Source organism: Bifidobacterium sp. B4142, from assembly GCF_026537325.1.
Lineage (GTDB): Bacteria > Actinomycetota > Actinomycetes > Actinomycetales > Bifidobacteriaceae > Bombiscardovia.
In genome coordinates, this window is the sequence record NZ_JAFNMJ010000001.1 from 115,343 (window position 1) to 230,685 (window position 115,343).

Sequence of the window (115,343 nt, forward strand, 5' to 3'; positions counted from 1 at the left end):
CGAACGGCTGGTTCAGGACTATGCCGACAGGACCAAGCACGAGGTCAAGGATGCCGATATCTGGCGGCTCTTCAAGGATGAGTACCTGCCCGTCGAGGCCGGGGGAAGCGTGGTCGGCGGCGAGTCCATGGCCGATCAGCGTGATGAGACCCTGCATCAGTGGGGACGTTTCAAGTTGCTGAATGTGGCAGTCACCTCCGGCGAGGACGGCTCCGACACAGTTCTCGATGCCGCCCTGCTGGACCGGGGGCTTGCCCCAGGCGATCCTGAGGTGCGTCGTCATGTTCAAGGGCATGGGAATGGTCCGATCGCGGCCTTCCTGGACGCACTCAAATCCCTGGATCAAACTGTCTCGGTCCTGGATTACGCCGAGCACGCTATGACCGCAGGCACGGATGCTCTGGCTGCCTCCTATGTGGAATGCCAGGTGGGCGAACCGGCTAGGTCCAGGGTGATCTGGGGTGTGGGCATCGATTCGTCCATCTCCACCAGCTCCCTCAAGGCCATCATCTCGGCCCTCAATCGCTTTCAGCGCGGCTAGAGGTCATAGGGGTAGGCCCCCTGTCAATCTTGCGGTCCGATCGGGACGCAGTCGATCTGTTCAGATCAGACCGGGTTGTCCGGACAGACCTACTGCTGGGATGACTCTGACTCGGAATTGCCATCGGTGGTTCCGCTGTTGCCGCCCTCGGCCCCGCCTCCATTGCCTGAGCCCGAACCGCTTCCGGCTCCTGATTCCTCCTGCGGGGTTGTTCGCTGCTGGTTGCGTCGCTGAGGCACGTATTCATAATTGTAGTTACGCTTGGGCATATAGGAGTAGCTCTGCTTATACCCGGTGCCCCAGCTGCCGTCCGGTCCGCCGATCTTGCCATGGTCCTCGGCCGCAGGGAAGCGCTCCACCGGGCTGTTGCCCAGGGCCGACTTCATGTACTGGGTGAACAGCTGGACCGGATAGAACTCGTTCTGGTATACATCAGGTACCTTGAGGGCGCTGCCGTCCTCCCCTTGGTTCCAGACAGCGAAAGTGGTCAGAAGCGAGGGAGTGAATCCGATGAAGGAGATGGCAGTCTGGTCGTTGGCTGTGCCTGTCTTGCCAGCGATGGGCCGACCCAGGGAACGTGCATAGGACGCAGTGCCGTACTGAACCGTAGTGGTCATGGCTTTCTGCAGCAGGGCCACTTGGTCGGCGTTGAAGACTTGGTCCGACTGGATAGCCGCCGTGTAGAGCTCCTGATCTTTGGTGTCCTTGACTTGGGCTACCAGATGCAGCAAGGGTCGCTTGCCCTCGTTGGCCAGAGTGGCGTATCCCTGTGTCACGTCATAGACCGAAAGGGCATCCAGACCCAGGGTGTCGAAGGTGGTCGTGTCGTCGATCTTGCCGGTAATGCCAGCCGTGTGGGCCAGCTGAGCCGTTTTCTGCGAGGTCACGTGCTCGCCCAGGTCCATGAAGACCGTGTTAACCGAATTGGCGAAGGCCGAGTAGAGGTTGATGTACCCATAGCTGACCTGCCCGGCGTTGGCAACGGATTTGCCCACGCTGGAGAAAGTTCGAGGAGAGTTCCCATTGAAGACCGTGTTGAGACTGACTCCATCCTGGATGGCTCCTAACAGGGTGTAGGCCTTCATCGTCGAACCTACTTGGAAGTTAGCCTGGTCCACGTTATTGAGTTGGTGGGTGAGGTAGTCGTCCCCGGCGTACAACGAGATGATGGCACCAGTTTTGGGGTCGACCGAGAGCCCCCCGGTCTGCAGGGTGGGAGGCTGATTCTTATTGCCGGTGGTCGGGCTGGCCACCTGGAACATGAGATCCTGCTTATCCTTTTGGATGGTAGTAATGATCCGGTAGCCGCCTGTATCCAGATCGTCCGCGGTAAAGGGAGCCTTTTTACCGGAGGACAGCTCGTTGCGGACCATGCGTAGCAGGTAGCCGTTGGGTCCCTGGTAGACGTTCTCCGGCGAGTATTTGATGGTCTGCGGCATCTGGGCACCGACCCGATCTTTGTGGCTGATGTAGTGGTCCTCCTCCATGATGCCCAGCACCCGGTGGAAGCGTGATTCGGCCTGTTTGGGGTTGACCGCTGGATCCCAGGAGGCCGGTGCAGGAATGATGCCAGCCAACATGGCCGACTCGGGCATGGTCAGGTCCTTGGCATCCTTGCCGAAGTAATTCTGGGCGGCGGCCTGGATCCCGTAGGCGCCACGGCCGAAGTAGATGGTGTTCATGTAGTTGCACAGGACCGTGTCCTTGCTCTCGGTCCTGGAGATCTTCAAAGAGAGGATGGCCTCGCGCAGCTTGCCCTTGTAGGAGGTGGTCTCACCCAGATAGTAGCGCTCAGCGTACTGCTGGGTGATGGTGGATCCGCCCTGCCGGGTGCCCTTGGTCACGTTGTTGAGCAGGGCCCGACCGATGCCCTTGAGGTCGATGCCGTTGTCTTTATAGAAGGAGCGGTTCTCCGAAGCGACGACTGCATTGCCCACATACTTGGGCAGGACAGCGCAGTCGATGATTTCCCGGTTCTGGTCGGCATAGGTTCCAATGGGGGTGGTGCCGTCCGCATAGTAGACCGTGGTCTTTTGCGCTAGCGCTTGCTTTTCCGGTGGGATGATTTCAGTGGTCAGATACAGGTACGCGAAGGCCGCCGCTCCGGCGACCAGCACCAGTCCCAGCAAAGCCAGGGTCCACTTAAGCACACGATGCGACTTGCGGGGTCGTCCGCGACGGGGGCCGCCGCCACGAGGATTCCGGTCGGCATGCCGCGAGGTGAGCCTGTCGGTGCGATTCCTGCCGCCGCGCGTCCCGGATCGGGTCCTGCGTGAGGGCGAGGTCGAACTGACTGAACGAGTCTGATTGGCCATGCCAACCACGCTATCCGGCAGGGCTGAAAACTGTTCGACCTAGGGCTGAACGTTCATCATTTTCGTACGTTTGTGCCCAGCTCGAAGCGAGTTCTGCTACTGAGTGCGAAGATACGGTTTAATTCCATTCATGCTTTCCATCGGGAGAAGGTATGCTTAAGTTGGAATAACTCAGTAAATCAGAGGAGTTTGTATGAGCATCCGTGTAGCTATAGCGGGCGTGGGCAACTGCGCTTCCTCGCTGGTACAGGGAGTCGAGTATTACAAGGACGCCAAGGATGATGACAAGATCCCCGGCATCATGCACGCCAATTTCGGCGGCTACCGAATTCGTGACGTGGAGTTCGTGACCGCCTTCGATGTGGATTCACTCAAGGTTGGCAAGGACTTGAGCGAGGCCATCTTCGCCTCGCAGAACAACACTTACAAGTTCTGCGACGTTCCCAACAAAGGCGTGGAGGTGCTGCGCGGGCCGACCGGCGACGGGTTGGGTGAGTACTACAGCAAGATGATCACCGAATCGGACGCCGAGCCTGTTGATGTGGCCCAGGTTTTGCGCGACAAGAAGGTCGATGTACTGGTCTCCTACCTGCCCGTCGGCTCTGAGCAGGCTGACAAGGCCTATGCCACCGCTGCCATCGAGGCAGGGTGCGCCTTCGTCAACTGCCTGCCCGTCTTCATCGCCTCCGACCCCGAGTGGGCCCAGAAGTTCCGCGATGCCGGCCTGCCCATCGTAGGCGACGACATCAAGAGCCAGGTGGGCGCCACTATCACACACAGGGTCATGGCCCGCCTCTTCGAGGATCGCGGCGTGCGTCTGGACCGCACCTACCAGCTGAACGTGGGGGGCAACATGGACTTTATGAACATGCTGCAGCGCTCTCGTCTGGAATCCAAGAAGGTTTCCAAGACCCGTGCCGTTACCTCTATCGTTCCTCATGATATGGATCCTCATAACGTCCACATCGGTCCCTCTGACTACGTGGCTTGGCTGGATGACCGCAAGCTGGCCTTTGTGCGTCTGGAAGGCACCACCTTCGGCGATGTTCCTCTGAATCTGGAGTACAGGCTGGAAGTCTGGGATTCACCTAACTCGGCCGGCATCGTCATCGATGCCCTGCGTGCCGCCAAGATAGCCCTGGACCGCCACCTGGCCGGCCCGGTGCTGGCCCCCAGCTCCTACTTCATGAAGTCCCCCGCTGTCCAGCATGAGGACAACGAGGCCCGTCAGCTGGTCGAGGATTACATCGTCGGCAAGGTGGAGAGCGACGAGAGCGCTTTGGATGCCGATGTCAAGGCCGCCAAGGAGAACGGCAAGGACGTCTGGCACGCCTGAGTAGAACTCAGTCGGGCACTGTCAGGCGCTTGATATAAGCCTGTGGGCGACCTCTTTCGGGGGTCGCCCACAGGCTTATATGGTTGGATCGTAGATTCGAATCGGCGGATTGCAGGCATAGCCCAATCCGCCGATTGCTGCTGCTAACTCTCAGGCATGGCCAAGTCAAGCACATTCACTGAGGCTGGATCCAGACGGACTGTAATTTCACGTCCTTCGGGAATGTCCGAGACGTCGACCTGGCGAGCCCTTACTTGGTCTGGGTCGGATCGGGTATTGCAGGCATGCGGATCCTCCGCTGAAAGGCTTTGCATGCCCGCCGGACGCACAGGCTCGGGCAGGGTCAATGTCGCTTCGCCGGCAGAGGCCATGTCGGCGTTAACCAGGTCCACCATGATGTGTCCGTCCTTGACCGAGGCAAAGACGTGCAGGGACGGGTTGCCGGCCTCTGGCAGGCTTTGGATCGCACGGGCCCCTTGATGGCACCGGTACATCATGAAGACATCATAGTTGGGGGTCAGGATGGTGTCTTCGTTTTCGGTCAGGATCAACGAGTTGAGAACGTTCAGGGTCTGAGCATTGCAGGCCATGGACACCTTGTTGCACCTGGACTGGAGGATATCCAGCGTCAAGGCCGAGGTGACCGCGTCACGCATGGTCACCTGCTGCCGGAGCGCCGGACGAGCCGTGAAGGCATCGCCATGCCAGTTGCCCCATTCGCCCATGACCAGATCGACCTTTGTCAGCCTGGAATCCATGGTGCTCTCAGGGTGGGGCATGGTGGCCAGGCAGGCCTGCATTAGATTCCACTGCTGGTCGATGACCTCACCGAGCTCAAGGGCGCCTCGAATCACCCGATCCCAGCCAACCTGATCAAATTGGGTAGAAGTGTCGTCGGCGTGGTCGATGTTCCAGTTGTAGAAGTGCAGGTCGTAGGCGGCGATGGGCGGCTGGCGGTACTGGGCCAAAGCCTGGAAGAAGTCCCTGGTCCAGCGCACCCGTTCCATAGGCTTATTTCCGTCTGGGCCGCAGGCGATGGGCCGGATCATCGGGGACTGGTCCCCCTTCTCGGCGAAGGTGGGCATGGCCGAGGCGAACATCCGATAGCGGTCCGCATACATGGACGGGGTCATCGTCCCCCCGCCGGCCCAGGGCTCGTTCCCCAGCCCCCAGAACTTCACCCCATAGGGGGAGGGGTGGCCGTTGGTGGCTCGCATGGCTGACATGGCTGTGCCCGATGGACGGTTGCAGTACTCCATCCAGTCGCGCATTTCGGTCACGGATCCGCTCAGCATGTTCACGTTGATCCAGGGTTCAGCGCCAACGGCCTGGCAAAGTCTGAGGAATTCGTCGGTACCGAAACCATGCCCGTCAGGCTGGTAGGTGCCGAAGTTCTCATTATATCCCACCGGACGCTGGTTGCGGGGCCCAACCCCCTGACGCCAGTGGTAGGTGTCGGCATAGCAGCCGCCGGGCCAGCGTAGCAGGGGAGGCTTCAGCGCTTTCAGGGCTTTGATGGCGTCCGTGCGGATGCCGTCGATATTCGGGATGGAGGAATCCGTGCCAACCCATAGTCCTTGATCGATGCATTCGCCGAGGAATTCGATAAACTGGCCGTGCAGGTAGGGGCTGATGGTGCCGGTAGTCAGGCGCGGGTCGATGTGGATGCTCACTGTTTGAACTCCTTACTTGATGGTGTGGATGCGGCTGATGAAGATGCAGGCCAGCAGCACCAGGACGATGGCGGTGGGGAAGACCAGCTGGTAGGACTTGGTTACCGAGACGATCAGCGATGTCACCATGGGCCCCACCATCTGGCCTAGGGTGGTGGCGATGTTGAGGATGCCCAGATCCTTGCCGGCCTCCTCGGCGTTGGGCAGAACGTCAACGTTAAGCGCCTGGTCGACCGATCCGTACATGCCGTAGCCGAAGCCGCCGATGGCGGTGAACAGGATCATGCCCAGGGGGCTATGGGTGATCCAGGGCATGGCATAGCCCAGAGCCAGAAGCAGGCTGGCGATGACCACGGGCATCTTCCTGCGGCCCATCTTGTCGGAGATCGGGCCTGCACCCAGGGCGGCGATCATGGAGACCACAATCAGAACCAGGGACATGGTCGACATGGTGGCCGCCGAGTCTTTGACGGACTGGCCCATATAGTCCTGGAGGATGAAGAGCTGGTAGTTGAGGATCATGTAGTAGCTGAATAGGAGCAGGGAACGTCCCACGAAGGCCATCCAGAAGTCGGGCGCGTGACGAGGCGGGCGGAAGGATTCCATGATGGAGCGCAGGCTGCTGCTCAAAGCGGGCATGTCCTTTGAGGAGGGTTCCTTGGGCCAGATGACTACCGTGACCAGTCCAGCCACGCCCATGACTATGCCGGACATGATCCAGCCTGGGATCTGCATGGTGATGAACCGGGCGCCGACCAGCGTGCCCAGTGAGTTGCCCACCAGATTGCCTGCCGAGATGAATGCTGACATGGTGGCTCGCTGTGATTCGGGAACACGGTCGGACAGGGAGGCGACCACTGGGGAGATCATCATGTTCAGGCCGACCATAGCAAGGCAGTAGAAGATGCCGATGGTCCAGACGTTGGCAATGACGCCCATAAGGAAGAGCGAGACGCCGGCTATAAGGCCGCCGGAAACGACCCAGGGGGTTCTGCGGCCGAAGATGGAACGGGTCCTGTCGGACAGGTTGCCCACGATTAGGTTGGACACCAGGGATGTCAGGGCCGTGGTAGCGTTGAAGACCCCGGATATGGCCACCTTGGACCCTGGAGCGATGTCGGTCAAGCGTTGGGGCAGCAAGACCGAGGCGACGATGGACAGGGCCATCATCCAGAACAGATTGAAGATGAAGAAAGCAATGCAGTATCGGCTTTTAGCTGCGGTGCCGAGTTCCTGCCCGCCTGCTGAATCGGTTTGTGTCACTATCCAGTTCCCTTTCTTTTGGTGCGTCTGTGCACAGTGGGGAAGCGCCGTGCTTCCCATATTGTTTTATATATTATAAATATGAAATAAGCAAGAAGGCGGGTGCTTGCGGGCGGTTTCCGCCTTGCGGACGGTCTGGAGAAAGGGGGCTATGCAGGTCCTATGACGGTTTGACAGTCAACGGTATGATGATCTTGATGAGTGCGAACAGGAAGATCGAGAACAATGTAGGCGGAGAGCAGGTCGACCGCCTTCCTGGGCGTCCCATCGGCGCCCGCCGGCGGATGGCCCCGGATGAGCGTCGCAGACAGATAGCCCAGGCCGCTGCCCAGATGATCGCCTACTACGGCACTTATGGCGTTTCCATGCAGGCCATAGCGAACGCTGTCGGCCTGACTCTGCCGGGATTGCGTCATTATGTCCGCACGCGCGAGGAGCTGCTCTCCCTGGTCATCCAGGTCTACTACGACCAGGATTCCTTCACCTTTGGGTCCAAGCCCGGCGAACGTGATGAGCTGGTCATCGGTCTAGACCAGAAAGGTCGTCCTCTCTATTCGCTGCCGGGCTACCTGCGGAGTCTGGTCCAGGGAAACGCCGAGCGCATGGTCCTGGTCATGCTTTTCATGCATCTGGCCGTAGAGGCTCATGATCCGGCTCATCCTGCACACGAGTACTACCGAAATCGACATGCCCGGATGATCGACTTTATGGACGGGATTCGTTGGAAGCTGCCTGAGCCCTATCAGGATCGGCCGGCCTTCCACCGGCTGGTCAGAACCGTCTATTGCACCATGGACGGTGTGCAGATCCAAGCGTTGACCAACCCCGACGACGACCTGATCGCCCTTTGGGCAAAAGCGGAACCCATTCTCTTCCCGTCGCCCCAGTGGGACGATTACCTCTAGAAGGTCGGCAGGAATTCGGTTCCGATTTCAGTCCTTGGCGTGGCCTACCAGGGGAGCGATCCGCCTGTCCCAGGCATCCAGGGCTGAATTGATGACCTGGTGCATGTCGTAGTAAGCGTAGGTGCCCAGGCGCCCGCCGAAGACCACCTTCGGCTGTTGGGTGGCCAGCTGCTTGTACTGGGTGTAGAGCGCCCGATCGCCATCCGTGTTGATGGGGTAGTAGGGCTCGTCGCCCTTGCCGGCGAAGCGGCTGTATTCCTCCCAGACCACGGTGCGCTCATGGTTCTGCCGGTCGTAGCGTTCGGGGTTGAAGTTCTTGAACTCGATGGCGCGGGTGTATGGCACGTCAGGATCGGAGAAGTTCATGACCGGGCAGCCGAAGTGGTCGTCCTCGTCGTAGCGGCGCTCCTTGAAGTCCACGGTCCGCCACTTGAGCTCGCCCAGGCGGTAGTCGAAGTAGCGGTCGACCGGGCCGGTGTAGACAACGGGGACCTGCCCCACCAGAGCATCCCGGTTCCAGGGCTGGGAGTTGTCGAAGAAGTCGGTTTTCAGGCTCACCTGGATGCGCGGATCGTCGATCATCCTCTCGAACCAGGCTGTGTAGCCGTCCTTGGGCAGGCCCTCCCAGGTGTCCCTGAAGTAGTGGTTGTCGTAGTTGAACCGCACCGGAAGCCGCTTGATGATCGAGGCCGGCAGCTGGGAGGGGTCGGTCTGCCACTGCTTGGCCGTGTAGTTCTTGATGAAGGCCTCATACAGGGGGCGGCCGATCAGGGAGATGCCCTGGTCGTTCAGGTTGCCCGGGTCGGTTCCGGCCAGCTCGCCGGCCTGCTCCCGGATCAGTTCTCGGGCCTGCTGGGGGGTGTAGCGGGCGTGGAAGAACTGGTTGATGGTCCCCAAGTTGATGGGCAGGGGGTAGACCTCGCCCTTGTGGGTGGTGTAGACCCTGTGGGTGTAGTTGGTGAATTCGGTGAAGCGATTGACATAATCCCAGACCTTGCGGTTGGAGGTGTGGAAGAGGTGGGCCCCATACTTGTGGATTTCGGCCCCGGTTTCCTCGTCCATATAGGAGTATGCGTTGCCGCCTATGTGGTCGCGTACGTCGATGATTCGTACCCGGGCGCCGCTGTGCTCGACCGCCTGCTGGGCCACGGTCAGGCCAAAGAGCCCGGCCCCTACAACCACCAAATCCACGTCCATGTCAGCCATTCGTTTTCAGCCGTCCGTCCTTTGTTGTTGTGAAGTCGGGACTGTCTATCGCCAGGGCCCGGCCTGAGTTATGATCAGCCGCTTTGAGTGCGGCGATCCTATTGCTTACATGTTAGCGGACAGGCCCGGTCGGGAAAGCGGTAGGCAGCGATGTCGACTGAATGCGCACTTGGTTTGGATGGTTGAGGCTTGCAATGGACAAGTGGAGCCGATCTGCTATAATAGTGACTTGCTCTCACGTGGCGTTATGTCACCCAATCCCCCCAGGGCAGGAATGCAGCAAGGGTAAGTGGCCTCTGGCGGGTGCGTGGGAGTTTTCCATATTCGTCTTTTTGGCCATGGATTGGTCTGATGCCTTTCGGCATCAGCGGCATCCACTGTCATGCGGGAGGCAAGGGCGCAAACTATGACTTACCAGGAAATCCCGACTTCGGTATCGTTGTTCATCGAGCGGATTACCGATCTATGCGGGGTCAGGCATCCGGCTTGGGCCAAGGTTTTTCGGAAGGCTTTCGCTAAGACGCTTTCGACCACAGTCAGGAGGGAGAAGGACGGTACCACATTTCTGCTCACTGGAGACATCCCAGCCATGTGGTTACGGGACTCTACGGCTCAGGTGCGTCCCTACCTGGTCATAGCCCGCGACGATGACGACATGGCCGCCATGATATCGGGCTTGGTCAGGCGGCAATTCGCCTACATCTGTATAGATCCATATGCTAACGCCTTCAATGAGACTCCTTCTGGTGCTGCCTGGGATCCGAATGATCGGACGGACTTCACTAGCCCGTGGCTCTGGGAGCGCAAATATGAGGTGGATTCCCTCTGCTATCCGGTTCAGCTGGCCTGGCTGCTCTACCGCAATACGGGACGGACGGACCAGTTCAACGCCGACTTCATCAATGGGGTCCACCGAATTTTGGATGTCTTCGAGCTGGAGCAGGACCACGCTCGCTCACCATACTTCTTCATCAGGAAGACTGATCTTTCTCAGGACACGCTGGTCGAAGATGGCCGCGGTCATCCGACGGCTCCGACAGGGATGACCTGGTCGGGCTTCCGCCCCAGCGATGATGCCTGCGCTTACAACTATCTTGTTCCCTCCAACATGTTTGCCGCTGTGGCTGTGGATCTTCTGAAACGAATCTTCACTGGCCCTTTGGATGATTCAGGTCTGGCGGACCGTGCGGACAAGCTCGGCTGCTCCATACATCTTGGCATTGAACAGTATGGAGTCACTAGGAATGCGTCCGGGAAAGCCGTCTATGCCTATGAGGTGGATGGGCTGGGCGGGGTGAGCATCATGGATGATGCCAATGTTCCCAATCTGATTGCGGCCCCTTATTTGGGATTCTGCCCCTATGACGAACCGATTTATCTTGAGACGCGGCGTATTCTGCTCAGCCCGGAGAACCCCTACTATTACGAAGGTTCCCAGGCCAGGGGAATCGGGTCCTCTCACACCCCGGTCGGCTATGTATGGCCTATGGCGCTGGCCATGGAAGGCTTGACGTGCAGGGACCATGATGAACAAGGCAGAATGTTGGATGTCATGGTTCAAACCGATGCCGGCACTCATCTGATGCATGAGGGATTCGATGTCGACAATCCGAGCAGGTACACCCGTCCCTGGTTCAGCTGGGCCAATATGATGTTCTGCGAACTTGTCATGGAGTATTTCGGCATCCGGGTCGAACGGTAGCTGTGTCGGCTCATGCCGTTGCTAGAGCGACTCGGCTGGGATCAGCCTACCGATTCCGCGTTCCGCCAGGTATGCAGTGTCATTCGCACGATCCCGGTTGGTAAAGAGGAGGGATTCGCCCGAGGCTGCGTCTTTCATCCAAGCTTCGAAAATTCGCCCGCCAGGTGCGCAAGCACCGCGAATTTGCGACATTCCCTTAGGGTCCGAGGGCAGAACGATGGCGACGCGATTACCGCTGGGCCGGTTCTGCCGACCATTCGAGAGGCTGTGGACCTCTTCGGCCAGACAGGAGAAGAGGCGTCCGAGCTCCTTGACCCGTCCGTCCTGATCAATCAACCCCAGGTCATACTCAAGTTCCGGGAAGTCAGCCAAGCCACGGTTCACGTCGTGGGAGCACCACCAAGTGATGCCGAACAGGTCGTCGGCCTGCGCCATCCTTCTGACGGATTCCTGCATGAAGGTCGGTGCCTGGGCGACGGTCATGACGTTGAGCGGGGCGCCGATCTCCTGGGCCCAAACCGGGCGGTGGGCTCGGTTCTCATATGCCTTGGCCAATTCGATCAGATAACGTCCATGGCTCAGACACTCTTGGCTGCCGGGTCCGTATTTGCTGATGACACCGTTGAATACCCAAGCATGGATCGTAGACAGGCTACCGATATGACCTTGTTGGATTGGGGTGAAGGCATGGCCGGGCAGGTACCAGACCGCATCATCCTCGCTATGGACCAGAATGCGATGGTCCTGCTCGGCGCGAGCAGCCAAAGGGCTGATCAAAGCATCAAGCCAAGCGTCGATCTGCTCGCTGGTCGCTGTCATACCCAGGGGATGGGCTGTTCCAAGGAACTGGTTACACTCGTTACCCACTGTTATTCCTCGGAATCCGTCCAGGTCTTCCAGGCTCTGATAGACTTGAAAGATAAGGTCGGCTAGGGCATGAATGGTCTGTTCATCGGTGAATATGTTCCTGGCATGCCATGTGGTCACCCATGAAGGCAGGAAGTCGAAGCTCGACAGGTGTCCCTGAACCACGTCCACAAAAGAGTCAAGCCCGCGTTGCCCGGCTAGGTCGACCATATGGTGCAGGTCTTCTAGCCCTTGGTTGTTGATCAAGGTTCGGTTGGGCTGGAGGATCGGCCAGAGGGGGAAGACCCTGATGTGGTCTGCCCCCAAGGAGGCAATCTGATCCAGATCTCTGCCGATGGCCTGCCAGTCAGGGTCCAGCCAGGTATGGAACCATCCATGCGAGGGTGTGTAGTTGACGCCGAATCTCATCCCTGCTTACTCCTTGACTCCGCCGGTCTCCACGCCGTCGAAGAAGTACCGTTGGAAGGCCACAAAGAAGATGATGATAGGGACCAGAGCAATGACTGCGCCGGCTGCGATCAGTCGCGGATCAGTGACGAAGGCGCCCTTGAGCTTGTTCAGCCCTACAGTCAGGGTGTACTTGGACTCGTCCCCGATGACCACCAGAGGCCACATGAAGTCGTTCCATGCACCCACGAAAGAGAAGATGGCGACTACCATGGCCGTACCTCTGACCTGGGGCAGGCAGATGTGAATGAACCTCTGCCAAACATTAGCGCCGTCCACCTCGGCCGCCTCCTCCAGCTCGTGAGGGATCGAAGCGAATGCTGTCATCATGAGTAGAATGTTCATGGCTCCACACAGTCCGGGCAGGACGACTCCCAGCAGGGAGTTGTTCAGATGCAGTCCTCGAATGGTCAGGAACTGCGAGACCAGGACGGTTTCGCCGGGAATTAGCATGCAGCCGAAAATGAATCCGGCCACCAGCTTCTTGCCAGGGAACCTGAGCCTGCCCAAGGCGTACCCTGCCAGCGTGGCCGTTACCAGATTGCCTACGACGTTGATCACAGTGACGATCAGCGAGTTGAGGGCATAGTGCAGAATCGGGATCTGGTGAAAGACCCGGGTGAAGTTGTCCCAAGTGAAATCCTTGGGGATGAAATAGGGCGGGACGGCGTAGATGTTGTCTCCACGCCCTTTGAATGCTAAGGAAACCTGCCAGATGATGGGACCTACCAAGAGGATGAACAAGACGGTGCATGCCAGGTACCGAATGACGGTCCCCGGAGTAATTCTGTTCGCGCGCATCAGTGGTCCGCCTTCCTCTGCACATAGAACTCAATTGACGTGATGATGCCCAGGATGAAGAACATGATGATGCTCAAGGCGCTGGCATAGCCGGTTCTGGCAGTCAGACCCGTACCCTCGCGCATGATCAGCATGGACATGGTGATGTCCTTTCCGCCCAGTCCTCCGGTGCCTCCGGTAAGCATGTAGACCTCGTTGAAGACTCGGAAAGCCGCGATGGATGAAAGGAGCAGGATGAGCACCATGGTCATCCTGCAGCCGGGCATGGTCACCGAAATGAATTGACGGACAGGGCCGGCTCCGTCGATGGATGCAGCCTCATAAAGGCTGTCGTCGATGTTGGCCAGAGCTGCCAGATAGATGACCATGTAATATCCCAGACCTCCCCAGACCGTGACCAACATGGCGCTGAAGAGCAGCAGCCAACGATCCTGGAGGAAGGGAATGGGTTCTTTGATCCACTTCAGGCCTAGGAAGAGCGCATTAACCAAGCCCTTGGCGCTCATCATATTGGTCCAGATCAGTCCCGAAATGACCGATCCAGCCACGGCGGGCACATAGAAGGCCGTCCTGAAGAAGCTCATGATCCTGGTCTTCTTATTGACCAGTACAGCCAGGATAAGAGGCAGTATGACCATGCACGGAGCCATGCACAAGGCGTAGATCGTCGAGTTCAGCAGGGCTGTGTGAACTTTGGGATCGGCCAGAACGGCTGAATACTGGCTCAGGCCTACGAATTGCCCCGTACGCAGGAGCGTCGAATTCGTGAAAGAGAGACGGATGGTGTTCAGGAACGGATAAATCGTGAAAACCAGAGTAAAGATGATGGGAATGATCAGAAAGAGCCAGGGGGACCAGGGCTTCATGGTCGAAATGGTCCTTGAGCCCTTGGCCTTTCCCGGCTGATGCTGACCAGCATCATGGGCTGGGGTCACGCAGGCCCCAGCTTGGTGGCTGGCGGGCAATCTCATTGGGCCAGCCTGTCGTTGGCATCCTTGACTGCGGTGTCCAAGGCCTGCTTGGCTGTGATCTGCCCGGTGACGGCCTGCTGGAGCTGCTCGCCCAGTTCGTCCAGATCGGACTGGATGAACTGCGGAGGATCCATGACCTCGCCGTTCTTGACCTTGGAAGCTAGCATGACGACGGTCTTGGACTCGATGCTCCCGTCATCTTTCCGGAAGTAGGGGTCATCTACGCCCTTGGCCGTGGAAGGGAAGGTCTGGGAGCTCTTGGCGAAGTCCACCTGGTTAGTGTTGTTGGTCACGAAGGCGGCGAACTTGTGGGCGGCGTCCTTGTGCTTGGACTGTGAACTCACAGCCAGAATCTCTTCATTCAGGCTTTGGTGCCCCCGGGTGATGGCTGGTGCCACGGCAAGATTCTGATAGATTTCGGGTGCATTCTGCTTGAAGTCCTTCAGGTCGTACATAAAGCCGCTACGGGTGGCCACTGATCCCTGTTTGAACAGGTCGGTGCTTTGCGATCCTGACGCGGCGACGGCCTCCTTGCTTATCATGCCGTCCTTATACATATCGACATAGTGCTGGACCAGCTCCACGCCCTTGGGCGAGTTGAAGGTGAACTTAGTCTGGTCCTTGTTCATGATTTCAGCGCCGTACTCGCCGAAGCTGCCGATAGTAGGGAGCATCGCGGACCACTGGTATTTGTCCTTGCAGGTTCCGGCCATCTGATGGGAGGCCTCGAAGTAGGACTCCCAGGAGTCCGGCAGCTTGGCTGTATTCATGCCGCATTCGGTCAGGATCCTCTTATTGTAGAAAGTTGGACCGAGTGTCAGGTACCAGGGGTATGCATAGGTTCCGTCGGCGCCGAAGCCCTTGAAGGTCACGCTCTTCCAAGTTCCCTTGGTGTACTCGTTTTCGATGCCTGGATTGGCTTTGGAGATATTGTCGATGGCTCCGGACTTAGCCAGGATGTAGGCATCCTTGGGCATCATGTCCATCACATCGGGCAACTGGTTGGCAGCGGCATCGGTCGAGAGCTTATTGGCGTATCCGTCGCCGGGCTGGTCGATCCACTTGACCTTGATGCCGGGATTTTGCTTTTCGAACTTGGCGATTAATTTGTGGAAGTAGCTCTTGTAGACGCTCTCAAGGTTCTTGGTCTGGAAGCTGATTGTACCGTCTGCCTTGTCGGCGCTAGTATCTGAGGATCCGCAGGATGCCAGTCCCGTCATCATGGCGATAGCCCCACAGGCTGCTGCAAGTTTCGTGATCCTGGTTGTGTTCATGATTGCGTTCCTTTCCATCTGTTGATACATGAGGGTGAGATATTTGGTCAGCGGGTCACTCGCAGGGTGGCCAACTGGAAGGGGGAGAAGACGAGTTCAGCTGAGCTGATTGCCGAACCGTTGGGGCTGGTGAGGGCTCTAGGCTCGTCAGCAGGCAGATTATCGCCTTCAAGGGTGTCTGTTTCACGTATGACGGCTTCGGCGAAAGCCGAAGATGGTTGCAAACGGACTTTGGCGGTGGACCCGGCTGCCTCGTAGAGGCGCTGATCAGGTCTCCGGTCCCGTCGTCGGCCAGTTTGATCCAGATGACCACGGCTCTTTGGAGGGAGTCCAGGACCACCGGCGGCTCGATTTCGGGTACGTCGCTCAGGATTGGCGTCTTGACTCTACTGGCCTCGTCCAGGGTGTCGACTAAGCTGCAGCTGGCTGAGGCGGTCCGGCGAAAGTCGTGAATGCCTGTATCCGTGTCCGAGTCGGGGAAAATCAGCGACTCCAGACAGAGGATGAAGGAGACATCGGCAGCAATGGCCGAATCGACTCTGGCTGAGCCTATCAGGGGCACCCAGGCGTTTAGCGTGTGGACGGCCTTGATGACCGTGCCATCGGGTCGGAATACCATTCCTTCAATGCGCCCTCCTGCGAAATCGGAATGCCAGCCCAAATCGATGTCCAATTCAATGGACAGGTCGAGTGCAGGGTTCTGCATGCCGACGGGTATCTTTCCTTTCAGCTCGAACCAGGTCGTTCCAATTCTGAATGGCCGGAATTCCGGTCTTTCGCTGCGTGTGTCCACCAGGAAGAGCGTCAGCGGTACAGGTTCTCCGAGTTTCTCGTGACTGCGGATCCGGCAAGTCGACAGGGCTGTGTCCACATATGGGCTGACAGGTTGTCGGATTACGCGTTCACACCGGGTCGGTTCCCGATCCACCTTGAGATACATGGCGCTTCTTTCCGTCTGTTGGAATATGCCGCCATCGCGCTAACCGCCTCTGGCTCCGATGCTGGCAAGTATGGGACATACTATAGCATCTTTTGTTAACTTCGTACACAAATTGAGGGGGAGGTCATATAGTTTTGCAGCGGAACCCGCAATGGCTTTTGGCTGGTAGTGCTGATTGCTTGTATATCGCCGTTTTACACGCTGGATTATCGCGAAGGTCGTGAAAGGAACGCGCTCGTCGGCCGGTAGCGTCGGGTGTCGGCCAAGGCGTTGGATAGAGTCTTGAGGTATGAGCAGCAAGCATAAGCAGGGCGAAGCACAGGAGACCTGGTACCGGGACCCGAATGAACAGACCGAAGGGGACGGCAGTCATGTTGACCGTGATCCCTTGACGTCCCGACCTCGGATTTCAGCCCTGGTTCTGTGCATGGTCGCGGGTCTGGCCTGTCTGGGTCTGGCTGCTTTTGTCTGGTGGGCGGCTGTTTGGACTGTTCCCGGGCAGACTTATGACGACATGGCCCTGACCAACTTCCGCGGTTTCCTTGACCAGGCGCCCCTGGTCAAGGCCTACCTGGGACTGTTCACTATTCCTTATTTGACTGTGGTGATCTGCGTGGTGCTGGGTCTTGCAGCTTTTGCGGTTGTTCTGGCGCGACACCGGTGGTGGCTGCTCGGCCAGGTTGCCGTATATGCTCTGATGGTCTACGGGGTGGCCCGCATTCTCAAACGCTTTCTGCCGCGTCCTGTGCTTATCCATGCCCAGGCCTCCGCAGCCAACTCAACTCCATCCGGGCATACCGTCCTGGCTCTGGCGGTGGTCCTGGCCCTGCTTTGTGTGGTGCCGCGCGTTTGGAGGGCCCCGGTCGCCTTGGTGGGGTTCGCCTTTGACCTGTCCGTGGGCTGTTCGTTGGTGCAGGGTGGCTGGCATCGCCCCTCAGACGTGATTATGGGCATTCTTATTCCGGTCGGTCTCTGTCTTATTGCTCTGGCCGCTACGCGGGGAACCGGGATGGATGTTCCTGGGACCAGAATGTCATCGGCTTCGATTCAGATTGTCTCCACCCTGATGCTGGTTGCGGGTTTCCTGGGGATTCTCTACGCCTGCTATGTCATCTGGCAGGTCAGCCCTGGGCTGGAGATCGGAGCCCGGTGGACGGCCTACGGAGTCCATTGCTCGGCCGTCATACTGACGGCTTCTGTGCTGTCGCTGACCCTGGGGCTGGTCCTGGCGATGAGGCAGATCACGGCTTCGCCTCTGACCAGGATGGGCCTTGTCGGTCGGCCTCCGGCTCCGCCCCAGAACAACTGAGGTCAGTCTCTGCGAGTACTGATCGACTCTGATTCATCCACCATCGGACTTAGGGATCCACGCCCGTGCACATAACCCCTTGATTTGCATGGTGACGGAACCTCGTGAGTAAGATGGCGTGCGAAAGACCACAATATAAGGAGAGGCCATGGCATCCGGCAATAAGCTCGTCATTGTTGAGTCGCCAACCAAGGCAAAGAAGATCGGCGGGTACCTGGGCAAGGGCTACACGGTCATGGCCTCGGTGGGCCATATCCGCGACCTGGCCCAGCCATCGCAGGTCCCGGCCTCCCAGAAGAAGGCCTACGGCAAGTTCGGCGTAGACGTGAACGATGGCTTTAAGCCCTACTACATCGTGGACGATAAGAAGAAGCACACGGTGTCCGAGCTCAAGAAGGCGCTGAAAAACGCCGATGAGCTCTACCTGGCCACTGATGAGGATCGGGAGGGGGAGGCCATCGCCTGGCATCTGGTGCAGACCCTCAAACCCAAGGTGCCGGTAAAGCGCATGGTCTTTCATGAGATCACTCCCGAGGCCATCAAGGATTCGCTCAAGCACACCAGGGACGTGGATGCCCACATGGTCGATGCCCAGGAGACCCGCAGGGTGCTGGATCGGCTCTATGGCTACGAGCTTTCACCGGTGCTCTGGCGCAAGGTGGGTCCGGGGCTGAGCGCCGGGCGTGTCCAGTCTGTGGCAACCCGGCTGATTGTGGAGCGCGAGCGAGAGCGCATGGCCTTCGTCAAGGCCTCCTACTGGGATCTGTTGGCGCGGCTGGTGCAGAAGGATGCCGGGGAATCGGCATCGTCGAGTGGCTTTCAGGCACGAATGATCGGCCTGGGGAAGCAGCGGCTGGCGGTCTCCAAGGACTTCACATCCAAGGGGCAGCTGACGGAAGCGGCCACCAAGGAGCAGGTCCTGCAGCTGGATGAGCAGCATGCCCGGAACCTTGCAGAGACGCTGAAGGATCAGGACTTCACGGTGACGGGTATGGAGACCAAGCCCTACCGGCGGCGTCCCCAGCCCCCCTTCACCACCTCTACCCTGCAGCAGACGGCTGGCAACCGGCTGGGCATGAGTTCACGGGCCACCATGCGCGCTGCCCAGGGGCTCTATGAGAACGGGTTCATCACCTACATGCGTACGGATTCGGTCACCCTCTCCCAGGAGGCCATTGCCGCTGCCCGCAAGGGGGTCGAGCGTGAGTACGGTGCCGAATATCTTTCGGCTGAGTCCAAGCAGTATGTGACCAAGACTGCCGGCGCCCAGGAGGCTCACGAGTGCATCCGGCCCGCCGGTTCCATCTTCCACAGGCCTCAGGATCTGGCCGATCGTCTGGCCCCTGACCAGCTCAAGGTCTACACCCTGATCTGGCGGCGCACCCTGGCTTCGCAGATGGCCGACGCCACCGGGTCTACAGCCACTATCCGCCTGTCGGCGCAGGCGGGCAGGGAGGGTACGGCCCTCTTCCAGGCTTCAGGCACCGTCATCACGTTCCCTGGCTTCCTCAAGGCCATGGGTGCAGGCTCTGAGCAGACCGATGAGGGCTCTTCCCTGCCTCCGGTCCAGCAGGGGGACGTGTTTCGTGCCGCCTCGGCAGAACCTGACGGGCATGAAACCCAGCCGCCTGCACGCTACACCGAGGCCTCCCTGGTCAAGACCCTGGAGGCCAAGGAGATCGGCAGGCCTTCCACCTATGCCAGCATCATTTCGACCATCATCGACCGTGGATACGTCTACGAGCGCGGCCGTGCCCTGATACCTTCCTGGCTGGCCTTTTCGGTAGTCAGATTGCTGGAGACCAATTTCCCCAAGTACGTGGATTACCAGTTCACGGCGCAGATGGAGAACGGCCTGGATATGATCGCCCATGGCAAGGAGCGAGGCAAGGACTGGCTGACCCGGTTCTACTTCGGCTCGGGGCCGGGCGCCGCTCAGAACGCTGACCAGGCCCACCAGGGCCTGCAGGAGCAGGTGGCCCAGCTTGGAGACATCGACGCCCGCAAGATCAACACCATCGAGATAGGCGATGGCCTGCAGGTGAGGGTCGGCCGCTACGGTCCCTATCTTGAGGATACGGCCGACCTGGATGCCGATGGCAACCCCAAGCGGGCCTCGTTGCCGCCCACCATGGCTCCGGACGAGCTGACCGTGGCTGCGGGCCATGAACTGATTGCAGCCAACGCTGGCGGTCCCCGTCAGCTGGGCAAGGATCCGCAGACCGGCGGTCGGGTCGAGGTGCGCAAGGGCAGATTCGGGCCCTACGTGGCCTTGATCAGCCCCGAGGAGGAAGCGGCCGAGCAGAAAAAGCCGACCGGCAAGACCGCACGGACAACCAAACAGACAGGTCCTAAGCCCAAGATGGCATCGCTCTTCAAGACCATGGATCCAGGCACGGTCACCCTGGAGGAAGCTCTGAAGCTGCTCAGTCTGCCTAGGACGGTGGGCAGCATCGAACTGACCAATGCAAAAACGGGAGAAGTCGACCATGCCACCGTCACGGCCAGCAACGGCCGTTATGGCCCCTACCTGACGGCTACCAAGGCCGATGGCGGCACCGAGACGCGTTCGCTGACTGACGAGGGGCAGATTTTCACCATCGACCAGGCCGGGGCCAAGGCTCTCTTCGACCAGCCCAAGTACGGACGGCGTTCCCGGAGCGCGGCCAAGCCTCCCCTTCGTGAGCTGGGTACGGACCCTGACAGCGGCAAGCCCGTCACCATCAAGGACGGGTTCTACGGTGTCTACATCACTGACGGGCAGACCAATAGGACCCTGCCCAAGCAGTACACGGCCCAGTCCATCGAGCCGGAGGTGGCCTTCCGCCTGCTGGCAGAGAAGCGCGCGGCCGGGCCTGTCAAGCGACGCGGCCGGACCGCCCGCAAGTCGACTGCGCGAAAGTCCGCCGCCCGCAAGTCGGCGTCCAGCAAATCTACAGCTGGCAAGTCGGTCACTCGCGCCCGTAAAACCACAAAGAAGGCCAAAACCGCCAAGACTTCCAAGAGTACGGAGCATAAGGCATGAGCGATGGTTTGTTCATTTCCTTCGAGGGCGTGGATGGTGCAGGCAAAACCACCCAGGTTCAACGAGCACATAACTATCTGCAGGAGTGCGGCCTGCGATCCCTGGTTACCCGCGAGCCAGGCGGCACCCCTGCCGGATTGACCATTCGGGAACTCGTCCTTCACGGCTTGGCCGCTTTCCCCTCGGTCGCCGTGACCGGAGGTACCGACGTGGTTGATGCATCCGATGATCTGGCTCCCAGGACCGAGGCCCTGCTCTATGCGGCGGATCGGGCCGAGCATGTGGCCCAGGTGGTGCGTCCGGCTCTGGATCGTGGAGACATTGTGCTCTGCGATCGTTACTTGGATTCCTCAGTGGCCTATCAGGCCGGAGGCCGTGATCTGTCGGTGGATGTGATTCGTCGGCTGAGCCTGTGGGCCAGTCAGGGCCTTCTGCCCAAGCGCACCTACCTGCTGGACGCGGATCCGGCTCAGTCCAAGTCGCGTCTGGATCATGAGCCCGATCGGCTGGAGTCTGCTGGCGACGACTTTCAGCAGCATGTGCGTCAGGCATTCCTGCAGCTGGCTCGGAGGGAGCCCGACCGGTTCCTGGTTATCGACGCCACCCAATCCATCGACCAGGTCTGGCAGATCATCCAGGACGATTTGGACAAGTTGGTCGAAGGGCGCGAGTCGGATCTGCCGCAGGTCGATGATGAGAATGACGACACTGATGCTCAGGACGATGCCGACGAGGATGAATCGACGGCAGGATATGAGGACGATGAGCAGAGTGCCGAGTCGGTCTGGACCGAGGCTGCGGATACGTCCGATCAGGCGCCGGAGGCTGATGCTGACCAGGATGACCAGCCCATCGAAGGCGAACCAGTCGGCGGCGATGCTGACGATGATTCGGCTCCTGCAGGTTCTCGCGCTCGCTGGCTGCTCCGGTCCCGGCTCCTGCGGAAGATCCGATGAGCGTCTGGGACGCCATTGTGGGCCAGCAGCCCACGGTCGAGCTACTCAAGCGGACGGTGGCCGCTCAGGCGCAAGGTCATGACGAGGTAGCGCAGTCCTGGTTGATCTGCGGCCCTCCTGGATCAGGGCGGTCCAATCTGGCCCGGGCATTCGCGGCTGCCCTGATCAGTCCTGACCAGGGATTGAGCGACCAGCCCACCCGCGTCACCCAGCAGGTCCTGGCCGGGACCCATCCAGACGTGACCATACTGGCCACCAACAAGGTCACCATCGGCATCGACGAAGTAAGAGAGCTGATCATGACCTCGGAGCAGATGCCTGCGACTTCGCGCTGGCGGGTCATCATCATCGAAGACGTGGACCGGATGCTCGAGCGGACCACCAATGTGCTGCTCAAGGAGATCGAAGAGCCGGCTGAGCGTACCATCTGGCTTCTTTGTGCACCCAGCGCCCAGGATGTGCTGCCCACCATCCGCTCACGGACCAGGGTGCTCAACCTGGCGGTGCCGTCCAACACTGCAGTGGATGATTTTCTGACTGACCAGGTGGGGGTGGATCGGCCTCTGGCCGCCAAGGCTGCCCGTCTGGCCCAGGGGCACATCGGCATAGCCCGTCTCTACGCTACAAGGGATCAGGTCCTGGCCGATCGTGATGAGCTGGTGGTGGGCCTGCTGGGCCTGCGGCGTGCTTCGGATGCCGTGATTCTGGCTGGCCGGGTGGTTGATGCGGCCCGTGATCAGGCCACCGCTACCGTGGATGATGAGGTGGCTGGGGACGAGCGGGAGTTTCGGCAGATCAACGGTCTGAGTGACAAGGAACGCATCCCACGCCAGCTGCGCGGGGCCTACCATGCCTTGGGCGGCAAGGACCAGGTTCGTCGACGGGTGACAAGACTGACCAGGGATGTGTTGGACCGCAACCTGAGCACCCTGGCCAGCGTCTATCGGGATGTGGGCGTCCTGCAGAACGGCGCTGAGGAGAAAGCCGGCTTGGTCAATCTGGAGAATCGGGCGGCAATCGCTGAACTGTCCGTCAGGCTTTCCAGGCAGGGGGCCATCGACCGCATTCAGCTGATTGCCCGTGCCCGCGAAAGACTCGCGGCCAACGGCGCCCCATTGCTGGTCTTTGAGGCCCTCCTATGCGCCCTGCTGGTGTAAACCGAATTCAATATGTGAAGGTGCCGGGCGAGGTCATGTCGCTGCTGCCGATCCTTGGTGACCAGGTCGATTCCCTGCATTGCAACTGGGGCGGCAAGGCCACATGTGAGGGAAGGATGGATGGCCCTTTGGCATCAACCAGCCGCAGAGCCTCACGGACGATGTCCTCCAATGGCGGCCTGACTGCGGTCAGGGTCGGACTGCTTATCAGGCAGGCCGGGCTGTCGACGAATGTCGCAACCTTGAGCTGATCGGGAACCTGGATCCCCAGCTCCCGGCAAGCCATCAGGGCTCCCAGCGCCAGCGAGTCATCCCCGCAGATGATGGCATCTGGATGGCTGCTGCCATCGGCAAGCATGGCCATGACATTATCGTGGCCACGACGCATGCTGCAGGGGCCGAATTGGACCCAGTCCGGTTCTGGCGTAATGCCCAGAGTGTTGGTCAGGGTTGAGAAGGTGCTGAAAAGCTCTGTGGCGGCGCTGGTGTTCAGCTCGCGGCTCAGATAGGCTACGGCGTGCGCGTTCTGCTCGGCCAGGTGGGCGATGATCAGCCTCATGGAGGCCGCCTGGTCCATGCCGACCCAGCTGGTGTGATAGGAGAGAGGTTTGCCTCCTACTTGGACGACCGGCAATTCGGCGGGCAAATCGACTGGCATCCCGGACGGATCTTCATCCAGGGAGGGGACGACGATGACCCCCTCGGTCCGGCGGGCCGCCATTGACCTCATTGCAGCTTCAAGGGCCTGATTGCCGTCGACGGAGGCGACCATCAGATAACGGTGTTGTCCGGTCAGCCGCCGGCTCAGCAGATCCAGGATGGATCCTGCCACGCTTCCAGTGGCACCGCACAAAACCAGGCCCAAGGTCCTGCTGCGGTCCGAACGCAGGGCACTGGCAGCAAAATTGGCCGAATAATTGAGTTTCTCGGCCGCTGCGTGAACCCGTCGACTGATGTCGTCGTTTTTGCGTCTATGGCCGGAAAGAACGCGGGATACGGTTGCCGTCGAGACGCCCGCCAAGGCTGCGACGTTGGCAATGGAGGGCTGACTGTCCGCCGATCGTCCCATTGGCTGCTTAAAGGTCCTTTCCGCTAGCGCCTGATGCGGGCTGTGGGTTATTCGGCCTGGGTCAGCTTGGCCACCAAGGCATCTGCTACGGATCCAGCATCGTCCCCATCGACGGTCACGGTGACCTGGTCGCCCTTGGCGATGCCCAGGCTCATGACCATCAGGATGCTGCCCGCTTCCACAGGAGCTCCATCGCCCTTGGCTATGGTGACCTTGCAACCGCTTGATGCGGCGGCCTGCGAGAATTCCGAAGCGGGCCTGGCGTGGATGCCGACTGGATCGGTGATGATGGTGGATCGCTGTGCTGTTGCCATGATGATCAGCTCTCTCCGTGGTGGGGCCGGCCTCGATGGACCGGCATGCCGGGTTATGGATACGCTGGATATCATACCACGATAGCCCACAGATGCCAGAAATCGATTACCGTTGAAAATAAAATGAATGTGTGTATACTGAACACCGTTGCTCAAAGAACGTTTCCACTTCTGCCTCCGAGTTGGCCCCTAGTTCAGCGCGGACGAAGTGGCAGGCACTAAGGAGTGCGACATGGAGATCCAAGGCGTAGGCATTGGCCGCGGCGTTGCCATTGGCCCGGTCATTCATATGGCGGCCGGACTGGATGTGCCCGGCGATGAGGCGAGGCCTGAGAATCTGATGGCGGATGCTGAATTCGGCAGGGTCGAATCCGCTCTGACCTCGGTCAACAAGGACCTGCTTGCGCGTGCCAAGGCCGCCCAGGATGGGCAGGGGGCCAAGGATGCTGCACCGATTCTGACCGCCTTGGCCCAAATGGCCCAGGACCCGGCCCTGAAGACCTCGATCCGATCCCTGCTGGAGGGTGGCAAAACCGCCGAACGGTCCGTTTATGAGGCCTTTGCCGACTTCGAAGAAAAGCTCCGGGCCATCGGCGGCTACATGGGGGAGCGTGCCAACGATCTGCATGATGTAGGCCAGCGTGTTATCGCCCATCTGCTCGGCGTCCCGGCGCCGGGCGTGCCAGAAAGCGACAAGCCATTCGTCCTGGTCGCCCCTGATCTGTCTCCGGCCGACACTTCCAGCTTGGACATGGCCAAGGTTCTGGCCATTGTCACCATTGAGGGCGGTCCGACCAGCCATACCGCCATTCTGGCCCGGTCCCGAGGGATTGTCGCCGTCGTAGGCGCTCAGGACGCAGCTGGGCTGTGCGACGGGCAGACAGTCATTGTCGATGCCGCCGCCGGCAAGGTGACAGCCGATCCTACCAAGGAACAGATTGAGAAAGCTGAGCAGGCCCGCCGCGATGCGGATCAGGCCAAGGCTTTGCGGGGCCGCCCGGGCCAGCTCAAGGACGGAACCAGAATCCCCCTCCTGGCCAATGTCGGCAAGCCTGCGGATGCCGATCCGGCCCTGGAGTATGGAGCTGAGGGGGTTGGGCTCTTCCGTTCGGAGTTCCTCTTCCTCGGCAACGAGCAGGCGCCCGGTGTCGAGGAGCAGGCTAAGGCTTACCGTGCTCTTCTTGAACGCTTCCCTGGCCGCAAGGTGGTCATCCGTCTGCTGGATGCCGGCGCTGACAAGCCTTTGCCCTTCCTGACCCAGGCCGACGAGCCAAATCCGGCCCTGGGACTGCGTGGCCTGCGCACGCTCAAGGTCCACAGCCAGGTCCTGGAGGATCAGCTGGAGGCCCTGGCCCGGGCTGATGCCGAGACTGATGCAGATCTGTGGGTCATGGCGCCCATGGTTGCTGATGAGCACGAGGCCGATTATTTCGTCCGTCTGGGCAAGAGCAAGGGGCTCAAGCGCGTGGGCGTCATGGCTGAGGTTCCTTCAATCGCCCTGATGGCCGACAAGGTAGCCAAGGTGGCTGACTTCGTCAGCATCGGCACCAACGATCTGACCCAGTACACGCTGGCCGCCGACCGCACGCTGGGCTCGGTCGCCTCCTATCAGACCGCCTGGCACCCAGCCGTCCTCAGGGCCATCAAGCTCATCGCTGATGCCGGTCAAGCCAATGACATGCCTGTCGGAGTTTGCGGCGAGGCTGCTGCGGATCCGGACCTGGCCGTGGTTTTGGCCGGAATCGGCGTGACCAGCCTGTCCATGACTCCGGTCGCCCTGGATGATGTCCGCGCCGAACTGGCCAAGCACACCATGGATGAGGCCAAGGCGCTCGCCGCCAAGGCTCTGGACGGAGGGTTCTATCATCCCCAGGGGTGGTGAGCAGCCGGCCGGATTTGTGCAAATCCATCGGATCCGGTGCAGTCGATCAAGTCAAACAGCACGAGCAAGGAGCAGACATGACAGATTTCCAAGCCTTCCTTCCCGACACATCCTTCGCCTTGGATGTGCCGGCGACTGATTGGCGGGATGCCATTCGCAAGGCGGGCGACAGACTGGTGGCCTCCGGGTTCGCCACCGATGCCTACACGGACCAGATGATCGAGACTGTTGAGAAGATGGGTCCCTACATCGTCATCGCCCCCGGTTTGGCTCTGGCTCATTCCCGGCCCAGCGAGGCGGTCCTGGGAACCGGCCTGAGCTGGGTAAGGCTGTCCACGCCTGTCGAGTTCGGCAACAAGGCCAACGATCCGGTCTCCCTGGTGATTGGTCTGGCCGGACGGGATGAGCATGAGCACCTGCAAGTGATGTCCGCCATCGCCGGTGCTCTGACCGACGCGAAGAAGACCGAGCAGCTGGCCAAGGCCGGCACCCCTGACGAGGTCCGCGCCATTCTTGGATCGTGAAGCAGGACCCGCTTTTGCGGATCCCAGCATGGCAAATACAAGAAGCAGTAAGAAGCAAACAAGGAACAAAGGAGCAACTCATGGATATTCTCTGCGTATGCGGCAACGGAATTGGCACTTCGGTTCTGCTCAAGGTCAACGTGGAGCAGGTGGCATCGGAGCTGGGCATGGATGTGACTGTGACCACCTCCGACGCGGGCAGCGCCAAGGGCACGGCCAACATGAACGACCTGGTGCTGACGTCGCCTCAGCTGGCGCCCGAGCTGGAGGGGACCACGACCCCAGTCGAGACCGTCCAGAATTTCATGGACAAGGACGAAATCAAGGGCATCCTGGAGCAGTACGCCGACTGATGAGTCCGGCGGACATTCATCATCGCCAGGCCGATGGAATACCCGCTCTTTAACTTGACAACAAGAGAGAAATAGTAAGGACAAACAATGAATGTCTTCCTTGCGGTGCTGAACTTCATCAGCCAGGAGATTCTGAATGTGCCCGCCTATCTGATTGGCATCGTGGCGGCCATCGGCCTGATCGCCCTGAAACGGAGTGCGGGCCAGGTCATTTCGGGTGCCCTCAAGGCGGCCATGGGCTATCTGATTCTGGGCGCCGGCGCCACTGTCGTGACCAACGCCCTGGGTCCCTTCGGCAAGCTGGTCTTCAAAGCTACCGGGGCCCACGGGGTCGTACCCACCAACGAGGTGATCGTGGCCCAGGCCTCCAGCCAGTTCGGCGCAGCCTCCGCCTACATCATCGTGCTCAGCTTCATCGTCATGATCCTGCTGGCCCGGTTCACCCCCCTCAAGTACGTCTTCTTGACCGGCCACCATATGGTCTTCATGTCCACCCTGCTGGCTCTGGTCCTTTCGATCGGGTTCGGCAAGGGCAACAACCTGCTTATCGTGCTGATCGGCGCCCTGCTCATGGGCGTGATCATGGTGGCCATGCCCGCTTTCGCCCAGCCTTACATGAACCGGGTGACCGGCAGCGACAAGCTGTCCATCGGTCACTTCAACACCTTGGGCTACGTGGTCTCGGGTGCGGTTGGCGGCGCTGTGGGCAAGAAGTCGCGTTCCACCGAGGACATCGACTTCCCCAAGGGGCTGAGCTTCCTGCGTGATTCCATGGTCTCCACCACCCTGCTCATGGTCATCCTCTATTTGGTCTTCGCCATCTGGACCGCCTTGGTGGTGCCTGCCAAAGCGGCTTTCGCCGTCTTCCCCTCTCATCCGGCCAACTGGGGAGCCTTCTTCATGGCCGCCTTCGCCCAGGCCCTGCAGTTCGGCATCGGCGTGAGCATCATCCTGTACGGTGTCCGTATCATCCTGGGTGAGCTGGTGCCCGCCTTCCAAGGCATCGCCAACAAGGTGGTTCCTGGCGCCCGTCCTGCCCTGGATATCCCCATCGTCTTCCCCTATGGTGCCAATGCATCCCTGATTGGCTTCCTGGCCTCCTTCGCCGGCGGTCTGGTGGCTCTGGTCATCATAGCCGTCTGGCTCGGGCCCGTCTGGGGTCTGGCTCTGATCCTGCCGGGCATGGTGCCCCACTTCTTCGATGGCGGCGGCGCCGGCGTCTTCGGCAACGCAACCGGCGGCCGCATCGGGGCTGTGGTCGGCGGCTTCATCAACGGTCTGCTGATCACCTTCCTGCCGGCCATCCTGATGACGGTTCTGGGCAGCTTCGGCCTGTCCAACGCCACCTTCGGGGATGCTGATTTTGCCTGGTATGGCACTGTGGTCGGCAAGCTGTCCCAGCTGGGCATTCCCGTTGGGGCCGTGGTCCTGGTGATTCTGGCGGTGGTGATCTTCGCCCTGGCCTGTGTCTGGCAGGTCAAGGTGGTCAACACTGGATGGATGCCTGCTGCCAAGCATGCTGAGTTCATCGCCAGTGTCGAGGCTGAAGAGAAGGAGGCCAAGGCTCAGGCTCGCGCAGCCGCCAAGGCCGCTCGTGCACAGGCCAAGGCCGCAAAGGCCGAATAGGCATGCACAAGTTCGCCACATAAGCGCCAGGAGAAAGGTCTTGCTGATTCCTTTCTCCAGTCCAATTTAGAGCCGCCCGGATCATTTCCATGCGGAAGGATCCAGGCGGCCCTTGCACTTTTAGCGTAGGGTGGCGGGATTTATTATGCTGGACGCTGTTCGCGGCTGTTTTCAAGGATGAACTTGACCTCGTCGGCTGGGCGGGCGAGAATCGAATCATGAGGATTATCACTGATTTCGGCACCATTCCCGATCGGTATGCCAAGCGCGCCCCTCAGTCCCTTACCCGCAAGGGACGTCCTGTAGTCTCCTTCCCCTTCCGCCTTGAGGACGTGCCTCAGGAGGCCCGCTGCCTGCACTGGATGCTGGTGGATCCTGACTCCGTGCCCGTGTGCGGCTTCCCTTGGATTCACTGGTCCCTGGCCAACCTGCCCATCGAGGCCTTGCTCGCCTTGCAGCCCGAGGGGACCGGAAGCTCTGTTCTGGCGATTCCCGAAGACTTCTCCAGAAATCTGTCTAATCTGATTCCCGGTGTGCCTCAAGGGCGCACCTCGGCGGCCTCGCCCCTGGTCATGGAGAAGGAGATCGCTGACGACCCCGCCGTGCTTATGCGTTACAACGGTCCTACGCCTCCGGACCGGGTTCATGACTATGTGCTGTCGGTCTGGGCCACACGAGAAACTCTGCCGGGCCTAGAGGAGGGGTTCTGGCTGAATGCCCTGGCCCATGCCATCCATTCCGCCCAGCCGGTGGCCGCAGCAGCTCGGGCCTGGCTGCCAGCTGATGCCTGACCTGGTTGGGGCGGTCTAGCACTAGAGTGAGGCCATGCCCCAAGTGCGCAGACGGCCGTCATCCCTGCCTGCCACGCAGTCGGTTCGAAAGGCATCCACCGACATTCTGACTGGTGATGACGCTGACCGCGATCAGACAAAGGAAGACGCTCATATGCCCTGCACCACGCTTCTGATAGGCAAGAATGCCAGTTATGACGGGTCCACCATCATCGCTCGGAATGAGGACTCGTCCAACGGAGAGTTTCGTCCCAAGCGCTTCGTGTTAGTCACTCCTGACCAGCAGCCACGGCACTACCACAGTGTGATCAGCCACCTGGAGATAGACCTGCCCGAGGATCCCATGCGATATACCTCGGTGCCCGACGCTTTGCACGATCAGGGGCTCTGGGCTGCTGCAGGCGTCAACAGCGCCAACGTGGCCATGTCAGCCACCGAGACCATTACCACCAACGAACGTGTTCTGGGTGCAGATCCTCTGGTTGAGCCCACCACTGCCCAGGGCCGTCCTGGGGATAAGGACTACCTGGCCGCAGCGCCCGGAGGCATCGGCGAGGAGGACTTGGTCACCATCGTCCTGCCCTATATCCACTCGGCTCGGGAGGGCGTTCAGCGGCTGGGCTCCCTGCTGGAGCGCTACGGCACCTACGAGATGAATGGCATCGCCTTCAGCGATGTGGACGAGATCTGGTGGATGGAGACTGTGGGCGGCCATCACTGGATCGCCAAGCGTGTGCCTGATGACTCCTATGTGACCATGCCCAACCAGCTGGGCATCGACGAGTTCGATCTGGACGACGCCTTCGGAGACCAGACCGACCACCTCTGCTCGGCCGACCTGCGGGAGTTCATCGCCGACAACCACCTGGACTTGTCCGTGGAGTCGGCTTCGCCCTTCAACCCGCGTGACGCCTTTGGATCCCACAGCGATTCAGACCACGTATATAACACGCCTCGGGCCTGGTACATGCAGCGCTTCCTCAATCCCTATGACGAGATCTGGGACGGGCCGGATGCCGATCACACTCCCGCCAGCGACAACATTCCCTGGTGCCGTCAGCCTGAGCGGCTAATTACCGTGGAGGATGTCAAGTACCTGCTCAGCTCCCACTATCAGGGCACACCCTACGATCCCTATGGGCGGACCGGCGACGAGCATACCAAGGGACTTTACCGCCCCATCGGCATCAATCGCAACGACCAGCTGTCCCTAATCCAGCTGCGCCCCTACCAGCCTGAATCATGCAGGGCCATCCAGTGGATTTCATATGGGTCCAACGCCTTCAACGCCTTGGTTCCCTTCTATACCAATGTGGATCGCACACCCGACTATCTGGCCAACACCACGGGGCGGGTCTCCACCGACAGCCTCTACTGGTCCGACCGGCTGGTCGCCGCCCTGTGCGACTCGGCCTTTGCGGGCACTTCGGCGGCCGTCGAACGCTATCAGCAGAGCGTAGGCGCTGAGGGTCATCGCATGATCACCGCTGCAGACGAGCAGGTGGCCCGTTTGGAAGGCGCCGACAAGGGCACTGATAACCCAGAGGTTCGCCAAGTGCTGGAGGCTGCCAACGAGGACATGGCCGAACGTCTGCGCAAGGAGACCGACGATCTGCTGAGCCAGGTGCTTTATACGGCCAGCATGGGCATGCGCAACGGCTACCATCTGTCCGACAACTGAGCCATCCGATTGACAAGGATCATAAGGGAGGAGAGCCGCATGACGGGCTTCGGCGATTACGTCAGGCCATACGGCCTGTTTGACAAGATCGATGCCTTCGGCTACCTGAAGGATCTGCGGGATCATCCGGATATGCCGCGCAAGCATGGACGGGTGCTGTTGGTCACCGCCGACACTCCGCTGAAGGCATCGCGGGGAGAGGGCAAGACCACCACCACCATCGCCCTGATCGACGCCTTGCGCGCCCGGGGCGTGGACGCCGCTGCCGTCCTGCGTCAGCCCAGCATGGGCATTACCGCCGCAGGATCCAAGGGTGGCGCCTCCGGTGGCGGCAAATCCTCCCTGACGCATCCTGAGCTGGTGGACTGGGGTCTGTGTGGGGAGATGGCTGCCATCGAATCCGCTCAGAACCTGCTGGTCTCCTTTGCGGAGAAGGCAGTGGACGAGGGGCGGTTGGACACTGTCCTAGTGCCCCGGGTCAGCGAGGTGCCCTCGCGGTCCCTGCGGCAGATCGCCGTGGACCGAGGCAAGGGCGACCTGCCTGAGCGGACCGTGCTGACGCCTACTTGCGAGCTCATGCAGATTGTAGTGCTCTCCCGGAGCATGAAGGAGATTGAACAGCGCGTGGCCGCCATGGTCGCGGGGACCCTGGATGGCCGTCCAGTTACCTTCGGAGAGTTTGTGGACCTCTGGCGTATCACCGGCATCCTGACTGATGCGGTCAAGCCCGCTTTCACCCAGACCTTGGAGGGTTCTCCAGTCTACGTGCATGGCGGGCCATTCGCCAACGTCTCCATCGGCATTCCCAGCCTGGTGTCCGTGGAGATGGCCTGCGCCCGGCACGACGTGGTCGTTGTCGAGGCGGGCTATGGAGCCGATGCCGGCGCCCAGAAGTGGCTGGACATCGCCGCCCGTGAATATGGGGCCCAATGGCCGGCCGCCGCCGTGGTCGTCACACGTGCCACCACCTGGCGGGACGATCCTAAGCTGAGCTGGCGCTATCCCTTCCATGTGCATCGTCTGGAAGGACTGGGCATCCCCACCTTCCCGCTGATCAACCTCTGGGAGGGTGAGGACGAGCAGGTGGAATCCTTGCGGGAGACCGCCGATGGTCTGGGCTTCCGCAGGCCCATCGCTGGCAACCTCTTCCGTGACGGGGGCAAGGCCCTTGAGCCCCAGCTGGACGATCTGATCAAGGCCCTGCAGGAGCCCGCGAAAGCCCAGGCGAGCACGGCCAGCCTGCATGGTATGTCTGTGTCGGATCGGATTCGCTGGATCGCCAAGAGCGCCTATGGCGTGCCGGCTGATCGGGTTCTTGAGCGTGAGGGCTTCCAGGACAGTCTTCAGGCGGCCTCCGACCTCTGCAACAAGGTGGGCATCTCCCTTGAGGATCTGGTGGTGGTGGCGGTCAAGTCGCCAGCTACCATGACCGACGATGACCGGGCCGACCAGGACAGGCGTACGGTCACTCTGAAGAAGGTCGAGGCCCATACGGGTGCCGGTCTCCTGCAGGTGAACCTGACCACTTCCCTGACCACGCCCATGCCCAAGATCGTCTGAGCAGGCAATGTATGGATTCGACGGACCTGTGACGCGCCGTGTTGCGGGTCTGCCGAAACAGTGTATAGTATTTACTTGGCTCTTGAAAGTGCCTTGCCCCTATAGCTCAGTTGGCTAGAGCAGCTGACTCTTAATCAGCGTGTCCGGGGTTCGAGCCCCCGTGGGGGCACAGAGTCAAAGCCCTACAGCCGCAAAGGCTGTGGGGCTTTTTTATGCCCGGGGTATCCGTACAAGAACCGATTTTGTGTGACATCTATGTGACAAAAATCCTGGCAAAAGAAAAACTTTGACGAAGCTAGGGTGTAAAGCCTGTCTATTTATCAACCAGCAGGCTTCTCAAGTCTCCTGCCTACTGCTTTCCCCGCCAGCGATCTCAGCCTTAGCGCGACTTTCCGTGCGCACGCTTGGCATAGAAGCCTGCAAAAACAGCGGTCGGATCATTCCTAACCAGAAGGAGAGTTCGTTAGTCTTGTGTTTACGAATCAAGTGAATAGATGAGTCAGAGGGCGGGAGCTGTTTCGGTGATTTGCCGAGAGTGCGCGATCCGTCTGGGATATGGGTAGCTGCGCGTGGTTCTCAATGCGCTATGATTAGCAGTGGCTGGCATAAGATGTTTACGCCGGTTTGAGTGCAGTCGTGTTGATGGTGACACGTGGTTGGAGCTGGTGCGATATCGGATTTCAACGAATTATTTGAATCAATGCAGATCACGAGCGCTTCTCGGCCTAGTGCCATCACCTTTTATTGAATGATGTCCATGCCTTGGCCCATATGTGACCGGTTGGAGTGAAGGTCCCAAGGCGGCATTGAGAGAGGAGTGAAGGGTCGAATGGAATATTCGCTCATGACCAAGTTGGCCGCTGAATGTGTCGGCACCGCCATATTGATGATCTTCGGGAACGGCGCGGTCGCCGACGTGGATCTGGATGGTACCAAGGGCCACCGTTCCGGCTGGCTCACAATTGCCATGGGATATGGCTTCGGAGTCATGTTTCCCGTGCTCATGTTCGGAGGGATATCCGGAGCCCACATCAACCCGGCCATGACTCTGGGACAAGCCGTCATCGGTATCTTCCCATGGAGCCAAGTACTGCCTTATATTCTGGCGCAGCTGGTCGGGGCGGCCCTGGGTCAGCTGGTCGTCTATGTCTGCTACTTCCCGCACTACCGAATGACCAAGGAACCTATGCCGATTTTGGGCACCTTCTGCACCACTGATGCCGCGGGATCGCTGGTCAATTATTTTATTAATGAGTTCTTTGGCACGCTTGTGCTGGTCTTGGGAGCCCTCTGCTGTCTACAGGGTCCATGGGGGTCTAAGGGGTTGGCTGCCGCCTCCATCGTTGTCGGCTTGATCGTCTGGGGGCTGGTCACCTCTCTGGGCGGTCCCACCGGCCCTGGTCTGAACCCCGCACGCGATCTGGTGCCGCGCTTCCTGCACTGGATACTGCCTGTGCCCAATAAGGGGGACTCACGCTGGGGTGAGGCTTGGATTCCGGTAGTGGCGCCCATCATTGGTGCCATCGTCGGAGCCGCGATTTTCAAGGTTCTTTTCGCTGCCTGATCAATAGTATGCTTCAAAACCCGGGTTCCTTCTCACCGGCCCGGGATTCGACATTTAAACACGCATTTTTAGACATCATATTGTCATGTTGTTATAATGTTTCCGGAGTTCGAGGTTGAAGTTTCGTGGAGGCATTCTTCCACGATCATTCGCTACGGAGCGGATGGGCTTCATCGTATGCGAGGAGGCAAATTGCTGGACGAGTATTTCTCAGAAGGCACCGTGATGTACAGGGACGGCGTAGCCGATTGGGAAGAAGCAGTAGACGTGGTTTCCGGTCCGCTGCTTGATCTTAGAAAGATCAAGCCTTCTTATGTCGATGCCATCAAGGCTTCGATACGCAAACCGGGCGGTACCTATATTGATCTGGGTCAAGGCATCGCCATGGCCCATGCCAGACCTGAGGCGGGTGTTGTAGCCACTTCCCTGTCGGTGCTGAAAGTGGGCAGGCCTTTCTTACTGGATGATTCCCAGGACCACCCGATCAGCACGCTCTTCTGCCTGGCTGCGCAGGACTCCAAAAGTCATTTAAGCCTGATGCAATCACTGGCGACCTTCTTGAGTGACGGGCGGAATCAGGAACGGCTGGGCAAGGCCACGAACGTTGAAGAATTAAGGGCGATTCTCAAGGAAGAAAGGTAATCAATATGAAGATTCTGACGGTTTGCAGCACTGGACTGGGGTCGAGCTTCATAACTCAGCTCAACATCGACAAGGCCTTGAAAGAACTTGGCGTGACCGGTGTCGAGACCGACCATAGCGATCTGGGCTCTGTCAACAAAGGCGATGCTGATGTTATTTTTGTCGGGCGTGACATTGCTGATGCGGCCAAGGATCTGGGTGACGTGGTCGTTCTGAACAGCCTGATTGACATGAAGGAGATCAAAGAGAAGCTGGCCGAGGCTCTCAAGCGCCACGGTCTGGATATCCATGAAGAGGAGCAGACGGCATGAACGGTGCGCTGAAAGTCCTTTTAGACATCTTCCGACAGCCTGCCGTCATTGTCGCCCTGATCTCCCTGATCGGCCTGACGCTTCAGCGCAAGTCTGCCACAGACATCATGAAGGGAACTGTTAGGACGTTCGTGGGTTTTCTGGTTCTGACTGCAGGCGCGGGTGTGGTGACCAACGCATTGACTCCTTTTGGGGATATGTTCCAGCATGCTTTCCACGTCCAGGGCGTTGTCCCCAACAATGAGGCCATTGTCGGTAGGGTCCTGGTCAAATACGGTTCTATTGCAGCACTGATCTTTTTCTTTGGGATGATTGTCAACATCTTGCTTTCGGCAACGTCATACTTCAAATATGTTTACTTGTCAGGACACGTGGCCTTCTATATGGCCACGATGATAACTGTCATTTTCGTCACAGCAGGATTCCCTACCTGGCAGACCTTGCTATGGGGATCCATCGCCCAGGGGCTGGTCATGACTCTTTCCCCTGCGATTGTGCAGCCTTTCATGAAAAAAGTCACTGGCACCGATGATGTGGCCCTTGGGCACACTGGTGGCTCGGGCATCGCTCTGGGTGGTCTGGTGGCTACGCTCACTCGCAGCAAGAAGCATCCATCCAAATCGACTGAGGAGATCAATTTTCCCAAGAATCTGAGCTTCCTGCGCGATACCACGGTCATCGTGGCTCTGTCTATGGCCGTGATCTATGTCATTGTGGCGCTCTTCGCGGGTTCTGCTTATATCGAGAGCAAGCTCAGCGGCGGACAGAACTTCATCGTCTATGTGATCATTCAGGCAGCTACTTTCTCAGCCGGCGTCTATATTATCCTGGCGGGTGTCCGTGTGGTCCTAGGTGAGATTGTTCCAGCCTTCAAGGGCATCAGTGAACATCTGGTCAAGAACGCCAAGCCTGCCCTGGATGTCCCCGTCACCTTCACCTTTGCTCCCAACGCAGTCCTGGTCGGATTCCTGTCAAGCTTTGTCGGCGGCATTGTGGGCATGGCCATCTTGGCTTTGGCTGGCACCACCGTCATCATCCCCGGAGTCGTGTCTCACTTCATGACAGGTGGAGCCACAGGCGTGATCGGCAACGGCGCGGGCGGGCGACGTGGTGCCGTTCTCGGTTCCTTTGTCAATGGACTAGCCATTACCTTCCTGCCCTACCTGCTCCTTCCAGTGCTGGGTTCCTTTGGCAAGGGAGCCGCCACGTATTCCGGCCCCGATTTCGGCGTTGCCGGTCTTTTCCTGGGCTATCTCGACAAGGCAGGTGGGCAAATTGCCATGATTGTGGGAATAATAGTCGTGCTGATCTTGGTCTATGTGGTCTCCTATTTCATGAACAAGCGCAAGAAGGCCATTTCGACTGCTGCTGATGCAGCCGACAAAGACAAGGCCACTGCCTGAGGCTGAAACCTGATCCTGTCTGAAGACAACAGCGATGGCGATGAAGGGCAATGGTGTTCGACGGGCTTTGCGAAATCGATACCATGGCCCCTCCGCAGTCGCTGGATGTTCCGCAGTAGTTTGCTGTAGCGCGTAAACGCGGAGCTTGTGCGATATCGTTGAGGATGACAATCCCCAGTTGGCACGGTAGGCAGGATTGCAATTCATGAATGCGATGAAGTCGGGTGGGGGGTCGGTTCTGCAATGGTAGATGGAATTCCCAAGTATGTATCCGTGCGGGACCATTTGCGCGGAAGCATCAAACGGATGAAGGATGGGGCGCAGCTGCCTACTGAGTCCGAACTTTGCGCACGGTACAAGGTCAGTCGGATCACGGTTCGCCATGCCATAGAAGATCTGATTCGTGAGGGATTGATCGTTCGCAGTCAGGGCAAGGGAACCTTCAAGCTGAAGTCGCCCGCTTCCTCCCGTGAGGTGATCAACGGCCGCATCAGAGGATTCTGGCGCCAGCAGCATGATCTGGGCAGAACGGTCAAGACTCGGGTGCTGGGCAACAGGATTGTCACGAATGCTGATATTGCAACGAAGCTGGGTCTGGAGGCTGATGCGGACCTGATAGAGCTGGAGCGACTGCGCTATGTCAATGGCAACCTGCAGCAATACGTCTGCACCTACCTGCCGGATGCTCAGTTTCCGGAGATACTTGAGCACGATTTCTCCCATGGATCCCTCTATGACTTTATCGAAGGTCGTTACGATGTCAGACTCGCCAGGAACGAAGTCGTGGTTCGCATTGAAAATGTCGATTCGCGGATCGCCGGGTACTTTCATGTGGACAGGGCCCGGCCTGTGCTGGCTATGGACTCCACCGTCTTTGACGGATTCGGTTCGGTGGTGGCATTCGGCGTGGCTCTTCAACCGCCTGCATATTCCGAAATAGAGTTTGTTATCAACAGCGTGCCGGACTCCAGGTGATGTTTTCTGCTCGGAGAGGCCGACAGCGGTCTTTGGCGATGACTTCGGATGTCTGCTGCGTTTCGGAAATTCTGGTCCGAATCATGCTATCAGGCTGCGTCTGAATGGTATCTTCGCCTGCGCGTCAGGCTTGTCAAGCTTGAATGGTTCGTCCTGCCATGGATATTATTGGCCATATATGCCCGATTCCTCGCAATGAGTGCATCGGAGATGGGAAGGCAGGTACGACCATGGGGCGTCTTCAAGGCAGGAAAGAGCGCGAGCCGTTTGTGCTCGAGCATGCCAGTATCGCGACCGGTGATGAAAAAGGCACGGTCCAGAAGGATATGTCTGTTCTGGTGTCCGCGGACGGCCGGATAGAGCAAGTCTGTCCGACCCCGCTGGCCTACGTGCCTTCCGGATACCATCGCATCAACGCTACGGGCAAGTTTGTGGCACCCGGCCTCATTAATGCCCATACCCACCTCTTCGCCGACGGCAAGCCCCTGTCTGGCGGCACGGAGCTGTCGCCGCGTGTGGTCGATGCTGGTTTGAAAGTGGTGCACAGCCCTGCCGGGAAAGTCCTTATGGATGTCAGGATCAAGGGCAACGTTTCCACGCTGTTGAACTCGGGAGTGACGACCATTCGTACCCTGGGTGATGTGGGTTATGAGGCGGTTCGTCTGCGCGACAGGATTGACGCCGACGAGCTGACTGGTCCACGCATGCTGGCTGCTGGCCCCCTCCTGGCGATTCCCGGAGGGCATGGCGATCCTTTCATCGCCCTGTCCTGCTCCTCTCCCGAAGAGGCCAGACGCCGGACCAGGGAGAACCTGGATCATGGGGTCAATGCCATCAAGGTGGCTGCGACCGGTGGCGTCACCGATGCTACCAAGCTTGGTGAGGCCGGCAGCCCGCAGATGACCGAGGAGGAAATGGCTGCCGTCTGCGATGAGGCCCATGAGTTTGGTGTGCTCGTCGCAGCGCACGCTCAGAGCCCGGAGGGGGTCAAGGCCGCTCTCAAGGCTGGCGTGGACACCATCGAGCATGGCAGCGCTCTTGACGACGAGATGATTGGGCTCTTCCTCGACAATCCGCGCTCGCTTCGCGGCTTCTCGGCCTTGGACCCCACCTTGTCCGCTGGCCTGCCTCTGGTCAAGGTCAGCCAGCAGGAGCTGGGGATCAGCGACATAGTTCGAGGCAATTCCGAGCTGGTAGTCGACGGCATGGTCAAGAGCGCTAAGCAGGCCCACGAGAACGGCATTGCCGTCGGCGTTGGCACCGACACCGGCATGACCTTCGTGCCCCAGTACGGCACTTGGCGTGAGCTGGATTATCTGGTGCGGTACGCTGACTTCACTCCAGCGCAGGCCTTCCACGCCGCAACTCAGGTCAATGCCCGAAACCTGGGCTTCGACAATATCACTGGCTCGGTCGACACGGGCAAGGATGCGGATCTGATCGTCCTTGACGAGGATCCTGCCAAGAATGTGCGGACCTTGGCTGACCCCAAGCTGGTAATCGTCCGTGGCAAGCCGGTCTGGCGGCCTGAAGTCGAGCACTTCAAGGAGATCGATCGCCTGCTTGACAGCTTCTGATCATTAGTATCGGAACCATTCGGAGGCGTGCACTAGTTTGGCTCACTGATAGCTCCCCTGATGACCAGGTGGTATGCAAGCATGTCGGTATGCACAAGGGAGAACCGAGAATGGACCAGGTCGGCCAGACCAAGGTCGTAGGAAGGTTGGCCCCTTCGCCGACTGGGCGGATGCATATAGGCAATATCTATGCCTGTCTGGCGGCCTGGCTGGGTGTCAGGTCGCAAGGGCCTGGTGGGGTTCTGCGGCTCCGCATCGAAGATATAGATACGCCGCGGGTGGTCGAGGATGCTGATCGTTGGATCATGGATGACCTGGCCTGGCTGGGGTTGGGTTGGGACGGCGAGGCGGTCTACCAGTCCCAGCGCGCCGATATCTATAGTCAGGCATTGAAGCTACTGGAATCCCAGCAATTGATCGGCGGGCAGCCTCTGGTTTATCCATGCTTCTGTTCGCGGGCCGATATTCGTGCAGCATCAGCGCCGAATGAAGGTGACGGGTTCATCGTCTACCTGGGCACTTGCCGAGGACTTTCCCATCAGACAATCAGTGAAAGGCTGGCTCGGGGGCAGAGGCACAGCCTCCGAATCGCGGTCCCTGATCAGTCCGACGAGCCGGATGCCACCTGTCGCTTCGACGATCTGATCTATGGCCCGCAGTCCTTCAATCTGCCCAGGCAGGTCGGCGATGTGGTCGTCAGACGTTCGGACGGCTTGGTTTCCTACCAGTTGGCAGTGACGGTGGATGACCTGGCCACGGGTGTCAATCAGATTGTGCGGGGAAGGGACCTGCTAAGGTCAACAGCCATCCAGATGTGGATCCGGCACCATCTCCAACCGCAGGCTCCTGGTGTTCAGTATGCCCATTTGCCGCTGATCGATGGCGTAGACGGCAGGAGGATGTCCAAGCGCTTTGGATCGCCGGACCTGGGGTCACTCAGAAGAGACGGCTGGTCGGCCAGGCAGGTGTTGGGAGTCTGCGGCTGGCTCCTGGGTCTCTTGCAACGGCCCAGACCTGCAAGCGCACAGGAATTGCTGGATGGTTTCACGTGGAACACACTGGCTGCTGACCGCGAAGACCGGCAGCTGGACCTGAGCGACCCAAACGAGCTGACCGTTTCTGATGTGAAGCCGAGTTTGTAGGTTCTTCTAACTCGAGTTTTGTCGCTTGTTCACGGCCTCCGCTTTCTCCCGGGGCTGTGTATTTGCCGGTATGAGCCACTGGCTACCATGGCCTCAGTCAAGGTTTCCGGATTTTAAGGAGGTAGCGGGTCATGGTCGCCTATATGGACCACAAGGATCTGGGCAATCGCCGGATCAGCCGGGAACGTGCCGCGCAGATCGCAGATGGGGTCAAGCGTGTGTCTGACAGGATCGCCAAAGCGGAGGGCTCAGCCGGCCGAAAAGAAGGCTCGGTGACTCTGTTGGCGGCCACCAAGACCCGCGATGTGGGCGAGATCATGGCAGCCATCGATGCCGGGGTGCAGCGGATCGGCGAGAACCGTCCCCAGGAGGTCACCGCCAAGGCCCAGGGATTGCTGGAGCTCTGTCGGGACAGGGGATTGGTCCTTGGCACCGACGCTGCGGGCAGAGATTCATCCAGCGTGGGTTTCCGTCTGATCGGGCAGCTCCAATCCAACAAGATCAATAAGATCCTGCCATATGTCGACACGGTCGAGTCGGTCGACGGGCCTTCCTTGGCTCGGAAGCTGGCCACGCGGGCACTGGCTGCGGGCAGGACCGTGGGCATACTCCTGGAGGTCAACGAGTCCGGCGAGCAGGCCAAGTCGGGATGCGCCCCCGACCAGGCCTTGGATCTGGCCTATGAGCTGGCTGCTATGGAGGGGATTCAGCTTAAGGGTCTGATGACCGTCGGTGCACATGTGGACGACGAGGCCGTCATCAGGAGCGGATTCGCCCATTTGCGTGGTTTGCGCGACCGCATCAGGGATTCGGGGGAGTCTGGCACCGGCACCTGCACCATGCTGTCCATGGGGATGACCGGAGACATGGAGTATGCGGTGGCTGAGGGGTCGACCGAGGTTCGTGTAGGTACAGCCATTTTCGGCCCGCGGGCTTTTATCTGACCAGCCGCTGTCTGTTTGGGAGCCTGATTCTCTTAAGAGGCCCGGCCTGGGGCTAGACTGTGCCCTATGAGAATCGCGCGTTTTTCCTACAAGGACACCCCACGATACGCTTTCGTCCAAACCGACAAGTATGACGGCAAGGATTACCTGGTCGAGCTAAGAGGCTACCCCTTGACTGGCCAGCAGGTCGAACCCACCGGCAAGCGTTACCCCCTGGACGACGAGGATGTGCGGCTGCTGGCCCCGGTCATCCCCTCCAAGATCTACGGAGCGGCCAAGAACTACCGCGCCCACGCCGCCTACATGGCTGAGCATGGCCAGTCCTCGAACCCGGAGCCTCCGGAAAAGCTCATGCTCTTTATGAAGCCCTCCACCTCGGTCATTGGCCCTGACGACCCCATTGTCAAGCCCTCCTGCAGCAAGGACATGAACTATGAGCCAGAGGTAGCCGTCGTCATAGGCAGGATGGCCCGGAAGGTGAGCGTCAACGAGGCTATGGACCATGTGCTGGGTTACACCTGCGTCAACGATGTGACCCTGCGTGACCTGCAGAAGAACGACCCCATGTGGACCCGTTGCAAGGGCTTTGACACCGCCTGCCCTCTTGGGCCCTGGATCGAAACCGACCTGGACTACCGGGATGCGAAGGTCTCTTTCAAGCTCAACGGGGAAGAGGTGCCTGAGGCCAGGGGCACCACCGCTGACCTGATCCACTCCATCCCTGAGCAGATCGCCTTCATCTCCAGCTTCGCGACCCTACTGCCCGGCGATGTCATCATGACCGGTACCCCAAACGCCACAGGTTCGTTGAAAAACCGCGACGAAGCTACTGTCCAGGTGGAGGGAATCGGCTACCTGCGCAATGTGGTCATCGACGAGTAGCAAATAACAGGAGAACAAGCGACATAAAAACTTGAGTCATTTAGGCTCAAGTTTGGGAATAGGTGTCCTCCTTTCGCTGTTGTAGAAGACAGATGAACCCGTGACGGGGTCTGGTCGAGTGATTCGGCTGGTCCCGCCGAAGAATGTTGGAGGATGCTCTATGAACGAAAACTTCACCACCATGGCTCAGCAGGCCATCGGCGATGCTATCCAGTCGGCCTCGGCGGCCGGCAACCCCCAGGTGGATGTGCTCCATCTGTTGGACTCTCTGCTGCGTCAGCAGTCCGGCGTGGTGCCTGGGCTGATCCAAGCGGCCGGTGGTGACAGCCAACGGGTCGGAGCCGAGGTCCGTCAGGCCTTGGTGGCTCTGCCATCGGCCAGCGGATCTACGGCCTCGCAACCCGATGCCAGCCGTCAGCTCAGCATGGCTTTGGCCCAGGCTGAGAAGGAAATGCAGGCCATGGGGGATGAATACGTCTCCACCGAGCACCTGCTTATCGCCATCGCCCAGGGTCCCTCGCAGGCCGCCGATATTCTGAATCGGAACGGGTTGCAGGCTGATACCCTGCGCAAGGCCGTGCCCCAGGTGCGCGGCGGCGCCAAGGTGACCAGCCCGGATGCTGAGGGCACCTACAAGGCCCTGGAGAAGTACTCCACCGATCTGACCGCACAGGCCAAGGAGGGCAAGCTGGATCCAGTCATCGGCAGGGACCAGGAGATTCGTCGTGTCATGCAGATCCTTTCCCGGCGTACCAAGAACAACCCTGTCCTCATCGGAGAGCCCGGCGTGGGCAAGACCGCTGTGGTCGAGGGCCTGGCTGAGCGTATCGTGGCGGGCGACGTACCCACCACCCTGCAAGGTAAGAAGCTGATCTCCCTGGATCTGAGCTCCATGGTGGCTGGCAGCAAGTACCGTGGCGAATTCGAGGAACGACTCAAGGCCGTCCTCAATGAGATCAAGAGCGCCAACGGCCAGGTCATCACCTTCATTGACGAGATCCACACCATCGTCGGTGCTGGTGCCGCCGAGGGATCCATGGATGCGGGCAACATGCTCAAGCCCATGCTGGCCAGGGGCGAACTGCGCTTGATCGGCGCCACCACCTTGGACGAATACCGTGAAAACATCGAGAAGGATCCGGCTCTGGAGCGCCGCTTCCAGCAGGTCTTCGTGGGCGAGCCCTCCGTGGAGGACACCGTGGCCATCCTGCGTGGTCTCAAGCAGCGTTATGAGGCCCACCACAAGGTGACCATCGGGGATGATGCCCTGGTGGCTGCGGCCACCCTTTCCAACCGGTATATCTCGGGTCGTCAGCTGCCAGACAAGGCCATCGACCTGGTTGACGAGGCCGCTGCACATCTGCGGATGGAGCTGGACTCCCAGCCTGAGGAAATCGACGAGCTTCAACGTCGCGTCACCCGTCTGGAGATGGAGGAGATGCAGCTGAAGAAGGCTGATGACCCGGCCTCCAAGGACCGTCTGAGCAAGTTGCAGGCCGAGCTGGCGGACTCCCGCGAAAAGCTGGGCGGCCTCAAGGCCCGCTGGGAGAACGAGAAGGCTGGCCATAACAAGGTCGGTGACCTGCGTGCTCAGCTGGACGCCAAGCGGGTCGAGGCCGACAAGGCCACCCGCGAAGGTGATCTGGAGAAGGCCTCCCGCATTCTCTACGGGGAGATTCCAGGCATTCGCAAGCAGTTGGCCCAGGCGGAGAACGCCGCCGAGCAGGCTAAGAACGCCTCCAATGATGCTGGTCCCGATGGGGCTGACATCGCTGGGGGGGCAGCCCAGGAGCCCATGGTTCCTGACCATGTTGATGCGGATTCCGTAGCGGAGATCGTCTCTGATTGGACCGGCATCCCTGTGGGGCGGCTCATGGAGGGCGAGAATGAGAAGCTCTTGCATATGGAGGACTACCTGGGCAAACGGGTGGTCGGCCAGAAAGAGGCCATCCATGCAGTTTCCGACGCGGTCCGGCGCTCGCGTGCCGGCATCGCCGACCCTGACAGGCCCACCGGATCCTTCATGTTCCTGGGCCCCACCGGCGTGGGCAAGACGGAGCTGGCCAAGGCCTTGGCCGACTTCCTCTTCGACGACGAGAAGGCCATGGTCCGCATCGACATGTCAGAGTACATGGAGAAGGCCTCGGTCTCCCGGCTGATCGGCGCTGCTCCCGGCTACGTGGGCTATGAGGAGGGCGGCCAGCTGACCGAAGCCGTGCGTCGGCGGCCCTACTCGGTGGTACTCTTCGACGAGGTGGAGAAGGCCAACCCTGAAGTCTTCGATCTGCTCCTGCAGGTTCTGGACGACGGCAGGCTGACTGACGGCCAGGGCAGGACGGTGGACTTCAAGAACACCATCCTGATCATGACCTCCAACCTTGGCTCGCAGTTCCTGGTCCGGGACGACCTGGATGAGGAGGCCAAGCGCAAGGCCGTCATGGATGCTGTCCACGCCAACTTCAAGCCCGAGTTCATCAACCGGTTGGATGATCTGGTCATCTTCCATCCGCTGACCCGCGACGAGCTGGGTTCCATTGTGGATATCCAGGTCCGGCAAGTGGCCCAGCGGCTGACCGATCGGCGTATCACCCTGGATGTCACCGACTCCGCTAGGGAGTGGCTGGCCAACGTGGGCTACGATCCGGCCTTCGGCGCCCGTCCTTTGCGTCGGCTGGTGCAGACCGAGGTGGGCGACCAACTGGCTAGGATGCTGCTTGCCGGGAAGGTCCACGACGGTGACACGGTCCTAGTGGACCAAACCGGCGGCGACCATCTGGAACTGACTGCCTGGCCCACCGAGAATCTGGTCGATGATTCGGTCAAGGTCGATGGTGTGACGGCTGACGGTGATGCTGATGCCGACGATGCCGGACGCGATGGTGGCCGTGGCCGTCATGCTGCGCGTGGCGATGACCAAGGTCAGGGCCAGACTCACTGAGATCAATCAGGGTCGGTACCGGGATAATCTCCAGGTGCCGGCCCTTTTACGTTAGCTGCCGTGCTCTGTGGATTCAGTCCATAGCAGCAGCTGGGTCCCTGCCCTTTTGCATGGGCTTCCACTGGCTGTCAACGATGATCTGGGGGCGTCGTGCCGCGACTGTCGGAAGCTGGTCCGTGTCGATCAGGGCGAGGTGCAGCCAGCGACGGCGCAGGCGCCGCAACCGGTGCAGACGACGAACGTTGAGCATGGCTAGGATGGAGGACAGAGCCCCTGTTACCGCTGCGATCATGGGGTTGAGCATCCAGCCTAGGAAGGGTTGGCAGATTCCGGTAGCAATGACCAGGGCGATGACGTTGTAGACAGTGGACCAGGTCAGGTTCTCCCTGATGACCTGGGTGGTGGCTCGGCTCAGTTCTATGGCCCTACTGGTTCCGTCCAAGTCGCCCTGCTGCAGGATAAGGTCCGGCTGTGGCAGGTCGATGTCGTCTGCGGCTTCGTCCGTGTCAGCCTGAAGTTTTGGACCCAAAGCGATGTCCACCTGAGCCCTGGCCGTCAGTTCGGGATCCGCTGTGGTCCCAGCTGCCAGGGCCACCAGGCTGGTTCGGCCCTGCTTTGGGGCGGATGCTGGGTCTTGACCTGTCTGATCAAGTGGGATGCCCCTGTTGGTCCGGGTCAGGTCGTGATTGAGCCGATCCATGCATTCGCGCTTGCGCTCGGGGGTCAGCCGGGTGATCAGCATATCCGCGCCCGCCTGGCGGGCTGCCCGCTCAATCCTGTCGTCCGGCTGGCGGCTCCCGTCCAGGATCAGGCTGCTTACTCGCAGGGCGCGTAGATGGGTGGCGGTCCGGGTCAGGGATTCCGTGTGGACACCCTGGCCCTCCGCGTCGTCGGGATCCAGTAGAGAGGAGTCATCCAGAATCAGGGTGTGCACCCGGCCCAGGTGGTTCATGGCCCGTGGCGAGGTGAAGAGCAGACCGTGTGCCAGACCCGTCTCCAGGCTGGTTCGGAAGGCCATGGGGATGGTCATGGCTGCGACGGCGGGGCAGGCGATGGTCAGTACACAGACGGCATTGCCTACAGCATGGGCCAAGTGGGGCTGCGGGCCCAGCATGAGCCAGAGCATGAAGGTCCAGACGGCCAGAATCATGATCAGGGCGATGGCTGTGTGGACGATACGATCCATCCTGCGCATAGCGGGGGATCGCTCGGCCAGGGCCTGGGGGATGATCTTCACGAGCCTGGCTGCATAGGTGTTGTCGCCGGCGGCATCCACTCGGATGGACAGTCGACCCTCGAGGATCTTGCTGGAGGCCAGGATTCGATCGCCGGGTCCGCACGGCCGGGGTCTGTCATCACCTGTCAGCTCGCTGTCGTCCACCAAGGCCGATCCTGACTCCACAAGCCCATCGGCCGCTGGGCGCTCGCCTGTGCGTACCAGAAGCAGGTTGCCTGGGCGGATCTGGTCACGTGCAAGTATCTGGGCGGGGACTGTCTGAGGATGCTGAGAATCGGCCACCAGACCTGAGGCTGGGCGGATCTCCGTCAGGTGGTTCAAGGAAGCCACCAGGGAGGCTTCCATTCTGGTGCCGATGACCCGGGCCAGTAGCAGGAGGGTGATGACCACGCCGACCAGATCGAAGTAAGGGGATCGGGAGCCTTCCGGCAGCAGGGATCCAGCCAGGCAGGTAGCCAGGCTGTATAGGTAGGCCAGGCTTGTGGCCAGCGCGGCCAGGAGATCGGGGCTGCAGCGGTGCTCGGTCATGGCCTTCCACCCGCCTGTGAGTGTTTCACGGCCGCCGTAGAAGATGACCGGGGCTATCAGAATAGCCTGGACCGTGGGGCTGGTCAGCCAAGAAGGAATCAGATCGGGGCCGAAGCGATCGAACAGATCCAGAACTAAAACAGGCGCAGTCAGCAGGGCACTTACGATGGTTGGCCTGAGCAGGCGGTGGCTGCGAGAATCCAGATCAGCCCCCCATTCGCCCCAGTCCTCCGGATCATGCCAGGGGCGGTTGGCTGGGGAGTCTGCGGCTGCATCCTGGTCGCTGGCATGAGCCGACGGCATGAGGAAGTACCAGATGATCAGCCAGGTGACCGCACAGGCCACGACCAGATCTGCTATCGCCAGGAAGATATCGACACCCACGGATCTCCTTCGGTCTTGCTCCAACCCCTTAATATCTCCTATTGTGCCCTTCATCGCGGCCCGGCACAGGTCTTAAGGCTGATTCCTTGCGGAAAAAACGAATTCTCGAATTATCGCCGGCAACCTGGTTTTCGGGTCCAGTGCTTGAGATTAACTAGAACATATGTTCGATTCTACGTCATCAGTGGTCATGGTGGTGCTTCTCCTGCTGATCGGTATAGTCCTGGGGGGATTGGCAGGGTATGTGCTGGGTCGCACCCAGGGCCGGAGGGCCGTCGGCATGGGATCCGACGGCCAGGTGGATGAACTGCGCGCTCAGCTGGATCAGGCCCAGGAACAGCTCCATGGATCCGATGCGGCCCTGGTCGAGGCACGAACCAAGGTGGACGGTCTGAACCGCGAGCTCTCCTTTGTCAAGTCCCAGCTGGCCCAGGCCCAGCAGGCGGAGCAGATCAGAATCGAGCGGGAGCGCCGCCGCGCCCAGGCTCAGGAGGAGGAGAAGCGGCGCAGGCAGGCAGAGAGCATGGAGGAGGAGAGCAAGGTGCTCTCGGCTCTGGCCCCCGTGCAAAAGAATTTGGATGCCCTCCAGCATAAGGTGGCCCAGATCGAGGAGGGCCGCAAGCAGGAGATGGGCTCCTTGGGACAGCAGCTGAAGAGTCTGGGCGAGCAGCAGGGGAGACTGGACAAGGAGACCAGCTCCCTGGCTTCGGCCCTACGCAACAACAAGGTGCGCGGCGCATGGGGTGAGGCTCAGCTCAGGAATATCGTCGAGTCGGCGGGGCTCTTGGAGCATGTGGACTTCGACACCCAGGTGGTGGTCACCGCCTCGGATGGTCGCGTCCTGCGTCCCGACATGGTGGTTCACCTGCCCGGTGGCAAGACCATTCCTATCGATGCCAAGGCCCCCTATTCCGACTACCAGCGGGCCTGTGAGATCCCCGACACTGCTTCGGATGATGAGCTGCGCCGCCGGGACGAACTGCTCAAGGCGCATGCCCGGGCCCTGCGCGAGCACGTCAAGGCCCTGGCGGACAAGGAGTACTGGAACGCCTTCGAAACGGCCCCGGACTTCGTGGTGGCCTTCATCCCCAACGACTCCCTTCTGCAGGCCGCCCTGGAGGTGGACCCTACCCTGATGGATGACGCCTTTGCCCAAAAGGTGGCCCTGACCTCGCCGGTGACCCTCTGGGCTGTGCTCAAGTCGGTAGCCTATGCCTGGCAGCAGCAGAACCTGTCCGAGGACGCTCGCACCCTCTTCACGTTGACCCACGAGCTCTATGACCGCTTTGTGGTTCTGGGCGATCGGGCCAACAGACTGGGCCGTTCCATCACTGCCACGGTGACCGCCTACAACAAGTTCGCTTCCTCTTTGGAGTCGCGCGTTCTGGTCACAGCCCGCAAGCTGCAGCAGATGGATCCCTCCAAGGTCATCGACTCGGTCGACATGATCGATTCAGACAAGGGCAATATCAGGGAGCTGACCGCGCCGGAAGCTTTGCCTGACCAAGGGCGGTAAGTGCCGCTTAGGGGCCTCGGGCGCTAGTCTGATAAGCATGAACGAGGCAACGAAAAGACAAGAGGGTTCATCCTTTAGGCCCACTGGGTCGCCTGATTTGGTCGGGCGCGAATCCGACGCGGACCTGCCTGAGCCGGTCGATCAGCTGCGTGAACTCCTGGCCCAGGAGATTGGCGGGCGTCCCTTCACTGAGCTGAGCGGGGTCACTTTTCATCATCGTGGGGCTGAACTTGCCGGTCATGTTCTTCTGGACACCTTGGAGGATGCGGGTTATTCAGTCGACGACTTCGACGCGGTTGGGGCTCTGACAGCAGCTGCCGTGCCGCTGGCTGATGCCATGCTTCATGCCGCGGCCTCGCGCGGGCAGGATCTGGACGCCTTCGTTATGGATTTCGTCTACCCCTCCATCAAGGGCCCATCCATCGAAGGCAGGCGGGTTATCCTGCTGGATGCCTGGCTGGGCCGGAAATCCTACGTGCAGACCTCGTCACTGGTTACCTTGGGCAAGAACAACGAACTCAATCTTGACTGCGGGATCATCCAGCGTCAGGGTGCCAAGACGCTGGCTATCGCCTCGCTGGTGGGCGGCCGGACCGATGGCGGCATTCAGGTGGTCGATCCGGTGAACGGCTCCCGGCAGCGGCTGCCTTTCATCTGTGCCTATCAGGAGGATCAACTCGTCGGTGCGGCCGACGACTCTCCGGAGCGATCATGAGAGAACCGAATCCAGTGACCCGAGCGGCCATGGCCTCAGATGAGCCGGTTTTCCGGCAGGTGGGGGTCGGTCCCTGGCAGGAAGAGCATCCTGAGCAGCCCATGCCGATGGACCCGCGCTATGACCTCGAACTGCTGGAGCAGGGGGATCGTCGTAACGTCCTGGACCGGTACCGCTATTGGAAGGTCGAGGCCATTCGGGACGACCTGGATCGCCGAGGCCGTCATGATTTCGAGGTGGCTGTGGAAAATTGGACCCACGACTTCAATATCGGCTCCATGGTCCGAACCGCCAACGCCTTCGCTGCTCGCCGCGTCCATATAGTCGGTCCTCACAAATGGAATCGCAAGGGCTCATTGATGACCGAGCTCTACCAGCATGTGGTCCACGACCCCGACATAGCAACCATGACGGCCACCCTGCAAGAAGAGGCGGCCGGGCGGGGGGAGTCCGTGCCCCGTATGATCGCCATCGACAACGTTCCCGGGGCTGTCCCCATGGAGACCTATCACTTTCCCCGTCGCTGCCTGCTCATGTTCGGCGCTGAGGGTCCGGGGCTGTCCGAGAAGGCCTTGGAGCTGGCAGACGATGTGGTCTACATCTCCCAGTTCGGATCGGTGCGCTCCATCAACGCCGGGGCTGCAGCTGCCGTGGCCATGCACTCCTGGATCCGTCAGCATGCCAGGGTGGCAGATCAGTCAGACCAGGGGCCTCTGCCATGATTGTCGTCGACTCGCTGACCAAGCGCTTTGGCTCCCGCAAGGCACTGAACCGCGTCTCCTTCACGGCTAGGGACGGTCGGGTGACCGGATTTGTGGGGCCTAAAGGCGCTGGCAAGTCGACCACACTGCGCATTGCTCTGGGACTGGTTCGCCCTGACGCAGGCAAGGCCCTGTTCGATGGTCGGCCCTTCGTCCGGCTCTCATCGCCCATGCGGACAGCGGGAGCGGTACTGAATCCACGCAATGCCCACCCCGCTTGCAAGGCCAGGGACCACCTGCTGGCCCTGGCCGCGATCAGTGGTATTGATCACCGTCGGGTGGACCAGGTGCTTGAGATGGTCGGCCTGCAATCGGTCGCCGACAGGCCGACGGGGTCCCTTTCTCTGGGAATGAGTCAGCGGCTGGCTTTGGCCGCCGCCCTTCTGGGCGACCCGCACAACCTGGTTCTGGATGAGCTCCTTGACGGCCTGGCTTCGGAGGGAACCGAGCGGGTGAGGGAAATGTGGCGTGGCCTCGCCTCACAGGGCAGGGCAGTCCTCCTAAGCTCCCGTAAGATCAACGAAGTGGCTCAAATCGCCGACGATCTGGTCATCATCGCTAAGGGAAGGATCCTGGAGAGAACGACCGTGGCCCGGTTCATCGGTGAGCACTCCCGAGACTCCATATATGCGGTGACGCCTCAGCCCGACCAATTAAAGGCCGCCCTGGCCACGGCCGCCGGAATCAGCATCACCCGTCTGCCGCCGGATGAGAGCTGTCCGCCAGATGCCGCACGCTTCCGCATCCAGGGTGCGCCCCTGGCTTCGACAGCTTCGATTCTGGCCCAGGAGAGAGTAGTTCTCTACGATTTCCAGCCGGAGGAGGTTTCCTTGGAACAGGCCTACAAGGACATCATCCACGGCAGAAGGGATGCACGACCATGAGCGCCGGCAGCGGCCGTCGATTCCGCCGGAGTTTGCGAGAGGTACCCTCAGGGCCTGATAACGCAACTCCACGGCATGGCTCCGCTTTCACTCGGCTGCGTCGAACCTCGGGGCTGTCCTTCCTGGATTCACGTCGTCCATGCGGTCAGCTGACCTTTTTCGGGGCGGTTCGAGGGGAGCTGCGCAAGATGCTCTCCCTGCGATCGACCTGGGTCTTGCTTCTGATTGTCATGCTGTTGCAGCCGTTGAGCACCGGTCTGATGGCCTGCGGGACCCGGGCCATGGCTGGCCTGGGCTGGCAGACCGATCGCCTTCCGGCTCACCTGTTGCCTGCGTCCAGTGACGTCTTCTGGTCGGCCGTCGCTTTCGGCCTGTTTCCGGGCATGATCGTGGCGGGCATTCTGGGGATTCTGGTCCTTACGCGCGAGTTTTCCGACGCCACCATTGAGAGCACGCTGACGGCCAATCCTCGTCGGGGCATGGTCCTGACGGCCAAAGGTCTTGCCTTGGCCTTGTTGACATGGTTGGCGGCACAGGTGGGCCTGCTGCTCAGCTGGATCCTGGCGACCCTGCTTCTGCCAGGCAGATCGGGGGTCTTGCCCGCTTACAAGCCCGGGCTTGCTCTGATTGATTTGCTGGGCGGTCCGCTCATGCTGATCCTCTTTGCTTTGATGGGCCTGGGTCTGGGGGCCTTGAGCCGATCCAAGGTCGGCGGGATTGGCACGTTCCTAGGGCTGACTTTGGCCCTGCCACTGATTCTGGGCCTCATGCAGGGTTTGAACTCTCATGCCGGCTGGCTGCAGATCCCTTTCAGACTGACCCCAACCAGCCTGCTGAGTACTTTCCTTTGTGGTCTGGGACAGGCGGTGGAGGCTGGTCGCGGATGGTGGCCCACCTGGTGGCAGGCGGGCCTGATCATGATGGTCTGGACGGCCCTATGCTGTGCTCTGGGAACCCTGGTCTTTAGGCGCGCAGACATCGGTTGACCCTGCCTTCTGCGTGTCATAGAGCACCCATATGATAAGTGGTATGCCAACTTTTACACGTGAAGAGATCAAGCACTTGGGCGATTTGGCCCGGATTGCCTTGACCGATCAGGAGGCCGACCGCCTCAGGGGCGAACTCAACGTGATCGCCGATTCCATTACCAAGGTTCAGGAGGTGGCCGGCGACGACGTGCCCCCCACTGCCAATCCCATTCCTCTGGAGGCCTACCTGCGTCCCGATGAGGCTGAGGAACCGCTGACCCAGGAGGCTGCCCTTTCGGGGGCACCGGTCACCGAGTCGGGCATGTTCGTGGCCCCGCGCATTCTGGGTGAGGAGTGAGAAGATGAGCGCACAGGAAGAATTGGTCAAGCAATCCGCCTCCGACATGGCCGCGCAGCTGCGGTCGGGGCAGGTCTCCAGCCGTGAGCTGGTTCAGGCTCATCTGGACGTGATTGAAGCTGCCGAGCCCAGCATTGATGCGTTTCTGCAGGTCAATGCCGACCAGGCCCTGGAACAGGCTGATGCCTTCGATCAGCGCCTGGCCCATGAAGGCGACGAAGGGCTGCCGGAACTGGCTGGCGTTCCCATTGCCATCAAGGACATGATCGTCACCAAGGGCATTCCCACAACGGCCGCTTCCAAGATTCTCGAGGGATGGGTGCCGCCCTACGACGCTACCGTTATCAAGAAGCTCAAGGCCGCAGGGATGCCCATTCTGGGTAAGACCAACCTGGACGAGTTCGCCCAGGGATCCTCCACTGAGCACTCGGCCTTCAAGCCCACACATAATCCTTGGGATACCGAGCGGGTTCCGGGCGGCTCGGGCGGCGGCTCGGCCTCGGCTGTCGGCGCCTTCGAGGCTCCACTGGCCCTGGGCACCGACACCGGCGGGTCCATTCGCCAGCCCGGATCCCTGACCGGCACTGTGGGCGTCAAACCTACCTATGGCGGCGTCTCGCGGTTCGGGGCCATCGCTATGGCCTCATCCCTGGATCAGATCGGTCCAGTCTCCCGGTCAGTGCTGGATGCGGCCCTGCTGCAGGAGGTCATCGGTGGCTATGACCGCCGAGATTCCACCTCCATTCCCAAGCCGGTTCCCCCTCTGGCCCAGGCTGCTCGACAGGGCCAGAAGCGCGATCTGAAGGGCCTCAAGGTGGGTCTGGTCAAGGAGCTGGGCGGCGAGGGTTACCAGCTCGGCGTCGAGGCCCGCTTCAACGAGGCCGTCTCGCTGCTGGAGTCCATGGGCGCCGAGGTGGTCCAGGTCTCTTGCCCGCACTTCCCCTACGCGCTGGCCGCCTACTACATCATCATGCCCTCCGAGGTCTCCTCCAACCTGGCCCGTTACGATGGCATGCGCTACGGCCTGCGGGTCATGCCCTCTGAAGGCGTCCCCCAGACGGCTGCCAACATGATGGCTGCCACCCGGGAAGCCGGGTTCGGCGACGAGGTCAAGCGCAGGATCATCCTGGGCATCTACGCCCTGTCTGCCGGCTACTACGACGCCTGGTACGGCTCGGCACAGAAGGTCCGCACCCTGGTCATCCGCGACTTCGAGAAGGCTTTCGAACAGGCCGACGTGCTGGTATCGCCCACTTCGCCGACCACGGCCTTCCGTTTCGGTGAGAAGATGGACGACCCGCTGGCTATGTATCTGAACGATGTGGCCACCATTCCGGCCAACCTGGCCGGCACTCCGGCCATGTCGATTCCCGCCGGGCTCAGCGACGACGGGCTGCCTGTCGGCTTCCAGTTCTTTGCCCCCCAGATGCGCGACGAGGTCATGTACCGGCCTGCCGCCGCTCTTGAGGCGGCCCTGGAGGAGCAGTGGGGCGGGCCCATCTCCAAGAAGCTGTCCACTCCCTGGCTGGATGGCCTGGCTCAGGATTCGACCAAGTAGGCATCGGAAGGAAACGGAATCACAATGGCTGAAAAACTGATGAAGTACGCCGATGCCGTGGCCAAGTACGACCCGGTGTTCGGCCTGGAGGTCCATGTCGAGCTCTGCACCAACACCAAGCTCTTCTGCCCGGCCCATATCGAGTTCGGCGGCGAGCCCAACACCCAGCTGACCCCGGTCTCCCTGGGCCTGCCTGGCAGCCTGCCCGTGGTCAACAAGACCGCCATCGACTATGCGGTCAAGCTGGGCCTGGCCCTGCACTGCAAGGTCAACGAGTGGAGCCAGTTCGCCAGGAAGAACTACTTCTACCCGGACATGCCCCGCGACTATCAGATCTCCCAGTATGACAAGCCCCTGAACGGCGAGGGTTATCTGGACGTGGAGCTGGACGACGGCAGCATCTTCCGTGTGCCCATCGAGCGGGCCCATGTGGAGGACGATGCCGGCAAGAACACCCACGTGGGCGGGGCCGACGGCCGCATCGAGGGTGCCGACCACTCCCTGGTGGACTACAACCGTGCCGGCGTTCCCCTGGTCGAGATTGTGACCAAGCCTATCGAAGGTGCCGGGGCGCGTACTCCCGAGGTGGCCGGGGCCTATGTCCGGGCCATCAGAGACATCGTCCGGGCCTTGGGCATCTCCCACGCTCGTATGGAGCAGGGCAACATGCGCGCCGATGTCAACGTCTCCCTGCATGCCGGGCCGGATGCCTCTCTGGGAACCCGGTCGGAGACCAAGAATGTCAACACCTTCAAGGGCATCGAGAAGACGCTGACCTACGAGATTCGCCGTCAGGCCGCCCTGCTGGAGTCCGGTGGGGAGGTGCTGCAGGAGACCCGCCACTGGGATGAGTCCACGCAGACCACTGCCGGCGGCCGGGTCAAGACCGATGCCAACGATTACCGCTACTTCCCCGACCCTGATCTGGTCATGGTCCATGTGACCAAGGACCATATCGAGGAGCTCAAGGCCCAGATGCCTGAGATGCCGCGCGAACGTCGCGCCCGCCTCAAGAAGGATTGGGACTTCACCGACCGTCAGATGCAGGACGCAGTCAACGCCGATGCCGTGGATCTGATCGAGGACACGGTCAAGGCCGGCGCCACGGCTGCCGGAGCCCGCAAGTGGTGGCTGGGCGAGATTTCCCGCGAGGCCAACGCCCGCGGGGTCAGCCTGCAGGAGCTGCCCATCTCGGCTCAGGATGTCGCTGATGTGGAGCAGCTGATTGCTGACGGCAAGCTCAACGACAAGCTGGCCAAGCAGACCGTCTCCGGCGTGTTGGCTGGCGAGGGCAAGCCCGCCGAGGTCGTCAAGAAGCATGGTTATCAGGTGGTTTCGGACGACGGGGCCCTGGACGCAGCCGTCGATCAGGCCCTCAAGGACAACCCGGACATCGTGGCCAAGCTCAAGGGCGGCAATATGAAGCCCATGGGCGCTATTATCGGAGCGGTCATGCGGGCCACCAAAGGTCAGGCCGATGCCAAGGCAGTCAGCAAGATCGTCATGGAGCGCATCGCTAAGTCCTGATCAGGCCCGGTCCGCCGACCTGATTCCATCGGGTTCAGACCGGCGGACCTGCCCGGCTTCTCATGGTTTTCTCAGGGGCGAGGGATTACAATTGATTGCCATCGCAAGGTGGCGATCATGGAGGTGACGTGATGTCTATGAGCGGCAGGGGCAATGACCGACCGCAAACGCAAACCGAGGGACCTGATGATATAGGGAGCAGACAGCTACCCGACCGGATCGAGATCCCCTACATTCGGGGCGAGATGTTGCACCTGCGGCCGGCTGTCATCGCCGATTTGACGGCAATGGACCAACTGGAGGCCTTCTACAATTCCACCGGCATTACCGGTAAGGGGCCAAGTGCCGAGCGAGCCGTGGTCAACGCCTGGGTACGTAGGTCAGTAGCCTGGTCCAAGGGTCTGGCTGCCCGTGATTCGGGTGTGGGAGATCCTGAGTCCCGCCGCACCCTGGCCTGGGCCATGGTCACTGATGCGGACACCGACCAGGATGGCTCGCCAGATGCCGATGCCACCAAGGGAGTCATCGGCATGATCTTCCTGATCGACGTGGATGGCTGGTCACGCTCAGCCAGGATCCAGGTGGTCCTGGGCAGGCACTTTCGCGGGCGCGGTTACTCCCGGGATGCCATGCCCAGAATCATGACCTACGGGTACGCGGCTGCTCCTATGGGTCTGGGCCTGCATCGGATCTGGGTGGCTGTGCCAGAGAAAAACACGCGCTCCATCTCCGTCTACCAGTCCCTGGGATTCATGATCTCGGGCACCTCCCGTGATGCCCTCTGGGACGCCGAGAACGGCAAGTATCAGGATCAGATCGTCATGGATGCCCTGGTCGACGAATATGATCCCATCCGTTCTTTGAATGCTTTCGGCATGCATGTCATCCGTGAAAATCCTGGCGTGGCCGAAGCCCTTGTTGCACATGGATACGCTGCGGATGAGGATGGCGGCATAAGCGGGTCCGAGGAGTCTACTCCGGCAGCTCAGGATTCGCAGGTATCAGGTGACCGGACCCACCTGACCCCGAAGAGTGGCCCGCATTCAGAACAATCTGCCCAAGGCCATGCAGAACCCGATAGCAGGAATGATGACAAGGAGGTTCCCGGTCGGAAGGGCGCTGAGGATGCGGGGAAGGAGTCCGATTCCGACGAATCCGTTGCCGATCAGTCCGACGAGGAGCACACGGCCTCGGACTGGGCCTATGGGTCGGCTGAGACCAAGCGATCCAAACGCGCCTGGTGGCGTACGCTTGGCCATGGCCGTGATCGCGCGAATGGAGGCAGTCGATGAGTGCTGAGGATCTCGACAACTACGAGACCAACGCCGAACTCGCCTTGTATCGCGAGTATCGGGACGTGATCAAGCTGTTCACCTACGTGGTCGAGACCGAGCGGCGGTTCTACCTGGCCAACAAGGTGGACTTCAACGTCCGATCTGCTGGGCAGGACGTCTACTTTGACGTCCGGCTGACCGATGCCTGGGTCTGGGATGTTTACCGGTCCAGCCGATTCGTCAAGAACGTCCGCATCGTCACCTTCAAGGATGTCAATGTGGAGGAAGTGCAGAAGACAGACATCGATATTCCCGATTCGCTGGGCTAAACGACGCGCTAGGGCGAGCATCATCACGTTTGTTCCACGCAATGGCGGGAATTCGTGTGGGAAGTCCTTCGGAAGTCTCTGACTGGGGACGAGCCAGGTACAGTTGTGATGATTTCATACCGTTTTCAGGAGGTTGGCATGGAGCGCAAACAGTCCGTGATCGTCATCGGCGGAGGGCCCGCCGGCTTGACAGCGGCATGGGAACTGGTCAAGGACGGCGGCGACGAGCGCTATGACGTCACTGTGCTGGAGGCCACCAACGCCTTTGGCGGCATCTCCCGCACGGTTCGACACAACGGCAACCGCATGGACATCGGCGGCCATCGGTTCTTCTCCAAGGATGACCGGATTATGGACTGGTGGAAGGATGTCCTGCCTCTGCAGGGCGCACCCTCCTATGACGATAAAAAACTTGGCCGCCACCACGACCTGGAGCCCGGCGGCCCCGACCCGGAGAAGACCGACCGGGTCATGCTCAAGCGTCACCGAGTCTCCAGGATTTATTGGAACCACCACTTCTTCGACTATCCCATCTCCTTGTCCGCAAACACCCTCAAGGCCATGGGTTTCAAGCTGACCATGCAGGCCGGATTCAGCTACCTGAAGTCCGTCGTCCACAAGCTGCCAGAGGACAACCTGGAGAACTTCTATATCAACCGGTTCGGTCGCAAGCTTTACTCCATGTTCTTCGAGGGCTACACCGAAAAGCTTTGGGGCCGCCACCCCCGCGAGATCAGCGCCGACTGGGGTGCCCAGCGGGTCAAAGGGCTCAGCATCATGGGCGTGCTCAAGAACGCCTTCCAAAAGCTGCTGCCCAAGAAGCGCGATGCCCACCAGGTCGAGACCAGCCTGATCGAGGAGTTCTGGTACCCCAAGCTGGGTCCAGGGCAACTCTGGGAAACCGTGGAGCGTCGCAATGTGGAGCATGGAGTCCACGTGATCACCGATGCACGTGTGATAGGACTGACTCAGCAAGACGGCCACATGACTGGTGTGATCTATCGCAATGCTGATGGCAAGGAGGTGACCCTGCAGGCTGACCAGATCATCTCCTCCATGCCCATCAAGGACCTGGTGGAGGCCATTGCCCACGAGGAGCCGTCCACCGACAAGGAGATGGTCAGAGTGGCTCAGGGCCTGCCCTACCGCGACTTCGTGACCGTTGGCCTGCTGGTCCGTCACCTGCGCATCCGCAACACCACCTCCATCAAGACCCTGGGCGACCCGCCCATCGTTCCCGACTGCTGGATCTACGTGCAGGATCCCGGCTACAAGATGGGCCGCATCCAGATCTTCAACAACTGGAGTCCCTACATGGTCAAGAATGTGGACGGCACTGTCTGGATCGGCCTGGAGTACTTCTGCAAGGAGGGTGATGACTTCTGGAGCATGAGCGATCAGGAGACCACTGACTTCGCCGTCAAGGAGCTGACGCGAATGGGCATCATCAACGGATCCGCCGACGTGCTGGACTCGCACCGGGAGAGGGTTTTCAAGGCCTACCCGGCCTACTTCGACACCTACGCCCAGATGCCGGAGCTGGTCAAGTGGCTGGATTCCTTTGGCAACCTTTACTGCGTGGGCCGCAACGGGCAGCACCACTACAACAACCAGGACCACTCCATGGCCACATCCATGGAGGCCGTGGCCAACATCAGATCGGGGCGTGCCGACAAGACCAACGTCTGGAACGTCAACACCGAGAAGTCCTACCACGAGGAGAAGTAGGCAGACTTCGGCCTTCGTTTCCTTTAAGCCTCCGACCGTATGGTTGGGGGCTTTGTCATTTACGACAGGGCAATGGCGGGTGCCTTCAGGGGCAGGCCCAGCAGCTGCGAGAAGAAGGCCACGCTCTCGCGGACACGTTGGCGGACCACCTCTCTGATGTGCGGGTGACCTGCCGCCCTTCTGCCATTGCTGACGATGGACGATAGCCCGTCGGCCATCAGCCAGGCCACACTGCGGGTGCCGGCTGTTTGGATCAGCTGGGTCTGCGGCAGGCCCCCCTGATCCAGCCAGCGGTCCAGGGCCTTGGTCAAGGGGTCGATGATTTGCCTGACGAAGCCCTCCATCACATTGCTGTTGGTACTCAGGTAGTTGTACCAGTTGGCTTTGTCCGCGAAGATGACATCCATCTTCCAGATGGCCCTTATCAGATGCGGGCAAATGTCGTCCAGCGCCTCTTGAACGCTCAAGTCTGGGTCCTGCAGAATGTCGACTACATGGTCCACGTAGGAGGCCAGGTAGGTGCGTGCGCAGGCATCTACCAGGTCGTCCTTGGATTTGAAGTAGTAATAAAAAACGCTCATGCCCACGCCCTTGCCGTGGTTCATGGCGCGGATTACGTCGCGCAGGGAGGTGTTTGCAGCGCCTTTCCGGTCGAAGACCCGCATGGCGGTGGTTACGAATTCGCTCCGCCGTTGCTCACGCAGAGATGATCGGTTATTCATATGCTCAGTCTAGAGGCTTACCCATGAATTTCTGGACACGCGGGCCGATTCTTGCGCCGGTCGGCCGCACGTTGTAGGCTTATGGAAGTTCGATAAGCCGAGTCGGCATCGAATTTTCATGAGCGGTACCCCCGCACTATTCTCAAGCTATTTGCCTAGCCTAATTAGGCATAGCGAAGGAAAGGCATTACAACAGTGGCAACAAGCCAAGATATTCATTCCATGAAGCTGCCCGAACTCAAGGAATTGGCCAGGCAGCTGGGGTTGCGCGGTATTTCCGGCATGCGCAAGCCGGTCCTGATCGAGACGATCGAGGCGGCACGCTCGGGCGGCAAGGCCCCTGAGGGAGTAACCGTTGGTAAGCCCAAGGCTGCGGCCGCCGTGGCTAAGGGGGGCCAGGCAGCTGATCAGCAGCAGCCGACAGGGCAGGAGGCAAAGCCCGCCGCAGAAGGCGGACAGGAGATCACCGATACCAGGGAATCCGAGGAATCCAAGGACGGTCGTCCTGTCGGAGACCTCTTCGATGTTTTGGGCATTGACGATCATAAGAGCGGCCATAATAGCGAGCACCGGAACCGATTCCCCCATACCGTGGCCGATGAGGAGAACGTGGTCATATCCCGTCGCCGTCACCGCAACACGGATTCATCTCGAGGCTCTCACACCAACCGCAGCCGGAGCGAGCGTGAGCATGGCGAGGAGCGCGAAGGCTCCGGCTCAGTGCGCAATTTGGACGACATTCTGGCAGCTCTGCCCTCACGGAATGACCGCCCTCGTCGGCGCAGCTACGAGGATCGCGGCGAGGAAGGGCATGACTACCGTCACAACGGCTATGATCGCCGGAACCGGGGCGATCGCAACGACCGCAACGACCGTCGCAACCGCAACAACCATCGCAGCAGCGGCCGGGATCGTGACTATGAGCCCAGGGAGAACTTCAAGCCCGAGGACCTGGTCCCCGTGGCGGGCATTGTGGATGTGCTGGACTCCTACGCCTTCGTGCGCACATCCGGCTACCTGCCCGGCCCAAACGACGTCTACATCTCCATGGGCCAGGTCAAGAAGTACGGCCTGCGCAAGGGCGATGCCGTGCATGGCTCCATCCGTCCCCCCCGCGAGGGTGAGCATCGCAACCAACGGCAGAAGTTCGTTCCTCTGCAGGCCATCGACTCCATCAACGGCATGAGCGTGGAGGACGCTGCAGGGCGCCCTCACTTCAACAAGCTGACCCCCCTCTACCCGCAGGAGCGCATGCGGATGGAGACCCAGCCCAAGAACATCACCGGTCGTCTGATCGACATCGTCGCCCCTATCGGCAAGGGCCAGCGCGGCCTGATAGTTTCGCCTCCCAAGGCTGGCAAGACCCTGACCCTGCAGTCCATCGCCAACTCCATCACCGCCAACAACCCAGAGGTGCACCTGATGGTGGTCCTGGTGGACGAGCGGCCCGAGGAGGTCACTGACATGGAACGCACGGTTCAGGGCGAGGTCATCTCCTCCACCTTCGACCGCCCCGCCAGCGATCACACCACCGTGGCCGAGCTGGCCATCGAACGGGCCAAACGGCTGGTGGAGCTGGGGCAGGATGTGGTGGTCCTTCTGGATTCCATGACCCGCCTGGCCCGCGCCTACAACATCTCGGCCCCCGCCTCCGGCCGCATCCTCTCCGGCGGCGTGGACGCGCAGGCCCTCTATCCGCCCAAGCGCTTCTTCGGCGCCGCCCGCAACATCGAGAACGGCGGCTCCTTGACCATCATCTCTTCGGCCCTGGTGGAGACCGGATCCAAGATGGACGAGGTCATCTTCGAGGAGTTCAAGGGCACAGGCAACATGGAGCTTAGGCTGACCCGGGATCTGGCTGACAAGCGCATGTTCCCCGCCATCGACATCAATGCCTCCGGCACCCGGCGCGAAGAGCTGATCACCGCGCCCGAGGAACTGGCTGTGGTCTACCGGCTGCGTCGTCTCCTGGGTGGCATGGAGACCGAGCAGGCCTACCAGACTCTGGTGCCCAGACTGAAGAAGACCGCCACCAACCGAGACTTCCTGGCAGCCATCAACCAGTCCATGCTGGCTCAGAAGTGACTCGGGCCTGATGACTGATTCGCCCGCTGGGCCCCATCCGCGACTCATTTCGCGGATGGGGCCCAGCGTATATGCAGTGATGCAAGGCAATGGTACCTTTCAACGGTTTGGCCCATTCGGATTCTGTCTGCTGTGATTTTCGGCTTTTTGTCTGACGGCCTTAGCTGGAGTGGGCTCATGGATTGCGGTTGCAGTTCGACCGGTTGATCCTGCAGGCGATCAGGCTGCGACAAAGACTGACAAGCGCCGTGAGGCGGCGGGTGCGGCCATCTTCATATGTTAAGGAATTCCTCTGCCGCGCATTCGGCACCTGCATCGGTGGGCGTGCGCGGATGAGCATCCCCCTGGAGCCTGTGTGATCCGCATGCCGAGTCAAGGCCGGTCTCCGAAAGGAGGAGCGGCTGGGTCGTCTGAAGCGTTTGATTAGACTGGTGACCTATGAGCGAAGCGAATGTGGAAACGGTGATCGATGATCAGGCGCAGAAGGGGGGAGCCAAGGCCGAAGCCGCCCGCCAGGTGGCAGAGCTGCGTGCTGATGTGGACACTATCGATGCTGCCATTATTGCCATGCTGGCTGAACGGTCCAGAGTGACGCGTCGCATTGGGCTTCTTAAAGCCCGAGCGGGGTTCGCTTCGGCGGATCTGCATCGTGAGGCCGCCCAGGTGGCGGTCTTGCGAGGCAAGGCTGATGATTACGGACTGGACCCGGATCTGGCCGAGGCCTATCTTCATCTGGTGGCCGATGCCGCCAAGCGGTGTCACGAACGGCTGGCCGGCCAAGTTGGTCCACGCTGAAAGAGCCCATCATGCGATGATGGCTGTGGACATGGGCGAGCTCCTGTGCCCTCGGCCACAGTACCGAGAGCAAGACAGGTTCGTCTTACCAGCAAGTGCCAGGAGACCCCCCCCCCTCAGGGACCTGCTCTTGTCAAATGCCAGCCGTGGTCGGACCCGCGGCTTCCTGATGCTGCTGCCTTGCCGCCAGGACTGTTGCCGTCACGAATAGTCCGACAAACAGTATGACGAGCAGACCCCGGCTGCCGGTCAGCGGCAAAATATCCCTATAAGTGAAGGTCAGCCTCTCGGTCTCCGGACTGCCCTGGCCTATGTTCCAGGTGATGTTGACCGTTGTCGTGCCTGCCTTGAATGCCGGTGCGTAGAAGGTCCAGACATTTCTGGACTCCCATGTGTCCGCTCCGCCGTTCCGCTTCAGCTCGAGAACCTTTGTGGTATGCGGATCCGTTCCTACCGTGACTGCACTGACTGTGAACTGGGGCGGGCAAACCAGCGTGGCCGCTTTGATGCTGGCTGCGTCGGAACCGATGCCCAGCTGTTCGCCGTTGTTGTCTCCCCAGGCGTAGGCCTTGCCGTCTGAGTTGATGACCAGGGCCTGTCGTTCGCCTGCGCTGATCCGAGTGGTGTTGCTGTCTGCGTTCGCCACTTGAGCAGGGATTCTGCTGATCGGCCCCGCGATGGAGACATTGCCCAGGGCGTTCTGACCGTTGTTTCCCCAGCTGTAGATCCGTCCTCCGCCGTCGATCCCCAGGCAGAACCATCCTCCTGCGCTGACCTGGATGGGGCTGAAACCATCGCTGCTTCCGTCGGGGTCGGCCACCAAGGTCGGCACGGCGGCATCGTTGGTGTCTCCTGTGCCGAGGCGGCCGTCTGTATTTGCGCCCCAGGCGTAGGCCTTGCCGTCTCTGCCAATGGCCAGCGAGTGGGAGCCTCCTGCGCTGACTTGGGTGGCGAAGAAGCCTGCTGACCCGTCCCCGTATTCCAGGGGTGAGGACACGGTTGTGGGAGCAGCCTTTGACGCCTGCGCACTGTTGCCCAGCCTGCCGCTATTGCCGTATCCCCAGGCGTAGACTTGTCCGCTCATGTCGATGGCCAGGGAGTGCTGGTATCCTGCACTGATCTGTCTGGCGTGAAAGCCGCTGGCGCCATCGCCTACATTCACCGATACGGGGGATGGGGCATTCCCTGTCGTCTTGCCGTCGCCCACCTGACCGCCGTTGCTCCTGTCACCCCAGGCGTAGACCTGATGATTCTTTCCAATGGCCAAGGAATGGTATCCCCCCGCGCTTACCTGGGTGTAGGTGAAATCCTCGTCGGCATTGGCTGGTTTCCTCACTAGGACGGGCACCTTGCTGCTGTCTGTGGTGCCGTTGCCGAGCTGTCCATTGCTGTTGCTCCCCCAGGCGTAGGCGTTCCCGTCGCTGCCGACGGCCAGAGAATGGTTCTTGCCCGTGCTGACCTGGGCGAAGCGGATGCCGCGCTGCGGAGGTGGAGTGATGCTGACCTGGTATCCGCCAGTGGACGGGTTGCCGGCCGGGTCGACAGTCATCCGGGCTGAATGTGTCCAGTGTGCGACCAGGGTCAGCGGGCTGGTGACCGGCTTGCTGAAGTCGTAGGCCACCCTGGAGCTGCCATCGGCGTCTTTGACGAACCAGCCGTCGAACTGGAAGCCTGCCTTGGCCAGGGTTTGCCGAGGCACCAATTCTCCTTCCTTGATGTTCTTGCTTGTCCATGCCGCTCCGGTGCCTCCGGCTGGCTCGAGCGCAATGAGCTTATCGACCGGATCGAAGGTGTAGCTGAATCGTTGTGTCTGCTTTGAGCCCCCGGAATCCCCGGCGATGTTCCAGGTGATGGTGAAGCTGGTGGGGCCGTACGGGTAGGCGGGCGTGGTAAAAGTCCAGTCCTGATTGTCATTCCAAGTGTCTCTGCCTCTCTGGGCCAGCTCCTTGGCCGGCCGGGCACCGCTTGCCATGTTGCCGAAGACGACCTTGGTGAGGGTGATTTGCGGCGGTTGCGTGGTGCCGGGCCGTGTGGAGGATGAGTCTCGTCCGAGCTGGTTGTAGTAGCTGTATCCCCAGGTGTAGAGCAATCCGTCGGACCCAATGGCTGTCTGGTGATGGCTGGAGGTGGATACGGAGCTGGCTTTCACAGACTGAGCCAAGACAATGGCAGTCGGGCTGATCTGCCATGCTGCTTCTTGGCTTGAGCCGTTGCCCAGCTGACCGTAGGCCTTTTTGCCCCAGGTATAGATCCTTCCGCTGTCATCTATAGCCTCGGATCCATCGTCGCCGGCGCTGATGGCGGTGATGTTGACAGCGTCGCTGCCGAAGCTGACTTCGACAGATCCCTTCACGCTTTCATTGGTATCTGCAGAGTGGCCGATTGCGGTGCCGGAACCCCAGCCGTAGACATCATGGTCGGTATCCAGTGCCAGCACATGCTGGTAGCCAGCGCTGATGGCTATATAGAACCGGTCGTCATGCTGTCCTGTGGCCAGGTCTCGGACACGTGCCGGCGTTGGGCTGTCATTGATGGTGCCGTCGCCGAGCTGTCCCCTGCTGTTTTCGCCCCAGGACCAGGCATGGCCCTGACTGTCCAGCGCTGTGCTGGTGGTGAAGCCTGCGCTGATGGCGGTGATGCCGGACAGCGACGTTACCTTGGCGGGCGAGGGGTGACTGTCGTTGTCCGAACTGCCGTTGCCGAGCTGTCCCCGTTGGTTGTCACCCCATGTGTAGACCGTTCCGTCCTTGGACAGGGCCATGGCGTAGGTTCGTCCTGCGCTGATGGCGGTGATTTCGGCATCGCCCGTCTTTGCCCTTGTCGGTTCGGTGGAATAATCCTCGGCGGAGCCGTTGCCGAGCTGCCCCTTGCCGTTGCTGCCCCAAGTGTAGACCGTGCCGTCTGAGGCCAGGGCCATGGAGTAGGCATCACCTGCACTGACGGCTGTGAAGGTCTTTCCTTTTACGGCATCATTATCGGTGATCCGCACTGGTGTTGCCGCCGTGCCAGTGTCCTTGCCGTTGCCCAGGGTTCCGCTGGCCTGGCTTCCCCAGGCATACACGTGCCCGTCAGAGCCCACGGCCAGGGTGTGGTAGCGGCCTGTGCTGACCTGCGCGAACCGTACCCCCTTGGGTTTTGGGGGAGTCAGGGTGATTGTAGAGCCCCCGGTGTCATCGCCGTGGAGGGCGTCCGCTGTTTTCCATTCGGCATTCGACGATGACCAATGGGCTTTCAGGTTCAGTGGTCTGGTGACCGGCTTGCTGAAGTCGTAGGCCACCCTGGAGCTGCCATCGGCGTCTTCGACGAACCAGCCGTCGAAGACGCAGCCTGACTTGGTCACGGTGGGGGGCGAAGCAAGCTGGCCTGCAGTTACGGATTGATTGGAGGTCTGTGAGCCTCCGTCCGAATCAAAGACGATCTTCTGCGCAGTGGGTGTGAAAGTATAGTCGGCGATGACTTGCCCCTGCTGTTTTGCGCCTCCGATGGTCCATTGTCCATCATTGATTTTGATCTTGGTGGTTCCGTAAGTGTGGTGAGGGGTGGTGACCGTCCATTGGCCATTCGCGCTCCATGTGTCGTCCGAGGCTCGGCTGATCGGGGTGCTGCTGTCGGTCTTGGCTACATCGGTTTTGCCGAAGCTCAGCTTGGACAGGTCTATCTGAGGGGGGCTGACCAGTGTAGGTTTGGTCTGCGGGCCGGACGCAGGCCCATTGTCGCCTTCTCCAAGTTTGCCGTTCCTTGCCTCCCCCCAGCTGTAGGGGAGTCCGTTGGAGCCGATGGCCAGGCTGTGTCGGCAGACATCGAATGCAGCGACTGTGGCGCCCGTCAGGCTCACCTTGGTCATGGTTGATTTGGGGCTTGTCGTTCCGTCGCCCAGCTGACCGCTTGAATTGCTGCCGAGCATATACAGGCTGCCCGCAGAGTCGACCACCGCAGAGGAGAAATCGCCGGCGCTGACTGCGGTAGGTGCCGCTGTCCCCGCAGGCAGACTGATCTGGCTGGGGTGAAAGGCGTGAACGCTGTCGACATCGGTGTCGCTTCCCTTGGTCAGCGGATAGCCCCAGAAATACACCCCGCCCGCCTTGCTCAGCGCCAGGACATGCAGATACCCTGCATCGATGTCGGTATAGACAGTGTCATCCTCGGTTCCGCCCTGGTCTTTAAGAATGCGTGTGGGCGTGTAGACGCCGCTGGCTGCGTTGCCAGCTGTTCCGTTGGCCAGCTGGCCTCCCTGGTTGCGGCCCCAGGCATAGGCATGGCCCTGGCTGTCCAATGCCGTTTGGAAATCGTATCCGGCGCTGATGACTGCGAAGGTGATGCCGGATGGTGAATGGACCGCGGCGGGCGTGGGGTTGGCGTTGACGCCGGACATCCCATTGCCGAGCTGGCCGTATTCGTTGTCCCCCCAGGTGTAGATCGTGCCATCCGAGGCCAGAGCCATGGCATGCCAGTACCCGGCGCTGACGGCGGTGATTGTGGCCCTGAGGTTTGCCTTCACCGGTTCGGCGGAGTCCGTGGTGGAGCCATTGCCGAGTTCGCCGCGGCTGTTGTTGCCCCAGGTGTAGACCGTCCCGTCAGAGGCCAGGGCCATGGAGAATGTGGTTCCTGCGCTGACGGCTATGAAGGTCTTGCCTTGTATGGCTGCATTGTCAGTTATCCGCACCGGTGTGTCTGCATTGGTGAGGGTGCCGTTGCCGAGTTCGCCCTTGCTGTTGTCGCCCCAGGCGTAGATGTGGCCGTCTGAACCCACGGCAAGGGTGTGGTCGTGTCCGGCGCTGACCTGTGCGAATCTGACCCCTCGGGGCTTGGGCGGAGTCAGGGTGATTGCGGAGCCCCCTGTGTCTTCGCCGCTGGCGTCGGCTGTTGTCCACCGGCCATCTTTGATCGATGACCAGTGGGCTGTAAGCGACTGCGGGCCGGTGACCGGCTTGCCGAAGTCGTAGGCCACCTTGGAATCTTTCAGGAACCAGCCGTCGAAGAGGCAGCCCGACTTGGTGACGGAGGGAGGGGATGCCAGATGACCTGCGGTTACCGACTGGTTCAAGGCTGGTGAGCCGGGAGCCTGCGAGCCTCCGTCCGGATCGAAGGTGATGGCATACGATGATGAATCCATAGTTCGGGATGGCTTGTCTCCGCGCGGCCTGTCTTTGAACGATTCGTCCGTCCCTTTTCCGCTCAATGGTTGGAGGGCCTTGAGCGGGGAAGGATTGCCGCTGGCCAGCGGAGACGGCCAGGCTGTTGGGGTCAGGGCCCTTGCCTCCGCCGCCCTGCCTGGGCCCATGTTGCTGTATTGTCCGGGGGAGGGCGCTCCGTCCTCAGCCGTGCCGCTGCTCCCCGCGGTAGGCGCCGGCGCCATCTCGTCGGTGGATGCGTACGCCCCCGTTGACGCTCCGACCAGCGCCAGCCCAACCATAGCCGTCAATACCATCAGTCTGCGGATGCCATGATCTTTCCCCACTTGAATCTTCCTTCTCCCAGTGTGCCGACTCCCCAGGCCAAGGCCCAAAACTGCGTCGATGCACACCGATTAAAGCCCCTATACACGTTCAACCTTAGCATTGCAATCAATGGCAGGATCGGGGTGTCGTATTCAGGCTCTTGCACCGCTGCAGGGCAGCCTGCAGCTGACCCGACCCTTGACCATGGAACAGGGATGAACGCTGATCAATCCTGTTGTTCCTGTATGCTGCAAGTCGCGGTTTAAGGAAGGGCCGAGGATGTAAGGATTGTGTTCCGTCTCTTGTGCGAGCGGCAATCATACGCTCGACATCGCGGATTGTTATGATTGTCGCCCTGGAGACGACGATGTCTTCAGGGCGGCGGTGGGTGGCCAGGGCCGAATCGCTTCGGTTGCCTTGCGAATCCTGGAGCCTACTTGCGAGGCTTCTTGGCCGTAGGCTCGCCCAGCTGGCTGGCAGTCACACGAATGCCGGTCTCGTCATCGGCGGATCCCATCGCTTCGGGCCGGTCGGCTTCCTCAGTCAGTTTCAGGTTTCCAGTGACCCTGCCTGCTTCGGCTATATCTTCCAAAGCGTTCTTCACAGCTTCCAGGCCCTCCGGTGCCACGCTGAGAGATGCGGAGAGGATAGGGGTCCTCATGGAGACCTTGGCCTCTGACTTGATTCGCCGCAGGGATGCCAGGGCGTTTCCTGCCCAGGCCAGAAGGGCTGGGTCCTGGCCCTGGGCGGCAGCCAGGTATGTTTCCGGGTGAGGCCAGGAGGCCCGGTGAACTGAACCGTCCCCCTGGTGCATCCACTGCCATGCCTCCTCGGTGGCGAAGGGCAGGAAGGGGGCCAGAAGACGGTCAAGCGCATCCAGGACCAGCCCCAGGGTCGTGCGGGCGCTCAGCACCTGGGCATCATCGGGGATCCTGCCTGTGGCGTCAGCGGTTCCGTAGGCCCGGTTCTTGGCCAGCTCGATGTAGTTGTCGCAGAAGTCCCAGAAGAAAGATTCGGTCACCTCCAGGGCCTTGGAGTGCTCGTAGGATTCCAGGGCCTTGGTGGCCTGGTCGATCACCCTTGCAAGGCCGGCCAGGACCGCGCGATCCAGCGGGACCGTGACGTCGGCAGGATTCCAGGTGGTCTCCGCTGCCCGGGTGACCTTATGGTTCTCGTCCTCGCGGCCGATGGCCAGGGCGAACTTGACGGCGTTGAGAAGTTTGACGGCCAGACGGCGGCCTATCTTCATCTGCCCCTCATCATAGGTGGCGTCCAGACCCAGCCGGGCGCAGGATGCCCAGTAGCGCACGGCATCGGCGCCATACTTTTTGATGGGTTCATCCGGCACTACCACATTGCCCTTGGACTTGCTCATCTTCTTATGGTCCGGGTCCAGGATCCACCCCGACAGGGTGGTGTCGCTCCAGGGCAGGCAGCCGTTCTCCAAGTGCGCCCGGTCTATGGAGCTGAAGAGCCAGGTGCGGATGATGTCCTGGCCCTGGGGTCGCAGGTCCATGGGGAAGGTAGCCTTGAAGAGGGCCTGGTCTTTCTCGCTCGGTTCGGCCCAGTGGGTCACGATTTGAGGGGTCAGGGAACTGGTGGCCCAGGTGTCCATGATGTCCTTCTCGGCCGTGAATCCGCTGGGCTGGTCGCGCTGAGACTCTTTGAAGCCTTCGGGCACATCAGTGCTGGGATCAATGGGGAGCCTGTCCTCGGCCGGGGTGATGGGATGGGCGTAGTCAGTCTCGCCGTTCTCCTTTACCGGGTACCAGAGGGGGAAAGGAACTCCGAAGAAGCGCTGGCGGGAAATCAGCCAATCGCCGTTCAGGCCCTCGACCCAGTTGTTGTAACGCACCCGCATGAAGTCCGGATGGAAGTTGAGCTCTCTGCCGCGCTCCAGCAGCTTCTGGTTCAGTTTCTGGTCAGTGCCGCCGTTGCGCAGATACCATTGACGGGAGGTGACGATCTCCAGGGGCTTGTCGCCCTTCTCATAGAAGTTGGTCATACGCTTGGTGGGCTTGGGCTCGCCGTCCAGGTCGCCGGACTCGCGCAGGGCGTCCACGATGATCTTGCGGGCTGAGAAGGTGGTCTTGCCTTCGGTCTGCTTGAAGATTCGCCGTCCGCCTTCATCGGTGATCCAGTCAGGCACGTCCATGACGATTCGACCGTTGCGCTGGATGATGGACCTGGTGGGCAGGTTCAGATCCCGCCACCACTGCACGTCGGTCACGTCGCCGAAGGTGCAGCACATGGCGATGCCGGCGCCCTTGTCCATCTCGGCGGCGGGATGGGCCAGGATGGGCACCTCCACCTTGAACAGGGGAGAGTAGACCTTCTGCCCGAAGTACTTCTGGTAGCGTTTGTCGTCCGGGTGGGCGATCAGGGCGCCGCAGGCCGCCAGCAGCTCAGGCCTGGTGGTCTCGATGTATATTGGCGTGCCGTCCGCGAACCGGAAGGCCACGCGGTGATAGAAGCCGTCATACTCGCGCGACTCCAGCTCGGCCTGGGCCACGGCGGTCTGGAAGGTCACGTCCCAGAGTCCGGGGGCCTCCTTCTGGTAGGCCTCGCCCCGGGCCAGGTTCCGCAGGAAAGCCTTCTGTGCCACCCGGCGGGGATGCTCGCCGATGGTGTGGTAGGTCTGCGACCAATCCACTGACAGTCCCAGCGACCGCCAGAGCTGCTCGAAGAGCTTCTCGTCCTCGGCGGTCAGTTCCTCGCACAGTTCGATGAAGTTCTGACGGGAGACGGGCACCTGATCCTTGGCGCTGATTTTCTTGCCCTTGGTCCCGTGGAAGGGAGGCTTGAAGTTCGGATCGTACTTGAGCGAGGTGTCCACGCGAACCCCGTAGTAGTTCTGAACCCGCCGCTCAGTGGGCAGGCCGTTGTCGTCCCAGCCCATGGGGTAGAAGACGTCGTATCCCTGCATCCGCTTGAACCGGGCGATTACGTCGGTATGGGTGTATGAGAAGACGTGCCCCACATGCAAATGCCCCGAAACCGTGGGCGGCGGGGTGTCGATGGAGTAGACGCCGGAGCGCTCGCGGGTGTTGCGGAAGCGGTAGACGCCGGACTCATCCCAGTCGCGGCACCACTTTTCCTCCAGGCCATCCACGCCCACCCTGTCAGGCAGGGGGGTCAGATGGGCATTGACGATTCCTTGGTGTTCAGCAGACATACCAGCATTTTATGGACGAATGGTGACAAGGAGTCCCGGTTTCCTCAACCCTTGATATGCAGGTTCCACAGGGGCAGGTAGCGGTCCAACAGCGAGCTGGGCATACCCTGGAGTCGGGGAGCGCTCAGGACCAAGGGTGTGCGCTCATAAAGCCAGTCGCTGGGGGAGAGGTCGCTGACCTGTCGGGCGAAAGCCCGTAGCCGTTCGGCATAGGTATTCTGGTCGGTGCTGGCCTTGACCTGCTTCCAGGATTCCTGGACCTCGGTGTTGTCGAAGAGCATGGTGGCGTTGGGGTCGGCGAAGCGGCCGATGTCGTCATTGTTCATGATCAGCAGGGCCATGTCGTAGTCGTGACGGGTGAGCACCTGGTCGCGGAATGCAGCCTGATCCACCATGGAGACCTGGATGGGGATGCCCACCGCCTTCAGCTGCGTGCTGATCAGATCGCCAACTTGGCTGCCGAATTCCTGGGGATAGACCAGGCGCAGGCCGCCGTGATAGTAGGACTGGGCATAGTAGGAGGCTCGACGAGCCGCTTGGACACGATCGAATGGGAAGGCCTGCAGACTGGGATCGTAGCCTGGGCTGAGCGGGTTGAGTGGTCCACCTAGCGCCTTGGCTGCGCCGCCTTCCAGATCGGCCAGCGCCTGGCGGTCCAGGGCGTAGCGAACGGCCTCGCGCACATGTTGGTCGGACAACAGACTGGATGCCTCGTTGTTGAAGGCCAGGACCACATTGTTTGAGCTGGGTGTTGCTGTCGGAGCCTTACCAGCCTGCTTGGCGGTAGCCGGATCCATGTCCACTACAGCGTCCAGACGTCCCTGGTTCAGATCTTTGACGGTCTGCTCGGGGCTGCCGGCATAGCTGAAGATGACCTTGTGGATGGCGGCCTTGTCCGGGCCCCGGTAGGACTTGTTGGTGGTGAGGGTCAGGCTGGCTCCCGGCTGCCAGTCATCCACTTGATATGGGCCTGATCCGGCCGATTGGGTGGAGTAGTTGACGTGGGCCTGGCGATCGTAGACAATGCCGGCCCGACCGCTCAGAGCGGTCAGCAGATGGGCATCCGGGCTCTTCAGTCTGATCACCAGGGTGGCATCATCCGGGTTGGTGACCCTGGCCAGGCCATCCAGGTCCTGGTGGCCCTGATACTGGTGGTCGAGGATCTGCCGCAGGGACCAGAGGGCATCCTCTGAGGTCAGCTGGCGTCCGTCGGCGAAGCGGGCATCATTGCGCAGATGAAAGGTGTAGAGCAGCCCATCGGCGGAGATCTCCCAGTTCTGGGCCAGTCCAGGAGTCGGCCGACCTTGGGCGTCGGGCCTGGTCAGGGTCTGGTAGACGTTGCCCATCAGGGCCTGGTCAGTGGCCTGACCGGGCTCGGTGCGGATGTCCAAGGAGACCGGAGCCTGCCGGGCCTTGATGCGCACTACCTGGCCCGAGCCTCCAAGGTTCCAGGGCAGCCGCCAGCCTCCCTGGCCAGTCAACAACGGCCAGGCCATGTAGGTGCCCGCGGTCAGGACCGCCAGTACCAGGATGAAGATGATTCCGGAGCTGATTCGTCTGTGTCTGCCGCTTGCCATGGTTTTGATTCTATCGAGAGGCCGGTCCGGCCAGGAGCTCGGCGCTGGGACATGTCTCGGCCAGTGGGCAGTGCAGGCAGTCAGGTTTGCGGGCGTGGCAGGTAGCCCGGCCGTGGAGGATCAGTCTGTGCGATAGATTGGTCCAGTCCTCGGGCGGGAAGCAGTCGCAGATCTCATGCTCGATCTTCACCGGATCGGGATGGGTGCTGCGCCAGTCGGTCCGCCAGCGCAGGCGGCCGGTGACCCGGGTGACGTGGGTGTCCACAGGGAATCCAGGAATGTTGAAGGCGTTGCCCAGGACCACGTTGGCGGTCTTGCGCCCCACACCAGGTAGGCTGGTCAGCTCCCCCATGGTCTCAGGGACCTTTCCGCCGTAATCCTCGGTCAGCATCAGGGAGAGCCCCAGCAGGTGGCGGGCCTTGGCGTGGTAGAAGCCTACCGGATGGATGATGGCCTCCAGCTCGGTCGGCTGGGCCTGGGCCATGGTTGCAGGGTCGGGGTAGCGCTCGAAGAGTTCGGGGGTCACCGAGTTGACCCGCTTGTCGGTGGTCTGGGCGCTCAGGACCGTGGCCACCAGCAGTTCGAAGGGGTTGCGGAAGTGCAGGGCGCAGACCGCCTCGGGAAAGACTTGGCAAAGGATGCGGTATTCCGCGTGCATGCGGGTCAGGCGCTGGGCTTTGCTCTCCCTGCCTTGGGGGTGCTTTCGATTGGATGATGCATCAGTCACTATGATCGGTTTTCTTCTTCTTGGCATCTTTGGATTGTTCGGACTGGCTGTCATTTTGCTCGGCGGTATCCGGTTCGCTTCCTGCATCTGTCGTGGCCTTGGGAGCCTGGGCCGTTCTGGCCGATGAGGGCGGGTCGAACCGGTATCCCACATTGCGGACCGTGCCGATCAGGTGCTCGTACTCGCTGCCCAGCTTGGCCCTGAGCCGCCGCACGTGTACATCCACCGTTCTGGTGCCGCCGTAGTAGTCATAGCCCCAGACCTCCTGGAGGAGCTGTGCCCTGGTGAAGACCCTGCCGGGATGCTGGACCAGGTATTTGAGCAGCTCAAATTCCTTGTAGGCCAGGTTGATGGGACGGCCGTGTATCCGGGCCGTGTAGCTTTCGGTGTCCACAACCAGGTCACCCGAGCGAACCTGGCCAGTGGGCACCTGATCCTCCGCCTCTTCCGGCTGGGCATCCGGCTTGCGCGTCGGTGTCACGCGCTGACAGACCAAGCGCAACCGGGCCTCGACCTCGGCGGGTGATGCGGACTGAATGATCACATCAGCTACACCCCAGCTGGCATTGACCACGGTGAAGCCACCCTCGCTCAGAATCAGGATGATGGGCGTGGACAGGCCCGAGGCTCGGGTCAGGTTGCAGAGGGTCTTGGCCTCGGCCAGGTCGTCGCTGGCATCGATCAGCAGAACGGTATCCTCGGGCATTCTTACCAGGGATGCGGCGTCCAAGGGCAGGACGCGCACTCGATGGGAGAGCAGGGCCAAGGCGGGCAGAACCGATGCCGGGTCATCGGCGCAGGTCATCAGGGTCAGATCCGTCACGGGGTACCTTCTTCCCTGTCCGTTCGTCCATAGCGGTGGATTCGTTGAACAGTCGTCATCATTGTACAATCGGCCCGTCACAGGGGCTCCGAGTTCTCAGGATGGCCTTGCCCTAGGATGTGACGTATGGCTCCCCGACGGGGACAGGCAGGAGGACCCATGGCGCAGACCGTAAAAGAAACCCGGGATGGGCGCGCGCCCGCTCTGACGCAGTTGGTGGCCCTGGCGGCCCTGATCCTGCCGGGCGTGGCGACGGGCTTGCTGGCCGTTCCTCGGGTCGCTCGATGGGTGCAGGCCGTTCTGGTTTTGGTGCTGGCATTGGCCCTGTTGGCCTCTTGGCCCCTGGTGGGCAAAGGCATCCGACCCGGTCCTGACCGAGCCATGTTCGGCCTGCTGACCTTGGTCGCTCTGGTGCCGGCCCTGGTCGTACAGGGGCCTGGTGCCCTCTGGGCCTGGCTGACGACTGCGGCATTCCTGCTGGCCCTCCTGGCCGTGTTCATGTTTGTTCGGCAGATGCTGCGTCGGGACAGGCGGATGGTCATTCGGGGCATTTCTGCAACCGCCATGGGCGGGGTGACCGCCGTCGCTGCCTCGGGGTGGGTCTTCCTGCCAGAGCTGATCAGAGGCCTGCGACCTGACCTGATGCTGATCTTGGTGGTGCTTGTGGCCTTGCTGCTGCTGGTCGGGTTGATGACTTCGGGCTATCACTGGGCCCAGGAGGCAGCTGATCGGCGTGGGGCCGTTGGCCTGGCGCTGATGTCGGTTCTTTTGGCCGGATCCATCGTGGCCCTGTCCGTCATGGTCTTGCAGACGACGTTCTGAGTCAGGCATTCATCAGGTGATCCAGAAGGATCTGGATGCCCATGACAATCAGAATGATGCCGCCTGCGATTCTGGCAGGCTTGCGCCAGCGGGACCCGACCGCGTATCCGATGCGCAGCCCCAGAATGGAGGCCGCCGCCGTCACCAGCCCGATGACCAGTGCGGACAGCCAGATGTTGATGCCCAGCAGGGCCAGACCCGCGCCCACTCCGAATGAGTCGATGCTGGTGGCGATGGCCGCAGGAAGCATCTTCCGCCAGGAGAAGTTCTCCTCGCCGTCCGCTCCCTCCTCCTTGCCGTAGACACCCTCTCGGATCATGTTGACCCCGATGGCTGAAAGGATGCCGAAGACAATCCAGTGATCCACAGCGGCCAGGGAATCCTGCAGCATGGAAGCGGCGAAGTAACCTAGCAGGGGCAGCAGAGTCTGGAATCCGCCGAACCACAGCCCGACCAGCCAATGGTGGCGCGCCCGCAGTCGGTCCACGGACAGTCCCTTGCTGATGGAGACGGCGAAGGCATCAGAAGATACACCTAAAGCGATAAACAACAATCTCAAGAACACGGCATTCCTTGAAAGGGTTCATCCCTGGTGGGATGGGCCTCGACCAGGTCTCCTCAAACCCGCCTACGCCTCGGGAGCGTCGAGCGCGGAACTGCCGATTGGAATCGGCTTTGAATTCGTTGAACGCCGTTCACATGCTACGCCATAACAATATGGACACAGATTTTACTTGTCAGCGCTGTGATAATCAAGCATGACAGGCTATCCGATCGGCCCCTTAGTGAGCCATGGTCACAGTCAGACTGCCCCCTGCCGCATGGACGGCGCTGATGACCGTGCTCAGTGCCGGATCTCCTTGATTGCTCAGGGCCTTGTAGATGCCCGACCGGGATCGGTCGGCATCAGAGGCGATGGCGCTCATATGCCTCTGTGCTCGTGCCACCTCACCGAGTGCATCTGCGATGATGGCAGCCCCCTGCCGAGAGGTTTCGGCCTTGTCGGCCTCCTCCATGGCAACCTGCAGGTAGCGGACGGCTGTTTGCTCGGTATGTATATGGTCGCCTGCATGAAATTCCCTGATCTTCAACGTCATCACGACTCTGTCCTTAATGTGGTCCGTTTGTTCCCCATCTGGATGCCGTCAGCTCTCCAGATATGACTTCCACAGATGTTTTGCCCGGTCTATGTCCCTCTTCTGGTGAGTCTTGCTGCCGCCGCAAAGCAGCAACACGACCTGTTTGTTCTTCAGCCCGAAGTCGGTGCGGTAACCCGGACCATTGTGAAAACGCATTTCAAATACGCCTTCTCCCACAGTCTTCCAGTCGCCTAAAAGGTGTCCGGATCGTTTTACTTGTTCCCATCGGTGTAGGATGCGGGCTGCCGACTGAGTGTCTTTCAACTCATCAATCCACCGGCTGAATTCCTCAGTCTCCAGTACCTCAATGATGGATAAGGGCATGGTGTCGCTTTCCCCTCTTATTTCGAGAAGATGCGTCCCATTCCCCACAAGAAAGTGTACACTACAGTGTACATTGCAACAATTGTTTATGACACCTGAATGTCGAGTGATTCGCGAATGCTGTAGTCAGTTTTCGAGTACTACTGATCCTGGTAGGTGACGGCGTAAAACTCGCCGTTCTGGAAGCGGGCCATGTACACGTCGCTGACCTTGTCTATGCCCTGTTTGGCCAGTTGCTCATTGAGCCAGTCCTCGTCCCGTCCCATGGTATCCAGCACGTCGGGATTGACCCGTCCGTCCATGACCACCGGATAGCGCACGTCCTTGTCACCCTCGGAGATGATGGTCAGGCTGCCGTTCTGTTCGACGATGCCCCGCTTGACGTCGCGGATGTCGTTGATGCCCTTGGTGCGCAGCTTGAAGTCCACCTCCTTGGCTGTCAGGTTGACCTTGAGACAATTTTGTACCAGCAGTTTGCCGTTTTTGATGATGGTGACCGGTTCGCCGTCGATGTACTTGCCCACTGCATGGATGTGGGTCTTGGCGTATCGGGTGATGAGGATCAGCGCCGCCCATATCAGCAAGATGACGATGTACTGGGCCATGGAGATGCTGTCGCTGTAGATGACCCCGCCGATGATGCCGCCCAGGACGTAGTTCTGCAGCTGGTCCATGGGCGAGGTGGGCGCCAGATTCCCCTTGCCGGTCACGTTGATGAGCAGGGTGATGAAGAGCAGCCCGACGATCAGCTTCAGGGCCACGTTGACGTAGAAATTGATATCCATGGGTCACTCTCCGATCACGGTGATGTCTGGGTGGTACAGGTCGGCGCGCTGCAGCAGGAACTCGGAGCCGGAGCTGTTGAATACCAGGGTGTAGTAGCCCTTGGGGGTCTTGATGATCATGTCGTTGTTGCGCGAGGTGTCGTTGATACTGATTTGCTCAGGCTTGACCTTGAGTTTGGCAGCGGATTTGTCGATGACGGTGGTCAGCTGACCGCTCTGCAGGCTGGCTGTGCGCAGATTGGTGTAGTCGCTGTACTGGATGGCCGCCGCCAGCAGAAGCAGGGTGGCCAGGATGATAGACAGATCCTTGTACTTATGGTTCCAACGGTGGCGGGAGTACATGAACAGGAAGAAGAGAAAGGCCAGGGCCAGAACGACGACCACGATGATCCTGATCATGGTCCAGTTGGTCTGCCCGCCCTTGAGGTATTGGTATGTATAGAAAGTCATAGCCGCTCCTGCCCTTGCGCGCACCCGCAATTGGCAATCGTAGACGGCCAGACGTGTTTTGGGAGGATTTGGGCATGCAAAACCCCGGTTCAGGCGCTCGATTGGGCCCTTGCCGGGGTGGTTGTGACCGCTAGTCGGCCCTGAGAGGTCAGTGCTGTTCGGCCAGGCGCTGGCGTGCAGCCTTGATCTGGGTCTCGGCGGCCTCCGCGTTGGTCCAGTAATCGCCGGGCATGACCTCCTTGCCCGGCTCCAGGGCCTTGTACTGCTCGAAGAAGTGCTTGATCTCCTGCTTGTGGAAGTCGGAGACGTCATCGATGTCCTTGATGGCATCGAAGCGCACATCGGCGGGCACGCAAAGGACCTTGTCGTCCCCGCCAGCCTCGTCGACCATGTGGTAGAGACCCACGGCGCGGCATTCGACGATGCAGCCCGGGAAGACCGAATCGGGAATCATGACCAGGGCATCCAGGGGATCGCCGTCCTCGCCCAGGGTGCCGTCGATGTAGCCGTAGTCGTCGGGGTAGCCCATGGAGGTGAAGAGGGTGCGGTCCAGCCTGATGTGGCCGCTGTCGTGGTCCATCTCATACTTGTTGCGGGAGCCCCGAGGAATCTCGACCAACACGTCGAATGTCTCTGCCATTGTCCTGTCTCCTTTTCGGTCTGGACGGCATAGGAATGTCTCATACACAGCATAACCGTCCCGGGGCACATTCGACCACAGTGCTTCGCTGACGCTCACGCCTGCTCGGCGGCCGTTCATACTCGATTCATGGGGTGGGCGAAGAGTGAGGACAAGTATGAACAAGCGCAGATGGACGGGTTTGCTGGCGGCCTTGGCTGCACTGGCGACGCTTGTAGGCCCGGCGGCCCCCGCCATGGCCGGCGGCGGATCAGGACATTCCGGCGGTGGTGCTGAAGGCAATGGCCGGTTTTGGCAGGGCTGGACCTACAAGGATGACGACCATGGCTCCTTCGGTGGCTATGAGATAGGCAGCATCGACAGGGCCTTCTCCAAAATGGGGATTGTGGATGGCGGCAATGCCACCACTGCTCGGGTCAAACGCCAGGCTCTGGATGAGGCCAACGGCAACTGCCAGGCACGCTTTAACGAGGCCCATGCCGACGAATCCGGACAAAGCCACTGCCGGGTGACCGGCGTGGGTGTGGTCACGGGCTATCGCGGCTCTCAGCGGGTCTTCGATGGGGTCAGCATGGCCATCCACAGCATATGGATGGACAACTGGCGAAGTCAGGTGGCCAACCGTACCTTCAGCAACCGCGGGGTGACCTATCGGACCGGCGAACCTTTTTGGGACCAGCCCGGAGACAGCCTGGACAAGTTCGCCGACATGTATGCCGGCAACGAGCACAGCATCTCCCTGGTGGTCTTCATGCTCAATGACTATGAGCCTAAACCGGCCGATCTGCCGCCGAATCCACCCGACAAGAAAGTGGATCCTGGCACCAGCGCGGATGGGATGACCAACCGCACCCGCATCGAGACAGGAACCGGTCGGGGCGGCCGCGAGTTGACCTTCAGCGATGTCTTCGATCCCCAAGGCAAGCAGTACCGTGTCACCGGGCAGAAGGTCAAAGACCTGACCAGCGGTGAGGATCTGACCAGCAAATTCGCTTTCAACACGGCCGATGGAAGCAGACCGCCCGGCAATAGGGCTACAGCCACCTGGAAGGGCGGGACTCTGCCTGAGGAGCATCAATGGGTATGGCAGCTGGATGTGACTGTCGAGCAGCCGGATATCGGGGTCATCCTGGACTGTGGAAAAGTCCGTTGGAAGGGCACCGTCCGTCAGGTTGATCAATCGACCCCTGAACGCCGCACTCCCACCTGGAAGCCCAGACCAGACAAATCCTGGATTCTGCGCGATCCTGCTACCGGGCTTTGGAAAGCAGTCGTCGACCCTCAGTGGACCAACAAAACCGGTGCGGATGGACATGCCTTTCTGGACGGCGACAGAGTGGGGTCGGTGGTCAACGCCACTGCTGAAGCCCATCTGATTGAGGCTCCTAAGGTTTTTACCCTGACTGACGACTGGAGCGCTGCCGACTATCTGGTTGATCAGGATGGTGCTCGGGCTATTCGGATTTTCGAGGCCAAGGCCAAGGTGGATGCAGATGGGCACTACCGCCGAAGCAGCATCCAGGACATTGTGAACAAGGGCAGGGATGTGACCGATCGTTTCGAGATCAGCGTGACCGGCACTCGGGCGCGTGTACAGGCCAAAAGCGGATGGCTGAAGGGTCTCAAGGGGATGGAGGATCCTAGGCAGGTCACCATGCTGGTTCCTTTTACGGTTCGCTTCGCCAACGGCGGTGGTGCAGCCAAGGTTCGCAAGGATCTGGGCGGAACATCTGACCAGGAACTGACTTTCTGCAAGGCCCCGAACGGCCATGGCAGCCAGGGCGCGGCGCTGACCAACTCGGGTTCCCAGACTGTCAACACGCAGAGCGTACAGACCAACAAGCCGGGCATCTGTGGATACCTGCCTCCGGTGCGCAAGGATGTCATTTCGGAGGCCGGCCAAGGCGGGGAGCAGGCCAGTGTTGACGGCAAGGTGGTCTTTCCTGGTCAGAGGCTGGAGTATCAGCTGGACACCCAGCCCAGCCTGCCCGACAATCTGGCCTATCCTGTCAAATCAATCATCCTGACGGATGTCTACGATCGCTGGTTTTTGCCCGACAAGCAGACTCTTGAAGTGACTGACCTGCAGAGCGGCGACGTCATCGCCAAGACCGGATACGCCACAAAGTGGAAAGACAAGGAGCACAGCCTTCGGATGACCTTCACCGACCCCGCCCGGATCAGCCAGTGGCGTGCCGGGGGCAATCCCAGGATCCGTCTGCGTTTTGAAGGCAGGGTTGATCCCAAGGCTCCAACGGATCATCGTGTAGGCAATCAGTGGGTACTGACGCTGAACAACTCGTTGACCCCCTCCAACCAGGTAAGCAATCCACCGGCTGACTTCCACCCCTCAAAGAACGATGTCAGCGCATATGATCCAGGAGTCAGCATCGACGGCAAGGTGCTTTTTGTGGGCGACCGAGGGGCCTACCGGATCAGTCTGGACGCCCGTCGCAAAGACACCGCCTATCCGGTCTGGCGGCTGGGTATGACGGATGCCTACGACGCTCGTCACCTGGATATCAATTCCAAACATATCGAAGTTTTGGGTTCCGACGGCCGCGATTACACCAAGGCTTTCAATATCCAGGTTGAAAACGGTGTAGTCCTGGTCTTCGCCAAAACCGTGGATACCTATGTTCCTGCCACCGGCGTCACACTCAAAGGGGATCCTCAGCCTACCGATCTGGCTGCCTATGCTGCTGCCCGCGGTCATAATCCCCTCAGAGAGCCGGCTATTGACCAGGGACTGCTGGGACGCACCTACGATGTGGTCCTGCCTTACACGGTCATCCGCGCAGAATCAGGTTATGTAGTACGCAACCAAGCGACCCAGATCGTCAACGACCTGCATAAAGCGACCAACGTGGTTACCAATCCGGTCAAGTTGCTCAATCCCGCCAAGGATGTGGTGGTCGCCGTGGGCGGGAAAAGCGCACATGGCGGCAGTATCTACCGCGATCGGCTCTTCCTCTATCGCCTGGACTCCAGTCTGCTGCCGGCCGGAAGGGCTTACCCGCAAGTGAAAACCTGGCGGATTGAGGATCGGCTGGACCCCACGGTGGATCGATTCACTGGCCATTGGGCCGTCTACGCAACCCAGGACCTTTACGAGAACGGGCACATCCTGATTCATCATGGACAGATTATGGCTGGTTCGGACATGTCTGCAGACATTCATGGCGATCCCTTGTTTACTATGACTGCGGATCCTGCAGGCCTGGTCAAAGTGGAAGCCACACCTCGATATTTGGTCTTGGTCAGCGCTTCAGGCGACCGCCCGATCGGTTGGAGGGCCTACCTGCAATGTAGGCGGCTGAAGAACGTGGAACGTCATGAGAACCGATTCGCTGAGTTCTATCAGGACAAGACCCTGGTCTCCAACACAGTTTGGACCAGAACGCCCGATATGACCCCGGCTCTGCATATCGAAAAATTTGATCAGGCTGGTGGCATGCCCATGGGTGATCGGGATCAGCCGGAACAGGCCCTCCGGACCCATGAGGATGTCGCCATTGTTTTCCGAATCACCAATGATTCCCCTCGCGATCCCGGCGATGGGACCGGAGCCATCTTCCCCGCCCGGCAACTCCATTTGGAGGATCAGACGGTCGTCGGTCAGGGACGGGTGACCGGGATCCGCTATCCCGACAACTGGTCGACCCTGATGCTCCGACCTGGCCAGTCTGTAGACGTGCATGCCACAGTGATGGGCATATCAGGTAGGCACACCGACAGGGCTCGGGTGGTAGGCAGTCCTCTGGTGCCCTGTCCAGTGCAGGATCAGGCCTCCCTGCCTCAACTGGAGAATGGCCAAAAGGCATCTGGGCGAGCGGATTCGCACGGAGTGGTAGTCGATGGTCGCCGGCTCTGTGCCGATCGATCTGTCGAATCCAACAGTGATGACTGGAACGCTCTGAAAGTCGCGCTGCCTAAGACCGGATCTGCGGTGGTGCTTCCCCTGGCCCTTGCCACTGCGGCGGTCATGACTGGGCTTATCATCTTCCGCTTGGTCAGACAGATGTCCGCCAAAAACCGCGAGAGGTAGTGATCCTGGAACAGGCGAGTGTTTAGCTGATGTTGCTTAGGAAGTTTCATACCGGTGAAGGTGGCAGATCTTCAAGGGGTCTGGCACCTTCACCGTCTTACCGATGATTCGTCGGTCAGCCTTTCAGCTTGATTTCACCATAATCATTGAAAAGAAGATGCTGTCTTGGTGTATCTTCTTCGACGGAAATCAGTCGAGGTATGTCTTCCAGAAAACGATTGTCTGTTTTGTCGTTGTTGGTGGATGATACTTCGAACAAGAGGATTCTGCCGGTCCCAGGCACTCCTTTCCATTGATGGTATGTTCCTTGCGTCATGGTGGCACTCCGCCCGGGTGGCAGTTGAATTACTGAGCCTGCGGGGACAGTGAATCGCTCTCCGTCGGAGACATAAGTTACTGGCTTCTGTTTGTCTAGCTTTTCGTCGGCATCAGCTTTATAGACGGTGATTTCCAATGTTCCTCCACCTCTATTGATGATGTCCTCCATTTTCTTTCGATGGAAGTGATAGGGCAACTCTTGTCCATCTTCTATTACGAAGAGTTTCTCACAATAAGGCTTGGGATATAGGTCGGGGTGCTCATAGTTGCCATTCCGGAAAGTGAAACTTACCAATCCACGTCTACTAAAGTTTCCTTCGCCGAAATCAGTAACATCCCAGCCCAGCATGTTGTCGATGATCTCTTGGGAATTCTTATTCAGCTTTTGCCAATCCTCTGCCGTGTAATAGGCAAAGTGCGGGAAAACGAAACCCCGGTTGGTGCTGAACTCTAGAGCTCGATCGATAATGTGGTCAATCTCAGAGCGTTTCGTGTCTATCCTCCAATTCCTGTCGGATTTGGCTGATGAGTCGGTTATTAACGTCATCTTTGCCTGTTATTGGGTTTTGCGGGTTGTTAATGAAAGCATCATCCCAATCGTCGTCTTCAGGTTTCTTAGGGACCAGATGGAAGTGCAAATGGGAAACGGTGTCACCGTATATGCCATAGTTGATCTTTTTGCATCCGGTTATGGATTTAAGAACTCGTGCGACATCTGCGACTTCCTGGATATATTGAGTAAGTTCTTTCCCTTTCAATTCAAAGAGTTCGTCAACATGCCAGTTCAATGCAACGATGCAGCGTCCCGGATGAGTTTGATCCCTGTTGAGGAACACAGTGGATGTTGATAATTCTGTAATGAAAATCATCCTAGACCGTTGTATTTCACTATGTTCGCAGTAAAAGCAGCCTGGACGAACACCCTGCTGGTGCATGGCAACTTCTGATTTACTCATCGTATCGACCATCGTCGTGAGTGGCATCACAGTCAATCATGACATGGATGACGTCAGCTTGCGTATGGTTCCGCAATTTGAAGGCCCGGGCAATTTGAGAAAGCGGGAAGATGTTGGTAACGGTTCGCTCGGTGTTGATTAGTCCATTGAGCACCATGTCTCTTCCCTCTCGTAGCAGTCGATGGTTGTCGATGTCGCGTTTGGGTTCTGTGGTCAGTATGTCGACGCGGCGACGGTGCATTTTGAAGAAATCGATGGTCTTCGAGGTTTTCCCGATGCCTCCGTACATGATCAATTTGGCATTCTGTGCGCAGCAATCCAAGGCATCGATTATGGCGTCGCCTTCCAGCAGTGCTGGGATCACGACATCAAAGCCATCTGGGAAGTTTTTGCCTACGATGTCCATGGTTGGCGTGTCCTGTGAAGGGATTCGGTACGTTCGAGTAGCTCCAAATTCTCTGGAAAGCGCCAGCTTTTCATCGAATAGGTCGGTTACTACAAGGTTCCTTGGGCTGTATAAATGTGCGACCTGTGTCAGTTGCAATCCACTTACGCCTTGACCCATAATCAACACGTTCTTGGCTTGGCTGATTTCTGCGCGTTCCATGCCGTTGAGTATGGTCGGCGTGATTTCGATCAGAGAACCATGCATGAGAGGAAAATCTTTGGGCAGCAGCACCGCTGAGAATGGATCACAAGTAATGTACTCGGCAAAAGCTCCCCACACGTACCGCAGTGCAACATGATCGCCAACCTTAAGACCAACCACATGTGAGCCCACTTCATCGACAATCCCTGCAACTTCATGACCCAACCTCATAGGGTAGGAGAGAAATTCAGGTGTTCTAGCCCCTCTATATACTTCCAAATCTGAGCCGCATATGCCCACCCATTTGACATCTACGCGTATTTCATTGTCCTTCGCATGGGGAATTTTGGCATATTTGATGTCGATATCTCCCACTTTTTCCATAACAGCAACTTGTTGAGTGCCTTCGCTGTGATGGTCAGTCCATTCCATCTCAGGAACAATCATTTTTCTTACCATGATATTGCCTCTTTCTTATTGGTTGTTATTTAACGTGCGTTGGTCTTTTTCAAAAGCATGACTAGACATCCAGCCAGAATCAGCGATGCAGCTAGGAAGTACATCCCGCTTACTGTGGAGTTTGTCAAATCTTTCAGCCAACCGACTACATAAGGGCTGACGAATCCTCCCAAGTTGCCAATAGCATTGACAATGCCCAAACCGACTGCTGCGATACGAGGATCAATGGCCGTGGTGATTGCCCAATAGGGTCCAGACCAAGCGTAAAGGCCTATTGCAGCAAGACAGATGAACACCATAGCTAAATATGGATTAGGGATTAGGGCAGATGCGAGTAGGCTGAATCCACCGACGATGGCACCAAGGGCGGTGTGGTAATAGCGCTCTCCTGTCCGGTCTGATGACCGGGCATTTACGACCAGAGCCACTGCTCCCAGAAGATACGGTATGGCCGTTAACCAGCCCACAGTCATGGTGGAGCTGCTGGAAGAAATCGACTTGATCATCTGCGGAAGCCAGAATGTGATGCCATATAACCCCATGACATAGAAGAAGTTCATAAGGGTTACGATCCAGATCTTCCTATCTAGGAATGCCTCTTTAAATGGTGCGGCGATTTCGCCCTCTTTGGAATTTTCCTGGTTGTCTTTGTCCAACGCGTCGATTAACCATCGGCGTTCTTCAGATGTCAGCCACTTGGCATCCTGTGGCTTGTCATTCAGATACCAGTATGTGAATATTCCCAAGAGCACAGCCGGCAATCCGACTATCAGAAAAAGCCAACGCCAACCGGATAGATTTAAGAATTGGTGGATGTTGCTGATTATGGCAGTCGCTACAGGTGCCCCGAATGAATTCGCCAGAGGAGGCGCAATCATGAAAAGGGCGATGGCTGCAGCTCTGGTTTTGCTGACAAACCAGTAGGTAACGATCAGAGTCATACCGGGGAAAAGCGCAGCTTCGAATACGCCAAGCAGGAAGCGCAATATTGTAAGTTCGACTGCTGATTGCACAAACCCGGTCAGCAGGGTTACTAGCCCCCATAGTATGAGAATGAGGGCGATCCATCGCTTTGCACCGACCTTTTCGAGGATCATATTTCCTGGGATGCCAAACAAGAAATACCCAATGAAGAATATGCCCGCAATAAAGCCATATGTGGTTGCAGTCAATCCTAGATCTGCATCCATGCCGCCAATGGAGGCGTAAGTGATACTTGAGCGATCAAGAAAGGCCACAAAATAAATGATGAATAAATAGGGTAGAATATGCCATCGAACCTTTTTCTGTGCCGTTACGGCAATTGTGTTCGTGTTCATGAAACCATTCCTCCAAGCAAACTGCAATGTTTACGTGATAACGTGTGATTGGTTGAACAGCAGCTGTTCTGGAAATCATGCTATGGCTCGAATTTGAGCATGATTCGCCGATTATGATTATCCCAATCGCCGTATCTAGAACAGTGAGGAGAAGGTATGCGAGACAAGGACGTCCGGATTCTCTGGATCAGTGGAAAGTCCTATCAGCTGGGTGATGAGATTGCTAAACACAAGCATAAGTTCTGTCAACTGCAATTCTTCATGTCCGGCTCTGAACAGTTGACATATGATGGACAACTCATTGATTTAAAGAAGAATCATTTGTTCATTGTATGTGAGGGTACTTCTCATGGTTATGTGTTTTTGCAGGGTTCGACGGTTTTGGATATAAAATTTGTGATCGAATCTGGACTTTACGAAATTATCCGTCCAGTTCTTGAGTGTAGGGATTTTTATATTGATGCTCCTATGCTGCTGATGATTATTCAGCAGCTGCATACTGCTGCAACGGTGGGTGGGCGTGAACTGGGGGAAGTCCGTCCATTACTGATGGACTCGTTGCTTAAGCTTTTGCTCTTGGGGTTGTATCAGGAACGGATCGAGCGTCAGCCCTTTTCTTATGTAGAGCCTCTTTTGGCTAAAACACAGGATAACTCAAAGATTAAATCCATGATTGGTTATTTGACTAATCATTACGCCGAAGAGATTAAACTCGAGGATCTTTCTAAGCATTTTCATTTTAGCGAAAGTTATATAACAAGAATCTTCAGAGATGCTATTCAACTGACTCCCAACCAAGTCCTTCAGGAAATACGCTTAAATCGAGCAATGAACTTGTTGAAATCCACCAATTATCCGGTGGAACGAGTAGCGCAATCAGTAGGATGGTCATTCAATTATTGTTCGCGCGTATTTAAACGACAAAAGGGGATGACGCCTACAGACTATAGAAATATGAAGCAAACTATTGTGGATGGATTGACATTATCCAAAGATTTTGATCTTTCATTAGAACCCACAACAGAGAAGCTATCATGAACTCTATTTCATATAAGGTGGTCCAAGCCGGTTATGGGCGTCAACCGAATTAATTCTCCTTCGCGTCCAGCAGCACTACGCCCTGGGGTGGATTGCTGTCAATGGCTCCCACGGTTTCATGAGGCAGATAGGGTTCCTCCATGGAGGAAATCTCCTCAGGTGTAAGCTCCAAATCCAGCGCAGCTGCGGCATCGTCAAGGTGCCGGGCCTTTGTGGCGCCGATGATTGGTGAGGCTACGCCTTTGGCCCACTGCCAGGCAATGGCTACCCGGGCCATAGGTACGTTGTGCCGCTCTGCCACTTTCTGCACGCGGTCAATGATGGCCAAGTCGTTGTCTTCGGCCCGGTCGTACTTGCCGCGCGAGACCTTATCGGTGGCGCTACGAAGGGTGTCAGCGGTCCAGGTGGGCCGTGTCAGATGGCCAGCGGCCAGAGGGCTGTAGGGCATGAGCGAGACGTCCGTCTTTCTGCAGAAGGGTATCAGGTCCTTCTCATCCTCCTGGTAGAGCAGGTTGTAATGGTTCTCCATGGCGCTGAAAGGGGTCCAACCGTTGTCATGGGCGACTTTCTGCATGCCCTGAAACTGGCTGGCGTACATGGCCGAGGCGCCCAGCGCTCGCACCTTGCCGACCTTGACCAGATCGTTGAGCGCTTCCATGGTCTCCTCGATTGGCGTTTCATAGTCGAACCTGTGGATGATGTAGAGGTCCAGGTAGTCGGTGCCCAGTCGCTTGAGCGTCCCATCGATCTCGCGATGGATGGCCTTGGATGAAAGCCGTCCCTCGTTGAAGTAGACCTTTGAGGCGATGACCACTTGGTCGCGGCTTGTATACTTTCTCAGCGCCTTTCCCAGATATTCCTCACTGGTCCCGTCCGAGTAGCCGTTGGCCGTATCGAAAAAGGTGATGCCCAGATCCAGTGCGTGAGCAACGACTGCGTCAGTCCCTTCCTCATCCAGTGTCCAGTCATGCATGGTGCCTGGCTTGCCGAAGCTCATGCACCCCACGCAGATCTTCGATATGTTGATGTCCGTCTTGCCCAGTTGTGTGTATAACATGATGAGCCCCCTGGCTTTCCCTGCTGGAGATGCAATCATGCTAGCAAGTTCAAGTCGGTGGAAGTCTACTTCTTTGGTTTTCGTGGCGAACAGGACACCCAACGAACCGGCAACAAACCTTGCCTATCGCTTATCTGTCACGAATTTTGACTAGCAACATGGAAGCAAGGAGCTGAGTATGAGTGGATTCAGTCTTCATCGGCAGCAAGGGCGGTATTCGGTTTAGAGACTAACCCTGTTGTTTTTTGCAATGACTTTTGGGCGAGCGAAATCGAGTGGATACTGTCTTGGATTCCACAGCTCTCCCGCCCTTCAGTCGGGACAAGCAACATTGCTGATCGACGACCAGGCAATCGAAAACAATTAAATGTGTCCCTTTATAGGAATTCATCTGCCTTGCAGTTGGAGCATATAACAAAGGACTAAATCAAAAAAGTCTACAGTGGAGAAAGCTGCGGCAACCCTCCCTCCGACAGGCCAGCGACCGCGTACACCGCTGTCTCCAGGGTGAGTTTGCAGGTGCTATGCAGTGTGTGAGCTGGATTGAGTGCGTCCCATATTGGTCAAACAGCTAGAAGAGCTAAGGCAAGATGACCCAGGGTGTTTGCTTCTTTGACTAATGCTTAGGGGGTGAATGCCGAAGATTTCGCAAATGCCGACGATTCCAGTGCACTCAGCCTGAAATAGAATTTCGGACATAACCGCTCCCACAGGTTACGATTGATGGTTGATGATGTACACGTGCGTCGTCCCTTGCGCATTTTGTTCTTTAGGACACGGACGCAATCTGAGCAATGCGGCAAGGCTAATTGTCGGCTGAACGTTCCCGCTATTCTCCGTTGATATGATTAGTGTAAAAGCTGAAGTTAACCTTTAATGAAACAGGCTCGCGTGGCAAATGGAAATGACATGAGTTGCGTTGCGTTTTCGCACTTGTTGCGTTTCAAGCACTCACATTATCCGTATTCCGATAGGTACCTTCGTGAGGTGAGGAATTCGCCGGATACACATGCAAGAACGGAAAAACAGCTTATGGTGCAGTGGTTTGCAGATAATGCCACCTATGGATCGGGTTCCTATTCCCGGCAGAAGCCGAACAATAGCGCAAAGGAGTGCTTCAACAAATTGGAGAACGCTGCGTCTTTACTCTGGATTGCAGAGGCGGCTGGCATTGAAGAGCGATCGTAGCAGCAGCTTTTGAGACTGCAAGGCAGGCGGGAGACTATCGTCAAGCTTGTGGAGTGATCCGGAAGATCATTACCTGGTCCATGATTGTTGAATCCTTGTAAGGGATCGACATAGAGCATGAATAGTTCTTCATTAGGAGTCGCGGCCACTCGGTTTCCAGTATGGACTGCTCAGAGCAGGAGTGGCTTTGTTTAATGCAGGATCAGGAAGAAAAGGTTGCCCGTGATGAAAATCATTTAATCCCAATGGGCATCTGCATTTACCTTTGACGAGGCCGGGTATGCCGATATCCTCATGAACGGCTTGAGCAGGATGAATGCGAGAATAGCAAGGTTTGCGAATTGGACCAAACACAGGCCTGATAGACGTTGCAAATGAGCAGCTGAAGTCGCAGCTGCAAGCGGTTGTTGCAAAAAGGACTCAGAGATAGCGGAGTTGCAGAGCAAGGTCCAGGCCAAGTCCCTCAAGGAGCGTTATGAGGTCCAGATTCAGGATCGTGATGAGCAGATTGAGCGGCTGCGTGATCTGAAGGCGAAGCTGTCCCCCAAGATGGTGGGGGAGACGCTTGAGCAGCATTGCCAGATCGAGTTCAACAAACTACGGTCCACGGCCTTCCCCAATGCCTACTTTGAGAAGGGCAACGATGCGAGGACGGGCAGCAAGGACAGGCGGGGAAAGCACTGTGAGTATGCCATCATGGTCTCCCTGCTGGAGCCTGACAGCGACCTGTACAACACGGGCATCGTGGACGTCTCCTATCGCTATGAGAAAATGTATGTCGTCCGCCCGCAGTTCTTCATTCCGATAATCACCCTGCTTCGGGATGCTGCCAAGAACTCCCTGCAATACAAAAATGAACTTGAAGAGGTGAAGGAACAGAACATCGACATAACTCATTTTGAGGAAGAGCTGGACTCTTTCAAAAATGCTTTTGGTCGCAATCATGAAATCGCTTCGAAAAAGTTCAAGAATGCAGTAGAGGAGATCGACAAATCCATCAGTCACCTGAACAAGATCAAGGACGCCCTGCTGGGCTCCGAGAACCAGCTTCGTCTGGCCAACAACAAGGCGCAGGATGTAACCATACGAAAACTGACCAGGCATAATGAGACCATGAAGGCCAAGTTCGACGAAGTAAAGAAGTCCAAATCCATTGGGGCCTGAGAATGTGAACCGTGCAGTCGAGTCGCGGGATGGATGTAGACGGTTTTCTCTGATTCTGAGGTTGGGGCATCCATCTGTATCTGACTGCACCATGCTGGCCAGTGTTTCGATCTGCCCCAAGTAGGGGCCTATAGGAACTAAACGTGGTGCTTAAGTTGCTGGTTTGGCCTTGTGGCAGTAGGCGTGTCTGGGTGGTATTAATGGGACGGCCCATTAATGCGGGCCCTGCGGGTCCCTTGGACGGGCTTTCCTGTCCTGTTCGATGGGGGCATGAGGACCAGATCGAAGAGGGCCAGGCATTGCCCGGTGTGCCATGGGCCGATGAAGAAGAGCGGGCGCACCACTGCCGGTTCCCAACGCTGGAAGTGCACGGCCTGCGCCCTGAGCTCGACCGCCGTCAGAAGGGACCGGGCCCGTGACTTCCAGCTGCGCGAGTTCCTGGACTGGCTGCTGACGGGCAGGACACAGGAGCAGATGGGCCCCACGGGAGCCCGGGCCTTTCGCAAACGGGTCGGCTGGTGCTGGAACATCGCCCCGGCCATCGAGCCGGACGGTGTGGTCCACCACACGGTCATGGCGGACGGCACCTGCATGGCCCACGGCTGGTGCCTGATCATCGCCATCGACGGGGCCAGCGGCCAGGTCATCGACTGGCAGTGGTGCCACCATGAGAACACGGCGGCCTACACGGCCCTGTTCGGCCGCATCCCCCGACCCGACGTGCTCATCACGGACGGGCTGCGCGGCGTGGAGAGGGCCTGCGCCGCCGTCTGGCCGGGCACGCGCATCCAACGCTGCCTGGTGCACGTGCAACGCAACACCAGGACCGACCTGACCAGCCGCCCCCGCCTCCAGGCCGGCAGGGAGCTCAAGAAACTGAGCGACCGGCTCACCCGGGTCCACGACCCCGAGGGGGCCGCCCGGCGGGCCGGTGCCCTCCACCACCAACCGTTTGGAGGGCGGGCTCAACTCACCCATCAAACGCACCCTGCTGCAACACCACGGACTGCCCGAGGAACACATGAGACGCGCCTGCGAATGGCACTGCTACATGAAAGGCCCCAACCCCGACCCCACCGGCCTCATCAAAGACACACACCACCAACCACAACCAGCACCAGAACAGAAGAGCGGACAGGAAACGGGCGAGCCCGAAAGCTACGGCACCGCCATCGACTGGAACGAACTCCACACACCCGTCAGATACCCCGACAGCACACTCTGACAACCACAACCCAAAAAACGGCTTCTAAAGCACCACGTTTAGTTCCTAAAGGCCCAAGTAGGCTGAAATAGAAAACAGGTTGGAAAAACAAAGGCCCGGAGTCCAGACGATTCCGAGCCGTACTGGTAGCGGGGTCAGGATTTGAACCTGAGACCTCTGGGTTATGAGCCCAGCGAGCTACCGAACTGCTCCACCCCGCGTCGGCTGTGCAATACAGCAGTTATCTATGTTACGGATTCCGCTGCCTTTGTCAAGTCCGTGTGTGGGCATTTGTTCCCAGGAGGATAATGGAGTCATGCCTATCACCATCCCCACTGGATTGCCGGCCAGATCCATCCTGGATTCGGAGCGCATCTTCGCCCTGGAAAGCCACGAGGCGGAGCGTCAGGAGATGCGTCCGCTCAGGCTGGTCATCCTCAACCTGATGCCCACCAAGGTGGAGACCGAGACCCAGCTGCTGCGGCTGATCTCCAAGTCGCCACTTCAGGTGGAGATCGACTTCATGAAGACTTCAACCCATCAGGCCGTGCACACAAGCATGGATCACCTGGTCAAGTTCTACGAGAATCTGGACTCCTTCCAGGACAACTGTTATGACGGTCTTGTCGTGACGGGCGCTCCGGTGGAGCAGATGGACTTCGAGCAGGTCGACTACTGGGAGGAACTTACCCACATTCTGGACTGGGCGTCTACCCACGTCTTCTCTACTATGTATCTGTGCTGGGGAGCCATGGCCGGGCTCTACCACCGCCACGGCATCGCCAAGCGCGACCTGGATCGCAAGGTCTTCGGGGTCTTTCCTCAGTATCTGCAGGACGAGTACTGCTTCATCACCAATGGCTTCGACGAGATAGCCCTGCAGCCCCACTCCCGCTGGGCCGGGGTGGACGAGGACCAGGTGCGGGCCTGTCCGGATCTGCAGGTGCTGACCTGGGGTCCCCGGTCTGGCCCGGGGCTTATCAGCACCCGGGATTTCTCAGAGATTTTCGTGCTGGGTCACTGGGAGTACGACCGCGACACCCTGGCCCGCGAGTACCAGCGCGACATGGCCAAGGGCCTGGACCAGGTGCCTTTCCCGGTCAACTACTATCCTCACGACGATCCCACGCTGGAGCCGGTCTTCTCCTGGCGGGCCCATGCCAATCTGCTCTGGCGCAACTGGCTGAACTGGGTCTACGAGACCACCCCCTACGACTTGGACCAGGTGCCGACCTTGCGGGCGGCGGGCCGTCTAGGCACGGACCGGTCCGTCAGACACGCGCCTGAATGCCCGCGGGCTGACGGATACCGGCCCATGGCGGGTGATGGGTACGGGCTTGTTCCCGGCGCTGTTGACTGTCGATGAAGATTGGACGAATTTCGTCACCAGCCTGTCCACACCGCGGAGCAAATCCTGCCCGCAAACGCTATCTGTGACACACTGGTTGAATCCATGGTCGCCGTGGTGTGGGTACACTATCGACACGGTGCAGCCATGAGTCGCACACGCGCTATAGTGTTCACTGTGTCGTTCAGGAGGCGATAGATGCTAGAGGCAATGGGAAGTGGAGCTTTCAGTCTGGCCATGGCCAAGCCGAGCGAGCTGCCTTCCATCGAGGATTTCCTGCCTCCTGAGATTCTTTTCCAGGGAACGCCCTTCGCCATGAACCGGATCATCCTGGTCAGATTCGTGGCCATGGTCATCATCCTTCTGGTGCTGGGAATCACCGCCGCAAGGGCCAAGCTGATCCCCTCCCGCTGGCAGGGGGCCATCGAGTGGGTCATCGAGTTCATCCGTGACTCGGTCGTCTACGACACCTTGGGCGAGATTCGCGGCAAGCGCTACGTGCCCATGATTACGACCATCTTCCTGACCATCTTGGTCTTCAACCTCTGTGGCATTGTGCCGGGCATGAACATCGCAGCCACTGCGACCATCACTATGCCATTGGTCTTCGCCATCTGGACTTTCTGCCAGTACATGGTGACGGGATTCCGGGAGCAGGGTGTCTGGGGCTATTTCAAATCGGAGCTCTTTCCGGCTGGAGTGCCTTGGCCTCTCTATATCATTCTGACGCCCATCCAGCTTCTGGAGATGGTCATCGTCAAGCCGGCCTCCCTGACCATTCGACTCTTTGCCAACATGATCGCCGGCCATCTACTGGTGGCGGTCAGTCTGGCCTTCACCCAGTTCTACATCATTGAGGCCGGCAACAAGTCCCTGGCCCTGGCTGGCGTAGGCTGGTTCGCTCTGGGCTTCGCCTTGACGGCCTTTGAAATCTTCGTGGCGGCCCTCCAGGCCTACATCTTCGCTATCCTTACCACGGTCTACATCTCCATGAGTTACCCTGAAGAAGGTTGAGGGGAAAGGACAAGCCGCGGTTGGCGTTACAGGCCGTCGCAGCCCACATATTCGTCGGTTCCGACCAGTAGACGGGAGTCGGGGCTGAACCACAATCCAAGAACCGGCAACGGTGGAGGAAAGGAAAATAAATGGACATCATCACACTTGCTGAGGTCTCCGGCAATCTGAGCATCCTGGGATACGGCATTGCAGCCCTCGGCCCCGCGCTGGGTTTGGGCATTGCCGTCGGCAAGACCGTCGAGAGCATGGCTCGCCAGCCTGAGATCAGCGGGAAGCTGCGCACCACCATGTTCATCGGCTTGGCTTTGATCGAGGTGCTGGCCCTGCTGGGTTTCGTGGCGCTCTTCATTGCCTGAGCCGTGCGATTCTTGCATGATCCGGCTTAGATAAGGGAAAGGAGGAGCCAATGTACGCTCTAGCGGCAGACAAGGGGATTCAGCTGTTCATTCCCCAGCTTTATGACATTGTGTGGTCGCTGGTCATCCTGGTCATCCTGGCCGTCTTCTTCTACAAGTTCTTCATGCCCAAGTTCCAGGCCATCTTTGATGAGCGCTCGTCCAAGATCGAGGGCAACATCCAGAAGGCCGCTAAGGCTCGTGAAGAGGCGGATCAGGCCCGCAAGCAGTATCAGGATCAGTTGGGCAAAGCTCGTGTTGAGGCTTCCCAGATCCGCGATGACGCCCGTGCCGAGGCCTCTAGGATCGTGGCCGATGCCAGGACCCGGGCCGAGACCGAGGCCAACCAGATCACTGAGAACGCCCAGCGATCCCTCAAGTCCCAGCAGCAGCAGGCGCTGGTCTCGCTCAAGGGCGAGGTGGGCACGCTGGCTACGGCTCTTGCCGGCAAGATCCTGGGCTCGCAGCTTCAGGATGATGCCGTGCAGTCCTCCATGATCGACTCGATCATCGCGGACCAGGGTGGACAACCCTCGGACAAGCGGCAGGCATGATGACTGATCAGAGGACGACGGGCGCGCCCGTCTCGCGAAAGGGGAGGTGACATGCGAGGAGAGACTTCGCTGAGCTCCGATAAGGAGACCAGGGCCAAGTATGCCCCCTTGCTCAAGAGCAAGGGGAAGGATGCCCTCCGCGTGGCCATGGACCTCTATACCTTCGTGACCCTGCTCGATGCCAACAGACCCCTGGAGCGTGCGCTGACCGACCCCTCCCGTCCGGCTGAGGACAAGTGGCGTGTGATCGACACCATCCTGGCTGACAAGGCTGATCCTCTGACCGTGGATATCCTCCATGATTTGACTGATCATCAGTGGAGCCGTGTGGTGCACATTGCCAACGCGGCCGAGGACATGTCGGTGGATGCCACTGCTTATTACGCCGATGCTCTGGGCATCACCAACCAGGTGGCCGGCGAGCTGGCTGAGATCCATTCGGCCCTGCTCGGGATGCCTCTGGTGCTCTTCCGGCTCTCCGACGAGTACAGTGATTCCAAGGCGCGAGCCGACCTGCTCAGGGCGCTTCTTGATGGGCAGCATATGCATCCGGTTACCGAGCAGATGGCCCTGAACGCCACCATCGATCTGCGCGGGCGGCGCTTCCCTGACACCATCGTTTGGTTGGTGGATCGCTTCTCTGAGCATATGGATCAGATCATGGTCACCGTCACCACGGCGGTCTCCATGAATGACCAGCAGGTCAACCGCCTGCAGGAGGTCTACGGGCGCAAGCTTGGTAAGCCGGTCCACATCAACTCGGTGGTCGATCCCTCGGTCCTGGGCGGTATGAAGGTCCAGTATGGATCGGTCTCTACAGACGGCACGGTGGCTACGCAATTGAAGCACCTGAAGCGGCGCATGGCCGTGGCAGGATGAGCGGAGAACCGACAGACTTGAACAAGAACAGAAATAAGGAGTGATCATGGCAGAAATGACCATTGATCCCGCCGTGGTGCGCAAGGCGCTCGACCAGTTCGTCGAGTCCTACAAGCCGACGGACACCCCCACCCAGGAGGTGGGTTACGTTCGTACGGCCGGTGATGGCATTGCGCATGTGGAGGGACTGCCTGGTTGCATGGCCAACGAGTTGCTGACCTTTGAGGACGGCACGCTGGGTTTGGCTTTCAACCTGGATGCCCGAGAGATCGGCGTGGTCATCCTGGGCGACTTCGCAGGTGTCGAAGAGGGCCAGGAAGTCCACAGGACCGGTGAGGTGCTTTCGGTGCCCGTCGGCGACGGCTATCTGGGGCGTACGGTCAACCCCCTGGGCGAGCCCATCGACGGCCTAGGCGAAATCAAGAGCGAGGGCCGCAGAATCCTGGAGGCTCAGGCTCCTGATGTCATGCATCGGCATCCCGTTGACGAGCCCCTGGCTACCGGCATCAAGGCCATCGACGCCATGACACCTATCGGCCGCGGTCAGCGCCAGCTGATCATCGGCGACCGGCAGACCGGCAAGACGGCCATCGCCATCGACACCATCATCAACCAGAAGCGCAACTGGGAGTCAGGAGACCCCAAGAAGCAGGTGCGGTGCATTTACGTGGCCATCGGTCAGAAGGGCACCACCATCGCCTCGGTCCGTTCCTCTCTGGAAGAGGCCGGCGCCATGGAGTACACCACCATCGTGGCCTCCCCGGCTTCCGACTCCGCAGGCTTCAAGTACATAGCCCCCTACACCGGTTCGGCCATTGGACAGCACTGGATGTACGGCGGCAAGCACGTCCTGATTGTCTTCGACGACCTGAGCAAGCAGGCTGAGGCCTACCGGTCCATCTCCCTGCTGCTGCGTCGTCCGCCGGGGCGCGAGGCTTACCCTGGCGATGTCTTCTACCTGCATTCGCGTCTGCTGGAGCGCTGCGCGAAGCTCTCTGATGACCTGGGAGGCGGATCCATGACCGGTCTGCCCATCATCGAGACCAAGGCCAACGACGTTTCGGCCTACATTCCGACCAATGTGATCTCCATCACCGACGGCCAGATCTTCCTGCAGTCCGATCTGTTCAATGCCAACCAGCGTCCCGCTGTGGACGTGGGCATCTCCGTCTCCCGCGTGGGTGGCGCTGCACAGACCAAGGCTCTCAAGAAGGTCTCCTCGACCCTGAAGATTTCGCTGGCCCAGTACCGCTCTCTGCAGTCCTTCGCCATGTTCGCCTCTGATCTGGATGCGGCCTCCAAGGCCCAGCTGACCCGTGGTGCCAGGCTGACCGAGCTGCTCAAGCAGCCTCAGTTCACGCCTTATTCCATGGAGAAGCAAGTCGTCTCCGTCTGGGTAGGCACCCACGGCAAGCTGGATGATTTGGACCTGGAGGACGTGCTGCCCTTCGAATCCGGGCTCCTGGACTACCTGGACCACAACACCGACATTCTCAAGACCATCCGCGACACGGAGGACTTCACAGACGATACCGCGAAGGCCCTGGACAAGGCCGTGGACGAGTTTGCCAAGACCTTCGTGACTCACAAAGGCCAAACCCTTGACGGCCACAAGGCCGATCCGGATCAGGAGCAGCCGGTGGCCGTCCAGCAGGAGAAGCTGGTAGCCGATGGCAAGAGCGGCAGCAAGGCCAGGAAGCGGTAGACCATGGCCTCACAACTCGCATTCAAGTCAAGGATCGCCTCCACTTCGGCATTGGAGAAGATCTTCAATGCCCAGGAGATGATAGCCTCCTCGCATATCGCCAAGGCCAGAACCGTGGCCCTGGAAGCGAAGCCTTACTCCGATGCGATCTTCGATGCAGTCCAGGCCCTGGTGGCCCACACGGACGACATCCGCCATCCCATTGTGAGGAAGGACGAGAAGAACCCACGCGTGGCTGTGCTGGCTCTGACGGCCGACCGTGGCATGGCCGGGGCCTATACCTCCTCGGTCATCCGCGAGACGGAGTCCCTGCTGACCCGACTGGACCAGCAAGGCCGACAGCCCCAGCTCTTCGTCTATGGTCGTCGTGGCGTCTCTTACTACCGCTACCGTAACCGCAGCATCGTCAAAACCTGGGAAGGCAACAGCGATCGGCCCGGCGTTGATGTGGCTAGGGAGATCTCCCAGGCGCTGCTGGAAACCTACATGACTCCAGCGGCCAAGGGGGGCGTCTCCGAGCTCTACATCGTCTTCACTGAATTCATCAACATGGTGGTGCAGAAGGTTCGGGTGCTGCGCATGCTGCCTCTGGAGCTGATCAGACCGGACCAGGAGCAGCCTGAGGAGGCCATTGATGCCCCCGTGCCGAACGACGAGCATGGAAGCCAGGGTGACCGCTATGTGGGCCTTTACGACTTTGAGCCAAGCCCGCAGGAGGTGCTGGATGCCGTTCTGCCCAAGTACATTCAGTCGCGTATCCATGAATGCCTGCTCACCTCGGCCGCCTCGGAGACCGCCAGCAGGCAGAACGCCATGCACACCGCCACCGATAACGCCAAGGGGCTGATCGACGACCTGACCCGCAGGCTCAATGCCAGCCGTCAGGCGGCCATCACGCAGGAACTTACCGAGATCGTCGGCAGCGCCGATGCGCTCAACAAAGAGGAAGAGTAGGAACGCCAATGGTTGCACAGCAAGAACAGCCGACCACAGCGAGCCACAAGCCGGATTCGGCCTCCAAGGGGCGCGTCACCCGAGTCCAGGGTTCGGTCATAGATGTGGAGTTCCCGGCAGGTCACCTGCCGGACATCTACAATGCCCTGACTGTGAATCTGAACAAGTCCTCGGACACCGAGGGCGAGTCGCTGACCACCATCATGCTGGAGGTGGAGCAGCACCTGGGTGATTCCACCGTGCGTACGGTGGCCTTGAAGCCCACGGATGGTCTGGTCCGTGGTGCCACGGTCACCGATACGGGAGGCCCCATCGAGGTGCCCGTAGGGGATGTGACCAAGGGGCACGTCTTCGACGTGGCCGGCAACATCCTCAATAAGAAGCAGGGTGAGCAGATCAAGGTCACCGAACGGTGGCCCATCCATCGCAACCCTCCTGCTTTCGATCAGCTGGAGTCCAAGACTCAGATGTTCGAAACCGGCATCAAGGTCATCGATCTGCTGACTCCCTACGTTGAGGGCGGCAAGATCGGCCTGTTCGGCGGCGCAGGTGTGGGCAAGACCGTGCTCATCCAGGAGATGATCCAGCGCGTGGCGCAGAACCACGGCGGCGTCTCCGTCTTTGCGGGCGTGGGTGAACGCACCCGTGAGGGCAACGACCTGATCGGCGAGATGGAAGAGGCCGGCGTGCTGGAGAAGACCGCGCTGGTCTTCGGCCAGATGGACGAGCCCCCGGGGACCCGTCTGCGTGTGCCACTGACCGCCCTGACCATGTCGGAGTACTTCCGCGACGTGGAGAACCAGGATGTGTTGCTCTTCATCGACAACATCTTCCGATTCACCCAGGCCGGCTCCGAGGTCTCCACCCTGCTGGGCCGCATGCCCTCGGCCGTGGGCTACCAGCCCAACCTAGCCGACGAGATGGGTGCTTTGCAGGAGAGAATCACCTCAACTCGTGGCCATTCGATCACCTCCTTGCAGGCCATCTATGTGCCGGCCGATGATTACACCGACCCGGCCCCGGCCACCACCTTCGCCCACCTGGACGCCACCACCGAGCTCAGCCGTGACATCGCCTCCCAGGGCATCTATCCGGCTGTGGATCCGTTGGCATCCACCTCCAGGATTCTGGACCCGCGCTATGTGGGGCAGGCTCACTACGACTGCGCCAACCGGGTCAAGGCAATCCTGCAGAGGAACAAGGAGCTCCAGGACATCATCGCTCTGATTGGCATCGACGAGCTGGGCGAGGAAGACAAGACCACCGTCAACCGCGCGCGCAAGATTGAGCAGTTCCTGGGCCAGAACTTCTATGTGGCCGAGAAGTTCACCGGCCGCAAGGGTTCCTACGTGCCTGCGGACGAGACCATTGAGGCCTTCACCCGCATCTGCGACGGCGCCTACGACGACGTGCCTGAGCAGGCATTCTCCGGCATCGGCGGCATCGACGACCTGGAGCACAAGTGGCACGATATGCAGAAGGAATACCGGTAGCCATGGCGGACACAGGCAAGGCCTCCATGCAGGTCAACATCGTCTCGGCGGACAGGCCCATCTGGTCGGGTCAGGCGCGGTCGGTCACCGTGCCCGGCACCAAGGGGTCCATGGGCATCATGCCCGACCACGAACCGGTGCTAGCCCTGCTGCAGGAGGGCAACATCCGGGTTCAGGCCACCGACGGCGGTCGTCAGTCCTTCCATGTGGACAGCGGATTCGCCTCCTTCGACAGCAACAAGCTGACTGTGGCCGTGGACCACTACCTGGAGGATGCTGATCAGGGACAGCAGTCCTGACTTCCTCTCCTTTTCCACCCGGCCGGTGCACTTGCATCGGCCGGGTTTTTCTTTCCCGCCGCGGAACAGCGACTGATATATTGGCACCTGTGCGAATCATTGTTGCCGACTGCTCCGCCGAATACTCCGGGCGTCTCAATGCCAGCCTGCCGCCGGCCAGGCGCGTTCTGCTGATCAAGGCCGACATGAGCTGTCTGATTTTTTCGGAGCTGGGTTCCTACAAGCCCCTGAACTGGATGTGCGCCCCCTGCACCATCAGGGAGATCGAACCCGAGGAGGCAGGCAAAGAGGGCACGGGCACCAAGGCTGATTCCGTCGCCGGGACTGGATCGGATGAGGTAGTCGAAGCTGCCGCGCCCGATGCGCTGATCGCCCAGGAGCAGGATCAGGACCAGACTCGGCCTGTCCGTAGAGTTCTGCGTGTTTCGGCCGTGAAATCCAGTGATGTGCTCACCATCAGGCTCTACCAGGTCTATGCCGACGACAGCTATGATCTGGGGACGGACCCGGGATTGGTCAAGGACGGTGTGGAAGCGCACCTGCAGCGTTATCTGGCCGAACAGATCGACCGCATCGGCCCGGGAGCCACCCTGGTGCGCCGGGAGTATCCCACGCCCATCGGCCCAGTGGACATCATGGCCGTGGACAGCCAGGGGCGGCATGTGGCCATCGAGATCAAGCGGCATGGCGGCATTGACGGGGTGGAACAGCTGACCCGCTACTGCCGCCTGCTTAACCGCGACCCCCTGCTGGCCCCTGTCCGTGGAATCTTTGCAGCCCAGACCATCACCCCCCAGGCCAGGGTCCTTGCGGAGGACAGGGGATTCGAGTGTCTGATTCTGGACTACGAGGCTATGAAGGGCGCTGACAGCGATGAACTGACCCTCTTCTGAGGCAGTTTTCGGTCTTAAATAACATGTATGTAAGATAGCTCACATATATGCTCTCTTAGATCCACAAGACTTGAAAGGCTACTAGATATTGGGGTTGACGGCCTGACACGCCACTACCTGTGGTATTGTGCTCGCGCCTGGGAGTGTGTAGAGTGCAATCATCAGGTTCCAAGAAGAGGGCTATAGAGCTTGGAACATCACGGCTACATGTAAGGGAGAGGCGATCATGTCCATCACGGTCTACACCAAGGCGCACTGTCCCCAGTGTGATGCCACCAAGCGTCAGTTGACCAAGCAGGGGCTGGAATTCGAGCAGGTGGATTTGACCGAGGATCAGACCTTGATCGACCAGTTCATCGCCCAGGGATTCAAGCAGACCCCCATCGTAGTCACTGACCAGGAGACGTGGAGCGGGTATCGCCCCGATCTGATCAGGAAGGCAGCACAGAGCGTCAAGGTTTTTGCCTGATCAAGGCACTCGGAGCCCGGTTCACGGATATGTGGACCGGGCTTTTTTGTTAGCTTGGTGAGCAGTAGGGTTGATCGAAAATACAGTGTGCGCCTACTTGGTTGGTAGATGCCAGGTAGGCAAGATTTGCAGGTGCCGGCCAGTCTTTGCCGGCTAGGGCCACCCTGCCCGCACTGTCCAGTTGCTGGATGGTTTCAGTCTCATGATGAATCGCCGTCCGGGTGGTTGTGAGAGCGGATGATAACGCGGTATCCGGTATTCGTATATCGAAAAGCAAAGAAAGACGGCTCGCGTTCTCTAGGATTGTCGACTGTATGTCGCAGTGGCGGGAAGCGGGCGAGAAGCAGTGAAGAGGAGACGATGAACAGGACGAGGGCAAGTAGGGAGGTGAGGGCATGAATTGGACTTTCATGGCGCAGAATCTGCACTTCTTCGTCAATGCGGCCTATGTAACGGTCTTCATCTCCTTCTTTGGCGTGGTGTTCTCCATGCTGATCGGGCTGGTCTGCGCCGGGTTGGAGGTCTTCAGGATCCCCCTGCTCTCGCAGTTGGCAAGGGTATATATCGAGCTGTCAAGAAACACCCCGCTCCTGGTTCAGCTCTACTTTCTCTATTTTGGGTTGCCCAAGCTCGGGGTCAACTGGAGCGCCCAGACTTGCGCCATCGTCGGGCTGGCCTTCCTGGGCGGTTCCTACATGGCCGAGGCCATGCGCGGTGGGTTCGAGGCCGTGCCCCAGGTGCAGATCGAGTCAGCCCGTGTCCTGGGATTCACGCGTGGGCAAACGCTGTCGAGGATCGTGCTGCCTCAGGCCCTGAGCAGCGCCATACCGGGCGTGGTAGCCAACATCATCTTCCTGATCAAGGAGTCCTCGGTGGTCTCGGCCATCGCTCTGGCCGATGTCATGTATGTCACCAAGGACCTGATGGGCACCTCCTACGACACCTACGAGTCGCTGACCCTGCTCATCGTCACCTACCTGGTCATCCTGCTGCCCATCTCCGTCATCGGAACCGTTCTTGAGCGGAGGTTCGACTATGCACGGCGTTGAGGTGCTCTTCCAGCCAGGGGTCATGCCCAGGCTCTTCCAGGGGCTCTGGGTGACCGTCTGGATAGCCGGCGTCTCGGTCCTGCTCTCCCTGCCCCTGGGGTTGGTAGTCGGATGGCTGATGACCCGGCGCAACCGCCTGATCCGCTTCCTGATGAGGATCTATTTGGACTTCATCCGCATCATGCCCCAGCTGGCCCTGCTCTTCATCGCCTTCTATGGGCTGTCCAGGGCATGGAACCTGAATCTGGATGCCACCGGCGCCTGCCTGCTGGTCTTCGTGCTCTGGGGTGGGGCCGAGCTGGGCGACCTGGTCCGCGGGGCCCTGGAGTCCATTCCCTGTACCCAGGTGGAGTCGGCCTACGTGCTGGGACTGAGCTCCTGGCAGACCTTCTCCAGGATCATCCTTCCCCAGGCCCTGCGCCGACTGCTGCCGGCCAGCGTCAACCTGGCCACCAGGATCGTCAAGACCACCTCTCTGGCCGCCCTGCTGGGCGTCATCGAGGTCATCAAGGTCGGCCAGCAGATCATCGATGCCAACCGCTTCGCCTACCCCCAGGCGACCCTGTGGATCTATGGGGTGATCTTCTTCATGTATTTCTTCATCTGCTGGCCCCTGTCCCTGGTGGCCCGGCATCTGGAAAAGAGGTGGGCCCATGACTGAGGGGCAAACGACGGCGAATCAGCCACAGGATGACCAGGAGGAAGGGGCGGTACTGACCGTCGAGCACTTGGTCAAGCAATATCCGCAGGCGCAAAGCCCTGTGCTCAATGACATCTCCTTCCAGGTGCCCAAGGGCAAGGTCTTTGTGGTCCTGGGCCCCTCGGGCTCAGGCAAATCCACCCTGCTGCGGACCATAGCCGGATTGGAGCCCATACAGGGTGGCCGGATTCTTCTGGATGGTCAGGAGGTGGAGACCGGTCATCCCCTGGGCAAGCACAGCGGAGGTCCTGGCGGCCTGATGTCAGGCAGCCGCAGCTCCGACCTGCGGACCAGGATCGGCATGGTCTTCCAGAGCTACGACCTCTTCCCCAACAGGACCGTTCTGGATAACGTGACCCTGGCGCCCATCCTGGTACAGAAGCGCAAGCGGGACCAGGCACGTCAGGAGGCTCTGGAATTGCTGGACCGGGTGGGTCTGGCCGACCGCCGGGATGCTTGGCCCAGCCAGCTCTCGGGCGGCCAGCGGCAAAGGGTGGCCATCTGCCGGGCGCTCATCCTCCACCCCGAGATCATGCTCTTCGACGAGGTGACCGCAGCTCTGGATCCTGAGATGGTCCGCGAGGTCCTCCAGGTCATTCTGGAGCTGGCCGACCAGGGGCTGACCATGATGATCGTCACCCACGAGATGGCCTTCGCCAGGGGCATCGCCGACCACATCGTCCTCTTGGATGGAGGCGTCCTGGTCGAGCAGTCCGACGACCCCGAGGCCTTCTTCACCCACCCGGCCACTGACCGGGCGCAACGCTTCCTGTCCACCTTCACCTATGAGCGCAGGCGGGAACAGGACCAGGATCAGAAGTCCTGATGGGACTGCGCATATTCGTCCGGCGGCATTCGCCGGAACCGCCCACTGGGGCGGCCATAAGAAAGATAAGAGGAAAAGAGGGATCATGACCGCAAGGGTAATGAACCGATTGATACGGGCGGCGCTGGCCACGGGGGCGACGATCGCGATGATGGCTTCCATGGCAGCCTGCGGTCCTTCGGCGGCCACCCCCAGTGATGCCGGAAGCGCCTCGGGGGGCAATTCCGGCTCCTCGGCAGCATCCGGGTCTGCACGAACCCCGGAGCAGATCACCAAGTCCGGCAAGCTCAGAGTGGCCGTCTTCACCGACAAGGCCCCCTTCGGCTACGTGGACAAGGATGGCAAGAACCAGGGTTACGACATCGTTTTTGCCGAGCGTCTGGCCAAGGATCTGGGCGTCAAGCCCGAGTACACCTCGGTGGATCCGGCCGCCCGTGTGGATGTGCTGTCCAGCAATAAGGTGGACGTGACCCTGGCCAACTTCACCGTTACCGATGATCGCGCCCGCAAGGTGGACTTCGCCAAGCCCTATATGAAGGTTTTCCTGGGCGTGGTCTCCCCGGATTCGGCGCTGATCAAAGATGTGAAGGAGCTGGAGGGCAAGACTCTGATCATCGCCAAGGGGACAACGGCCGAGCCTTACTTCGAGCAGCACTATCCTAAGGTCAAGCTGCAGAAGTACGACCAGTACGCGGATGCCTACAACGCCCTGCTGGACCACCGTGGCGACGCTATGAGCACCGACAACACCGAGGTGCTGGCCTGGGCCAAGGCCAACAAGGGCTTCTCGGTGGGTATCACCAAGCTCGGGGACGAGGCGGTTATCGCCCCGGCTGTGCGCAAGGGGAACAAGCCCTTGCTGGACTACATCAACAAGGAGCTGGTCAAGCTGGGCCAGGAGCAGTTCTTCCATGAGGACTACCGCAAGACCCTGGAGCCGGTCTACGGCAGTGCGGCCAACCCCGACGAGATCGTAGTCGAAGGCGGCAAGGACTGACCTGGTCGTCTCGCTTATCACAGGGGCCCGTGCCCATCCAGTCGCATTTGGATGAGCACGGGCCCCTATTTGCCTGAGTTGGTGGATTGACAGGTCAGTAGGCGGCCAGGATGTCAACCACGAAAATCAGGGTCGAGTTGGCCGGGATCTTCTGCTGTTGCTGGCTGCCATAGCCCAGGTCGGGCGGAACTATCAGAAGAACCTGAGAGCCCACCGTCTGGCCGGCCAGACCCTGCTGCCAGCCCTTGACCACTTGGTCCAGGCTGAAGTCGCTGGCCTGCCCCCGGTCCCAGGAGGAGTCGAACTGCTTGCCGTCGGAGGCCAGCCAGCCGGTGTAGTTGGCACTGACGCTCTGATGCTGGCCGACCTTGGCCCCCTTGCCCTTAATCAGGGGCTGGACGACCAGTCCTCCCTTGGGCTGGTACCCGTTGAGGTCCAGGGAGGGCTTGCCCTTGTCGTCCAAACTGATTTTCGGCAGGTCGCTGGGCAGGTCGGTCACCTTCTGACCCTGGGCGCGGGTCAGGTTTTTGGACCGGGAGACGAAGGTCAGGGCCATAATATAGGACTCGGTCGCCTTGCTGCTGCCGGAACCTGACTCATCGATGCCTACGGCAACGGTCGAGTTGACCTTGAGGCCCTTGAAGGTGTCATAGTATGCTGGGATGGATTTCTTGCTGATGACGATGGAGCACTCCGGGCTGCTCTGGTCCCATGTCGAGTTGATCACCTTGCCGGTTTTTGCATCCAGGGCCAGGCTCCTTGTGCATACGCGATCCCCATCGCGGATGACCTCGCCATCGCCATTCTGGATGACCTGATGGGTCTGGTTCTCGACCTTGAAGGGAGTCTTGAAGCTGATGTCGGGCTTGCTGCCAAGTTTGCCGCTGGCTGATACGCCCTGCATGGTGTCGCCCGAGTGGCTGCCCCCGTCAGATTTCCCGCCGCAGGCCGACAGTCCAAGACATAGGGCCAGAGCGGTCATGGCGCCCAGCAGACGCGTGCTGCCTGATTTTCTTGCGATGATGGTCATAGAAGCCCAGTTTAGGGCTTATGGGTGATTTCCCAGTGCCGGAAACCAGATCATAGGGAGCCGACGGTAGAATGTCGATAATATGGAGCAAGTACCCGAAGAACAAGATGAGATGACGCGGCCTGACAAGCCTTCGCGTCACAGCATGATCATGCGCGGCATCGTCACCCCCATCTTCGGACTGCTGGCTGTGGCGGCCATTGTGCTGGGCATCATGAACGCCACGGTCTGGAAGCCTTCGGCTCACGTGGATGCGCATGGGCGCACGAAGGCGGCCTATGTGGTGACCGATCCAGGTGTGCTTCCCCTGGTGGACAGCAGGGTGACCATGCGTGTGGATGCGGCCTCTGCCGGGGCCTCCGGGTCCACAGCGCACAAGTCGCAGAAGCCGACCATCTGCATGGCCCTGACCACGGCCAAAGATGCAGCCGGCTGGACGGCCGGGCATGATGTGGCCCGGGTGCGTGGCCTGGATGATTGGCAGACCCTGTCCGTTGGCAGTGACACCAGCCCCGGCAAGGCCGTCAAACGTGATCAGGGCGTGGCCTTTCAGGATTCGGATATGTGGAAACAGGTCACCTGTTCTGACAGCAGCGTGTCGATGTCCCTGAAGACCGACGACCCTCAGGCCGTCCTGCTGGTGGCGGTCCCCCAGGGCTCCCCTTCCCTGGGGCTGGAGATGCTTTGGCAGCGGGACAAGCTGCCTAACTTTGCCATGCCCTTCTACTTTGCCGGTGGGTTGCTGGCCCTGCTGGCCGTTCTTTCGGCTACGGTCTTCGCCATGGATCCGGCCAAGCGCCGCAAGCAGAACGAGCCCGAGCAGGAGTCTGAGGAAACTCCCGAAGTCAGCGTGGCCCAGGCCCTGGGAAGCGCCATTCTGCCTGGCCTGGGGCAACGGCGCAACTCGACCTCGGGCCGGCGTCGGCGTCATGCCCGCGGCCAGGCGCGACAGGGGGATCCAGGACCCCCGCCCAGGCCGCCCGTGGTGATTGACCCGCGCAATCGGAATATGGTCGCCGACCAACAGGAAGATAGTGACGGCCGCACCGTCAGCGGCGATCGGGGAGCCGACGATATGTCGTCCACCAGGGTCATCAGCAGTCAGGAGATGGCCTCCTACCTGGCCAGGCTTGCCCACGAAGGGGAGGAGGAGCGCTGATGAGTATGAACAAGCCGATGAACAGGGTGGCGGCTGCAACGGCACTGGCCTTATCCCTGGTCCTCCTGCCGGGGCTGTCCGCCTGCGAGGGGCAGGTTCCCCAAGCTCGCCGGACCGAGCCTCAGAGCACCGCAACCACGGCTCCTGAGCCCAATCTGACCCCTGCCCAAGAGGCCCGCATACGCAAGAGCATCGGGGCTGTTCTGGACCAGGCCAACGAGGCCAAGGATCCGGCCGGGCTGGACCAGCGGGTCACTGGACCCCAGCTGGAGATCCGCACCAGCGAACTGACCATTGCCCAGGCCACCGGGCAGCTGGATCCGAAGACAACCATTCCTACCACCATCGCTCAGACGGTCATCCCCGGCGATCCTGGCTGGCCGCGCTCGGTCTTTTCGATCACCACCACCACGCAGGATCAGCAGTCCAAACGCCTCTTGGTGCTGGACCAGGAGTCCGCCCATGAGAACTACAAGCTCTGGGGGGTGGCCCGGCTCTTCCAGGGAGCCCAGCTGCCCAAGTTCCCGGTGGCCACCATCGGCGCCAGGATGGGGCAGGGCGACGATCAGGGGCTCAAGGCTACGCCGGTGGAGGCCGTGCGCCGCTATGCCGACCTCCTGCAGAATCCCCAGGGCAGCAAGTATGCCAAGGAGTTCGCCCAGGATGACTTCCGCACCTCCCTGGGCACGCTGACCCAGGTGGTCCAGCAGGGGATCGAAGCCAACAAGGGCAACCAGTCGCAGACCTTCACCCCGGCACAGGGGCAGCTGCGGGTCATGCACTCCTCCGATGGAGGCGATCTGGTCGTGGCCCGGATCGATTCGGTCTGGACCAGGCAGGCGGGTGAGGGCCGCGAGTCCTCGCCAGCCTCGGATGCCGAGAAGGCCCTCTTCGGACAGGGCAAGCCCACCAGCACCATGAAGGTCACCTATGTCAACGTGATCGCCCTGTACATACCTTCGGCGGACTCGCATGAACCCATCAGGGCCGTGGGCGCCGAGCGTGAACCCATCAAGGTGGAAGCGGTCTGAAGGGCGGGATTGCGCTGGGTGAACGCCCGACCCTTGGACTAGATTGGCTTCCAGGAGTATGCAATCGAGGGCGGGCCGAAGCTGCAGTCGGCGGCCGCGAGGTTTAGGAGGACTGACATGGCGAACAAGAACGGGCAGGGGCAGCCGGGCGTCTCGCTGGCAGGAGCGGTCGACCTGGGCGCGCTCAAGCATCAGGTCGATGCTCAGCCAGGCCAGCAGGGAGGCGCACCAGCTGCCGGCGGCTACGTGATCGATACCACGGAGGCCAGCTTTCAGGCTATGGTCCAGACCTCAGCCACCTTCCCCATTCTGATCCTGCTCTGGGTGCCCACAGACGACCGTCTCTTTCCCCTGGCCACCCGCCTGGCCCAGGCCGTCAATGCCCAGGAGGGGCACATCCAGCTCTCCCGCATCGACATCGCGTCCAATCCGCAGATCGCCCAGACCTTCCAGGTGCAGGGCGCTCCGGCCCTCTTTGCCCTGCTGGCAGGCCGACCCATGCCCATCCTGCAGGGGATGCCCACCGATGAGGAGATGAACCAGATCACCGATCAGCTCATCCCACAGGTGGTTCAAATGGCGCAGAAGGCCGGCATTACTGGCAGCGCCCCCTACCAGGAGACCAACGACCAGGGGCCAGATGAGCAGGCCGGCCAGACAGCGGCTGATGCCATCCCTCCTGCCCATCAGGAGGCCCACCGGCTGGCTCAGGAGGGCGACTATGCAGCTGCGGCCGAAGCCTATGACAAGCTGGTCCAGGCTGACGCGACCGACGATCTGGCCAAGCGTGAACAGGCCAAGTGCCTGCTGATGGCCCGTTCAGCCACGGCCGATGTCCGCAGGGTCCGTCAGGCGGCCGCCGACGCCCCTGACGACCTACAGGCCCAGTTGGATGTGGCCGATGTGGACATGATCGGCGGCCAGATCCAGGATGCCTTCGATCGTCTGCTGGACTTTCTGGCCGGGCACCGGGATCAGACCGATCCCATCCGCCGCCGTCTGCTGGAGTACTTCGTCATTCCCGAGCCGACCGATCCTCGGCTGGCCAAGGCCCGTCGCCGTCTGTCCACACTGATGTACTGAACCGCTCCTGGGTCAGGAATCCCGGTTCTCGTCGAAGTTGGTGAGGAAGCGCGGTCCGCTGGCTTTCAGCTCCCGGTCGAAGTTGGCCGCCCAGTCGCCGAAGGGATGGTCGGCCAGCCCATCGTTGGAGAATCGCGGGTCATCGGTGATCTCCGTGGCGCAAAAATCAGGGATGGTCAGGTCGGTCACCGGCCCGGTCCGCTCCACCTCGGCTACCACCAGGGGGGCGTTGCCGTCCCCAAAGACATCCAGGTTCCACCAGTCCTCGTCCAGCCAGACTCCATACCGGTTCTTGACGATGGGAATGCCGCCGCGCAGGATCAGCTCCAGGGCGATGCCCGGGTCGATGGCCCTTTCGGCCTCGTAGCGGGTGCCGCCGACGGAGGGTCCCTTAGCCGTCATTGAGGCAGCCTCGAAGTGGTCGCCTTCCTCAAGCAGGGTGTGGAGGGCATCGGTCCGGGCCGTCATGGGCACCACCGGGTCCACCTGCCCCTGAAGGCGAATCCGCAGGGCGAAGTTGTCCTCATGCACGTAGTAGCTCTGCACGATCAGGGTCGGCCGACTCTCCCCGAGCAGCTCCCGGGGGAGGTCCCGGCAGAAGAATCTGCGCTCGAACTCGAAATCGTCCTCATCCTCATTCATGGCCATGCATCCCATGGTACGGTAGGCCGGGTGCGGTCACTGTGTGCTGTCCACAGCGCATCCGAGTTGTCCAGGTATGTGAAGGTCGCTTGTGATGGCCGGGTGAAGGAACTAGAGTGTGAATCATCCCGAGAGAAGATCATCCGGGAATGTTGGCGGCTTCGCGCCACCGCATGAGGATGCAATGGCGCAACCGGGGCGGTGACACGAAGCCATGCCATCACGATACCTATGAAACGCCTGAAATCTTGGGGCAACACGCCGAGAACGGCGGGGGCTGGACCGACACGTGAGGACGCGCATGGGTGCGAAAATGCGCAAAGTGTCCTAGTATGGTCTCTGTTGTCCACTGGAAAGTGGCTGTCGGGTTCGTAGCTCAGCGGATAGAGCGTCTGTCTCCGGAACAGAAGGTCGAGGGTTCGAATCCCTTCGAGCCCACCAAGATGAAATCCCTGCAGCCAGGAAGAGCGCGGGGGTTTTCTTTATACGACTCCCGTCTGTCATCGTGCCTTGGATTATGATCAGAGCATTTACTGGACGAAATAAGCGCACGCGATGCGTCACGATATGTGTGGTGAATCACTAAGCTTTTGAGGAACATGGCCCTTGGCCCGCTCGTGTCCTCGTTCTCAGGTGTCATAGTGAAAGGGTAAGACCGAACGTCGGGGAGGACCGACGCTTCCGCGTTGTGGCGGAGCCTCCTTTCCCCGGTGAAGCAAAGGAGTTCACATGGCCAATCGAATCAATGCAGGGGATGCTGTCCTTCACGTCCTGGAGCAGTGGGGGGTGCCGCGCATCTATGGCCTGCCCGGCGGTTCCTTCGACTCCATGATGAACGCCATCCACAACGAGCGCGAGCGCATCGACTTCATCCAGGTCCGTCATGAGGAGGCCGGAGCTCTGGCTGCCGCCGGCGAGGCCAAGCTGACCGGCCGGATTGGCGTCTGCTTCGGCTCGTCGGGCCCAGGGGCTGTCCACCTGCTCAACGGCCTCTATGATGCCCGTGAGGACGGCGTGCCGGTGCTGGCCCTGGTGGGCGAGGTGCCCCAGGCCTTTATGAACATGGACTTCTTCCAGGCCATGGACGAGGTGCCTATCTTTACCGATGTGGCCGTATTCGCCAGGGCCGCCACCAACGCCCAGGGGCTGCCGGCCCTGGTGGACGAGGCCATCCGCCGCGCCTATGCCAGCAACGGGGTCTCCGTGGTCATCATCCCCAAGGATCTGGCCTGGGCCGAGATCGACGACCGCCCAGTGGCTTCTGCGCCTAACTTCCGCAAGCCGGAGCCTTTGAAGCCCGCGGCCGACCAGGTCAGCAAGGCGGTGGAGATTATTCAGTCCGCCAAGGCGCCGCTGCTCTACTTCGGCCAAGGCGCTGCCGGGGCCCGCGATGAGCTGGTCGCCATGTCCGAGCGTTTCAAGATGCCCATGGTCTCCACCTTCCCGGCCAAGGGGATTGTGGAGGACACCTATCCTGCCTACCTGCAGTCGGCCGGCCGTGTGGCCACCAAGACCGCCACCGAGGCCATTTACACCTCGGATCTGACGGTCTGGGTTGGTTCGGACAACCCCTTTGGGTCCATGTTCGTCACTCCCAACACCAAGGTCATCCAGATCGACCTGAACCCGGTCAAGCTGGGCAAGCGCTTCCAGGCCAATGTGGTCCTGGCCATCCAGGCCGACGCCCGCGAGGCCCTCAAGGCCATAACCGCCGCCGGCCAGGATCAGGAGGAGTCCGTCTTCTACAGGGCCTGCCTGCGCAGCAAGGAGAACTGGGATCAGTGGGTGGCCTCCTTTAACGAGGACACTCGCACGCCCCTGCGGCCCGAGCCTGTCTACCACGTCATCGATCAGCAGCTTGAGGACAATGACATCGTCATCCCCGATGTGGGCAATGTGGATATTGACTTCCTGCGTCTGCTGCATCTGAAGCCCACCAACCGCTGGACCGTCTCCGGCAAGCATGCCACCATGGGCTACGCCGTGCCGGCCGCCTTGGCTGCCAAGCTGGAGCATCCGGAATCGACCGTCTACTCCCTGAGCGGCGACGGCGGGTTCGCCATGCTCGGCGAGGAGGTGCTGGCCCAGCTCAAGTACCATGCACCGGTCATCAACGTGGTCTTCTCCAACCAGTCCTTGGGCTACATCGAGGCCGAGCAGCGCGACGACAGCCATCAGCCTCTGAGCGGAGTGGATCTGCCCGACACCGACTGGGCCAAGGTCGGCGAGGGCATGGGCGCCCTGGGCTTCACCGTGCGTACGGTGGCCGATGCCCGCCACGCCTTCTCCGAGGCTCGCAAGGCCGACAGGTCTTCGGTCATCGACGTCAAGCTGACAGGAGCCAGCCCTCTGGACACCCGCTATATGCGGTTCCCGGAGACCTGCTCGGATCCGGACCAGGTCGAGAAATTCGTCAAGACCTACGAGGCCGGCGATCTGCGCTCCCTGGCCTACTGGATGGGTCAGGAGGCTCGCAAGGGCTGAGACTGATGCCGCTTGCGCCGGGCGGGCACTCCTATAGTGGACGGTGTCCGCCCGGGCTTCGGCCCTGCATGGGTGTGGCGGACCTGAAGGAAAGGACGGACTCATGGAAGATGGACCGGAAGAGATCGGCACGCCATATGCGCCCCAGGCCTTGGGGGCTTACAGTCAGGCTGTGAAGGCCGGGGGCTTTGTCTTTGTCTCCGGACAGTTGGGTATCGACCCGGACACCGGCGAGCTGGTGGAGGGCACTGCGGCTGACCAGGCCACCCAGGCCCTGAAGAACGTGAAGAACATCCTGGATGCAGCCGGCAGCGGCATGGAGAAGGTGGTCAAGGCCACTATTCTTATGCGGCGGGTTGAGGATTTCACCCAGGTGGACCAGGCCTACTCCCAGGTTTTCATTGGCTCGGTGCGGCCGGCCCGTGTGGCTTTCGGCGGCGCGGACATCCCCAAGGGGGCCCTGGTCGAGATTGAGGTCGTGGCTCTGGCCTGAGACAGGCCGGCTGCTGGTCCCCGCCGTCGCTAGACTTGAGGGCATGAGTCCTGAAGCACTTGCCCGTATCATCTCTTCGACCGCCGTCAAGATGGCCCAGTCAGGCCGCCTGGGAAGCCTGGAGCCCGACATGGTTCCTGATGCCGACCATCTGGCGGTCATGCGTCCCAAGGACCGCTCCCACGGGGATTGGTCCACTAACATCGCCATGCAGCTGGCCAAGAAGGCCGGCATGAGGCCTGCGGAACTGGGGCAGGCCTTGGCTGAGGCTCTGCGGGAGGACGACGGGATCGCCCAGGTGGATGTGGCCGGTCCCGGCTTCATCAATATAACCTTGGATTCGGCCTCGGCGGCCGCTGTGGTCGATGCGGTCCTGGAGGCGGGCTCCGCCTATGGGAGCAACGATCACCTGAGCGGGCGCACGCTGAATCTGGAATTCGTCTCGGCCAATCCCACGGGTCCCATCCACATCGGCGGCACACGCTGGGCGGCTGTGGGCGACTCCATGGCCCGGGTTCTGGAGGCCAACGGTGCCAAGGTGGTCAGGGAGTACTACTTCAACGATCACGGCACGCAGATCGACCGCTTCTCCCGTTCGCTGGTGGCGGCGGCCCACGGCGAGCCCGTGCCTGCCGACGGCTACAAGGGATCATATATTGACGAGATCGCCTCGCGTGTGGTCAAGGAGGCCGCCGACGAAGGGCAGGACATCCTGGCCATGCCCAGGGTGCGCGACGAGGACGGCGCCGAGGGTGACAGCCCCCAGCGCGAGGCCTTCCGCACCCGGGCTGTGCCCATGATGTTCGCCGAGATCCAGCAGTCCATGCGTGACTTCCGGGTCAATTTCGATGTCTGGTTCCATGAGAATAGCCTCTATGAGTCCGGCCAGGTGGACCGGGCCATTGACGAGTTGCGGGCCAAGGGCGACATCTTCGAGAAGGACGGAGCTACCTGGTTCCGCTCCACCACCTACGGCGACGACAAGGACCGGGTGATCATCAAGTCCGACGGGCACGCAGCCTATGTGGCGGCCGACATCGCCTACTATCTGAACAAGCGACGCAGGGCCAAGGATCCCTGCGACGAGGCCATCTACATGCTGGGCGCCGACCATCACGGCTATATCGGCCGGATGATGGCCATCTGCGCGGCCTTCGGGGACACCCCCGGCGTGAACATGCAGATCCTGATCGGCCAGCTGGTCAATGTCATCAAGGACGGCCAGGCCGTGCGCATGAGCAAGCGGGCAGGCAACGTGGTCACCATCGACGATCTGGTGGATGCCGTGGGTGTGGATGCCGCACGGTATTCCCTGGCCCGCACCGACTACAACCAGAGCGTGGACATCGACCTGGACCTGCTGGCCTCGCACACCAACGACAACCCCGTCTACTACGTGCAGTACGCGCATGCCCGCTCGACAAACGTGGATCGGAACGCAGCCCAGGCGGGCATCGACCGGTCCGGGGCCGACCTGTCCCTGCTGGACACTGCCGCCGACAACGATGTTCTGGGCGTCCTGGCTCTCTATCCCAATGTGGTTCAGACTGCCGGCGACCAGAAGGCCCCCCATCGGGTGGCCCACTACCTTGAGCAGCTGGCTGGGGTCTATCACCGCTGGTACAACCTGGAGCGCGTGGTGCCCATGGAGCCGACCGGCCGGGCGGATCTGGACCAGGATGAGGACAGGAATCCGCAGCCGGCCCGTGCGGCGGCGCGTCTGCGGCTCAATGACGCCGTGCAGCAGGTCATCGCCAACGGTCTGGGGCTGCTGGGCGTCCAGGCTCCGGACCGTATGTAAGCCCTCAAGGTCACCGGGAGGTCGTTGATGGAAACAGGGATGTGCGGGCTAGGGCCCGACGGGTTCTGGCCCGAGGCTTTGCAGCGGGACCACCAGGGCATGCTGACCATGCATGGGTGCTCTGTGGAGGACCTGGCCAAGCGTTACGGCACTCCTATGTATCTGATGGACACCGCGATGATGGCGGAACGGGCCTCGGCCTTCCGCCAGGCGGCTCTGCGGGACCTGGGCGGTGCGACCACCAGGGTCAGCTATGCCGGCAAGGCCTTCCTCAGCAAGGAGATCGTGCGGATCATGCTGCGCCAGGGGCTGGATATCGACACCTGCTCCCTGGGTGAAATGCTGATCGCCCAGGCTGCTGGTGCCCCTGGCCGTCGTCTGGTCCTGCACGGCAACAACAAGTCCGATCAGGAGATCGACCTGGCTGTGAAGGAGGGCTACCGGGCCATCGTCATTGATGCGCCTGACGAGCCTGGACGAATCGCCGCTGCCGCAAGGGCCCAGGGGCGTCGCGCCAAGGTCATGCTCCGGGTGACCGTGGGTGTGCACGCCGGCGGCCACGAGTAC

General features: G+C 60.0%; 94 protein-coding genes, 3 tRNA genes, 1 other RNA gene and 2 pseudogenes (2 of these 100 running past the window's edge). 68 read left to right on the forward strand and 32 right to left on the reverse strand.

The genetic code is table 11. From position 1 onward, the window contains the following. On the forward strand, window positions 1–541 hold the 3' end of the coding sequence (leuA, locus tag J3U06_RS00475) for a 2-isopropylmalate synthase (RefSeq protein WP_267443996.1). Its footprint begins 1,370 nt before the window's first position; 541 of the gene's 1,911 nt are visible here — the last part of the coding sequence; its start codon lies off the left edge, out of view; the stop codon is at window positions 539–541. 89 nt (window positions 542–630) lie between these two features. On the opposite strand, the gene J3U06_RS00480 is transcribed toward leuA, so the two are convergent. Further along, on the reverse strand, window positions 631–2,856 hold the full coding sequence (locus tag J3U06_RS00480; protein WP_267443997.1) for a transglycosylase domain-containing protein: 2,226 nt from the start codon (window positions 2,854–2,856) through the stop codon (window positions 631–633). A gap of 193 nt (window positions 2,857–3,049) precedes the next feature. On the opposite strand from J3U06_RS00480, the gene J3U06_RS00485 reads away from it, so the two are divergent. Beyond that, entirely contained in the window at window positions 3,050–4,192 is a 1,143-nt protein-coding gene (locus tag J3U06_RS00485) for an inositol-3-phosphate synthase (protein WP_267399245.1), read from the forward strand. 143 nt (window positions 4,193–4,335) lie between these two features. On the opposite strand, the gene J3U06_RS00490 is transcribed toward J3U06_RS00485, so the two are convergent. Together J3U06_RS00490 and J3U06_RS00495 are read right to left on the reverse strand one after the other, a co-directional pair. Next, window positions 4,336–5,865, reverse strand: a complete 1,530-nt coding sequence (locus J3U06_RS00490; protein WP_267399246.1) for an alpha-L-arabinofuranosidase C-terminal domain-containing protein — start codon at window positions 5,863–5,865, stop codon at window positions 4,336–4,338. A 12-nt stretch (window positions 5,866–5,877) separates the two neighbouring features. Beyond that, the gene (locus J3U06_RS00495) at window positions 5,878–7,128 is read right to left on the reverse strand and encodes an MFS transporter (protein WP_267399247.1); all 1,251 of its coding nucleotides are present in this window, start codon (window positions 7,126–7,128) and stop codon (window positions 5,878–5,880) included. A gap of 197 nt (window positions 7,129–7,325) precedes the next feature. Between J3U06_RS00495 and J3U06_RS00500 the strand changes: the two genes are divergently transcribed. Then, window positions 7,326–8,033 carry a TetR/AcrR family transcriptional regulator gene (locus J3U06_RS00500; RefSeq protein WP_267443998.1) on the forward strand — a complete coding sequence of 236 codons (708 nt, stop codon included), beginning with the start codon at window positions 7,326–7,328 and terminating at the stop codon, window positions 8,031–8,033. A 27-nt stretch (window positions 8,034–8,060) separates the two neighbouring features. Here J3U06_RS00500 and glf read toward each other — a convergent pair whose 3' ends face one another. Further along, window positions 8,061–9,239, reverse strand: coding sequence for a UDP-galactopyranose mutase (glf, locus tag J3U06_RS00505; protein ID WP_267443999.1), 1,179 nt, complete (start codon window positions 9,237–9,239; stop codon window positions 8,061–8,063). Window positions 9,240–9,468: 229 nt separating this feature from the next. Between glf and ffs the strand changes: the two genes are divergently transcribed. Both ffs and J3U06_RS00515 read left to right on the forward strand, forming a co-directional pair. Beyond that, window positions 9,469–9,559, forward strand: an RNA gene (ffs, locus tag J3U06_RS00510) — signal recognition particle sRNA small type. An 86-nt stretch (window positions 9,560–9,645) separates the two neighbouring features. Beyond that, window positions 9,646–10,941, forward strand: coding sequence for a glycoside hydrolase family 125 protein (locus J3U06_RS00515; RefSeq protein ID WP_267444000.1), 1,296 nt, complete (start codon window positions 9,646–9,648; stop codon window positions 10,939–10,941). A 21-nt stretch (window positions 10,942–10,962) separates the two neighbouring features. Here J3U06_RS00515 and J3U06_RS00520 read toward each other — a convergent pair whose 3' ends face one another. From J3U06_RS00520 to J3U06_RS00540, 5 genes are read right to left on the reverse strand one after another with little or no spacing between them, the layout of a single operon-like run. Beyond that, window positions 10,963–12,216 (reverse strand): glycoside hydrolase 5 family protein, encoded by a 1,254-nt coding sequence (locus tag J3U06_RS00520; protein ID WP_267444002.1) that lies wholly within the window; start codon window positions 12,214–12,216, stop codon window positions 10,963–10,965. A gap of 6 nt (window positions 12,217–12,222) precedes the next feature. Beyond that, window positions 12,223–13,056, reverse strand: a complete 834-nt coding sequence (locus J3U06_RS00525) for a carbohydrate ABC transporter permease (RefSeq protein ID WP_267399252.1) — start codon at window positions 13,054–13,056, stop codon at window positions 12,223–12,225. After that, complete coding sequence (locus J3U06_RS00530) at window positions 13,056–14,027, reverse strand: carbohydrate ABC transporter permease (protein ID WP_267444003.1); 972 nt, start codon at window positions 14,025–14,027, stop codon at window positions 13,056–13,058. Before J3U06_RS00530 ends, J3U06_RS00525 begins: the two co-directional genes overlap by 1 nt. Then, window positions 14,024–15,301 (reverse strand): ABC transporter substrate-binding protein, encoded by a 1,278-nt coding sequence (locus J3U06_RS00535; protein WP_267399254.1) that lies wholly within the window; start codon window positions 15,299–15,301, stop codon window positions 14,024–14,026. Before J3U06_RS00535 ends, J3U06_RS00530 begins: the two co-directional genes overlap by 4 nt. 55 nt (window positions 15,302–15,356) lie before the next feature. Then, window positions 15,357–16,007: a hypothetical protein gene (locus tag J3U06_RS00540; RefSeq protein ID WP_267444004.1), complete on the reverse strand. Its 651-nt coding sequence runs from the start codon at window positions 16,005–16,007 to the stop codon at window positions 15,357–15,359. A 523-nt stretch (window positions 16,008–16,530) separates the two neighbouring features. Here J3U06_RS00540 and J3U06_RS00545 point away from each other — a divergent pair. From J3U06_RS00545 to J3U06_RS00560, 4 genes and pseudogenes are all read left to right on the forward strand, one after another. Continuing rightward, window positions 16,531–17,550 (forward strand): phosphatase PAP2 family protein, encoded by a 1,020-nt coding sequence (locus J3U06_RS00545; protein WP_267444005.1) that lies wholly within the window; start codon window positions 16,531–16,533, stop codon window positions 17,548–17,550. Between the two features lie 148 nt (window positions 17,551–17,698). Continuing rightward, window positions 17,699–20,575 carry a type I DNA topoisomerase gene (gene topA, locus J3U06_RS00550; RefSeq protein ID WP_267444006.1) on the forward strand — a complete coding sequence of 959 codons (2,877 nt, stop codon included), beginning with the start codon at window positions 17,699–17,701 and terminating at the stop codon, window positions 20,573–20,575. Then, window positions 20,572–21,225: pseudogene (tmk, locus tag J3U06_RS00555) on the forward strand (dTMP kinase); the annotation flags it as partial. The gene topA and the pseudogene tmk, both read left to right, overlap by 4 nt. A 302-nt stretch (window positions 21,226–21,527) precedes the next feature. Further along, on the forward strand, window positions 21,528–22,688 hold the full coding sequence (locus J3U06_RS00560; protein WP_267444007.1) for a DNA polymerase III subunit delta': 1,161 nt from the start codon (window positions 21,528–21,530) through the stop codon (window positions 22,686–22,688). A 7-nt stretch (window positions 22,689–22,695) separates the two neighbouring features. Here J3U06_RS00560 and J3U06_RS00565 read toward each other — a convergent pair whose 3' ends face one another. Together J3U06_RS00565 and J3U06_RS00570 are read right to left on the reverse strand one after the other, a co-directional pair. Beyond that, window positions 22,696–23,757 carry a LacI family DNA-binding transcriptional regulator gene (locus tag J3U06_RS00565; protein ID WP_267444008.1) on the reverse strand — a complete coding sequence of 354 codons (1,062 nt, stop codon included), beginning with the start codon at window positions 23,755–23,757 and terminating at the stop codon, window positions 22,696–22,698. Between the two features lie 47 nt (window positions 23,758–23,804). Continuing rightward, window positions 23,805–24,071, reverse strand: coding sequence for an HPr family phosphocarrier protein (locus J3U06_RS00570; protein ID WP_267431047.1), 267 nt, complete (start codon window positions 24,069–24,071; stop codon window positions 23,805–23,807). Between the two features lie 232 nt (window positions 24,072–24,303). On the opposite strand from J3U06_RS00570, the gene ptsP reads away from it, so the two are divergent. The 18 genes from ptsP to clpB all read left to right on the forward strand — a co-directional run bounded on the left by ptsP (window position 24,304) and on the right by clpB (window position 44,866). After that, entirely contained in the window at window positions 24,304–25,953 is a 1,650-nt protein-coding gene (gene ptsP, locus J3U06_RS00575) for a phosphoenolpyruvate--protein phosphotransferase (RefSeq protein ID WP_267444009.1), read from the forward strand. 77 nt (window positions 25,954–26,030) lie between these two features. Next, complete coding sequence (locus tag J3U06_RS00580) at window positions 26,031–26,477, forward strand: PTS sugar transporter subunit IIA (RefSeq protein ID WP_267444010.1); 447 nt, start codon at window positions 26,031–26,033, stop codon at window positions 26,475–26,477. Between the two features lie 80 nt (window positions 26,478–26,557). After that, complete coding sequence (locus tag J3U06_RS00585) at window positions 26,558–26,830, forward strand: PTS sugar transporter subunit IIB (RefSeq protein WP_024626949.1); 273 nt, start codon at window positions 26,558–26,560, stop codon at window positions 26,828–26,830. 87 nt (window positions 26,831–26,917) lie between these two features. Further along, complete coding sequence (locus J3U06_RS00590; RefSeq protein ID WP_267444011.1) at window positions 26,918–28,456, forward strand: PTS ascorbate transporter subunit IIC; 1,539 nt, start codon at window positions 26,918–26,920, stop codon at window positions 28,454–28,456. 218 nt (window positions 28,457–28,674) lie between these two features. After that, window positions 28,675–29,247 (forward strand): YbhB/YbcL family Raf kinase inhibitor-like protein, encoded by a 573-nt coding sequence (locus tag J3U06_RS00595; protein ID WP_267444012.1) that lies wholly within the window; start codon window positions 28,675–28,677, stop codon window positions 29,245–29,247. Window positions 29,248–29,401: 154 nt separating this feature from the next. Then, entirely contained in the window at window positions 29,402–30,928 is a 1,527-nt protein-coding gene (locus tag J3U06_RS00600; RefSeq protein ID WP_267444013.1) for a C69 family dipeptidase, read from the forward strand. Between the two features lie 39 nt (window positions 30,929–30,967). Next, on the forward strand, window positions 30,968–32,488 hold the full coding sequence (locus tag J3U06_RS00605) for a formate--tetrahydrofolate ligase (RefSeq protein WP_267444014.1): 1,521 nt from the start codon (window positions 30,968–30,970) through the stop codon (window positions 32,486–32,488). Window positions 32,489–32,583: 95 nt separating this feature from the next. Next, a tRNA-Lys gene (locus J3U06_RS00610) sits at window positions 32,584–32,657 on the forward strand. Between the two features lie 660 nt (window positions 32,658–33,317). Further along, window positions 33,318–34,052: an MIP/aquaporin family protein gene (locus tag J3U06_RS00615; RefSeq protein ID WP_267399268.1), complete on the forward strand. Its 735-nt coding sequence runs from the start codon at window positions 33,318–33,320 to the stop codon at window positions 34,050–34,052. Between the two features lie 192 nt (window positions 34,053–34,244). After that, a complete protein-coding gene (locus tag J3U06_RS00620) occupies window positions 34,245–34,694 on the forward strand; it encodes a PTS sugar transporter subunit IIA (RefSeq protein WP_267444015.1) in 450 nt (149 codons plus the stop codon). A gap of 5 nt (window positions 34,695–34,699) precedes the next feature. After that, window positions 34,700–35,005 (forward strand): PTS sugar transporter subunit IIB, encoded by a 306-nt coding sequence (locus tag J3U06_RS00625; protein ID WP_267399270.1) that lies wholly within the window; start codon window positions 34,700–34,702, stop codon window positions 35,003–35,005. Beyond that, window positions 35,002–36,408, forward strand: coding sequence for a PTS ascorbate transporter subunit IIC (locus J3U06_RS00630; RefSeq protein WP_267444016.1), 1,407 nt, complete (start codon window positions 35,002–35,004; stop codon window positions 36,406–36,408). The genes J3U06_RS00625 and J3U06_RS00630 overlap by 4 nt, the downstream gene beginning before the upstream one ends. A 243-nt stretch (window positions 36,409–36,651) precedes the next feature. Then, a complete protein-coding gene (locus J3U06_RS00635; RefSeq protein WP_267444017.1) occupies window positions 36,652–37,383 on the forward strand; it encodes a GntR family transcriptional regulator in 732 nt (243 codons plus the stop codon). 230 nt (window positions 37,384–37,613) lie between these two features. Then, window positions 37,614–38,960 carry a metal-dependent hydrolase family protein gene (locus J3U06_RS00640; RefSeq protein WP_267444018.1) on the forward strand — a complete coding sequence of 449 codons (1,347 nt, stop codon included), beginning with the start codon at window positions 37,614–37,616 and terminating at the stop codon, window positions 38,958–38,960. 89 nt (window positions 38,961–39,049) lie between these two features. Further along, complete coding sequence (locus tag J3U06_RS00645; RefSeq protein ID WP_267444019.1) at window positions 39,050–40,102, forward strand: glutamyl-Q tRNA(Asp) synthetase; 1,053 nt, start codon at window positions 39,050–39,052, stop codon at window positions 40,100–40,102. Between the two features lie 131 nt (window positions 40,103–40,233). Next, window positions 40,234–41,046, forward strand: a complete 813-nt coding sequence (locus J3U06_RS00650) for a YggS family pyridoxal phosphate-dependent enzyme (protein ID WP_267444020.1) — start codon at window positions 40,234–40,236, stop codon at window positions 41,044–41,046. A 66-nt stretch (window positions 41,047–41,112) separates the two neighbouring features. Beyond that, window positions 41,113–41,928 carry a fumarylacetoacetate hydrolase family protein gene (locus J3U06_RS00655; RefSeq protein ID WP_267444021.1) on the forward strand — a complete coding sequence of 272 codons (816 nt, stop codon included), beginning with the start codon at window positions 41,113–41,115 and terminating at the stop codon, window positions 41,926–41,928. A 160-nt stretch (window positions 41,929–42,088) separates the two neighbouring features. Beyond that, window positions 42,089–44,866, forward strand: coding sequence for an ATP-dependent chaperone ClpB (gene clpB / locus J3U06_RS00660; RefSeq protein WP_267444022.1), 2,778 nt, complete (start codon window positions 42,089–42,091; stop codon window positions 44,864–44,866). A 73-nt stretch (window positions 44,867–44,939) separates the two neighbouring features. Here the strand turns inward: clpB and J3U06_RS00665 are convergent, their stop codons facing one another. After that, window positions 44,940–47,015: a hypothetical protein gene (locus tag J3U06_RS00665; RefSeq protein ID WP_267444023.1), complete on the reverse strand. Its 2,076-nt coding sequence runs from the start codon at window positions 47,013–47,015 to the stop codon at window positions 44,940–44,942. Between the two features lie 163 nt (window positions 47,016–47,178). Here J3U06_RS00665 and rmuC point away from each other — a divergent pair, with 163 nt between their 5' ends. From rmuC to J3U06_RS00720, 11 genes are all read left to right on the forward strand, one after another. Then, on the forward strand, window positions 47,179–48,531 hold the full coding sequence (gene rmuC / locus J3U06_RS00670) for a DNA recombination protein RmuC (RefSeq protein ID WP_267431063.1): 1,353 nt from the start codon (window positions 47,179–47,181) through the stop codon (window positions 48,529–48,531). 37 nt (window positions 48,532–48,568) lie between these two features. Beyond that, window positions 48,569–49,246: an orotate phosphoribosyltransferase gene (locus J3U06_RS00675; protein ID WP_267444024.1), complete on the forward strand. Its 678-nt coding sequence runs from the start codon at window positions 48,569–48,571 to the stop codon at window positions 49,244–49,246. Then, a complete protein-coding gene (locus tag J3U06_RS00680) occupies window positions 49,243–49,968 on the forward strand; it encodes a TrmH family RNA methyltransferase (protein ID WP_220236417.1) in 726 nt (241 codons plus the stop codon). Before J3U06_RS00675 ends, J3U06_RS00680 begins: the two co-directional genes overlap by 4 nt. Next, window positions 49,965–50,891: an ATP-binding cassette domain-containing protein gene (locus J3U06_RS00685; RefSeq protein ID WP_267444025.1), complete on the forward strand. Its 927-nt coding sequence runs from the start codon at window positions 49,965–49,967 to the stop codon at window positions 50,889–50,891. The genes J3U06_RS00680 and J3U06_RS00685 overlap by 4 nt, the downstream gene beginning before the upstream one ends. Beyond that, window positions 50,888–51,877, forward strand: a complete 990-nt coding sequence (locus tag J3U06_RS00690) for an ABC transporter permease subunit (protein WP_267444026.1) — start codon at window positions 50,888–50,890, stop codon at window positions 51,875–51,877. The genes J3U06_RS00685 and J3U06_RS00690 overlap by 4 nt, the downstream gene beginning before the upstream one ends. Window positions 51,878–51,920: 43 nt before the next feature. Continuing rightward, the gene (gatC, locus tag J3U06_RS00695) at window positions 51,921–52,217 is read left to right on the forward strand and encodes an Asp-tRNA(Asn)/Glu-tRNA(Gln) amidotransferase subunit GatC (protein ID WP_220236414.1); all 297 of its coding nucleotides are present in this window, start codon (window positions 51,921–51,923) and stop codon (window positions 52,215–52,217) included. A gap of 4 nt (window positions 52,218–52,221) precedes the next feature. Continuing rightward, window positions 52,222–53,775, forward strand: a complete 1,554-nt coding sequence (gene gatA / locus J3U06_RS00700; RefSeq protein ID WP_220236413.1) for an Asp-tRNA(Asn)/Glu-tRNA(Gln) amidotransferase subunit GatA — start codon at window positions 52,222–52,224, stop codon at window positions 53,773–53,775. A 24-nt stretch (window positions 53,776–53,799) separates the two neighbouring features. Beyond that, on the forward strand, window positions 53,800–55,302 hold the full coding sequence (gene gatB, locus J3U06_RS00705) for an Asp-tRNA(Asn)/Glu-tRNA(Gln) amidotransferase subunit GatB (RefSeq protein ID WP_267444027.1): 1,503 nt from the start codon (window positions 53,800–53,802) through the stop codon (window positions 55,300–55,302). A gap of 245 nt (window positions 55,303–55,547) precedes the next feature. After that, window positions 55,548–56,594, forward strand: a complete 1,047-nt coding sequence (locus tag J3U06_RS00710; protein ID WP_267444434.1) for a GNAT family N-acetyltransferase — start codon at window positions 55,548–55,550, stop codon at window positions 56,592–56,594. Beyond that, window positions 56,591–56,905 (forward strand): DUF2469 domain-containing protein, encoded by a 315-nt coding sequence (locus J3U06_RS00715; RefSeq protein WP_015022511.1) that lies wholly within the window; start codon window positions 56,591–56,593, stop codon window positions 56,903–56,905. The genes J3U06_RS00710 and J3U06_RS00715 overlap by 4 nt, the downstream gene beginning before the upstream one ends. A gap of 138 nt (window positions 56,906–57,043) precedes the next feature. Then, entirely contained in the window at window positions 57,044–58,633 is a 1,590-nt protein-coding gene (locus J3U06_RS00720) for an NAD(P)/FAD-dependent oxidoreductase (RefSeq protein WP_267431069.1), read from the forward strand. Between the two features lie 59 nt (window positions 58,634–58,692). On the opposite strand, the gene J3U06_RS00725 is transcribed toward J3U06_RS00720, so the two are convergent. Then, window positions 58,693–59,355, reverse strand: a complete 663-nt coding sequence (locus tag J3U06_RS00725) for a TetR/AcrR family transcriptional regulator (protein ID WP_267399289.1) — start codon at window positions 59,353–59,355, stop codon at window positions 58,693–58,695. A 222-nt stretch (window positions 59,356–59,577) separates the two neighbouring features. On the opposite strand from J3U06_RS00725, the gene rho reads away from it, so the two are divergent. Next, window positions 59,578–61,440 (forward strand): transcription termination factor Rho, encoded by a 1,863-nt coding sequence (rho, locus tag J3U06_RS00730; protein ID WP_416378898.1) that lies wholly within the window; start codon window positions 59,578–59,580, stop codon window positions 61,438–61,440. A gap of 438 nt (window positions 61,441–61,878) precedes the next feature. Continuing rightward, a complete protein-coding gene (locus J3U06_RS00735) occupies window positions 61,879–62,235 on the forward strand; it encodes a chorismate mutase (protein ID WP_267444028.1) in 357 nt (118 codons plus the stop codon). Between the two features lie 133 nt (window positions 62,236–62,368). Here J3U06_RS00735 and J3U06_RS00740 read toward each other — a convergent pair whose 3' ends face one another. The 5 genes from J3U06_RS00740 to J3U06_RS00760 form a co-directional block, all read right to left on the reverse strand. Continuing rightward, the gene (locus J3U06_RS00740; RefSeq protein WP_267444029.1) at window positions 62,369–67,693 is read right to left on the reverse strand and encodes an InlB B-repeat-containing protein; all 5,325 of its coding nucleotides are present in this window, start codon (window positions 67,691–67,693) and stop codon (window positions 62,369–62,371) included. Between the two features lie 413 nt (window positions 67,694–68,106). Further along, window positions 68,107–70,848 carry a valine--tRNA ligase gene (valS, locus tag J3U06_RS00745; protein ID WP_267444030.1) on the reverse strand — a complete coding sequence of 914 codons (2,742 nt, stop codon included), beginning with the start codon at window positions 70,846–70,848 and terminating at the stop codon, window positions 68,107–68,109. A gap of 44 nt (window positions 70,849–70,892) precedes the next feature. After that, window positions 70,893–72,425, reverse strand: coding sequence for an ABC transporter substrate-binding protein (locus tag J3U06_RS00750; protein ID WP_267444031.1), 1,533 nt, complete (start codon window positions 72,423–72,425; stop codon window positions 70,893–70,895). A 10-nt stretch (window positions 72,426–72,435) separates the two neighbouring features. Then, window positions 72,436–73,083, reverse strand: a complete 648-nt coding sequence (nth, locus tag J3U06_RS00755; protein ID WP_267400209.1) for an endonuclease III — start codon at window positions 73,081–73,083, stop codon at window positions 72,436–72,438. Between the two features lie 61 nt (window positions 73,084–73,144). Beyond that, window positions 73,145–73,975, reverse strand: a complete 831-nt coding sequence (locus J3U06_RS00760; RefSeq protein WP_267399295.1) for a winged helix-turn-helix transcriptional regulator — start codon at window positions 73,973–73,975, stop codon at window positions 73,145–73,147. Between the two features lie 159 nt (window positions 73,976–74,134). Between J3U06_RS00760 and J3U06_RS00765 the strand changes: the two genes are divergently transcribed. Beyond that, window positions 74,135–74,797, forward strand: coding sequence for a hypothetical protein (locus tag J3U06_RS00765; RefSeq protein WP_267444032.1), 663 nt, complete (start codon window positions 74,135–74,137; stop codon window positions 74,795–74,797). Window position 74,798: 1 nt separating this feature from the next. Here J3U06_RS00765 and J3U06_RS00770 read toward each other — a convergent pair whose 3' ends face one another. The 6 genes from J3U06_RS00770 to J3U06_RS00795 form a co-directional block, all read right to left on the reverse strand. Next, window positions 74,799–75,362, reverse strand: coding sequence for a manganese efflux pump MntP family protein (locus J3U06_RS00770; RefSeq protein ID WP_267399297.1), 564 nt, complete (start codon window positions 75,360–75,362; stop codon window positions 74,799–74,801). Window positions 75,363–75,579: 217 nt separating this feature from the next. Next, window positions 75,580–75,894: an addiction module antidote protein gene (locus J3U06_RS00775; protein WP_024626894.1), complete on the reverse strand. Its 315-nt coding sequence runs from the start codon at window positions 75,892–75,894 to the stop codon at window positions 75,580–75,582. A gap of 48 nt (window positions 75,895–75,942) precedes the next feature. Beyond that, entirely contained in the window at window positions 75,943–76,260 is a 318-nt protein-coding gene (locus J3U06_RS00780; protein WP_267431078.1) for a type II toxin-antitoxin system RelE/ParE family toxin, read from the reverse strand. Between the two features lie 140 nt (window positions 76,261–76,400). Further along, window positions 76,401–77,045: a DUF421 domain-containing protein gene (locus J3U06_RS00785; protein ID WP_024626892.1), complete on the reverse strand. Its 645-nt coding sequence runs from the start codon at window positions 77,043–77,045 to the stop codon at window positions 76,401–76,403. A 3-nt stretch (window positions 77,046–77,048) separates the two neighbouring features. Further along, a complete protein-coding gene (locus tag J3U06_RS00790; protein ID WP_121915011.1) occupies window positions 77,049–77,495 on the reverse strand; it encodes a DUF3290 family protein in 447 nt (148 codons plus the stop codon). A 148-nt stretch (window positions 77,496–77,643) separates the two neighbouring features. After that, window positions 77,644–78,135, reverse strand: coding sequence for an inorganic diphosphatase (locus tag J3U06_RS00795; RefSeq protein ID WP_101432914.1), 492 nt, complete (start codon window positions 78,133–78,135; stop codon window positions 77,644–77,646). 157 nt (window positions 78,136–78,292) lie between these two features. Here J3U06_RS00795 and J3U06_RS00800 point away from each other — a divergent pair, with 157 nt between their 5' ends. Then, on the forward strand, window positions 78,293–82,183 hold the full coding sequence (locus tag J3U06_RS00800; protein ID WP_267444033.1) for an LPXTG cell wall anchor domain-containing protein: 3,891 nt from the start codon (window positions 78,293–78,295) through the stop codon (window positions 82,181–82,183). A 115-nt stretch (window positions 82,184–82,298) separates the two neighbouring features. Here the strand turns inward: J3U06_RS00800 and J3U06_RS00805 are convergent, their stop codons facing one another. From J3U06_RS00805 to J3U06_RS00820, 4 genes are read right to left on the reverse strand one after another with little or no spacing between them, the layout of a single operon-like run. Beyond that, window positions 82,299–83,048: a D-lyxose/D-mannose family sugar isomerase gene (locus tag J3U06_RS00805; protein WP_267444034.1), complete on the reverse strand. Its 750-nt coding sequence runs from the start codon at window positions 83,046–83,048 to the stop codon at window positions 82,299–82,301. Then, window positions 82,981–83,457: an HIT family protein gene (locus J3U06_RS00810; protein WP_211121167.1), complete on the reverse strand. Its 477-nt coding sequence runs from the start codon at window positions 83,455–83,457 to the stop codon at window positions 82,981–82,983. The genes J3U06_RS00805 and J3U06_RS00810 overlap by 68 nt, the downstream gene beginning before the upstream one ends. Beyond that, window positions 83,450–84,493: a zinc-dependent alcohol dehydrogenase gene (locus J3U06_RS00815; protein ID WP_267444035.1), complete on the reverse strand. Its 1,044-nt coding sequence runs from the start codon at window positions 84,491–84,493 to the stop codon at window positions 83,450–83,452. The genes J3U06_RS00810 and J3U06_RS00815 overlap by 8 nt, the downstream gene beginning before the upstream one ends. A 41-nt stretch (window positions 84,494–84,534) precedes the next feature. Further along, window positions 84,535–85,824: an MFS transporter gene (locus tag J3U06_RS00820; RefSeq protein WP_267444036.1), complete on the reverse strand. Its 1,290-nt coding sequence runs from the start codon at window positions 85,822–85,824 to the stop codon at window positions 84,535–84,537. A gap of 156 nt (window positions 85,825–85,980) precedes the next feature. Between J3U06_RS00820 and J3U06_RS00825 the strand changes: the two genes are divergently transcribed. Then, window positions 85,981–86,862, forward strand: a complete 882-nt coding sequence (locus tag J3U06_RS00825) for an AraC family transcriptional regulator (RefSeq protein ID WP_267444037.1) — start codon at window positions 85,981–85,983, stop codon at window positions 86,860–86,862. Window positions 86,863–86,911: 49 nt separating this feature from the next. Here the strand turns inward: J3U06_RS00825 and J3U06_RS00830 are convergent, their stop codons facing one another. Continuing rightward, complete coding sequence (locus J3U06_RS00830) at window positions 86,912–87,919, reverse strand: aldo/keto reductase (protein WP_267444038.1); 1,008 nt, start codon at window positions 87,917–87,919, stop codon at window positions 86,912–86,914. 1,623 nt (window positions 87,920–89,542) lie between these two features. Here J3U06_RS00830 and J3U06_RS00835 point away from each other — a divergent pair. Then, window positions 89,543–90,271, forward strand: coding sequence for a DUF2130 domain-containing protein (locus J3U06_RS00835; RefSeq protein WP_267431092.1), 729 nt, complete (start codon window positions 89,543–89,545; stop codon window positions 90,269–90,271). A gap of 270 nt (window positions 90,272–90,541) precedes the next feature. Next, a pseudogene (locus tag J3U06_RS00840) lies at window positions 90,542–91,496 on the forward strand (transposase-like zinc-binding domain-containing protein). A 123-nt stretch (window positions 91,497–91,619) separates the two neighbouring features. On the opposite strand, the gene J3U06_RS00845 reads toward J3U06_RS00840, so the two are convergent. Further along, window positions 91,620–91,696, reverse strand: a tRNA-Met gene (locus tag J3U06_RS00845). Window positions 91,697–91,791: 95 nt separating this feature from the next. Between J3U06_RS00845 and J3U06_RS00850 the strand changes: the two genes are divergently transcribed. The 15 genes from J3U06_RS00850 to J3U06_RS00920 all read left to right on the forward strand — a co-directional run bounded on the left by J3U06_RS00850 (window position 91,792) and on the right by J3U06_RS00920 (window position 105,053). Beyond that, on the forward strand, window positions 91,792–92,841 hold the full coding sequence (locus J3U06_RS00850) for a homoserine O-succinyltransferase (RefSeq protein WP_267431093.1): 1,050 nt from the start codon (window positions 91,792–91,794) through the stop codon (window positions 92,839–92,841). A 180-nt stretch (window positions 92,842–93,021) separates the two neighbouring features. Continuing rightward, window positions 93,022–93,837, forward strand: coding sequence for a F0F1 ATP synthase subunit A (gene atpB, locus J3U06_RS00855; RefSeq protein WP_267431094.1), 816 nt, complete (start codon window positions 93,022–93,024; stop codon window positions 93,835–93,837). A 131-nt stretch (window positions 93,838–93,968) separates the two neighbouring features. Continuing rightward, window positions 93,969–94,196 (forward strand): ATP synthase F0 subunit C, encoded by a 228-nt coding sequence (gene atpE, locus J3U06_RS00860; protein WP_254478243.1) that lies wholly within the window; start codon window positions 93,969–93,971, stop codon window positions 94,194–94,196. A gap of 50 nt (window positions 94,197–94,246) precedes the next feature. Then, the gene (locus tag J3U06_RS00865) at window positions 94,247–94,789 is read left to right on the forward strand and encodes a F0F1 ATP synthase subunit B (protein ID WP_267399307.1); all 543 of its coding nucleotides are present in this window, start codon (window positions 94,247–94,249) and stop codon (window positions 94,787–94,789) included. A gap of 51 nt (window positions 94,790–94,840) precedes the next feature. Next, entirely contained in the window at window positions 94,841–95,668 is an 828-nt protein-coding gene (locus J3U06_RS00870; RefSeq protein WP_267444039.1) for a F0F1 ATP synthase subunit delta, read from the forward strand. 46 nt (window positions 95,669–95,714) lie between these two features. After that, window positions 95,715–97,373, forward strand: a complete 1,659-nt coding sequence (gene atpA, locus J3U06_RS00875; protein ID WP_267444040.1) for a F0F1 ATP synthase subunit alpha — start codon at window positions 95,715–95,717, stop codon at window positions 97,371–97,373. A 3-nt stretch (window positions 97,374–97,376) separates the two neighbouring features. Then, window positions 97,377–98,327, forward strand: coding sequence for a F0F1 ATP synthase subunit gamma (locus tag J3U06_RS00880; protein WP_267431096.1), 951 nt, complete (start codon window positions 97,377–97,379; stop codon window positions 98,325–98,327). Window positions 98,328–98,335: 8 nt separating this feature from the next. Beyond that, complete coding sequence (gene atpD, locus J3U06_RS00885; protein WP_220236364.1) at window positions 98,336–99,820, forward strand: F0F1 ATP synthase subunit beta; 1,485 nt, start codon at window positions 98,336–98,338, stop codon at window positions 99,818–99,820. A gap of 2 nt (window positions 99,821–99,822) precedes the next feature. Continuing rightward, a complete protein-coding gene (locus tag J3U06_RS00890; protein ID WP_254478247.1) occupies window positions 99,823–100,119 on the forward strand; it encodes a F0F1 ATP synthase subunit epsilon in 297 nt (98 codons plus the stop codon). Window positions 100,120–100,208: 89 nt separating this feature from the next. Next, a complete protein-coding gene (gene nucS / locus J3U06_RS00895; protein ID WP_267399310.1) occupies window positions 100,209–101,012 on the forward strand; it encodes an endonuclease NucS in 804 nt (267 codons plus the stop codon). Window positions 101,013–101,238: 226 nt separating this feature from the next. After that, complete coding sequence (gene nrdH / locus J3U06_RS00900; RefSeq protein ID WP_267399311.1) at window positions 101,239–101,481, forward strand: glutaredoxin-like protein NrdH; 243 nt, start codon at window positions 101,239–101,241, stop codon at window positions 101,479–101,481. A gap of 395 nt (window positions 101,482–101,876) precedes the next feature. After that, entirely contained in the window at window positions 101,877–102,530 is a 654-nt protein-coding gene (locus J3U06_RS00905) for an amino acid ABC transporter permease (protein WP_121915025.1), read from the forward strand. Beyond that, complete coding sequence (locus J3U06_RS00910) at window positions 102,517–103,191, forward strand: amino acid ABC transporter permease (RefSeq protein WP_267399312.1); 675 nt, start codon at window positions 102,517–102,519, stop codon at window positions 103,189–103,191. Before J3U06_RS00905 ends, J3U06_RS00910 begins: the two co-directional genes overlap by 14 nt. Further along, the gene (locus J3U06_RS00915) at window positions 103,184–104,056 is read left to right on the forward strand and encodes an amino acid ABC transporter ATP-binding protein (RefSeq protein WP_267444041.1); all 873 of its coding nucleotides are present in this window, start codon (window positions 103,184–103,186) and stop codon (window positions 104,054–104,056) included. Before J3U06_RS00910 ends, J3U06_RS00915 begins: the two co-directional genes overlap by 8 nt. 85 nt (window positions 104,057–104,141) lie before the next feature. Continuing rightward, on the forward strand, window positions 104,142–105,053 hold the full coding sequence (locus tag J3U06_RS00920) for a cysteine ABC transporter substrate-binding protein (protein ID WP_267444042.1): 912 nt from the start codon (window positions 104,142–104,144) through the stop codon (window positions 105,051–105,053). A gap of 94 nt (window positions 105,054–105,147) precedes the next feature. Here J3U06_RS00920 and J3U06_RS00925 read toward each other — a convergent pair whose 3' ends face one another. Next, the gene (locus J3U06_RS00925) at window positions 105,148–106,083 is read right to left on the reverse strand and encodes an FKBP-type peptidyl-prolyl cis-trans isomerase (RefSeq protein WP_267444043.1); all 936 of its coding nucleotides are present in this window, start codon (window positions 106,081–106,083) and stop codon (window positions 105,148–105,150) included. A gap of 112 nt (window positions 106,084–106,195) precedes the next feature. Between J3U06_RS00925 and J3U06_RS00930 the strand changes: the two genes are divergently transcribed. The 3 genes from J3U06_RS00930 to J3U06_RS00940 all read left to right on the forward strand — a co-directional run bounded on the left by J3U06_RS00930 (window position 106,196) and on the right by J3U06_RS00940 (window position 109,356). Then, the gene (locus J3U06_RS00930) at window positions 106,196–107,242 is read left to right on the forward strand and encodes a hypothetical protein (protein WP_267444044.1); all 1,047 of its coding nucleotides are present in this window, start codon (window positions 106,196–106,198) and stop codon (window positions 107,240–107,242) included. After that, window positions 107,242–108,273 carry a hypothetical protein gene (locus J3U06_RS00935; protein WP_267444045.1) on the forward strand — a complete coding sequence of 344 codons (1,032 nt, stop codon included), beginning with the start codon at window positions 107,242–107,244 and terminating at the stop codon, window positions 108,271–108,273. The genes J3U06_RS00930 and J3U06_RS00935 overlap by 1 nt, the downstream gene beginning before the upstream one ends. A gap of 117 nt (window positions 108,274–108,390) precedes the next feature. Beyond that, on the forward strand, window positions 108,391–109,356 hold the full coding sequence (locus J3U06_RS00940; protein ID WP_267444046.1) for a tetratricopeptide repeat protein: 966 nt from the start codon (window positions 108,391–108,393) through the stop codon (window positions 109,354–109,356). A 12-nt stretch (window positions 109,357–109,368) separates the two neighbouring features. Here J3U06_RS00940 and J3U06_RS00945 read toward each other — a convergent pair whose 3' ends face one another. Beyond that, complete coding sequence (locus J3U06_RS00945) at window positions 109,369–109,998, reverse strand: hypothetical protein (RefSeq protein ID WP_267444435.1); 630 nt, start codon at window positions 109,996–109,998, stop codon at window positions 109,369–109,371. A gap of 365 nt (window positions 109,999–110,363) precedes the next feature. Here J3U06_RS00945 and J3U06_RS00950 point away from each other — a divergent pair. From J3U06_RS00950 to J3U06_RS00970, 5 genes are all read left to right on the forward strand, one after another. After that, window positions 110,364–110,439: transfer RNA gene (locus J3U06_RS00950), tRNA-Arg, on the forward strand. Between the two features lie 288 nt (window positions 110,440–110,727). Continuing rightward, the gene (gene spxB / locus J3U06_RS00955) at window positions 110,728–112,482 is read left to right on the forward strand and encodes a pyruvate oxidase (protein ID WP_267444047.1); all 1,755 of its coding nucleotides are present in this window, start codon (window positions 110,728–110,730) and stop codon (window positions 112,480–112,482) included. Window positions 112,483–112,585: 103 nt separating this feature from the next. Then, window positions 112,586–112,975, forward strand: a complete 390-nt coding sequence (locus J3U06_RS00960; protein ID WP_015022467.1) for a Rid family detoxifying hydrolase — start codon at window positions 112,586–112,588, stop codon at window positions 112,973–112,975. Between the two features lie 43 nt (window positions 112,976–113,018). Next, window positions 113,019–114,776 carry an arginine--tRNA ligase gene (argS, locus tag J3U06_RS00965; protein WP_267444048.1) on the forward strand — a complete coding sequence of 586 codons (1,758 nt, stop codon included), beginning with the start codon at window positions 113,019–113,021 and terminating at the stop codon, window positions 114,774–114,776. A gap of 39 nt (window positions 114,777–114,815) precedes the next feature. After that, a protein-coding gene (locus J3U06_RS00970; RefSeq protein ID WP_267444049.1) for a diaminopimelate decarboxylase family protein crosses the window boundary here: on the forward strand, window positions 114,816–115,343 show its beginning. It continues 1,032 nt past the right edge of the window; the window shows 528 of its 1,560 coding nt (coding positions 1–528); its start codon is at window positions 114,816–114,818; its stop codon lies off the right edge, out of view.

Excerpts from the sequence above, each read along its gene's own strand:
- J3U06_RS00480 (WP_267443997.1), bottom strand. The coding sequence starts at position 2,856 with ATGGCCAATCAGACTCGTTCAGTCAGTTCGACCTCGCCCTCACGCAGG.
- J3U06_RS00485 (WP_267399245.1), top strand. The coding sequence starts at position 3,050 with ATGAGCATCCGTGTAGCTATAGCGGGCGTGGGCAACTGCGCTTCCTCG.
- J3U06_RS00500 (WP_267443998.1), top strand. The coding sequence starts at position 7,326 with ATGAGTGCGAACAGGAAGATCGAGAACAATGTAGGCGGAGAGCAGGTC.
- glf (WP_267443999.1), bottom strand. The coding sequence starts at position 9,239 with ATGGCTGACATGGACGTGGATTTGGTGGTTGTAGGGGCCGGGCTCTTT.
- J3U06_RS00515 (WP_267444000.1), top strand. The coding sequence starts at position 9,646 with ATGACTTACCAGGAAATCCCGACTTCGGTATCGTTGTTCATCGAGCGG.
- J3U06_RS00520 (WP_267444002.1), bottom strand. The coding sequence starts at position 12,216 with ATGAGATTCGGCGTCAACTACACACCCTCGCATGGATGGTTCCATACC.
- J3U06_RS00525 (WP_267399252.1), bottom strand. The coding sequence starts at position 13,056 with ATGCGCGCGAACAGAATTACTCCGGGGACCGTCATTCGGTACCTGGCA.
- J3U06_RS00530 (WP_267444003.1), bottom strand. The coding sequence starts at position 14,027 with ATGAGATTGCCCGCCAGCCACCAAGCTGGGGCCTGCGTGACCCCAGCC.
- J3U06_RS00535 (WP_267399254.1), bottom strand. The coding sequence starts at position 15,301 with ATGAACACAACCAGGATCACGAAACTTGCAGCAGCCTGTGGGGCTATC.
- J3U06_RS00540 (WP_267444004.1), bottom strand. The coding sequence starts at position 16,007 with ATGCAGAACCCTGCACTCGACCTGTCCATTGAATTGGACATCGATTTG.
- J3U06_RS00545 (WP_267444005.1), top strand. The coding sequence starts at position 16,531 with ATGAGCAGCAAGCATAAGCAGGGCGAAGCACAGGAGACCTGGTACCGG.
- topA (WP_267444006.1), top strand. The coding sequence starts at position 17,699 with ATGGCATCCGGCAATAAGCTCGTCATTGTTGAGTCGCCAACCAAGGCA.
- J3U06_RS00560 (WP_267444007.1), top strand. The coding sequence starts at position 21,528 with ATGAGCGTCTGGGACGCCATTGTGGGCCAGCAGCCCACGGTCGAGCTA.
- J3U06_RS00565 (WP_267444008.1), bottom strand. The coding sequence starts at position 23,757 with ATGGGACGATCGGCGGACAGTCAGCCCTCCATTGCCAACGTCGCAGCC.
- J3U06_RS00570 (WP_267431047.1), bottom strand. The coding sequence starts at position 24,071 with ATGGCAACAGCACAGCGATCCACCATCATCACCGATCCAGTCGGCATC.
- ptsP (WP_267444009.1), top strand. The coding sequence starts at position 24,304 with ATGGAGATCCAAGGCGTAGGCATTGGCCGCGGCGTTGCCATTGGCCCG.
- J3U06_RS00580 (WP_267444010.1), top strand. The coding sequence starts at position 26,031 with ATGACAGATTTCCAAGCCTTCCTTCCCGACACATCCTTCGCCTTGGAT.
- J3U06_RS00585 (WP_024626949.1), top strand. The coding sequence starts at position 26,558 with ATGGATATTCTCTGCGTATGCGGCAACGGAATTGGCACTTCGGTTCTG.
- J3U06_RS00590 (WP_267444011.1), top strand. The coding sequence starts at position 26,918 with ATGAATGTCTTCCTTGCGGTGCTGAACTTCATCAGCCAGGAGATTCTG.
- J3U06_RS00595 (WP_267444012.1), top strand. The coding sequence starts at position 28,675 with ATGAGGATTATCACTGATTTCGGCACCATTCCCGATCGGTATGCCAAG.
- J3U06_RS00600 (WP_267444013.1), top strand. The coding sequence starts at position 29,402 with ATGCCCTGCACCACGCTTCTGATAGGCAAGAATGCCAGTTATGACGGG.
- J3U06_RS00605 (WP_267444014.1), top strand. The coding sequence starts at position 30,968 with ATGACGGGCTTCGGCGATTACGTCAGGCCATACGGCCTGTTTGACAAG.
- J3U06_RS00615 (WP_267399268.1), top strand. The coding sequence starts at position 33,318 with ATGGAATATTCGCTCATGACCAAGTTGGCCGCTGAATGTGTCGGCACC.
- J3U06_RS00625 (WP_267399270.1), top strand. The coding sequence starts at position 34,700 with ATGAAGATTCTGACGGTTTGCAGCACTGGACTGGGGTCGAGCTTCATA.
- J3U06_RS00630 (WP_267444016.1), top strand. The coding sequence starts at position 35,002 with ATGAACGGTGCGCTGAAAGTCCTTTTAGACATCTTCCGACAGCCTGCC.
- J3U06_RS00635 (WP_267444017.1), top strand. The coding sequence starts at position 36,652 with ATGGTAGATGGAATTCCCAAGTATGTATCCGTGCGGGACCATTTGCGC.
- J3U06_RS00640 (WP_267444018.1), top strand. The coding sequence starts at position 37,614 with ATGGGGCGTCTTCAAGGCAGGAAAGAGCGCGAGCCGTTTGTGCTCGAG.
- J3U06_RS00645 (WP_267444019.1), top strand. The coding sequence starts at position 39,050 with ATGCACAAGGGAGAACCGAGAATGGACCAGGTCGGCCAGACCAAGGTC.
- J3U06_RS00650 (WP_267444020.1), top strand. The coding sequence starts at position 40,234 with ATGGTCGCCTATATGGACCACAAGGATCTGGGCAATCGCCGGATCAGC.
- J3U06_RS00655 (WP_267444021.1), top strand. The coding sequence starts at position 41,113 with ATGAGAATCGCGCGTTTTTCCTACAAGGACACCCCACGATACGCTTTC.
- clpB (WP_267444022.1), top strand. The coding sequence starts at position 42,089 with ATGAACGAAAACTTCACCACCATGGCTCAGCAGGCCATCGGCGATGCT.
- rmuC (WP_267431063.1), top strand. The coding sequence starts at position 47,179 with ATGTTCGATTCTACGTCATCAGTGGTCATGGTGGTGCTTCTCCTGCTG.
- J3U06_RS00675 (WP_267444024.1), top strand. The coding sequence starts at position 48,569 with ATGAACGAGGCAACGAAAAGACAAGAGGGTTCATCCTTTAGGCCCACT.
- J3U06_RS00680 (WP_220236417.1), top strand. The coding sequence starts at position 49,243 with ATGAGAGAACCGAATCCAGTGACCCGAGCGGCCATGGCCTCAGATGAG.
- J3U06_RS00685 (WP_267444025.1), top strand. The coding sequence starts at position 49,965 with ATGATTGTCGTCGACTCGCTGACCAAGCGCTTTGGCTCCCGCAAGGCA.
- J3U06_RS00690 (WP_267444026.1), top strand. The coding sequence starts at position 50,888 with ATGAGCGCCGGCAGCGGCCGTCGATTCCGCCGGAGTTTGCGAGAGGTA.
- gatC (WP_220236414.1), top strand. The coding sequence starts at position 51,921 with ATGCCAACTTTTACACGTGAAGAGATCAAGCACTTGGGCGATTTGGCC.
- gatA (WP_220236413.1), top strand. The coding sequence starts at position 52,222 with ATGAGCGCACAGGAAGAATTGGTCAAGCAATCCGCCTCCGACATGGCC.
- gatB (WP_267444027.1), top strand. The coding sequence starts at position 53,800 with ATGGCTGAAAAACTGATGAAGTACGCCGATGCCGTGGCCAAGTACGAC.
- J3U06_RS00710 (WP_267444434.1), top strand. The coding sequence starts at position 55,548 with ATGTTGCACCTGCGGCCGGCTGTCATCGCCGATTTGACGGCAATGGAC.
- J3U06_RS00715 (WP_015022511.1), top strand. The coding sequence starts at position 56,591 with ATGAGTGCTGAGGATCTCGACAACTACGAGACCAACGCCGAACTCGCC.
- J3U06_RS00720 (WP_267431069.1), top strand. The coding sequence starts at position 57,044 with ATGGAGCGCAAACAGTCCGTGATCGTCATCGGCGGAGGGCCCGCCGGC.
- J3U06_RS00725 (WP_267399289.1), bottom strand. The coding sequence starts at position 59,355 with ATGAATAACCGATCATCTCTGCGTGAGCAACGGCGGAGCGAATTCGTA.
- rho (WP_416378898.1), top strand. The coding sequence starts at position 59,578 with ATGAAGCTGCCCGAACTCAAGGAATTGGCCAGGCAGCTGGGGTTGCGC.
- J3U06_RS00735 (WP_267444028.1), top strand. The coding sequence starts at position 61,879 with ATGAGCGAAGCGAATGTGGAAACGGTGATCGATGATCAGGCGCAGAAG.
- valS (WP_267444030.1), bottom strand. The coding sequence starts at position 70,848 with ATGTCTGCTGAACACCAAGGAATCGTCAATGCCCATCTGACCCCCCTG.
- J3U06_RS00750 (WP_267444031.1), bottom strand. The coding sequence starts at position 72,425 with ATGGCAAGCGGCAGACACAGACGAATCAGCTCCGGAATCATCTTCATC.
- nth (WP_267400209.1), bottom strand. The coding sequence starts at position 73,083 with ATGCACGCGGAATACCGCATCCTTTGCCAAGTCTTTCCCGAGGCGGTC.
- J3U06_RS00765 (WP_267444032.1), top strand. The coding sequence starts at position 74,135 with ATGGCGCAGACCGTAAAAGAAACCCGGGATGGGCGCGCGCCCGCTCTG.
- J3U06_RS00775 (WP_024626894.1), bottom strand. The coding sequence starts at position 75,894 with ATGACGTTGAAGATCAGGGAATTTCATGCAGGCGACCATATACATACC.
- J3U06_RS00780 (WP_267431078.1), bottom strand. The coding sequence starts at position 76,260 with ATGCCCTTATCCATCATTGAGGTACTGGAGACTGAGGAATTCAGCCGG.
- J3U06_RS00785 (WP_024626892.1), bottom strand. The coding sequence starts at position 77,045 with ATGGATATCAATTTCTACGTCAACGTGGCCCTGAAGCTGATCGTCGGG.
- J3U06_RS00790 (WP_121915011.1), bottom strand. The coding sequence starts at position 77,495 with ATGACTTTCTATACATACCAATACCTCAAGGGCGGGCAGACCAACTGG.
- J3U06_RS00795 (WP_101432914.1), bottom strand. The coding sequence starts at position 78,135 with ATGGCAGAGACATTCGACGTGTTGGTCGAGATTCCTCGGGGCTCCCGC.
- J3U06_RS00800 (WP_267444033.1), top strand. The coding sequence starts at position 78,293 with ATGAACAAGCGCAGATGGACGGGTTTGCTGGCGGCCTTGGCTGCACTG.
- J3U06_RS00805 (WP_267444034.1), bottom strand. The coding sequence starts at position 83,048 with ATGACGTTAATAACCGACTCATCAGCCAAATCCGACAGGAATTGGAGG.
- J3U06_RS00810 (WP_211121167.1), bottom strand. The coding sequence starts at position 83,457 with ATGAGTAAATCAGAAGTTGCCATGCACCAGCAGGGTGTTCGTCCAGGC.
- J3U06_RS00815 (WP_267444035.1), bottom strand. The coding sequence starts at position 84,493 with ATGATTGTTCCTGAGATGGAATGGACTGACCATCACAGCGAAGGCACT.
- J3U06_RS00820 (WP_267444036.1), bottom strand. The coding sequence starts at position 85,824 with ATGAACACGAACACAATTGCCGTAACGGCACAGAAAAAGGTTCGATGG.
- J3U06_RS00825 (WP_267444037.1), top strand. The coding sequence starts at position 85,981 with ATGCGAGACAAGGACGTCCGGATTCTCTGGATCAGTGGAAAGTCCTAT.
- J3U06_RS00830 (WP_267444038.1), bottom strand. The coding sequence starts at position 87,919 with ATGTTATACACACAACTGGGCAAGACGGACATCAACATATCGAAGATC.
- J3U06_RS00850 (WP_267431093.1), top strand. The coding sequence starts at position 91,792 with ATGCCTATCACCATCCCCACTGGATTGCCGGCCAGATCCATCCTGGAT.
- atpB (WP_267431094.1), top strand. The coding sequence starts at position 93,022 with ATGCTAGAGGCAATGGGAAGTGGAGCTTTCAGTCTGGCCATGGCCAAG.
- atpE (WP_254478243.1), top strand. The coding sequence starts at position 93,969 with ATGGACATCATCACACTTGCTGAGGTCTCCGGCAATCTGAGCATCCTG.
- J3U06_RS00865 (WP_267399307.1), top strand. The coding sequence starts at position 94,247 with ATGTACGCTCTAGCGGCAGACAAGGGGATTCAGCTGTTCATTCCCCAG.
- J3U06_RS00870 (WP_267444039.1), top strand. The coding sequence starts at position 94,841 with ATGCGAGGAGAGACTTCGCTGAGCTCCGATAAGGAGACCAGGGCCAAG.
- atpA (WP_267444040.1), top strand. The coding sequence starts at position 95,715 with ATGGCAGAAATGACCATTGATCCCGCCGTGGTGCGCAAGGCGCTCGAC.
- J3U06_RS00880 (WP_267431096.1), top strand. The coding sequence starts at position 97,377 with ATGGCCTCACAACTCGCATTCAAGTCAAGGATCGCCTCCACTTCGGCA.
- atpD (WP_220236364.1), top strand. The coding sequence starts at position 98,336 with ATGGTTGCACAGCAAGAACAGCCGACCACAGCGAGCCACAAGCCGGAT.
- J3U06_RS00890 (WP_254478247.1), top strand. The coding sequence starts at position 99,823 with ATGGCGGACACAGGCAAGGCCTCCATGCAGGTCAACATCGTCTCGGCG.
- nrdH (WP_267399311.1), top strand. The coding sequence starts at position 101,239 with ATGTCCATCACGGTCTACACCAAGGCGCACTGTCCCCAGTGTGATGCC.
- J3U06_RS00905 (WP_121915025.1), top strand. The coding sequence starts at position 101,877 with ATGAATTGGACTTTCATGGCGCAGAATCTGCACTTCTTCGTCAATGCG.
- J3U06_RS00910 (WP_267399312.1), top strand. The coding sequence starts at position 102,517 with ATGCACGGCGTTGAGGTGCTCTTCCAGCCAGGGGTCATGCCCAGGCTC.
- J3U06_RS00915 (WP_267444041.1), top strand. The coding sequence starts at position 103,184 with ATGACTGAGGGGCAAACGACGGCGAATCAGCCACAGGATGACCAGGAG.
- J3U06_RS00920 (WP_267444042.1), top strand. The coding sequence starts at position 104,142 with ATGACCGCAAGGGTAATGAACCGATTGATACGGGCGGCGCTGGCCACG.
- J3U06_RS00925 (WP_267444043.1), bottom strand. The coding sequence starts at position 106,083 with ATGACCATCATCGCAAGAAAATCAGGCAGCACGCGTCTGCTGGGCGCC.
- J3U06_RS00930 (WP_267444044.1), top strand. The coding sequence starts at position 106,196 with ATGACGCGGCCTGACAAGCCTTCGCGTCACAGCATGATCATGCGCGGC.
- J3U06_RS00935 (WP_267444045.1), top strand. The coding sequence starts at position 107,242 with ATGAGTATGAACAAGCCGATGAACAGGGTGGCGGCTGCAACGGCACTG.
- J3U06_RS00940 (WP_267444046.1), top strand. The coding sequence starts at position 108,391 with ATGGCGAACAAGAACGGGCAGGGGCAGCCGGGCGTCTCGCTGGCAGGA.
- J3U06_RS00945 (WP_267444435.1), bottom strand. The coding sequence starts at position 109,998 with ATGAATGAGGATGAGGACGATTTCGAGTTCGAGCGCAGATTCTTCTGC.
- spxB (WP_267444047.1), top strand. The coding sequence starts at position 110,728 with ATGGCCAATCGAATCAATGCAGGGGATGCTGTCCTTCACGTCCTGGAG.
- J3U06_RS00960 (WP_015022467.1), top strand. The coding sequence starts at position 112,586 with ATGGAAGATGGACCGGAAGAGATCGGCACGCCATATGCGCCCCAGGCC.
- argS (WP_267444048.1), top strand. The coding sequence starts at position 113,019 with ATGAGTCCTGAAGCACTTGCCCGTATCATCTCTTCGACCGCCGTCAAG.